This window comes from Mycobacterium branderi, assembly GCF_010728725.1.
GTDB classification, from domain to species: Bacteria; Actinomycetota; Actinomycetes; order Mycobacteriales; family Mycobacteriaceae; genus Mycobacterium; species Mycobacterium branderi.
Map to the genome: position 1 here is coordinate 2460103 of NZ_AP022606.1, position 115343 is coordinate 2575445.

A 115343-nucleotide genomic window follows, 5' to 3' on the forward strand; every position below is an offset into this window, starting at 1 on the left:
GGCCCGATCAAGGTCACCGTGCTGGAGCCGGGCTACATCGAGTCGGAGATGACCGCCAAGGCGGGCAGCACCATGCTGATGGTGGACAACGAGACCGGCGTCAAAGCGCTGGTCGCGGCGATCGAACGCGAAGGCGGCCATGCCGTTGTGCCGACCTGGCCGTGGGCGCCGCTGGTCCAGGTGATGCGGGTGCTGCCGATCAGGCTGACCAAGTACTTCGCTTAACGCGCCGCGTGTGAATCTGACGACGCGTCCACGGCGTGTCCCGTCGTCAAATTCACACTGGGACCGGCGTGTAATGGTCTGCGTCGGTGGTGAATTCGGGTCTGCCGTAGGTCGCCAGCCGTAGCTTGAGCAGCCCGATGACGTAGGCGTCGGTGATATCCCGCAAAACGGGAATGCGGCTGGCCTGCTGCACGGCGGTGAAGCGTCCGATGATGAAGGGCGTGGTGAGGGCGACGCGCACGAGGTCCGTCGGCCCCAGTGAAACGCCCATCGCCTCGGCGACGTCGCGATCGCCACCGCAGAACGTGCGGACGAACGTGAGCTTGGAAAAACTCTTCTCGACCGCCTCGGCGCACCGGTCGAACAGGCTAGTGCCGGGGCGCAGGTAGGCCGCCATCGTTCCTTTGACGAGTTCGCGGCAGATGTCGTCGAATCCGTCGCGCAGCAGCGCCGAGCGCGCGTGCATGACGTGCATGATGTCGGCGGGCTCGGACGGCAGCAGTTCGGGCGGCAGGCCGAGCAAAAAGCAGCGATACCGGGCGAATTCGACGACGGCGCGTTCCTCTTTGGTGAACTTCGTGCGCCCCTGCTGACGCGCCCGCCGGGCCAGCAGGTACTGGCCGATCATTCCGGCGGGCATCTGGTCGACCTGCGGAATCGGCATGCCGTAGACGGCTTTATCCCACTTGTCGGATTTCTTCAGCGCGTTGTAGCGGACCATCGAGTGCATCAACCGGACCATGGCGGCGGCTTCGAAGCCGGGGCCGTAGCGGTCCAGCGCTCCGGGCAAGGTGGTGACGGCGAAGAAACTCGCCGTCTCGTTGACCCGCCGGGCGGCCCGCTTGCCCGACAGCGCACCGGTCAGGGCCATCGGCAGCGCGGCGTAGGTATTGGTGAAAGTCGCGATGAAGGCTCCGCGCGTAATAAAGGGCGCCAGCAGCGCGGCGGGAATCCGCTCTTGGCGGGCGCCCTCGCGGACCAGGTCGAAGTCGATCCACTCCGGGGCGTCCTCCATCGCGGCGATGAACGACACGAGTTCGGGCGGCGCGTCTGGCACCGCGTCGACGCCCTCGCGGCAGGCGCGCTTGAGCATGTCGATCAGATGCGCGACGCTGTGCGTATTCATCAGGGCCGCATAGGGATCAGCGACGACGTCGCCGAGCATGGTTGCCGTGCTGATCAATTCGAGCACCCGCTCGTCTTCCAGGATCGGCGCGCGGTCGGCGACCCAGGCCGGCAGCGCGGAGTCGGCGTCGGGTTCGGTGGCCAGGCGATCGGGCTGCTGGTCGAAGTCGAAGTCCCCGTAGAGGTCGGGCTGCAACTCGCGCTGGCTTCGGACGCGCTCGGCGAGTTCGGGGTAGTACGTGACCATCACAACCTCCGCTAACTAACAGTTAGTGAGTAATACTCACAACCTGTTAGTTATGCTGTCAAGTGTGGTTGCGGTTCACCCGAAGCGGCGCATGTCGGCCGAAGCGCGGCGCGAGCAGATCCTCGACGTCACGCATGCGATCGTCGATGCGGAAGGGTTTCACGCGGCCACGCCGAACCGCATCGCCCGGCAGGCCGGCATCAACCGGTCGTTGATCTATCAGATGTTCGGCGACCCCGCAGGGCTTTTCGTTGCCTTGATCGACCGCGAGGCGGCGCGGGCCGGTGCGCAGTTCGCCGAGGCGATTTCGGGATTGGACGCGGCCGCCGCAGAGGAGTCGCTGGTGCTCGCGTTCGACGGTGTGCTGGCCGCCGTCGACGCCCACCCGGCGACCTGGCGGCTGTTCTTGTTCCCGCCGCAGGGCGCGCCGCCGGAGCTGTATGCCCGGCTGGCCCAATCCCAGGCCGTCGTGCTGGAGTTCTTCGTTCGGGAACTGCTGCGCATCAACCCGCATCTGCACGATCCCGATTACACCGCCCGGGTCCTGCATGCCGCTGGCCGCGAACTGCTGCAGCTGCACCTGTCCGATCCGCAGACCGCGACCGTCGAACGCCTGCGGACTTTTGTGCGGCGCTTCGGCGCCGAGCTCGTGGTGCCGACGCCGTGAGGGCGCTCGCCGCATAACGACTCGCCGAGTGTGAATCACGCGACGGCCGAGCGGCGTGTCGCGCAGTGAGATTCACAGTCGGCGAGCGATTCTCAGCCCGCGCGCCCTCTTTCGGTGCGGTAGCGGCGCACCAGCGCATCGGTCGAGCTGTCCGACTGCCGCTCCGGTGACGTGTCCTCGGAGATCACCGGCAGCAGCGCCTTGGCCTGGGTCTTGCCCAGCTCCACCCCCCACTGGTCGAACGAGTCGATGCCCCACACCACACCCTCGGTGAACACCTGGTGCTCGTAGAGTGCGATCAACTGACCCAGCACCGACGGGGTGAGCCGGGTCGCCAGAATCGAGGTGGTCGGCCGGTTGCCGGGCATCACCTTGTGCGGCACCACGTCTTTCGGCGTGCCCTCGGCGGCGATCTCCTCGGCGGTCTTGCCGAACGCCAGCACCTGGGTCTGGGCGAAAAAGTTACTCATCAACAGGTCATGCATGCTGCCGGTGCCGTCGGCGTCGGGCAGGTCGTCGAGCGGTTGGGAAAACCCGATGAAGTCGGCCGGCACCAGCCGGGTGCCCTGGTGCAGCAACTGGTAGAAGGCGTGCTGACCGTTGGTTCCTGGTTCGCCCCAATAGATTTCGCCGGTGTCGGTGACGACGGGTGTGCCGTCGGCGCGAGTCGACTTGCCGTTGGATTCCATGGTCAGCTGCTGCAGGTAGGCGGCGAACCGCGCCAGGTCGTTGGAATACGGCAGCACCGCGCGCGATTGGGCGCCGAAGAAATTGGAGTACCACAGCCCGATCAGCCCGAGCAGCGCCGGCGCGTTGGATTCCAGCGGCGCGGTCCTGAAGTGCTGGTCGACGATGTGGAATCCGGAGAGGAAGTCGCCGAACGCTTCTCGTCCTATTGCGGCCATCACCGACAGCCCGATCGCCGAGTCGACCGAGTAGCGTCCGCCGACCCAATCCCAGAAGCCGAACATGTTGGCGGTGTCGATGCCGAAATCCGCGACCCGTTCTTTGTTGGTGGAGACCGCGACGAAATGCTTGGCCACCGCGTCGTCGCCGAGCGCGTCGGTCAGCCAGCGCCGCGCCGCTGTCGCGTTGGTCAGCGTCTCCAGCGTGGAGAACGTCTTGGATGCGACGATGAAAAGTGTTGTGGCAGGGTCTAAGTCGGCCAGCGTCGCGACCAAGTCGGCGGGGTCGACGTTGGACACGAACCGCGCCGAAATGCCGGCGTCGACGTAGTGGCGCAGCGCCTGATACACCATCACCGGGCCCAGATCCGAGCCGCCGATACCGATGTTGACCACCGTACGGATGCGTTTGCCGGTGGCGCCCGTCCACTCGCCGCTGCGCAGCCGGTCGGTGAAATCACCCATTGCATCAAGGACTTTGTGGACGTCCTCGGCGACGTTTTGCCCGTCGACAGTCAGCGTGGCGTCGCGCGGCAGGCGCAGCGCGGTGTGCAGCACCGCGCGGTCCTCGGAGGTGTTGATGTGCTTGCCGGCGAACATCTCGTCGCGCCGCTCCTCGAGGTGCGCCGCGCGCGCGAGATCGACCAGCAGTTCGAGCGTCTCGCGGGTGATGCGGTGCTTGCTGTAGTCGACGTAGAGGTCGCCGACGGTGAGGGTCAGGTCGCGGCCTCGGTCGGGGTCGTCGGCAAAGAGTTGCCGCAGGTGGGTCTCGCGGATCTGCTCGTGGTGCTTGCGCAGCGCCGTCCACACGTCGGTGGCCGAGATGTCGGGGATCATGTTCTCGACCCTAGCCACGCCCGGCGTGCCCCCGGTACTAGTGGCCGAGCCGGCCTCTGCCCATACGCAGGAGCAGCATCGCGAGGTCTTTGCCGTCGGGCCCGAGCTCGCTGTAGCGCTCGATGACCTTCATCTCGCGGCTGTGCACCAGCCGGGTTCCCCCGTTGGCCATCCGGACCTTGCCGATTGCCTGGGATACCTCGGTGCGGCGTTTGACCGCAGCCAGTATCTCAGCGTCGAGCCGGTCGATCTCCTGACGCAGCTCGTCGATATCGGGAAGCTGTTCCGTTTCCATCGTCATTTATTGTGACTCCGCATTCTCGCTGTTGGTGGGTTTTGGCCTCATCCGTATTCCGGCCGCACACAACAGACGAGCCCCGAATCCGGATGCGGGCCTCGGGGCTGTCGGGAAGCAGCTAAGCCACGGGCACCGCGGACCGGTATCCGTAGAAAAATCGATGCTGCTTGTCGAGCACGTCTCGAGTCTGCCATCCGCGCCCGCGCCGTCGCAAAAGATGTCGTCGAGCGGCGGTAAGTTTGGACAGACAATGACCGCGCCGACGACGATGCAGAGCCAAGCGATGAGGAGGAGCGGCGCAGATTGACGATGCACGTGACCGATGCCGGGCCGGATCAGTTGCTCGACGGCCTCAACCCCCAGCAGCGCCAGGCGGTGCTGCACGAGGGTTCCCCGCTGCTGATCGTCGCGGGTGCCGGCTCGGGCAAGACGGCGGTGTTGACCCGGCGCATTGCCTACCTGATGGCCGCGCGGGACGTGGGTGCGGGCCAGGTTCTGGCCATCACCTTCACCAACAAGGCGGCCGCCGAAATGCGCGAGCGGGTGGTTCAGTTGGTCGGCCCGCGAGCGCGCTCTATGTGGGTGTCGACGTTCCACTCCACCTGCGTGCGGATCCTGCGTAACCAAGCCACGCTGATCCCGGGGCTCAATTCCAACTTCTCGATCTACGACGCCGACGATTCGCGACGACTGCTGCAGATGATCGGCAAGGACATGGGCCTGGACATCAAGCGGTATTCGCCGCGGCTGCTGGCCAACGCCATTTCCAACCTGAAAAACGAGCTGATCGACCCGCAGCAGGCGACGTCGGCTCTCTCCGACGACTCCGACGATCTGGCCCGCACCGTCGCCGCCGTCTACTCCGAATATCAGCACCGGCTGCGGGCAGCCAACGCGCTGGATTTCGACGACCTGATCGGCGGGACCGTCGCGGTGTTGCAGGCCTTCCCGCAGATCGCCCAGCATTACCGGCGGCGGTTCCGGCACATCTTGGTCGACGAGTACCAGGACACCAACCATGCGCAGTACGTGCTGGTGCGCGAGCTGGTGGGGCCGGGCTGTGAAGAAGGCACGGACGGCGGGTTGCCGCCGGCCGAGTTGTGTGTTGTCGGGGATGCCGATCAGTCGATCTACGCCTTCCGCGGCGCGACGATCCGCAACATCGAGGACTTCGAGCGCGACTACCCCGACGCCACCACGATTCTGCTGGAACAGAACTACCGCTCGACCCAGAACATCTTGTCGGCGGCCAACTCGGTGATCTCGCGGAACTCCGGACGCCGGGAGAAGCGGCTGTGGACCGATGCGGGCGAGGGGGAGTTGATTGTCGGCTACGTCGCCGACAACGAGCACGACGAGGCACGGTTTGTCGCCGAAGAGATCGAGGCGTTGGCCCAGCGCGGGGATATCACGTACAACGATGTGGCGGTCTTCTACCGCACCAACAACTCGTCGCGCTCGCTGGAAGAGGTGTTCATCCGGACCGGGATCCCATACAAAGTCGTTGGGGGCGTTCGGTTTTACGAGCGCAAAGAGATCCGCGACATCGTGGCCTACCTGCGGGTGCTGGACAACCCCGGCGACGCGGTGAGCCTGCGGCGCATTCTCAACACGCCGCGGCGCGGAATCGGTGATCGGGCCGAAGCCTGCGTGGCGGTGTACGCCGAAAACACAGGTGCCAGTTTCGCCGACGCGCTCGACGCTGCCGCCCAAGGCAAAGTGCCGATGCTCAATTCCCGCTCGGTGAAAGCGATCGCGGGTTTCGTCGAGATGCTCGACGAGCTGCGCGGCCGGCTCGACGGCGACCTCGGCGAATTGGTCGAGGCGGTGCTCGACCGCACCGGCTATCGCGAGGAGCTGGAATCCTCAAGCGATCCACAGGATTTGGCCCGGCTGGACAACCTGAACGAACTCGTCAGCGTCGCACACGAATTCGCCACCGACATGGCCAACACCGCCGCGCTCGAGGAGGGTGCCGACGACGAAGACGTGCCCGACACCAGTGTGTTGGCGCAGTTCCTGGAGCGGGTGTCGCTGGTCGCCGACGCCGACGAAATTCCCGAGCACAACGCCGGCGTGGTGACGTTGATGACGCTGCACACCGCGAAAGGGCTGGAGTTTCCGGTGGTGTTCGTCACCGGGTGGGAGGACGGGATGTTCCCCCACATGCGGGCGTTGGGCGATCCAGGCGAACTCTCCGAGGAACGGCGGCTGGCCTACGTCGGGATCACCCGGGCCCGGCAGCGGCTCTACGTCAGCCGGGCCAAGGTCCGCTCGTCGTGGGGCCAGCCGATGCTCAATCCCGAATCGCGGTTCCTGCGGGAAATCCCGCAGGAACTGATCGACTGGCGGCGCAGCGACCCGGCCCCGTCGTTCAGTGCGCCGGTGAGCGGCGCCGGGCGGTTCGGGCCGTCGTCGCGCCCGTCACCGGCCCACGTGTCCAAGAGCAACCGGCCGCTGCTGGTGCTCGAGCCCGGCGACCGGGTGTCGCACGACAAGTACGGGCTGGGCCGTGTCGAGGAGGTCTCCGGCGTCGGGGAATCGGCGATGTCGCTGATCGACTTCGGCAGTTCGGGGCGGGTCAAGCTGATGCACAACCACGCCCCACTCACCAAGCTGTAGTCAGTCCTCCCGCATCCACCGCTTCGTTTGCGGGTGCAGCGCCAAGACCGCGCTGGCAATCGGAAGTAGCGGCAGGAAGTGCACGATCCAGGCCACCCGCGCGCCCGCGATGAACACACCGAGGTAGGTCAGCACTGCGACGGCGGCACCGGCCACGATCAGGTAGCGGCCGAGCCCCCGTCGCAGCAGCAGCAGGATCACCCCGGACACCGTGGCCAGCGCAAACACCAGCGCCAAAAACCCGACCGCGACACAGAACAGTCGGTCGGATTGCCACCAGCCGGCGATCAGATCGGTGGCGACCACCGAGGTGGCCCAGCCGCTGACAATGCTGACGGCGGCCGCCGCCACAGCGGTCGTTTTGCTCGCCTCGGGCAGCGCCGGGCGCGAAGCGGGGTAGACGCCGCGGCCGGGTGGTTGGCGCGGAATGTGGGTGGTGCGGGCATCGTCCGCTATCACGGGCAGCGGCGTCGTCGGTGCTCGCCGGATGATGCGGGTCCGCGGCGCTTCGTCGTCGGATGCGGTCACCTCGGGCCTTCCTGTGGCGTTGTGCAATGGCCCTGTGGGCCGCGTGGCTGCCGCGCGGGCAGCGGGGCTGCCGCCGCTGACAGGACCGCTTGGTGGGTTGGTAGGCGGATTATCGCCGGATGCGGAATCGGTTGACCCGGTAATCGATCAACCGGCGAAACTTCCGACACTCAGGCCCCGCTTGGCCAGCCACGGCACCGGGTCCACCCGGTTTGTGCCGCCCAGCAACACCTCGAAATGCAGGTGCGGACCGGTGGAGTTGCCGCGGTTGCCCATCGTGGCGATCTGATCGCCCGCCATCACACGCTGGCCGACGCTGACCGTCGTGGTGTTGACGTGGCCGTACAGCGTGACCGTTCCGTCCGCGTGGCGCAGCTTGACCCACATCCCGTAGCCGGCGGTCGGGCCGGCGTCGATGACGACCCCGTCCGACACCGCGAGGATCGGAGTTCCGATCGAGTTCGCAATGTCGATCCCGGCGTGCAGCACACCCCAGCGGTACCCGAAATTCGACGTGAATATGCCCTTTGTCGGCATGACGAACAGTGGTTGCTGCAGGCGCGCCTCCCGCTGGGCGCGCTCTTCAGCAAACGCCACGGCGTGGGCGAGTTCGGCGTTGTGTACGGCAACATTTGCGGCGGGCTTCACGGTGACCATCTGCATGCCGCGGGCCGAGGTGGTGATGGGGCCGCCGCTGGGCGTCGACGCGTCGGCGGCCAGGACGGTTTCGGCCTTCGAGTCATCGGAGGGGTGTGTGGCCGAATGTGCCGCGGCAGCCGCGGCACCGGCGGCCATGGCGGTGATGAGCATCCGGCCCCGCGCCGCGCCACTGAGTTGCCTGCGGTGCTGCGGGCGGCGCCAGGGCGCGTCGGCGTTACTGGGACGGCCGTGCAGTTCAAGGCGGTAGGAACTGGTCCGCTCGGTGGGGTGTTCGCTGGGGCTGGCCAGGCGCAGCGGGGTCAGGTCGTCGGTGTCGTGCAGGTCGTCGAGCTCGGGCGCGTCCAGTACCGACGCTGTGCTTCCGAAGACGCTGTTGTCGCTGAAGTCCAGGTCATCGAGGGTGCCGAATTCGTTGAAGGGGATGATGTCGGTGACCTCGTTGCGGTCGAGGTCTGACCAGCGGTCGCGCGATCCACGAGAGTCCCCGGCAACAGGAGACCGGGCAGAACGGTGCTGGGCCAACCTGAATGTCCCTCGCGTCGTAACCATAACGTTATCTGGACCCTGAGACGTTAACCACAGAGGTAGGGACCTCGCAAGACGTGGCAGGAATCCCGCTCGATAATGTGATCCGCATCACGCGCGGGGTCTCGGGTCCGTGCTCGGCACAGCATACGGCATGGCACCGCGGTGACCTGCGCCACAACAGCGGACGCGACGACGGCGCCAGGATTGCGGGTCGATACAGTTCCCCCGGGGCGCGGTTCAGGGCCTTGCCCGGAACCCAGCCGCTACCTAATCAGGCCGACCTCGTAGACAGTGAGCCCATGGATCTCTTCGAGTACCAGGCGAAGGAGTTGTTCGCCAAGCACAACGTGCCCACCACGCCCGGACGGGTGACCGACAGCGCCGATGGCGCCAAGGCGATCGCCGAGGAAATCGGCCGCCCGGTGATGGTCAAGGCACAGGTCAAGACCGGTGGTCGTGGCAAGGCCGGTGGCGTGAAGTACGCCGCCACCCCCGAGGACGCCTACACCCACGCGGGCAACATCCTCGGCCTCGACATCAAGGGGCACGTCGTCAAGAAACTGCTGGTGTCGGAGGCCAGCGACATCGCCGAGGAGTACTACATCTCCTTCCTGCTCGACAGGGCCAACCGCACCTACCTGGCGATGTGCTCGGTGGAGGGCGGCATGGAAATTGAAGAGGTCGCCGCGACCAAGCCCGAGCGGCTGGCCAAGGTTCCCGTCGACGCGGTCAAGGGAGTCGATCTGGCCTTCGCACGGTCGATCGCCGAGCAGGGCCACCTGCCGGCCGAGGTGCTCGACGCCGCTGCCGTGACGATCCAGAAGCTGTGGGAGCTCTTCGTCGCCGAGGACGCCACCCTGGTCGAGGTCAACCCGCTGGTGCGCACGCCGGACGACCAGATCCTGGCGCTGGACGGCAAGGTGACGCTCGACGGCAACGCCGCCTTCCGCCAGCCCGGCCACGTCGAGTTCGAGGACCGGGACGCCACCGACCCGCTGGAGCTCAAGGCCAAAGAACACGACCTCAACTACGTCAAGCTGGACGGCCAGATCGGGATCATCGGTAACGGCGCCGGCCTGGTGATGTCGACCCTGGACGTCGCCGCCTATGCCGGCGAGAAGCACGGCGGCGTGAAGCCGGCCAACTTCCTGGACATCGGTGGTGGCGCGTCCGCGGAGGTGATGGCCGCCGGGCTGGACGTCATCCTTGGCGACGAGCAGGTCAAGAGTGTGTTCGTCAACGTCTTCGGCGGGATCACTGCCTGCGACGCCGTCGCCAACGGCATCGTGTCCGCGCTGAAGATGCTCGGCGACGAAGCCAACAAGCCGCTGGTGGTTCGGCTGGACGGCAACAACGTCGAGGAGGGCCGGCGGATCCTGGCCGAGGCCAACCATCCGCTGGTGACACTGGTGGCGACGATGGACGAGGCCGCCGACAAAGCCGCCGAGCTGGCGAGCGCCTGACCGAAAGGAACATGACCCATGGCTATCTTTTTGACCAAGGACAACAAGGTCATCGTTCAGGGCATCACCGGCAGCGAGGCCACCGTGCACACCGCCCGGATGCTCAAGGCCGGCACCCAGATCGTCGGCGGCGTCAACGCCCGCAAAGCGGGCACCACGGTCACCCACGAGGACAAGGGCGGCCGGGTGATCAAGCTGCCCGTGTTCGGCAGCGTCGCCGAGGCCATGAAGGAGACCGGCGCCGACGTGTCGATCATCTTCGTCCCGCCGAAATTCGCCAAGGACGCCATTATCGAGGCCATCGACGCCGAGATTCCGCTGCTGGTCGTCATCACCGAGGGAATCCCGGTGCAGGACAGCGCCTATGCGTGGGCCTACAACGTGCACAAGGGCAACAAGACCCGGATCATCGGGCCGAACTGTCCCGGCATCATCACCCCCGGTCAGTCGCTCGTCGGCATCACGCCGGCCAACATCACCGGAGCCGGTCCGATCGGCCTGGTGTCCAAGTCGGGCACCCTGACCTACCAGATGATGTTCGAGCTGCGTGACTTCGGCTTCTCGACCGCGATCGGGATCGGCGGCGACCCGGTGATCGGCACCACCCACATCGACGCCATCGAGGCATTCGAGAAAGACCCGGACACCAAGGTCATCGTGATGATCGGCGAGATCGGCGGCGACGCCGAAGAGCGCGCGGCCGACTACATCAAGGCCAACGTCTCCAAGCCGGTCGTCGGCTACGTCGCGGGATTCACCGCGCCGGAAGGCAAGACGATGGGCCACGCCGGCGCCATCGTGTCCGGCTCGTCCGGCACCGCGGCCGCCAAGAAGGAGGCCTTGGAGGCGGCCGGCGTCAAGGTCGGCAAAACCCCGTCGGAGACGGCGGCTTTGGCGCGGAAGATTCTGCAGGAGTTGTGAGTATCGACGCCCGCACGCCCGTCGTCGTCGGCGTCGGGCAGGCTGCCGAGCGGATCGACGACCCCTACTACCGGGCCATGTCGGCCGTCGAGCTGGCCACGGCGGGCGCCCGGGCCGCGCTCGAGGATTGCGGCGCCGACGTTGCGAAGGTGGCGGCGGCGATCGACACCGTCGCGGGCGTGCGGCAATTCGAGATCTCCGGGCCGGCCCAGGCGGTACTGGGCAAGTCGAACAACTATCCGCGGTCGGTGGCGGGCCGCATCGACGCCGACCCGGCCCGGGCGATCCTGGAGATCGTCGGGGGCCAGGGGCCGCAGCATCTGATCACCGAGTTGGCCGGCGAGATCGCCGCCGGCCACTGCGACGTCGCGCTGATCTTCGGGTCGGACGCCACGTCGACCAACCGTTACTTCGCGGAGGCCGACAACAAGCCCGACTTCTCCGAGACGGTCGAGGGCTCGCTGGAAGACCGCGGGCACGGTCTGGAGGGGCTGATCAGCCGCTACACCGTGATTCACGGCCTGGTCGACGCACCGACGCAGTACGCGTTGCTGGAAAATGCCCGACGGGCTTCGACTGGCCTGAGTCCCGCCGAGTATCTGCGCCGCATGGGAGAGTTGTTCGCGCCGTTCAGCAAGGTGGCCGCTGCGAACCCGTTCGCCGCCGCGCCGGTGGCGCGCAGCGTCGAGGAACTGATCACGGTCACCGAGAGCAACCGGATGATCTCCGATCCGTATCCGCGGCTGCTGGTGGCCCGTGACCAGGTGAACCAGGGCGCGGCGGCGCTGCTGATGTCGGTGGAGTCGGCGCGCAAACTCGGTGTGCCGGAAGATAATTGGGTCTACCTGCACGGCCACGCCGACATGGCCGAGCAGAGTCTGCTCGATCGCCCAGATCTGGGACACGCGCCGTCGGCGGTGATGGCGGTGCGGGAGGCGTTGCGCGTCGCCGGAATTGGTGTCGACGACGTCGCCACCTTCGACCTGTACAGCTGCTTCCCGGTGCCGGTGTTCAACATCTGCGACGGCATGGGCATCGCGACCGACGACCCGCGCGGTCTGACGCTGACCGGCGGCCTGCCGTTCTTCGGCGGCGCCGGCAACAACTACTCGATGCACGGCGTCGCGGAGACCGTCGCTGCAATGCGAAGCCGCCCAGGCGATTTCGGGCTCGTCGGCGCCAACGGCGGCATCATGAGCAAGTACTCGGTCGGGATCTACTCGACCACGCCGACCGAGTGGAAACCGGATCGCAGCGCGCAGTTGCAGGCGGAGGTCGAGACGTGGCCCACTGTGGCGGTGACGGAACAGGCCGACGGCACCGGCACCGTCGAGACCTACACCGTGCGACGGGACAACGGCCGGCTGACCGGAATCATCATCGGCCGCCTCGACGCCGACAACAGCCGGTTTTTGGCCACCACCGAGGACGACGATCTGATCGCGCTGCTAACCGACGGGGATCCGCTCGGACAGGCGGTGAGGGTGCGCTTTTTCGACTACGGCAACCGCTGCAGTTTCTAGGCCATCGCCGCGAGCTTGCCTGCCAGCCTCTCGACGTAAGCGGCCACTTCGTCCTCGGAGCGGTCGGGCAAGCCGAACAACACCTCGGTCACGCCCAGTTCGGCCCAGCGGGCCAGCTTCTCGGCATCAGGTTTGAAGTCCAGCGCCACGATCTGCGGGGCGCCGTCGCGGCCGGCGGCCGCCCAGGTGTCCTGCAACAGCTTCACCGGCTCGTCGATATCGAAGTCGCGCGGCGTGGTGATCCAGCCGTCGGCGCTGCGGGCGATCCACTTGAAGTTCTTCTCGGTCCCCGCGGCCCCGACCAGCACCGGAATGTGCGACTGGACCGGCTTGGGCCAGGCCCAGCTCGGCCCGAATTTGACGAACTCGCCGTCGTAGGCGGCTTCCTCCTGCGTCCACAGCGCGCGCATAGCCTCGAGGTATTCGCGCAGCATCGTCCGGCGGCGCCCGGGCGGCACACCGTGGTCGGCGAGTTCGTCGGTGTTCCAACCGAATCCCACGCCCAGACTCACCCGGCCGCCAGAGAGATGGTCGAGGGTGGCAATCGATTTGGCCAGCGTGATCGGATCGTGTTCGACCGGCAACGCCACCGCGGTGGACAGCCGAACCTGCGAGGTGACGGCGCACGCCGCGCCCAGACTGACCCACGGGTCCAACGTGCGCATGTAACGGTCGTCGGGCAGCGACTCGTCGCCGGTTGTCGGGTGCGCGGCCTCGCGCTTGACCGGGATGTGGGTGTGTTCGGGCACGTAGAAGGTGCGGAATCCCTGCTTTTCGGCAAGCACGGCCGCCGCCGCCGGGGTGATGCCGCGGTCGCTGGTGAACAACACAAGCCCGTAATCCATCCCTGAATTAGAACGTGTTCCAATCTGGCGGGCAAGCGCGGGGCCCCGCATGACACGCCGACTGGCGCGTCCTGAGTATTCCGAGGTGCGCTAGCGTGGATGGTCGAATCGCGTCGCAACGCCCGCGCTCGCCGCTCTGGCGTTCATCGAGCGGTCCGACGTAGCGTCGCGGGAGCGGCGCCTGGGAGTACAGCAACGGCAACCGAAGCACAGGAGAAGTCATGACCTACTCGCCCGGCAGCCCCGGATATCCGCCCGCGCAGTCACAAGGCTCGTATGGGGCCTCCACGCCGTCGTTCGCGAAATCCGAAGAGGGCGCAAGCAATTTGGGGCTCTACCTGACCATCGCGGTGGTGGCGCTCGGGCTGGCGAGCTATCTGGCGAGTTTCGGGCCGATGTACACCGTCAGCTCCGACGTGGGTCCGGTGGGTGACATCACCGGCGGCGACGTCGGCATCGGCGTGATCGGCGCGCTGTTGGCGGGCCTGCTGGCCGCGGTCGGCCTGTTGCCGAAGGCCAAAAACTACTCGGCGGTGGTCGCCGCGATCGCGGTGTTCGGGGTGTTGACAGTGATCAAGGAGGCCCTCGGCAAGCCGAGCGGCTTCTCGATCGGCTGGGCCCTGTGGTTCGTGCTGGCCTGCGCCGTGCTGCAGGCCATTGCGGCGGTTGCCGCCCTGTTGCTGGACGCAGGCGTCATCACGCCGCCGGCGCCGCGGCCCAAATACGACCAGCAGTTCGGACACTACGGGCAGTACGGCGGGTACTACGGCCAGCAGGGTCCCTACCAGCAGCACAGCCCGCAGCAGTCACCCCAGCACTCCGGCTACGGCTCTCAGTACGGCGGCTACCCGTCGTCGCCGTCGACCGGCGGCTTCAGCACGGTCGGCCAGCAGACCGGACCGCAGCAGCAGGCCTCGCAGTCCGGACCGCAACAAGGTGGGCAGCAGGGCTCGCAGCACGGTCCGCCCACCCCGCCCACCGGTTTTCCCAGCTTCGGCCAGCCGCAGTCGGGCGGTTCGGGTAGCCAGGGCGCGGGCCAGGCCAACTCCGGCAACCACGGCGGACAGGCTCAGCAGTCCTATGGCCAGGGCCAGCAGCCGCAGTCGCCGTCCTCGGGTCAGTCACAGTCCTAACCGGGCGTTCCCGCGCCTAGTCGTCGACGTGCGCGAAGCGTGACGCGGGTGGAGGATAGCCGCGTGCCGGGGGCGCGTCAGGCCCGAGACCTGCTGAGGGTGGCTTTCGGGCCGGCGGTGGTGGCGCTGGTCATCATCGCCGCGGTGACGTTGCTGCAGTTGCTGATCGCCAACAGCGACATGACCGGTGCGCTGGGCGCTATCGCCAGCATGTGGCTCGGCGTGCATCAGGTGCCGATCTCGATCGGCGGCCGTGAACTGGGCGTGATGCCGCTGCTGCCGGTGCTGTTGATGGTGTGGGGGACCGCGCGCACCACGGCGCAGGCCACCGCCGCCACCGCGTCGTGGTTCGTGATCCGCTGGGTGGTGGCCTCTGCGCTGGGCGGGCCGCTGCTGATCGCCGCGATTTCGCTGGCGGTCATCCACGACGCCGCGTCGGTGATCACCGAGTTGCAGACGCCCAGCGCGCTGCGGGCGTTCCTCAGTGTGCTGGTGGTCCATGGGATCGGCGCGGCGATCGGGGTGGGCTCCCGCGTCGGCCGCCGGGCGTTGGCCGCCTCGCCGGTGCCCGATTGGCTGGGCGATTCGCTGCGGGCCGCGACGGCGGGCGTCCTGGCGCTGGTGGGGCTCTCGGGTGTGGTGGCGGCCGGCTCACTGGTGGTGCATTGGGGCACCATGCACGAGCTCTACGCGATCACCGATTCAATCTTCGGCCAGTTCAGCCTGACCGTGCTGTCGGTGTTGTATGTGCCCAACATCATCGTCGGGACGGCAGCGGTCGCCGTGGGTTCCAGCGCCCAGCTGGGCTTTGCGACGTTCAGCTCGTTCACGGTATTCGGTGGCGATATTCCGGCGCTTCCCGTGCTGGCCGCGGCGCCCAGCCCGCCGCTGGGCCCGGCGTGGGTGGCGCTGCTGATCGTTGGGGCATCCTCCGGCGTGGCGGTCGGGCAGCAGTGCGCACGACGGCCGCTGCCGTTGGGTCCGGCGACCGTCAAGCTGCTGGCGGCGGCGGTGCTCGCGGCGCTGGCAATGGTGTTGCTGGGCTATGCGGGCGGCGGGCAGCTGGGCAATTTCGGCAGAGTCGGCGTCGACCAGGACACGTTCGGAATCGCGGTGTTTCTGTGGTTCGCCGGCATTGGTGCAATCACGGTCGCGATGGCCGGCGGGATCAGCCGCCGGCCTAAACCGGTGCCGGTCGCCGAACCCCAGCCCGAGTCCGAGCCATCCGTCGACGAGCCCGCCGATGAGGCGCCCGCCACGCCGACCGACGCCGACGAGCCGCCTGCAGAGGACGATTAGGCTCGCCCTGTGCAGCAACCGCTCCATGTGCCTCCGAGCGCACCGGCACGACTGGTGGTCCTGGCGTCGGGTACGGGTTCGCTGCTCGCCGCGCTGCTGGACGCCGCCGTCGGCGACTACCCGGCCCGTGTCGTGGCCGTCGGCGTGGACCGAGACTGCCGCGCCGCCGAGATCGCCGCGGCCGCGTCGGTGCCGACGTTCACCGCCCGGCTGGCCGACTACCCCGGCCGCGACGCCTGGGACGCGGCGTTCACCGAGGCCACCGCGGCGCATTCGCCCGACCTGATCGTCTCGGCCGGCTTCATGAAAATCCTTGGGCCGCAATTCCTCTCGCTCTTCTCCGGACGTATCGTCAACTCCCACCCGACGCTGCTGCCGGCGTTCCCCGGTGCGCGAGGGGTGGCCGATGCGCTGGCATACGGCGTCAAAGTCACCGGCTGTACGGTGCACCTGGTCGACGCCGGCACCGACACCGGGCCGATTCTGGCGCAGCAACCGGTTCCGGTATTCGACGACGACGACGAAGCGACGCTGCATGAGCGGATCAAGGTCGTGGAGCGACGGCTGTTGGTGGACGTGGTGGCCGCGGTGGTGACCGGCGGCGTGACCTGGACGGGACGAAAGGCGGTTATCGGGTGAGCGACATCGACGGGAGACGGCCGATCCGCCGTGCATTGATCAGCGTCTACGACAAGACCGGACTGGTCGAACTCGCTGAAGGCCTGCACGCGGCCGGCGTCGACATCGTCTCGACCGGGTCGACAGCGAAAACCATTGCAGCCAAAGGAATTCCCGTCACACCGGTGGAGGAGGTGACCGGGTTTCCCGAGGTGCTCGACGGCCGGGTCAAGACCCTGCATCCGCATGTGCACGCGGGGCTACTCGCCGATCTGCGCAAGCCCGAGCACGCCGCTGCCCTCGAGCGGCTTGGTATCGCTGCCTTCGAGCTGGTGGTGGTGAACCTGTATCCGTTCAGCGAAACTGTGGACTCCGGAGCCGGTGTCGACGAGTGCGTCGAGCAGATCGACATCGGCGGACCGTCGATGGTGCGGGCGGCGGCCAAGAACCATCCCAGCGTGGCGGTGGTCGTCGATCCGCGCGGCTACGACGGCGTGCTGGCCGCGGTGCGTGGCGGCGGATTCACTCTCGCCGAGCGGAAGCGATTGGCGTCGTTGGCGTTTCGGCACACCGCCGAGTACGACATCGCGGTCGCGGGCTGGATGGGGTCGACGCTGGCGCCCGAGCAGCCGGCGATGGCGTTCCCGGAGTGGTTCGCCGGCTCGTGGCGGCGCTCGGCTTCGCTGCGCTACGGCGAGAACCCGCATCAGCAGGCGGCCCTGTACAGGGATCCCGCCGCCTGGCCCGGTCTTGCTCAGGCGGAGCAGCTGCACGGAAAAGAAATGTCCTACAACAACTTCACCGACGCCGATGCGGCATGGCGGGCGGCGTTCGACCACGAGCAGACCTGCGTGGCGATCATCAAGCACGCCAACCCGTGTGGGATCGCGGTCTCGAACGTCTCGGTGGCCGATGCGCATCGCAAAGCCCACGAATGCGATCCACTGAGCGCGTTCGGCGGAGTGATCGCCGCCAACACCGAGGTCAGCGTCGAGATGGCCGAGTATGTCAGCACCATCTTCACCGAGGTGATCGTGGCGCCGGCATACGAGCCCGGTGCCGTAGACGTATTGGCGCGTAAGAAGAACATCCGGGTGCTGGTGGCCTCCGAGCCGCTGTCCGGCGGCACCGAGCTGCGCCAGGTCAGCGGCGGGCTGCTGATGCAGCAGCGTGACCGGCTCGACGCGCCGGGCGACAACCCGGCCAACTGGACGCTGGCTGCCGGATCGCCTGCCTCACCGGAAACGTTGGCGGACTTGGCCTTTGCGTGGCGTGTCTGCCGGGCGGTCAAGTCCAACGCGATCGTGATCGCCGCCGACGGCGCGACGGTCGGCGTCGGCATGGGCCAGGTCAACCGCGTCGACGCCGCACGTTTGGCCGTCGAACGCGGCGGGGATCGGGTGCGCGGCGCCGTCGCTGCCTCCGACGCGTTCTTCCCGTTCCCGGACGGTTTGGAGACGCTGGCCGCCGCCGGCGTGACGGCGATCGTGCATCCAGGCGGCTCGGTGCGCGACGACGAGGTGACCGCAGCGGCCGACAAGGCCGGCGTCACGCTGTATCTCACCGGCGCACGCCATTTCGCCCACTAAAAGCGTCGCCGAGCGTAGGACTGTGCTACGCGAAATCGAGATCGGCGTGCATTAAGTCCACGCTCGACGAAGCAGTGGCGGTTTGCTGGCGGTCTGCCCGATTCCCTGTCGGGCCGTCGTCGATCCCGATAGCATCCCCGCTTGGGCACGTAGATGGCGGGCCCTTCCAATCGAGAGGAACGAGATGCGCGCGATAACGAAACGAACGGCGGCAATTTCCGCGGCGATTGCAGTAGTCGCGTTGATGGGCGCTGGATGTGCCGAGAAGAAGGAAAAGACGGGCGAAGCTACTAGTTCGGCGACGTCATCGGTGTCGTCGTCGGCTGCCGCGGCTCCATCTACCACGGCCGAGAGCGCCGCCCCGAGTTCTACGCAGATCGCCGGCGCCAACGGCACCGAATACACGGTCGAGGGGCCGATTCTCGCGAAGTACGAGTCCCTTTCCGAGAAGGACCGCAAAGATCTGGGAGCGCCGACGGGCAACGAGCAGAAGAATCCCGACGGCGGTGTTTACCAGCAGTTCGACGGCGGTGTGATCGTTCACAAGACGGCGTCCTATGTGGTGTGGGGCAAGATCCGCGACAAGTGGAACGAGCTGGGCGGTTCGCAGGGCAAGCTGGGCTACCCGACCAGCGACGAGGTAGACACCCCCGACGGCGGCAAGAAGTCGACGTTCGAGCACGGCACGATCACGTGGAAGCCGGGCGACGAGCAGGCCACGGCAGTCGAGCAGTAGACGAGGGTCGAAGGGCGGGCAATCGACACTGATTGCCCGCCCTTTACTTGTGCACGCGCGAAGCAGTCGTAGCGTGGAGTGGTGACCGCACCGAGCCATCTGCCCCGCACCGTCGGCGAACTGCGCGCCGCCGGGCATCGCGAGCGGGGAGTCAAGCAAGAAATCCGGGAAAACCTGCTCACGGCGTTAGCCGAGGGCGACGACATCTGGCCGGGAATCCTGGGCTTCGACGACACGGTGATCCCGCAGCTGGAACGGGCGCTGATCGCAGGCCACGACGTCGTTCTGCTCGGCGAACGCGGCCAGGGTAAGACCCGGCTGCTGCGGGCGCTGGTCGGCCTGCTCGACGAGTGGACGCCGGTGATCGGCGGTGCCGAGCTGCCCGAGCACCCGTTCTCGCCGATCACCCCGGAGTCGATCCGGCGGGCCGCCACATTGGGTGACGACCTGCCGGTGGAGTGGAAACACCGAAGCGAGCGCTACACCGAGAAGCTGGCCACCCCCGACACCAGCGTGGCCGACCTGGTCGGCGACATCGACCCGATCAAGGTCGCGGAGGGCCGCAGCCTGGGCGACCCCGAGACCATCGCCTACGGCCTGATCCCGCGGGCGCATCGCGGCATCGTGGCGGTCAACGAGTTGCCGGACCTGGCCGAGCGCATCCAGGTGTCGATGCTCAACGTGATGGAGGAGCGCGACATCCAGGTCCGCGGCTACACGCTGCGGCTGCCGCTGGACGTGCTGGTGGTTGCCAGCGCCAACCCGGAGGACTACACCAACCGCGGCCGGATCATCACGCCGCTCAAGGACCGGTTCGGCGCCGAGATCCGCACGCACTACCCGCTGGAACTCGACGCCGAGGTGGGGGTGATCCTGCAGGAGGCACACCTGAGCGCCCAGGTACCCGACCATTTGACGCAGATCATCGCCCGGTTCGCGCGCTACCTGCGCGAGTCCAGTTCGGTCGATCAGCGTTCCGGGGTGTCGGCCCGCTTTGCGATCGCGGCGGCCGAAACAGTGGCGGCCTCCGCCCGGCATCGCGGCGCGCTGCTCGGGGAGACGGACCCGGTGGCCCGGGTGGTCGATCTGGGCACCGTGATCGACGTGCTGCGCGGCAAGCTGGAATTCGAGTCCGGCGAGGAGGGCCGCGAGCAGGCGGTGCTCGAACACCTGCTGCGGCGTGCGACCGCCGACACCGCGTCCAAAGTGCTTGGGGGCCTTGACGTCGGCTCGCTGGTGGCCGCGGTCGAGGGTGGTTCCGCGGTGACGACGGGAGAGCGGGTGTCGGCCAAGGACGTGCTGGCCGCGCTGCCGGACCTGCCGGTCGTCGACGCCGTCGCGCGGCGGCTGGGCGCCGAATCGGAGGGGGAGCGCGCCGCTGCGCTCGAATTGGCTTTGGAGGCACTGTATTTGGCCAAGCGCATCGACAAGGTGTCCGGCGAAGGCGAAACCGTCTATGGCTAAGGGCCACTCGACGCGGTACTCGCGCTACACCGGCGGGCCCGACCCCTTGGCGCCGCCGGTGGATCTGCGCGAGGCGCTCGAGCAGATCGGCCAGGACGTCATGGCGGGCACCTCGCCGCGCCGGGCGTTGTCCGAGCTGCTGCGGCGGGGCACTCGCAACATGCCGGGCGCGGACCGGCTGGCCGCCGAGGCCAACCGGAGACGGCGGGAGTTGTTGCGGCGCAACAACTTAGACGGCACTTTGCAGGAGATCAAGAAGCTACTCGACGAGGCGGTGCTCGCCGAGCGCAAAGAACTGGCCCGCGCCCTGGACGACGACGCACGCTTCGGCGAGCTGCAGCTGGACGCGCTGTCGCCGTCGCCCGCCAAGGCCATCCAGGAGCTCTCCGACTACAACTGGCGCAGCAACGAAGCCCGCGAAAAGTACGAGCAGATCAAGGATCTGCTCGGCCGCGAGATGCTCGACCAGCGCTTCGCCGGCATGAAGCAGGCGTTGGAGGGCGCCACCGACGAGGACCGCCGGCGCGTCGGCGAGATGCTGGACGACCTCAACGACCTGCTGGACAAGCATGCCCGCGGCGAGGACACGCAGCAAGATTTCCAGAACTTCATGGACAAGCACGGCGAGTTCTTCCCGGAGAACCCGCGCAACGTCGAAGAGCTGATCGACTCGCTGGCTCAGCGCGCGGCGGCCGCGCAGCGTTTCCTCAACAGCCTGAGCCCCGACCAGCGTGCCGAGCTGGAGGCGTTGGCGCAGCAGGCATTCGGGTCCCCCGCGTTGCAGCAGGCGCTCTCCCGGCTGGACGCCAACCTGCAAATGCTGCGGCCGGGCGAGGACTGGACCGGGTCGTCGGAGTTCTCCGGAGACAACCCGTTGGGCATGGGGGAGGGTGCGCAGGCGCTGGCCGACATCGCCGAACTCGAGCAGTTGGCCGAGCAGCTCTCCCAGAGCTACCCGGGCGCAACCATGGACGACGTCGACCTCGACGCGCTGGCCCGCCAGCTCGGCGACCAGGCGGCGATCGATGCCCGAACGCTGGCGGAACTCGAACGCGCCCTGCTCAACCAGGGCTTTCTGGATCGCAGCTCCGACGGCCAATGGCGGCTGTCGCCCAAGGCAATGCGACGGCTCGGCGAGACCGCGTTACGCGATGTGGCGCAACAGCTTTCCGGGCGCCGCGGTGAGCGCGACCACCGCCGCGCCGGAGCGGCCGGCGAGCTGACCGGCGCGACGCGCCCCTGGCAGTTCGGGGACACCGAGCCGTGGAACGTCACTCGCACGCTCACCAATGCGGTGTTGCGGCAGGCCGGCACCGGTACCGTCGAAGGCCCCATTCATATCACCGTCGACGATGTCGAGGTCTCCGAAACCGAGACCCGCACGCAGGCCGCGGTCGCCCTACTGGTGGATACCTCGTTTTCGATGGTGATGGAGAACCGCTGGCTGCCGATGAAGCGAACGGCGCTGGCGCTCAACCATCTGGTGAGCACCCGGTTCCGCTCGGATGCGTTGCAGATCATCGCTTTTGGCCGTTACGCGCGGACGATGACCCCCGCCGAGCTGATGGGGCTGGAAGGCGTTTACGAGCAAGGCACCAACCTGCATCATGCGCTGGCGTTGGCCGGCCGGCATTTGCGGCGGCATCCCAACGCCCAGCCGGTTGTGCTCGTGGTCACCGATGGCGAGCCGACGGCGCATCTGGAAGATTTCGACGGCGACGGCACCGCAGTATTTTTCGACTATCCGCCCCATCCGCGGACCATCGCCCACACTGTGCGCGGGTTCGACGAGATGGCGCGACTGGGCGCGCAGGTCACCATCTTTCGCCTGGGCAGTGATCCCGGCCTGGCACGGTTCATCGACCAGGTCGCGCGACGAGTCGAGGGTCGGGTGGTCGTCCCCGATCTCGACGGGTTGGGTGCGGCGGTGGTCGGCGACTATCTGCGCTCGCGACGGCGCCGTTAGTGCCACTATCGCTGCGGCTTGCGGTTCTTCCGCTTGATGCCGACGCCGCCCCACAGCGAAAAGCCTTTGATCTTGACCTTCGGTGCGCCGGGCGTCCCTTGACCCTTGACGTTGTGGTCGAAGCCACCCATGACGCCGTGGCCCTCGATTTCGACGTTGACTTCGGGCGGCAGCAGGATCGTCTGACCGCCCATGATCGAACACGCGTGGATCTCCACTTCCGGCGAGGTGAAGTCGGCGTAGCGGAGATCGATGACCCCGCCGCCCCACAGCGCGAACGTCGTCAGCTTCTTGGGCACGTTCCACCGGCCGCGGCGTTCGAAAGCGCTCATGATGGCCAGCAGCAAAGTGGACGGTGCGGGTTTGCAGGCGCCCCGGCGAGGAGCCACCGGATAGTCCGGCAGGTCGGAGCGCAGCCGATCCAGTTCGTCGTAGGTTTGCGCGGCGTACGCCTTGGTCAGCCGCTCCTCGTACTCGTTCATCGGCAGCCGGCCTTGTGCAGCGGCGTCGGTGAGCAATTGCGCTACTTGTATGCGGTCGGTGTCGGCGGCGCGCGACTCCGCGTCCGGCGTGTCCTGCGCGCCACGCTGCGCTGAATTGCTCATCACTGACGAGCCTACGACGAACAGATTTTGCTGCAAGGCAAGTTCGCTAAACTGCCTCTCCGCCGTTACCGGGCTGAACCCACGTGGGCGGGCGTTTCTGCAGGAAGGCGAGCATGCCCTCGCGGGCCTCCTCGGAGACGAACAACCGGGCGGACTCCACGCTGAGCCGTTCGGCGTCGCGGTCGAACCCGGCCAGCACCTCGGCGGTGGTCAGCGCCTTCGACGCGGCCAGCCCCTGCGGGGAACCGTGCCGCAGCTCGGCCACCAGCGATGCCACCGCGGCCTCGACGTCATCGGCTGCCATCGTGATCAATCCGATCGCGGCGGCTTCGCTGGCGTCAAATTTCTCGCCGGTCAAGTAATAACGCGCCGCGGCCCGCGCGGACATCTTGGGCAGCAACGTCAGTGAGATGATCGCCGGCGCCACCCCGATCCGGGCCTCGGTCAGCGCGAACGTGCTGCGCGGGCCGGCCACCGCGATGTCGCACGCGCCGACCAAGCCGAAACCGCCCGCGCGGACATGGCCGTCGACGGCGCCGATCACCGGCATCGGGCACTCGACGATCGCGCGCAGCAGCGCGGTGAGTTCGCGGGCCCGGTCGGCGGCCATCTCGAATGCCGATGGTGGCGACCCGCTTCGCCCGGCTTCGCCGCGCTCGCGATCGCCACGCGGATCGCCGCCGGAAGCTTCCGACAGGTCGGCGCCCGCGCAAAACGTGCCGCCGGTGTGGCCGAGCACCACCACCCGCACCGCGGGATCGGCGGCCGCATCGCGCAGCCCTTGATGCAGCTGCTCGACCAGTGTTGTCGACAGCGCGTTGCGGTTGTGGGGCGAATCCAGCGTCAGCCGCGCGACGTGTCCGTCGACGGCATACTGAACGAGTCTGTCCATCAGTAGGACCGGGGCAGGCCCAGCGACGTCTGCGCGACGAAGTTGAGCACCATCTCCCGGCTCACCGGCGCGATCCGCGACAACCGCGACGCCGTCAACGCCGCCGCGATGCCGTACTCCTTGGTCAACCCGTTGCCGCCCAACGACTGCACGGCCTGGTCAACGGCCCGCGCCGACGCCTCGCCCGCCGCGTATTTGGCCATGTTGGCGGCCTCGGCCGCGCCCATGTCGTCGCCGCTGTCGTAGAGCGTCGCGGCCTTCTGCATCATCAGCTTGGCCAATTCGATCTCAATGTGGTTGGCCGCCAACGGATGTGACAGACCCTGGTGCGCACCGATCGGCGTGCCCCACACCTTGCGGGTCTTGACGTAGTCGGCGGCCTTGTTGATCGCGAACCGGCCCATGCCGACCGCGCTGGCCGCCCCCATGATGCGCTCCGGGTTCAGCCCCGCGAACAGCTGCGCGATCGCGGCGTCTTCGGAGCCCACCAGCGCGTCAGCCGGCAGCCGCACGTCGTCGATGAACACCTGGAACTGACGCTCCGGGCTGACCAACTCCATCTCGATCGGCGTGTAGGAAAACCCGGGCGCGTCGGTAGGCACCACGAACAGCGCGGGCCGCAGCTTGCCGGTCTTGGTCTCCTCTGTGCGGCCGACCACCAGCACCAGCTGTGCCTGGTCGACGCCGGAGATGAAAACCTTTTGGCCCGAAAGGATCCAGTCGCTGCCGTCGCGGCGGGCGGTCGTGGTGATCTTGTGTGAATTGGAGCCGGCGTCGGGCTCGGTGATCGCGAAGGCCATGGTGATGGATCCGTCGGCGATGCCGGGCAGCCAGCGCTGCTTCTGCTCGTCGGTGCCGAACTTGGAGATGATGGTGCCGTTGATCGCCGGCGAGACCACCATCATCAGCAGTGCACAGCCGTGCGCGGCCATCTCTTCCATCACCAGCGACAGCTCGTACATGCCGGCGCCGCCGCCGCCGTACTCTTCTGGAAGGTTCACCCCGAGGAAGCCGAGTTTGCCTGCCTCGTTCCACAATTCGTCGGTGTGCTGGTGCGCCCGGGCCTTCTCCAGGTAGTAGTCCTGGCCGTAGTTGGCCGCCATCGCGGCCACCGCCTGGCGCAGCGCCCGTCGTTCCTCGTTCTCGATGAAGCTGGTGTCGGTCATGCGTGCTCTCCTTCTGATGCGTCGACGCGGGCCAGGATGGCGCCGACCTCGACCTGTTGTCCGGTGCTGACGTTGAGTTGCGCTAGCACACCGTCGGTGGGGGCGGTGAGGGTGTGTTCCATTTTCATGGCTTCCAGCCACACCAGCGGCTGGCCGGCGGTGACGCTGTCGCCGACGTCGGCGCCGATGCGAATGACGTTGCCGGGCATAGGCGCCACCAGGGAGCCCTGCTCGACGGCGGAACCTGGCTCGGGGAAGCGCGGCAGGGCTACCAGGTGTACCGGCCCGTGCGGGGAGTCGACGTAGACATCGTCGCCGTAGCGGGCGACGGCGAAGCTGGACGCGACCCCGTCGGCGTCGGCCAGCACGACCTCGTCGGGCGATGCAGCGATGAGCTGCACGTCGTCGGCGAGGTCCAAACCGCTTCTGGTGAACCGGTATTCGACGCGGTGCTCGGCGCCGCCGTCGTCGAGGTAGGTCTTGACCTGATGCCCCGATGCCAGGTTGCGCCAGCCGCTGGGGATGGAGCTGAAGACCGGTGCCGTCGCACGGTTGTGCGCGGCGTCAGCGAGAGCGGCTGCCACAGCGGAGTGCCGGATCGCCGTCGCGTCGGCCAGCGGCGCGGAAAGCTCGGCCAATCCGTGGGTGTCGAAAAATGCGGTGTCGGTGGCGCCGTCGAGGAATGCCGGATGCCGCAGCACGTTCACCAGCAGGTCGCGGTTGGTGCGCACGCCGTGGATGCGGGCACGGCCCAGCGCGTCGGCGAGCACGGTCGCGGCGGCGTGACGGGTCGGCGCATACGAAATGACCTTGGCCAGCATCGGGTCGTAATGGATGGATACCACCGACCCGTCGACAATCCCGGAGTCCAGCCGGATTCCGGTGCGCGCGCCGAGCGAGTCGAACTCGGCGCGCACCCTCGGCACGTCGAAACGGTGCACGGCGCCGGCCTGTGGCTGCCAGCCCTTCGCCGGATCCTCGGCGTAGAGTCGGGCCTCGACCGAATAACCTTGTGCCGCAGGCGGTTCCGTGCCGAGGCGGGCGTCGTCGGCCACCGCGAGCTGGAGTTCGACCAGGTCGAGGCCCGTCGTCTCCTCGGTGACCGGGTGCTCGACTTGCAGGCGGGTGTTCATCTCCAGGAAGTAGAACTCGCCGTCGTCGTCGGCGAGGAATTCCACGGTGCCGGCCCCGGCGTAGCCGATCGCGGCGGCGGCCAGCCGTGCCGCGTCGAACAGCTTGGCGCGCATCCCGGGTGTGCGCTCCACCAGTGGCGACGGCGCTTCCTCGATGATCTTCTGGTGCCGGCGCTGAATCGAGCATTCGCGTTCTCCGACCGCCCAGACTGTGCCGTGGGTGTCGGCGAGCACCTGCACCTCGACGTGGTGTCCGGTGGGCAGGTAGCGCTCGCAGAACACCGTCGGGTCGCCGAACGCCGAAGCCGCCTCCCGCCGGGCGGCCTCGACTTCACCTGCCAGAGCTGACAATTCGGTGACCACCCGCATGCCGCGGCCACCACCGCCGGCCGACGCCTTGACCAGCACCGGCAACTGCCCCTGCGTCACGCTCTGGGGGTCGAGTTCCTCGAGCACCGGAACACCGGCGGCGGCCATCATCTTCTTGGCCTCGATCTTGGAGCCCATCGCCCGCACCGCCGCCACCGGCGGCCCGACCCAGGTCAGGCCAGCATCGGCGACAGCGGCCGCGAAATCGGCGTTCTCCGAGAGGAATCCGTAGCCGGGATGCACGGCGTCGGCGCCGGAGGCGCGTGCCGCGGCGATCAGCGCGTCGATGTTGAGGTAGTCGGTGGTGTTGGGCAGCCGCACTCGGGCGTCGGCCTCGGCGACGTGCGGGGCGGCGGCGTCGGGGTCGGTGTAGACCGCGACGGTGGACAGCCCCAGCCGCCGGCAGGTGGCGAACACCCGCCGGGCGATCTCGCCGCGGTTGGCGACCAGTACTCGAGTAATCATCTGACTCACATCCGAAAGACGCCGAAGTTCGACGTCCCCTCGATCGGTGCATTCGCGATGGCGGACAAGCACATTCCCAGCACGATGCGGGTGTCGCGCGGGTCGATGACGCCGTCGTCGTAGAGCATCCCGGACAGCACCAGCGGCAGCGACTCGGCTTCGATCTGGCCCTCGACGGCCGCACGCATCGCGGCGTCGGCCTCTTCGTCGACTTGCTGTCCGCGGGCTTGCGCGGCGGCCCGGCTGACGATCGACAGCACACCGGCCAACTGGGCGCCGCCCATCACCGCGGACTTTGCCGACGGCCAGGCGAACAGGAACCTCGGGTCGTAGGCGCGCCCGCACATCCCGTAATGGCCGGCGCCGTAGGACGCGCCGATCAGGAGCGAAATGTGCGGCACCGTCGAGTTCGACACGGCGTTGATCATCATCGAGCCGTGCTTGATCATCCCGCCCTCTTCGTAGTCCTTGCCCACCATGTAGCCGGTGGTGTTGTGCAAGAACAACAATGGCGTGTCGGAGCGGTTGGCCAGCTGGATGAACTGGGTGGCCTTCTGGGATTCCTCACTGAACAACACGCCGCGGGCGTTGGCCAGGATGCCCAGCGGGTAGCCGTGGAGCCGGGCCCATCCGGTCACCAGCGACGAGCCGTACAGCGGTTTGAATTCGTCGAATTCGGAGCCGTCGACGATGCGGGCGATCACCTCGCGAGGATCGAACGGGATGCGCAGATCCGACGGCACGATGCCGATCAGCTCTTCGGCGTCGAACAGCGGCTCGCTGACCGGCCCCGGTGCGGGTCCCAGCTTCTTCCAGTTCAGCCGGGCCACGATGCGACGCCCGATCCGGATCGCGTCGAGCTCGTCGACCGCAAAGTAATCGGCCAAACCCGAGATGCGGGCGTGCATTTCGGCGCCACCCAGTGATTCGTCGTCGGACTCTTCACCGGTGGCCATCTTGACCAGGGGCGGGCCTGCGAGGAACACCTTCGAGCGCTCTTTGATCATCACGACGTGATCGGACATGCCGGGGATGTAGGCCCCGCCCGCGGTGGAGTTGCCGAACACCAACGCAATCGTGGGAATTCCGGCCGCCGAGAGCCGGGTCAGGTCGCGGAACATCCGCCCGCCGGGAATGAAGATCTCCTTCTGGGTGGGCAGATCCGCGCCACCGGACTCCACCAGGGAGATCACCGGCAGCCGGTTTTCGAATGCGATCTGGTTGGCCCGCAAGATCTTTCGCAGGGTCCACGGGTTGCTGGTGCCGCCTTTGACCGTCGGGTCGTTGGCGACGATCATGCACTCCACACCCGACACCGCGCCGATGCCGACGACCAGGCTGGCGCCCACCGTGAACGCGGTGCCGTACGCGGCCAGCGGGCTCAACTCCAGGAACGGGGAATCCGGGTCGATCAGCAACTCGATGCGTTCGCGCGCGGTGAGCTTGCCGCGGGCGTGGTGGCGCTCGACGTATTTCGGGCCGCCGCCGGCCAGTGCCTTGGCCAGCTCGGCGTTGATCTCGTCGAGTTTGGTGGACAGCGACGCGGCCGCTTCGCTGTAGGCGGGCGCATGAGGGTCCAGCACCGACTGAAGGATCATGATTGGAATCCCAGGGTTTTCGCGGCCAGTGAGGTGAGGATCTCGGTGGTGCCGCCGCCGATACCGATGATGCGCATGTCGCGGTACTGGCGTTCGACCTCGGACTCGGCCATGTACCCCATCCCGCCGAACAACTGCACGGCCTGGTGGGCCACCCATTCGCCGGCTTCCACCGCGGTGTTCTTGGCGAAACACACCTGTGCGATCAGATTGGCCTCGCCGGCCAGCTGGCGCTCCACCACGTTGCGGGAATACACCCGCGCGACGTCTATGCGGCGAGCCATCTCGGCCAGCGTGTTCTGCACGGCCTGACGCGAGATCAGCGGCCGGCCGAACGTCTCCCGATCGCGGCACCACTGCACCGTCAGGTCCAGGCAGCGCTGGGCACTCGAATACGCTTGTGCGGCAAGGCCGATACGTTCGGACACAAAGGCGGCAGCGATCTGGGCGAAGCCGCTGTTCTCCGCGCCGACCAGATTTGCCGCAGGAACTCGCGCGTCCGTGTAGGACAACTCGGCCGTGTCGGAGGACCGCCAGCCCATCTTGTCGAGCTTGCGGGTGACCTCAAAACCGGGCGTGCCCTTCTCCACCACGAGCAGCGAAACACCCGCTGCGCCAGGCCCGCCGGTGCGCACCGCGGTGACGACGTAGTCTGCGCGCACCCCAGAGGTGATGTACGTCTTCGCGCCGTTGACGACGTAGCGGTCGCCGTCGCGTGTGGCCGTGGTGCGCAGGTGCCCGACGTCGGAGCCGCCGCCGGGCTCGGTGATGGCCAGCGCGCCAATCTTCTCGCCCTGCAACGTCGGCCGCACGAACTCCTCGATCAGCCGCTCATCGCCCGAAGCGATCATGTGCGGCACCGCGATCCCACAGGTGAACAGCGACGCGAACACGCCGCCGGGCGCGCCCGCTTCGTGCAGCTCCTCGCAGATGATCACCGCGTCGGCGCCGTCGCCCCCACCGCCACCGACCGCCTCGGGGAATCCCGCGCCGAGCAGCCCGGCTTCACCGGCGCGGCGGTGCAGGTCGCGCGGCAGCTCGCCGAGTTTCTCCCACTCGTCGACATGCGGGAGGATCTCCCGCTCGGCGAACGAGCGCACGGTCTTTCGGAGCTGGTCGCGCTCCGGGGTGGTCCAGATACTCACAGGAACCCTTCTCTTACAACAACACTGTCGGGATGTCGACGTGACGGCTGCGCAGCCATTCGCCCAAACCTTTTGCCTGCGGGTCGAAGCGGGCCTGGTAGGCCACACCCTGGCCGAGGATGTCGTCGACGACGAAGTTCACCGCGCGCAGGTTGGGCAGCACGTGGCGGGTGACCGGCAGCTCGGCGGTCTCGGGGAGCAGCTCGCGCAGCTTGTCGACGGTCAGTGTGTGCACCAGCCAGCGCCAAGCCTCGTCGGTGCGCACCCACACCCCGACGTTCGCCGACCCGCCCTTGTCGCCACTGCGGGCGCCCGCCACCGCGCCCAGCGGCAGCCGCCGGGTCGGGCCGGCCGCCAACGGCTCGGGCAGCGGCGGCTCGTCGGCCAGCCCCAACTCTAAAGTCTCGTCGGCACAAGGGATCTCGACGCGAGTGCCGTCGTCGTGCACAGCGACGTGCCGCACCAAACCCGCATCGACGTAGCCGGGGGTGAACACGCCGTACACCTGGCCGTCGCCGGGCGGGGCTGTGACCGTGAAACCGGGGTAGCTGGCCAGCGCCAATTCGACTGCCGCCGAAGAGAATTGGCGCCCGACGTTGGCCGGGTCAGGGTCGCGGACGACGCAGCGCAGCAGCGCGCTGGCAGCCTCCTCGGTGTCGGCGTCGAGATGATCGGTGCGGGCCAGCGTCCACTCCAGCTCGGCGGGCTTGACGGTCAGGCTGGACTCCAGCTGGCGTCGCACCAACTCGGCCTTGGCCTCGATGTCCAGGCCGGTGAGCACGAACGTCATCGCGTTGCGGAATCCGCCGATGCTGTTCAGCGACACCTTCAACGTCGGCGGCGGCGGCTCGCCGACCACCCCGCTGATCCGCACCCGATCCGGGCCGTCAGACGACAACTCGATGCTGTCCATCCGGGCGGTGACATCCGGGTTGGCGTAGCGGGCACCCGTGATCTCGTAGAGCAGTTGCGCCGTGACCGTGTCGACGCTGACCAACCCGCCGGTGCCGGGATGTTTGGTGATCACCGACGAACCGTCGGCGTGAATCTCGGCCAGCGGGAAGCCGGCGTAGGTCAGGTCGGGTATCTCGGTGAAGAACGCGTAGTTGCCGCCGGTGGCCTGCACACCGCATTCGATGACGTGGCCGGCCACGACGGCCCCGGCCAGCCGGTCGTAGTCGGCGCGGCCCCAGCCGAAGTGCGCGGCCGCGGGCCCCACGATCACCGACGCGTCGGTCACCCGGCCGGTGACGACGACGTCGGCGCCGGCATTGAGGCACTCGACGATGCCCCAGGCGCCCAGGTATGCGTTGGCGGTCAGCGGGGTGCCCAGGCCGAGCTCCTCGGCGCGCGACGAAAGGTCGTCGCCTTCGACGTGCGCCACCCGGGTCGGGATGCCCAGCCGCTCGGCCAGCGCCCGCACCGCGTCGGCCAGCCCCGCCGGGTTCAGGCCGCCGGCGTTGGCCACGATCCGCACACCGCGGTCATGAGCCAGGCCCAAACACTCCTCAAGCTGAGTCAGAAACGTCTTGGCGTAGCCGCGCTCGGGATGCTTCATCTTGTCGCGGCCCAAGATGAGCATGGTCAGTTCGGCCAGATAGTCGCCGGTCAGGTAGTCCAGCTCGCCGCCGGCGAGCATCTCTCGCATCGCCGAGAGGCGGTCGCCGTAGAACCCCGAGCAGTTCCCGATCCGAACCGCAGAAGTCATCCCAAACCCCATCCGTCAACCAACCGGTAGGTTAGCGGGTACCGACGGTAGCGCGTCAAGCGCTGCCAGCCTGCCCGTAGTCAATGCTGTCAGCGTGGCGGCCATTTTGTAACCGTCGCTGGCCACCGGGTATCCTGAGGGCAACCCTGTCGCCGCTGGTACCTGCGCGGCAACACCCTCGTCAAGGAGAAGCTCGATCATGGCTGTGCCCAAGCGCAGGATGTCGCGCGCGAACACCCGTAGCCGGCGCGCGCAGTGGAAGGCCGAGAAGCCCCAACTCGTCGGCGTGACGGTCGCCGGTCAGCGCCACAAGGTGCCGCGGCGGCTGCTCAAGGCGGCCCGCCTCGGTCTGATCGACCTCGACCGCCGCTAGGCGGTTGCGCGGCGACCCGCGCGCCTCTTAGGTCGCTCTCAGCCGATTGGATGACACTGGTGGCCGTGCGAATCCTTGTCGTCGACGACGACCGCGCGGTACGCGAGTCGCTACGCCGGTCACTGTCGTTCAACGGCTACTCGGTGGCGTTGGCCGAGGATGGCGTCAAGGCCCTCGAGGTCATCACCAACGACCGGCCCGACGCCCTCGTGCTGGACGTCATGATGCCGCGGTTGGACGGCCTCGAAGTGTGCCGCCAGCTGCGCAGCACCGGCGACGACCTCCCGATCCTGGTGCTGACCGCCCGCGACGCCATCTCGGAGCGGGTCGCCGGCCTGGACGCCGGTGCCGACGACTACCTGCCCAAGCCGTTCGCGCTGGAAGAACTGCTGGCCCGGTTGCGCGCGCTGTTGCGCCGTACCCAGCCCGACGACTCCGCAGACTCGGTGCCCCTGACGTTCTCCGACCTCACACTCGACCCGGTAACCCGGGAAGTCACCCGCGGGCAACGCGAAATCAGCCTGACCCGCACTGAATTCGCTCTGCTGGAAATGCTGATCTCCAATCCGCGGCGCGTCCTGACCCGCAGCCGCATTCTCGAGGAGGTGTGGGGATTCGACTTCCCCACCTCGGGCAATGCGCTGGAGGTGTACATCGGATATCTGCGCCGCAAGACCGAAGCTGACGGCGAGCCGCGGCTGATCCACACTGTCCGGGGCGTGGGTTACGTGCTCCGCGAAACACCTCCCTGATGCTTCGATTCCGCCGGCGTCGCGCTCCACTGCGAGCCACCACCTCGTTGTCCTTGCGGTGGCGGGTGATGCTGCTGGCGATGTCGATGGTGGCGATGGTCGTCGTGCTGATGGCGGTCGCCGTGTACGCGGTGATCTCCGCGGCGCTGTACAAGGACATCGACAACCAGCTGCAAAGCCGGGCACAGCTGCTGATCGCCAGCGGGTCACTGGCGGCCGACCCGGGCAAAGCCATTGAGGGCACAGCCTATTCGGACGTCAACGCGATGCTGGTCAACCCCGGCCGTTATGTGTTCACCGCCAACCAGACGGGCCAGGCGCTGCCCGTCGGCGCACCGGAGAAAGCGGTCATCCGCGGGGATCTGCTCATGTCCCGGCGCACCGCCGCCGACCAGCGCGTCCTGGCCATTCATCTGCCCAGCGGCAGCTCCTTGCTGATCTCCAAGAGCCTGGCTCCCACCGACGCGGTGATGATGAAACTGCGCTGGGTGCTGTTGATCGTCGGCGGGGTCGGCGTGGCGGTGGCCGCCGTGGCCGGAGGAATGGTCACTCGTGCCGGACTGCGGCCGGTCGCCCAGCTCACCGAGGCGGCCGAGCGGGTGGCGCGCACCGACGACCTGCGCCCCATCCCGGTGTTCGGCAGCGACGAACTGGCGCGGCTCACCGAGGCGTTCAACCTGATGCTGCGGGCGCTGGCCGAGTCGCGGGAACGTCAGGCCCGGCTGGTCACCGACGCCGGGCACGAGCTGCGCACCCCGCTGACGTCGCTGCGCACCAACGTCGAGCTGTTGATGGCGTCGATGGCGCCGGGTGCGCCGCGGCTGCCGGAACAGGAGATGGTCGATCTGCGCGCCGACGTGATCGCCCAGATCGAGGAATTGTCCACGCTGGTCGGCGATTTGGTGGATCTCACTCGCGGCGACGTGGGCGAGGTGGTACACGAGCCGGTCGACATGGGCGAGGTCATCGACCGCTGTCTGGAGAGGGTCCGGCGACGCCGCAACGACGTCGACTTCGACGTGCAGGTGATCGGATGGCAGGTCTACGGCGACGCCGCGGGCCTGTCGCGGGCGGTGCTGAACCTGCTGGACAATGCCGCCAAGTGGAGTCCGTCGGGCGGGCGGATCGGCCTGCGGATGACCCAGCTCGACCCGTCGCACGCCGAGCTGGTGGTCTCCGACCACGGCCCGGGCATCCCGCCGCACGAGCGCCACCTGGTGTTCGAACGTTTCTTCCGGTCGGCGTCGGCGCGGGCGATGCCCGGCTCGGGCCTGGGGCTGGCGATCGTCAAACAGGTGGTGCTCAAACACGGTGGTGCGCTGCGCATCGAGGACACGGTGCCGGGAGGACAGCCGCCGGGGACGTCGGTGTACGTATTGCTGCCCGGGCGGCCGCTGCCCGTGGCGGCGCATCCGGAGTCCGCCGCCGAAACCGGGGGAAACTCTCCGGGATCGGCGAACGTTATCTCAGTCGATTCTCAGTCCACGCAGGCAACGTAGTTGCCGTTACTGTTGAGTCCGACCGCGACACATAGAGGAAGAGCGACCTAGCGCATGACGAATCACCCGAGGTATTCGCCACCGCCGCAGCCTGGATACCGCCCAGCGGCAGATCAGCCTGCGATGCCGGCCTACTCCGGTCAGGGCCAGCAGCAAACGTATTCCCAGTACGACTGGCGCTACGCGCAGCAGCAGACATATCGGCAGCCGTTCGCGCCCTTCGGTGCCGGCCAGCCAACCCCCGGAGCCACCCCGCCTCCGCTTGCTAATCCCGAAAAGCGTTCTCGCGCAGGTCTTTTGGCCGTTGGCGCGTTGGCTATTGCGGTGGTGTCGGCCGGTATCGGCGGGGCGGCTGCGTCGGTGGTCGTGCACAGCGCGCATCCGACCAGCGCCATACCCGGCAGCAGGTTGCCGGGCGCACCGGCGCCGAGCGTGCCGGCCGCCAACGTGCCGAGCGGCAGCGTCGAGCAGGTGGCCGCCAAGGTGGTGCCCAGCGTGGTGATGCTCGAGACCGATCTGGGCCGCCAGTCCGAAGAGGGGTCGGGCATCATCTTGTCCTCCGACGGGCTGATCCTGACCAACAACCACGTCGTCGCCGCGGCCGCCAAAGCCGATCGTGACAACGCCGGCGCGCCTCCCGACGCGGGACCGAAAACCACCGTGACGTTCTCCGACGGGCGCACCGCGACGTTCAGCGTGGTCGGGACCGATCCCACCACCGACATCGCGGTGGTGAAGGTGCAAGGCGTTTCCGGGCTGGCCCCGATCAGCCTCGGCACGTCGGCCAACCTGGTCGTGGGTCAGCCGGTGATCGCCGTCGGGTCGCCGCTCGGTCTGGAAGGAACGGTGACCACCGGCATCGTCAGCGCGCTCAACCGGCCAGTCTCGACCACCGGGGACACCGGGAACCAGAACACGGTGCTCGACGCTATCCAGACGGACGCCGCGATCAACCCGGGTAACTCGGGCGGTGCGCTGGTCAACATGAACGGTGACCTGATCGGCGTCAACTCGGCGATCGCCACGCTCGGTGGTGACTCCACCGACAGTCAGAGCGGTTCGATTGGCCTGGGTTTCGCGATCCCGATCGACCAGGCCAAGCGCATCGCCGACGAGTTGATCAGCAGCGGCACGGCCTCGCACGCCTCGCTGGGCGTCCAGGTCACCAGCGACAAGAGCGCGCACGGCGCCAAGGTCGTGCAGGTAGTGCCGAACGGCGCGGCGGCGGCCGCGGGTTTGCCCAACGGGGTCGTGGTCACCAAGGTCAACGACCGCACGATCAACAGCGCCGACGGTCTGGTCGCCGCGGTGCGGTCGAGGGCGCCCGGCGACAAGATCACGCTGACGTACCTCGATCCGTCCGGTGACACGCGGACCGTGCAGGTCACTTTGGGTAAGTCGGACAAGTGATGAGAGTCGCCGCGACCCGGTCGGATCGCAGATATACGGTGGCAACCATGGAACAGCGTGCGGACTTGGTCGGCAGGGCACTCGTCGTCGTTGTCGACGATCGCACGGCGCACGGCGACGAGGAGGACCACAGCGGTCCACTGGTCACCGAGTTGCTCACAGAGGCCGGATTTTTGGTTGACGGTGTGGTGGCCGTCGCTGCCGACGAGGTGGAAATCCGCAACGCGCTGAACACCGCCGTGATCGGCGGGGTGGATCTGGTGGTGTCGGTCGGCGGCACCGGGGTGACGCCGCGCGACGTCACCCCCGAAGCCACCCGTGACATTCTCGACCGCGAAATCCTCGGTATCGCCGAGGCAATACGCGCGTCCGGATTGTCGGCGGGCATCACCGAGGCCGGTTTGTCGCGCGGGTTGGCCGGCATCTCCGGAAGCACACTGGTGGTCAACCTCGCGGGGTCGCGTTATGCGGTGCGGGACGGAATGGCGACGCTGAATCCACTGGCGGCCCAGATCATCGGTCAACTCTCGAGCCTGGAGATATGAGCCACCCGTCCGACGAGCGTGACGCGGAGGACCTGCGCGAGGCCGACGAGCACGAGCGGTGGCTGACCGAGAACCAGCCGCCGCATCACATTTGAACCGGCATCCGTCACAACCGGGTCAACCGTCGATTACCAATTGCCCGCAAAGCCCACGATCGACCGCTTATCGGCATACGGTCTTTTCCGGGCGGCGTCGCGTCGTCCCGGCAAATTCCTGTGACGGGAGGTTGGCTCGCGTGTTGAAGGGGTTCAGAGATTTTGTGATGCGCGGTGACGTGATCACCGTGGCCGTCGGCCTGGTGGTCGCCCTGGCGTTTTCGAATCTGGTCAAGGCTTTCACCGACAGCGTGATCAATCCGCTTGTCGCCGCTGTGCAACCGGGCACGCAGTTCGGGTTGGGCTGGCAGCTCGGCGACGCGGGCAACAAGGCGACATTCGTCGACATGGGTGCATTCATCTCGGCGATCATCTACTTCATCGTGTTCATGTCGGTGGTGTACTTCCTCATCGTGGTGCCCTACCGGCACATCCAGAAGCGCCGCGGCGTCACGGTGTTCGGCGAAGAACCGGCGACCAAGGCCTGCTCCGCCTGCTTGTCCGATATCCCCGAGGCCGCGCAGAAGTGCAAGTACTGCGCCAGCGAGCAGCCGGCCGCTGCTTGACCTAGCGCTCAGTGCAGGGTGAGCGTCACGCTCTGCACCAGCGCGGCGCCGGCCAGCGCATTAGCCGCGGTGGCCGGTAGCGCGACCAACACCACACGGTCGTCGGCTTGAGTCTTCTGCTTCGCCGAGACCAGCACGACGACGGCGTTGGTGGCCACCACCCGGGGAGCGGCGTGCGCGTCGGCTTCGGGCGCGGCGACGACGTCGACGACATCGCCGGCGCGCACGAGGTCGGCCAATGCGGCGTCGGCTAAGTGCACCGGGACGATTCGCGCATCCGGGCCTGCCGCCGACTCGGCGAGTCGGCGGCCCAGCAGCCGCACATCGGTGAGCACCTCGCCGCGTCGCGCCGGGCCGGCCAGTGTCGAGCCGACCACCACGTCGAGGTCGGATTGTGATCCGTCGGGAAGCGTTGGTGTCAAACGGTTTTCGAGACGGACATCGTCGGGGGTCAACTGAGTGCCGGGACCGAGGTCGTGGGCCGCCACCACCACCTGAGCGCGGTCGCCGTCGGGATCGGAGCGCAGCGCCGCGATTGCGGCCAAAACGACGAGCCCGCCGGCCGCGACGCGCCGTGCCATCACGGTGCGGGTCCAGTCCGGGCGCAGCCACTGCGAGATGCGGGTCGGCAGCGACGGATTCAGCGATTCCCGCATGCGGTCACGCTAAGCGCGGCCCGGCATGGGGCGTGGTCGACGGAGAAACCGCCTGTGGATAACCAGCTTGACTAGAGGGCTTGTCTGCGGCCGTCATCATTTGATGACGGGTTCAGGTCGAAGTAACTAGCTGGCGGCGGCCGCCGCGGGTGCGGGGCTCGACGTGCTCGACTTCTCGGTCGAGCTCGAGCCCGAGCTCGACGACTCGCTCGAGGACCCGTTCTTGCCGTTGCCGTTGGCCGAGCTCTTCGCCGATTCGCGGCTGTCGGTGCGGTAGAAACCGCTGCCCTTGAACACCACGCCGACGGAATTGAACAGTTTGCGCAGTCGACCCGAGCACTGCTGGCAGGTGGTCAGCGCATCGTCGGTGAAGGCCTGCACGATGTCGAAGCGGTGGCCGCAATCGGTGCACGCATAGCTGTAAGTCGGCACTGAAACCTCCGGGTAAGTCCAGCTTCGTTAGCACTCTACCGTCTGCAGTGCTAAACCGCTATGTGGGCCAGCTCATTCCCCGAGCGGAACCAGGCCGCGCCCCGGTGTCAGCGCATGCGTCATCCGCACGTCGTGCGGCTCGCACGGCAACTCATCGACCAGTTCCTCGTCGCGCACCACCGCGACCAGGCGGGCCTGCGGATCGCGGCGTCCCAGCGAGCGGTCGTAGAAGCCGCGACCGCGGCCCAGCCGTACCCCGGCGCGGTCCACGGCCAGCGCGGGCACCAGCACCAGGTCCGCCTCGGCCAGCGCCGACGGCGGCAGCCAGGGCTCGGCCGGTTCGAGCAGGCCGAACCGCCCGGCCACCAGCCGCCCGGGCCGGTACTCGCCCCACTGCAATTCCAGCGGCGTGTCGTCGGCGTCGGTGCGTGCGACCGGCAACAGCACCCGTCCGCCGCCGCGCAGCAACGCATCGAGCATCTCGATCGACCCCGGTTCGGCGCCCACCGGCACATACGCGCAGACCGTGCCGCCGCTGCTCACCAGCGCACGGATGTGCCCGGTCAGCGCGCGGGCCTCGTCGGCGCGCACGTCGTCGGCAACGGAACGGCGGGTGGCCAACAGCTGTTGCCGCAATGCGGCTTTGCCGGCGGTTGGCATGCGATCAACGATGGCAGGACAGGCTTTCGCGCCGCCACATCGGCGCGCGGTTATGGTGTGAACGATGTCACGCGCACAGCTTCCGGTTCCCCGGACCGCGGTTGTCCCTGCCGCCGGTCTGGGCACTCGCTTTTTGCCCACCACGAAAACGGTGCCCAAGGAGCTGTTACCCGTCGTCGACACGCCCGGCATCGAGCTGGTCGCCGCGGAGGCCGCCGACGCCGGCGCCGAACGGCTGGTGATCGTCACCTCGCAGGGCAAGGACAGCGTCGTCGCGCATTTCGTCGAAGACCTGGTGCTCGAAGGCACGCTGGAGGCGCGGGGCAAGAAGGACATGCTGGCCAAGGTGCGCCGCGCTCCCCGGCTGATCAAAGTGGAGTCGGTGGTGCAGGACGAGCCGCTCGGGCTGGGACACGCCATCGGCTGCGTCGAGCCGACGTTGTCGGACGACGAGGATGCCATCGCGGTGCTGTTGCCCGATGACCTTGTGCTGCCGACCGGTGTGCTGGAGACCATGTCCAAGGTTCGGGCCCGCTACGGCGGCAGCGTGTTGTGCGCCATCGAGGTCGGTCCCGAAGAGGTCAGCGCCTACGGCGTGTTCGACGTCGAGAAGGTCAGCGGTGCCGACAGCGACGTGCTCAAGGTCAACGGCATGGTGGAGAAGCCGAAACCGGAAGACGCTCCCTCGCCGTATGCGGCTGCCGGACGCTATGTCCTGGACCGCGCGATCTTCGACGCGCTGGGCCGCATCGAACGTGGCGCCGGCGGCGAAATGCAGCTCACCGACGCAATTGCGTTGCTGATCAAGGAAGGTCACCCGGTTCACGTGGTGGTGCATCGCGGCTCTCGACACGACCTGGGAAATCCCGGCGGCTACCTCAAGGCTGCGGTTGACTTTGCATTGGACCGTGACGACTATGGCCCGGACTTGCGGCGATGGTTGGTGGCGCGATTGGGCCTGACCGAAAACTAGCGACCGCGTCAGGCCGACTTGGCAGAAAGGCGCGTGGTGCGTTCGGTTGAGGAGCAGCAGGCTCGGGTGTCGGCCGCCGCGGTGGCGCCGCGGCCGGTGCGGGTCGCGATCGCCGAGGCGCAGGGGCTGATGTGCGCCGAAGAAGTGGTCACCGAGCGACCGCTGCCGGGATTCGACCAGGCCGCAATCGACGGTTATGCGGTTCGCAGCGTCGACGTGCTCGGCGTGGGAGATACCGACGGCTCGGACGGTCAGGTGGACGACGGCGCGGTGGTCTTACCGGTGATGGCAACCATCGAGGCCGGGACGCGCACACCCAGCAGGCTGCAGCCGCGGCAGGCTGCCCGGGTGCAGACCGGCGCGCCGCTGCCGACGCTGGCCGATGCAGTGCTGCCGCTGCGCTGGACCGACGGCGGGCAGTCGCGGGTGCGGGTGCTGCGGGGTGTGCGCTCGGGGGCCTACGTGCGGCGCACCGGCGACGACGTGCAACCCGGTGACGTCGCGGTGCGCGCGGGCACGATCATCGGCGCCGCCCAGGTCGGTCTCCTGGCGGCGGTCGGCCGCGAGCGGGTGCTGGTCCACCCCCGCCCGCGATTGTCGGTGCTGGCGGTCGGCGGTGAGCTGGTGGACATTTCGCGCACACCCGGCAACGGCCAGGTCTACGACGTCAACTCCCACGCCCTGGCGGCGGCCGCGCGCGACGCGGGCGCAGAGGTGAACCGGGTCGGGATCGTCGACGCCAAGGAACTGCGTGACGTCGTCGAGGGTCAGCTCAACCGCGCCGAAATCGTGGTGATCGCCGGCGCGGTCGGTGGCGCGGCGGCCGAATCGGTGCGCGAGGTGCTTTCCGAGCTCGGCGAGATGGAGGTCACCCGGGTCGCGATGCATCCCGGCTCCGTGCAGGGTTTCGGGCAGCTGGGTCGCGAGGGTGTCCCGACGTTTCTGTTGCCCGCCAACCCGGTTAGCGCACTGGTGGTGTTCGAGGTGATGGTCCGCCCGCTGATCCGGTTGTCGCTGGGTAAGCGGCAGCCGATGCGGCGTGTCGTGCAGGCTCGGACTTTGTCGCCGATCAGCTCGGTGCCGGGCCGCAAAGGTTTTCTGCGCGGGCAGTTGATGCGTGATCAGGACACCGGCGAATACCTGGTCCAGGCCCTCGGCGGCGCTCCCGGTGCTTCGTCGCACCTATTGGCGACGCTGGCCGAGGCAAACTGTCTGGTCGTCGTTCCCACCGAGGCCGAGCAGATCCGCACCGGCGAGATCGTCGACGTCGCGTTTTTGGCTCAGCGTGGCTGAGCGGCTCTCGTGAACCTGTGGCGCTCGAGTTCCCAGCATCCCGGCTGGCCGATGGTCGTCGGTCCGTTGCGCGTCTCGGCCGGGGTGATCCGGTTGCGGCCGGTGCGGATGCGCGATGCCGCGCAGTGGAGCCGGATCCGATTGACAGATCGCGCTCATCTGGAACCCTGGGAGCCCAGCACTGAATCGGATTGGACTGTGCGCCATAGCATTTCATCGTGGCCAGCGGTGTGTTCGAGTTTGCGCGCGGAGGCCCGCAAAGGCCGGATGTTGCCGTATGCGATCGAGCTGGACGGGCAGTTCTGTGGGCAGCTGACGATCGGCAACGTGACGCACGGGGCGCTGCGATCGGCGTGGATCGGGTACTGGGTGTCCAGCTCGGTCACCGGCGGCGGGGTGGCCACCGGGGCGTTGGCGCTGGGTCTCGACCACTGCTTCGGCCCGGTCATGCTGCATCGCGTGGAGGCCACCGTGCGGCCGGAGAATGTGGCGAGCCGGGCGGTGCTGGCAAAGGTCGGGTTCCGCGAGGAGGGGCTGCTGCAGCGCTACCTTCAGGTCGACGGCGCCTGGCGGGACCACGTGCTCGTCGCGCTCACGGTCGAAGAGGTCTACGGGTCGGTGACGTCGACGCTGGTGCGCGACGGGCATGCCACCTGGGTCTAGCGTTTGCCCGCATTTGTTACAGAAGTGACATTTGTGGCTATTGGTGCTTGTCACAGGCAAATTACAGGTGTGTAATTGTCCTCGGCGCACTGTTGCGTCGCCTGTCTCGCGGGGAAAGGACCGGGTGCCATGCCAAGCATCCCGCAATCGTTGTTGTGGATCTCGCTCGTGATCTTGTGGCTGTTCGTGCTGGTGCCGATGCTGATCAGCAAGCGCGACGCCGTCCGACGCACGAGCGATGTGGCGTTGGCGACCCGGGTGCTCAACAGCGGTGCGGCTGCGCGGTTGCTCCGGCGGCGGGGCGGGCCGGCGGCCGGGCACCGCAGCGATCCCAACTGGCAGCCCGAGCAAGACGAATACGACGACCTCGACGAGGACACCGAGAAGCTGCAGACATCCGAAGTCGTCGCGACAGCGGCGGATGTACACGTCGCCGAGGAAGACCCCGAGGAGCTTCCTGTCGACGAAAGTGCCACTCCCGAGCCGGTTCTCGACGACGAGGTCGCTGACGCCGAGCCGGACGACTCGGAGGACGAGGAAGACGAATACGAATACGTCGACGACACCTCGGGCATACCGGTCGCAGAGGAGCCGGAGGTGCGTCCGGCGGTTGCGCGGCGGCACGAGTACGACACCAGGACCGCCGCGGCGGTCAGTGCCCGCAAATACGCGTTCCGTAAGCGAGTGCTGCTGGCGATGGCGATGATCCTGGCCGCGTCGGCCGCGGCAGCATTCCTGCTGACCCCGACGGCCTGGTGGGTGTGTGGTACCACCGGCGGGATGACCGTGCTCTACCTGGCCTACCTGCGCCGGCAGACCCGGATCGAGGCGCGGCTGCGCCGCCGGCGCATGCAGCGGATGGCGCGGTCGCGGCTGGGCGTGGAAAACACCCACGACCGCGAATTCGACGTGGTTCCGTCGCGGCTGCGGCGCCCGGGCGCGGTGGTGCTGGAGATCGACGACGAGGACCCGATCTTCGAGCATCTCGACTACGCGCCCTACGAGCGGGATTACGGCTGGCACCGGGACTTGCCGAGGGCCGTCGGGCAGTAACGGTTTCGGCCGGCTTGCTGGCGGCTGGTAACCTGCTAGCGGATCACGGGGCTATGGCGCAGTTGGTAGCGCGACTCGTTCGCATCGAGTAGGTCAGGGGTTCGAATCCCCTTAGCTCCACAAAGTTTGAGCAGGTCAGCGCTGTAGTTCGCGCTCTCCCAGCCAGATTCCCACCGGTGCGCAGGGCAGCCCCACGTCCTTGAGGGTCAGGATGCCGGCGGGCGCCGCGGCGACGTCGAAGGCCGCGTTGACCGCCGGCATCGCGGTCATGGTGTCCCATTCGTGGTTGCCCCAGTGCTCGGGCGGGATGAAGCGGATGCGGGTCTGCACCTCGGGCTCGCCCTGGATCTCGACGTGGTAGTGGTCGTCGTCGAAGACCCAGTCTCCGTTGAGTTTCTTAGTGAGATACCACGAGACCCGCGACTCGATGACGGTCTTGCCGTCGACCTTGGCGTTCCACCCCCCGCGTATCGCGGCGATGGTGTCCTTCTCGATGCACAACCAGCCGAGATCGACTCTCTCCGAAGCGGTTTGGTGGTCGATGACGAACTCCATGTCGTCGAGCTCGAAGCCCAACGCAACAGCCATGCGCTCAACGGAGTCGGCGAAGGTGCCGAACCCGAGCTTCGCCAATTCGGCGACTTCGGGCGTCGCCTCGGGCAGCCCGATGCCCAATGCCTGCCACGTTTCCGCCGACTCGTACACCGAGACGTCCGCCGACTCGACGATCGACACCCTCTGGACGTCGCAGCAGACGGCGGTCATCGCCGTCACCATGGTGTTGATCCAGCCCGGGTTGATGCCGGTGATGTAGAGCGAGCTGTTGCCGCGTTCGCACGCCGCCGCCAGCTTCTCCTTGGTCTCGCCCTGGATTCCGCCGACGTTGAGGAACAGGTTCGTGCTGATGACGTCCAGTCCGCTTTCGAGCAAGCGGACGACGTGGTCGAGGTCGGCCAGGAACGGCGTGTAAATGACGGTGTCGGCGCCCAGCGCGATGAGCGCATCGATGTCGGTGGTGGCAAGGACGCCCGTCTCGGGTCTGCCGCATAGCGGGCCGGCGTCGGTGCCTGCCTTGTCGGCCGAATAGGCATATACCCCGACCAGTTCGAGCCGGGGATCGTCGAGAATCCCGCGCAAGCTGAGCTTGCCCACTTTGCCGGTGGTCCACTGAATGACACGCAGCTTGTTCATCGGTTCCTTCGATAAGACGGCCACCAGCACGAGAACGAGTTAGCTCACTATGAGAATTGCATTCTCATCAGGGAGAGTAGGACATCCACAGCCGGGTTTCAAGATGCCCCTTAGCCCGCCGGCTTGCCGGCCGTCACGAATTGCAGCGCGCGCTGCGCCTGTTGCTCGACATCGACCAGGCCCGCCGTCGTGAACAGATCGACGAACTCGTGGCGCTCGAACATTCGCACCCCGATGACACCGGCACCCGCGGCCAAGGCGTGTCGCACGGGAGCCGCCTGGCCGGAATAGCTGGTGAGGATCGCCACCCGTCCACCCGGCCGCAACACCCGCACCATCTCCTGGGCCACCCGGAACGGCTCCGGCATCAAATACAGCGCGCCGAAACAGCAGACGGCGTCGAATGTTTCGTCGTCGAAGGGCAGCGCGCGGCCGTCGCCGCGGACATAGCAGACGCCAGGCCCGCTGTTGTCCAGCACCGCCCGCGTCAGCATCGGCTCGGAGATGTCGAACCCGACGGCAAGACCACCCTCGGGAAGCTGGCGCGCCAGCTCGCCGGTGAAATTGCCTGGCCCGCAAGCAACATCGAGCAGCCGGTCCGCAGCCGACAGACGCAGCGCGTCTGCCGCGCGGCGCTGCTCGGCGCCCGTGGTGATGCCGCTGGCGAGGTAGAACGACATCGGCCGCCACAGCCGTTCGTACACGGTGGCGACAAACGGGCTGTTCATCGCCCGCTGGGCAAACGTCGGTGCCGGCGCCGACGCCGATTCGCCCAGCACATCGAGAAACCCATGCCGCAGCGAAGCGGGCCGGTTGAGCAGGGCGCGGGTCGCTTTGATCGGGTCGTCGCTGTTGTCCATCGTCGTAGTCTGACTTGGGCATCATTTGGGACTGATAGGGGGCGGCAGGCACGGTGACCGAACTGACCGGTTTGCGCGCCGAAGAGCTCGCGGCCATGGACATCTTCAAGGGCTGTCCCGCCCAGGATTTGATGCCGCTGGCCGCCAGCCTGCAACCCTTGCAGGCGACCGCGGGCCAGGTGCTCATGCGACAGGGCGAACAGGCGGTTTCCTTCCTGCTCATCTCATCGGGCACCGCCGAGGTGAAACACGTCGGCGACGGCGACGTGGTGACCGTCGAAGAGGTCGGTGCCGGCACCATCGTCGGGGAAATCGCGCTGCTGCGCGACATCTCGCGCACGGCGACCGTCACCACCACCGATCCATTGACCGGCTGGATCGGCGACAACGACGCGTTCGCCCGGTTGGTGCACATCCCGGGCATCATGGCGCGGCTCGTTCGAACGGTTCGCCAACGGCTGGCCGCGTTCATCACGCCGCTGCGGATCCAGGTGCCCGACGGAACGGAACTACTACTTCGTCCGGTGCTGCCCGGTGACAGCGAGCGAACGTTGCAGGGCCACGTGCAGTTCTCCAGCGAGACGCTCTACCGGCGGTTCATGTCGCCGCGGGTACCCAGCCCGGCGCTCATGCACTATCTGGCGGAGGTGGACTACGTCGACCACTTCGTGTGGGTAGTCACCGATCTGGACGGCTCTCCCGTCGCTGATGCCCGCTTTGTCCGCAGCGAAGACGATCCGTCGATCGCCGAGGTTGCGTTCACCGTCGCCGACGCGTATCAGGGCCGGGGGATCGGCAAGTTTCTGATCGCCGCACTGTCCGTGGCCGCCCATGTCGACGGTGTCGAAAGGTTTTCCGCGCGTGTGCTTTCCGACAACTTGCCGATGCGCACCATCATGGACCGTTACGGAGCGGTGTGGGAGCGCGACGACGTCGGCGTCGTCACCACGGTCATCAACGTGCCCGACCTGAAGGGCCTGCCACTCGAGCACGACATGGTCTACCACATCGAACGCGTTGCCCGCCAAGTGATTCGGGCCGTCGCCTGAATACCGGTGCGGCCGGACCCGGCCTCTGATATTAACGTCCCATGCGACGGGTGTGGATCGGCGCGATCGCGGCCATGCTGACCGCGTGCGGCCACTCACCGGCCTCCACGCCGGCGACTACCGAAAGTCCACCGCCTGATCAGGTCAACCCCGCCAACATCAAGCGGATGAGCCGCGATATGCCGCCCGGCTACGAAGTCACGGCAGTGTCGGGGACGGCCGCACCGCCGGCGATCTGGGGTCTGGGACCGGACTGGACAGCGAACCCGTCGCACTGCGCCGCGCTGGCAGACCCGGCCGGGGGGCGTGGCCAGTCGCCGCAAGGCGTGTCGGGATCGGGTGACGGCGGCATCGTCTACACAGTGGTCGCGGCCGCGCCGGTGCGCCTGGATCCCGCGCTGGTGGTCGATTGCCCGCAGTGGACGATGACCAACGGTGCCGCCACCACCCGGGTGCATCTCATCGCGCCACCTCAGATCGACGGCATCGAAACCCTCGGCATGGCCGGTGAGACCATCACACCGGTCGAAGGTGGCGGCGAAATCGTTTCTCAGGCAACAACTTTCACTGCATACCTGGGCGGCTATTACGCGTTCACCACGCTGATCACCGACCCCGGCTCGCCGCAACCGTCGCTGCCGGCGCAATTCGCGGCCGACTTACTGGTAAACACCGTGGCCGAGTTGCGTCGCTAAAGCAGTGGCGTTGGGTACCCTGGCCACGATGATCAGGGCTGCGCTTGCGATCGCATCGGTGTGCGTGCTCGCGGCGTGTGGATCCGCCGACTCCGCCTCCCCGTCCGCCGACATCACCAAGGTGTCGCAGGTGAAGTCGAGCTTCGGCCCCGAATTCACGACCAAGGACATCCCGAAGACCGGCGTCGACCCCAAGGTGCTGTCTTCGCACAAACTGCCGGATGGGCTGAAATTCGAACCGGCCGATTGCGCGAAATTCGTGGCCGGCCAGCAGATGCCGCCGGGGCTGCAGGGCAACATGGCCGCAGAGGCAGCCGAAGGCAACGGCAACCGGTTCATCGTCATCGCGTTGCAGACATCCCAAGCGCTACCGTTCAACGACCCGGGGCAGAACTGCAAGCAGGTCGGATTTTCCGGTGGGCCGGTGCGCGGCATGATCGAAGTCGTCGACGCCCCGCAGATCGACGGGACGCGAACGCTGGGCGTGCACCGCGTGGTGCAAACGACGGTCGACGGCCAACCCCGGCGCGGCGAGCTCTACAACTACTCGGCTCAATTCGGCGACTACGAGGTGATCGTCACCGCCAATCCGCTGGTGGTGCCGGACAAGCCGGTCACGCCCGTCGACACCAACCGCGCACGCGACCTGCTGGTCAAAGGGGTCGCGGCGATCCGCAGCTAGCGGACGTCGCGGGGCCGGAACTGGATGCTGATCCGCGGGCTGGCGCACCCGGACGTCTTGGGAATCGAGTGCTCCCAGGTCCGCTGGCACGAGCCGCCCATCACCAGCAGATCGCCGTGGGCTTGCGGCAGTCGCAACGAATGCCCGCCGCCGCGTGGCCGCATCGCGAAGGTGCGGGTGGCGCCCAGGCTGACGATCGCCACCATGGTGTCCTCGGTGCTGCTGCGGCCGATGGTGTCGCCGTGCCAGGCGACGCTGTCGGATCCGTTGCGGTACAAGCACAGTCCGACGGTGGTGAACGGCTCGCCCAGCTCGCCGGCGTAGATGTCGTTGAGCCGGCGCCGCAGCCGCGCCAGCTGTGGATGCGGCGGGTCCTCGACGGTTAGGTCGTGAAAGCTCACCAGCCGCGGCACGTCGACCACCCGGTCGTACATCGGGCGGCGCTCGGAGCGCCAGGGCACCGTCGTCATCAGCTCGTCGAACAGATCGTCGGCGCCGGTCAGCCAGCCGGAGCGGATGTCGATCCAGGCGCCCTCTCCGAGGTCGCGGCGAGCGTTGCACTCGAACAGCGACTCCTGTACCGGTATCGCCATGCCCGCCATTTTATCGCACGTGCGTTCGAGAGCTAGTTGAGCCGGACCGGGCCCGGTCCTTGCTCGGCAAGCACATCGCCGGGGTTGGCCAGCTGACAGCTGCGCAGGCTCAGGCAGCCGCAGCCGATGCAGTCGGCGAGGTTGTCGCGCAGTCGTTGCAGGTGGACGATCCGGTCGTCGAGGTCGGCGCGCCAGCCGGCCGACAGTCGCGCCCAGTCTTTGCTGGTCGGCACCCGGTCGGTGGGCAGCGTGGCCAGCGCCTCGCGGACCCGGGCCAGCGGGATGCCCAGCCGCTGCGACATCCGGATGAAGGCGACCCGCCGCAGCGTGTCGCGGCTGTAGCGACGCTGGTTGCCCGACGTCCGGCGGCTGGTGATCAACTCTTGGCGTTCGTAGAAGTGCAGCGCCGAGACCGCCACGCCGGCCCGTGCCGCCAGCTCGCCGGGGGACAGCTCCTGGGAGTTCATATACCTAAACCATACTTGAGGTGGCGGTTGGAGTTACGGTGCTAACTGTGAGTCTTGGCACCAATTCCGAGGTGGGCACGCTGCGGGTGGCGATCCTGCACCGGCCGGGTGCCGAACTGGGCCGGCTCACCCCTGGCAACAATGACAAGCTGCTGTTCGACGGGCTGCCCTGGGTGGCGCGCGCACAGGACGAGCACGACGCGTTTGCCGAGCTGCTGCGCTCCCGCGGTGTCGAGGTGCTGCTGTTGAGCGACCTGCTGACCGAAGCGCTGGAAAGCGGTGCGGCCCGGATGCAGGGCATCGCCGCCGCGGTGGACGACCGGCGGCTGGGATTACCTCTAGCGCAAGAGCTTTCGGCGTACCTGCGGGGGCTCGAGCCAGCCGCTTTGGCGCATGTGCTGATGGCCGGCATGACGTTCGCCGAGCTGCCGCCCGACACCCGCACCGATGTGTCGCTGGTGCGGCTGATGCATCACGCCGCCGACTACGTGATCGAGCCGTTGCCCAACCTGGTGTTCACTCGCGACTCGTCGATCTGGATCGGGCCACGGGTGATCATTCCGACGCTGGCGTTGCCGGCGCGGGCGCGGGAGGCATCGCTGACCGACCTGATCTACGCCCACCACCCGCGGTTCACCGGCGTGCGACGGGCCTACGAATCCCACACCGCGCCGGTCGAGGGCGGCGACGTGCTGCTGCTGGCGCCCGGCGTCGTCGCCGTCGGGGTGGGGGAGCGCACCACACCGGCGGGCGCGGAAGCATTGGCGCGCAGCCTGTTTGACGACGACTTGGCTGAAACCGTGCTCGCCGTTCCGATCGAGCAGAAGCGCGCTCAGATGCACCTGGACACCGTGTGCACGATGGTCGACACCGACGCGGTGGTGATGTACGCCAACGTCGTCGACACCCTGTCCGCATACACGATTGCGCGCATGGCCGACGGTGTGAAGATCTCCGACGCGGCGCCGTTCGTGGAGGCCGCTGCTGCGGCCATCGGTGTCGACAAGTTGCGGGTGATCGACACGGGCCTGGATCCCGTTATCGCCGAACGCGAACAGTGGGACGACGGCAACAACACGCTGGCTCTCGCACCGGGTGTCGTCGTCGCCTACGAGCGCAATGTGCGGACCAATGCGCGCCTCCGCGATGCGGGCATCGAGGTGCTCACCATCGCCGCGTCCGAGCTGGGCACCGGCCGCGGCGGCCCACGCTGTATGTCGTGTCCGGCCGCCCGCGACCCGCTGTAAGTCATGTTGAGATTGCTTACAGTGTCGTTCGCGTGCGGAAATCACGACACTGCACGCAATTTCAACGCATACCCGCGGCGGGCGAATGCATCCGTGACCCGATGAAGGATGAATCGGCGGCTGTGTTCGGCCACCACGTGAATATCGATCCAGCCTTCGCGCTCGATCAGCTCGGCACGCCCGATGTCATACACGTACCGCTCGCGATCAGAGCTGTGCTGCTGGCCGTCGTAGTCAAGGCCCACCATCGGCTCGTCGTAACCCATGTCGATGAAGGCCTCATTGAAGCCGTCGGTCACCCGTATTTGTGTTCTCGGCGCGGGTAGTCCGGCGTCGATGAGTAGTAGGCGCAACCACGTCTCCTTCGGTGACTGGGCGCCTGCGTCCATGAGGTTGAGGGCGACCTGCGAGCGACGCAGCCCGCGCGCCCTGGGGTAGCGCTCAACCAGTAAAGCGGCATCAGTAGCCGTCACGCCCGTAGCACGTGCCAACGCGTCGAGGTGTCTGACAGCGACATCGCGCGGCAAGTGCCGGGCGAGGTCGAGCGCGGTCCGCGCGGGACTGGTCACTGGCATCTGGTCAACGTAGACAATCTCGTCAGCGTTGATCCGTTCATTGCGAACGACAATTCCCGGCGGCGGTCGGCCACTGCGCCAGATCATCTCGATCGGCGTACCGGGGTCAACCCACAGCGCGCCGTGGAGTGCAGCCGCGTGTCCGGCAATCACGCCGTTGCGCCCTGACCACAGCCATGCGCCAACCGTATTGCGCCGCAGCGACGGGGCTGTCCTGTTCGCTACGTAGATGCCCGGAAATATCGACCTGTAGTTTCAGCGCAACTGACCTTTGGTGAGCGCGCCGCTAGCGAGCACTTCTGTGCCGACGAACACTTCAGCCATGCCGCAATATTGACCGGCGTCGCCGGTCCTGCGTTGAGATTGCATGTAGGGCTGTGGATAACGCGGAACAACGACCCTGAGCGCAATCTCAACGCCAGCTGGGCAGCCAGATCTCCATGTTCCACGTCGACTGGGAGATCGGCTGGCCGGTGAGGATCGGAAACAGCCACGCGAAGTTGGTCAGCACCAAAGCGACATAACACGAGACGACGATCAGCCCGAGTGTGCGGCGCTCGGCATTCTGCCTTGGCTGGTAAAGGATGTCGCCCAGAATCAGCGCGATCGCCATCACCAAAAACGGCGCCATCGTCGCCGCATAGAAGAAGTACATCTGCCGGTCGATGTCGGCGAACCACGGCAGCCAACCGGCGCAGTAGCCGACGAGCACCGCGGCGTAACGCCAATCCCGTCGCACGAACGCCCGCCACGCCGCATAGAAAAGGACCGGCACCGAGACCCACCACAGCGCCGGAGTGCCGACCAGCATCACCGCCTTGACGCACGACTGCGCGCCGCACCCCGGCACGTTCTGCTGGTCGATGGCATAGAGCACCGGTCGCAGCGACATCGGCCAGGCCCACGGCTTGGACTCCCATGGATGGTAGTTGCCGGCGGAATTCGTTAGCCCGGAATGGAATTGGTAGGCCTTGTAGGTGTAGTGCCATAGCGAGCGGATGGCGTCGGGCATCGGAAAGCTGGCCTCGTCGCCGATCGACTGGCCGACCTCGTGACGATTGATCGCCGTCTCCGAGGCGAACCACGGCGCATACGACGCCAAATACACCGCGAACGGAATGACCAGCAGCGCATACACAGTCGGGCCCACGTCACGCCGCACCACGCCAAGCCACGGCCTAGGGACCCGGTAGGCGCGGCGGGCGGCCACGTCGAACGCCAGCGACATCAGCCCGAAGAACAGCACGAAGTACAGCCCCGACCACTTTGTCGCACAAGCCAATCCGAGCAGAACCCCGGCGCCGAAGCGCCACCACCGCACCCCCAGCCGCGGCCCCCACAACGTCTCGTCGCTGCGGCCCTCGGTCAGCGCGATGTGCATCCGCTCCCGAACCTGATCGCGGTCGACGATCAGCGCCCCGAACGCCGCGACGACGAAGAACGCCAGAAAGCCGTCGAGCAGCGCGGTGCGTGAGGCGACAAAGCTGACGCCGTCGGCAATCAGCAGCAGCCCGGCGATACCGCCCACCAGAGTCGAGCGGCTGATTCGCCGCACGATCCGCACCACCAACGCCACCATGACCACGCCGAGCAGTGCGCCGGTGAACCGCCAGCCGACGCCGTTGTAGCCGAAGATGGCCTCGCCCAGCGCGATCAGCTGCTTGCCGACCGGCGGATGCACGACCAGCCCGAAGCCCGGGTTGTCCTCCACGCCGTGGTTGTGCAGCATCTGCCAGGCCTGCGGCGCGTAATGCTTCTCGTCGAAGATCGGCGTGCCGGCATCGGTCGGCGAGCCCAGGTTGACGAATCGCGTGACCGCCGCCAGCGCGGTGACCACCGCGGTGACCGCCCAGCCGCCCAGACGGTCGACGGGCCCGAAATCCGCGACGGGCATCAGCGGCCCCGGGCTGATGACCGGTACCGGCCGTTCGGCGACGTCGACAGGAGGCGCAGTGATCACGAGCGCCGCTCCTCCTCATCGCTTCGCTCTGCATCGTCGTCGGCGCGCATCACCGTCGATCGTAGGCTGTGGCCCATGAGCGCCGGTCGACTGCTGCTGGGCGCCACGCCGCTGGGCCGGCCGTCGGACTCGTCGTCGCGGCTGGTCGAGGCGCTGGCCACCGCCGACGTCGTGGCCGCCGAGGACACCCGCCGGGTACGGACGCTGGCGAAAGCGCTCGACGTCCATATCGCGGGCAAGGTGATCAGCATGTTCGACGCGAACGAGGCGGCGCGGGTGCCGTTGCTGCTCGACGAGATCGCCGCCGGCGCGACGGTGCTGGTGGTGACCGACGCCGGGATGCCGCTGATCAGTGACCCGGGGCATCGGCTGGTGGTGGCGTGCCTGGACGCCGGTCTACCTGTGCACTGCCTGCCCGGCCCGTCGGCAGTGACCGCTGCGCTCGCGGTGTCGGGGCTGCCGTCGGACAAGTTCTGTTTCGAGGGCTTCGCGCCGCGTAAGCAGTCGGCGCGACGGACATGGCTGGCGTCACTCGCGCAGGAGCAGCGCACGTGCGTGTTCTTCGAGTCCCCGCGTCGGCTGCCGGCCTGCCTGCGTGACGCCGTCGATCAGCTCGGCGGCAGCAGAAGGGCGGCGGTGTGCCGGGAACTTACGAAGGTGCACGAGGAAGTGGTCCGCGGAACGCTGGAGGAGCTGTCGAAATGGGCGGCCGACGGCGTGCTGGGCGAGATCACCGTCGTACTGGCCGGCGCCACACCGAGCGCCGACCTGCCTGCGCTGGTGGCCGAGGTGAACAGCCTTGTCCGCCAAGGTGTTCGGGTCAAGGACGGCTGCGCGCAAGTGGCCGCGGGCACGCCGGTGTCACGGCGTGAGCTCTACGACGCGGTGCTGCGGTCGCGCGACTGAGGTCTGCAGGATCGGCGCGGCCTTGTGCAGGCACTCGTCCCATTCGGCGTCGACGTCGGAGTCGGCGGTGATTCCGCCGCCAGCTCCGAGCACCGCGTTGCCCGCAGTGTCGAATTCCACCGTGCGGATGGCCACGTTGAGCTCGCAGCCCGCCACGGGAGACGCCAAACCGACTGTGCCGCAATATATTCCGCGCCTAAACCGCTCCCACTGCGAAATCAGCTGTCGCGCACGCAGTTTGGGCGTCCCGGTGACCGAGGCCGGCGGGAAGGCGGCATCCAGCAGCGCCGCCGTCGGCAGCTCGGCGGGCACCACCGCCGAGACCGTCGACACCAGATGCCACACGCCGGGCGCCGGCCGCACCACCAACAGCTCGGGCACGTCGACCGTGCCGGTGACCGCCACCCGGCCGACGTCGTTGCGAACCATGTCGACGATCATGATGTTCTCGGCGACATCCTTGGCCGATGCCCGCAGCGCCGACGGGCAGGCATCCAGCGGCAGCGTCCCCTTGATCGGGCTGGACGTCACGACATCGCCGCGGCGGCACAAGAACAGCTCCGGCGACAGCGACGCCACCGCGCCCCAGGGGCCGGCCAGATAGGCCGCCCGGGCCGGAGCGGTGCAGGCGATGCCGTCGGCGAAGAAGTCCAGCGGCGCACCGGCGACCGAGCCGGTGAATTGCGTACAGACGCAAGCCTGATACACCTCGCCCGCGGCGATCGCCTCCAGACAGGCCAACACCCCGGCGCGGTGCGCCGCGCGGTCGGCGTCGTCCCAGTCGATGCGGCAGGCACGTTCGGGCGCCGGTGCCGACAGCGCGTCGACGAGCCAGCCCGGCATCGGCGCGCCCGACAGGCTCTCGTACCACCAGTGCCGGTCGCGGTCGCAGCGCAACACGCAGTCGGTCCAGCCGCCGGCGGCCTCGGGGATCCGGGGCGCTCGCCCGTCGGCGCCGGGATCGGGGTAGGACAGGTAGCCAATCCAGCCGCCGCCCACCGCGGCGGTGTCCGAACCGGGGCGGACGGCGAACGCGTCCGCGGGATCGACCGGCAGCAGCGACACACTCGGTGCGATCACCGCCGACGCGCCGAACCACTCGCCGGTCAGCGCCGCCGGCGGCGGCCGACCGAGCCGAACCGTGGCGTCGCCGACCGAACGCAGCACTTGCGCCGCGTCGCCAAGGTCGCCGAGCCGATCGATTCGCACCGTTCCAGCTTGGCAGACCGCTCACCCGGTGGGGGCAACCGAGCTAGGAGCGGGGCCATCTACCACATGGGTCGCGCCGCCCGCCCGCTTCGCCTCATACATCGCGCCATCAGCACGCCGTAGCAGGTCGTCGAGAGAAAAGTGCAGGTCGTCGGTGTGATGGGAGGCGACACCGATACTGGCTGTCAGCGCTACACCGTCCACCTCAGCCCAGGTCATGGGGGCCAATCGATCCACGAGAACCGCTATGTGGTCGTGATTTCTGCCGAAGGCGATGAGCACCAGTTCATCGCCGCCGATGCGAGCGGTGATCTCATCGTCACGAGCCACCGATTTCAGCCTCTGCGCCATAGCCATGAGTGCAGCGTCGCCAGCGGCATGCCCCTGCCCGTCGTTCACGTCTTTGAGGCGGTCGATATCACATACCGCTATCGTCACGACGGCCGGTGATGTCTTCCGGATGGCCGTTGCCGCAGCGGCATACATCCCGCGCCGGTTCCGCAGTCCCGTCAACGGGTCGTAATGGGCAGAACGTGCGGTCGTGCGTATAGACCTCCGCCCGATATCGATCAGGACCAGACCGCCCAGTGGCAGCACGACCGCCCAAATCAGCGCAGGCATGTAGTAGACGAACAGCCCGAAGAATCTCGCATGCTCCCAGACCACGGCCCAACCCGTGATACCGGCGATCAGGGCCGCGCAAAAGCCACAGTGCGCGGCAAGGATTCGCCCGCCGAGCAGGAAGCCGGCGAACCCTCCGGGCAGCAGCATGTAGACCGTGGTGCACAGTCGCGACTCCGGTGTCGACATTGTCGCGACGACGATGGCCACTGCGCCGTCGGCCCATAGGAGGAAGGCGAGCGCCTGGTGATAACGCGGCCATGGTCCCATTAGCCAACGAAGCCCGATGACCACAGCAGAGAGCAGGACGGCGGCCTGGACAGACCGCGGGACGACACCGCTCGGACCGGCGGGATGGAACTGGAGGATGCCAACCAACCCTGCCAACGCGAGGCAGGAAATACCGACCATCCTGGTGAACGCCCGCAGCAGCCGACCTTCGCGCATCGCGCCGGTCGCGAACCTGTAATCGCGTCTGCTCAACCGTCCCCCCTCGACCCACAGCAAAGATGAGTGCAGCACATTGTTGCAGGCGACGGCATGGATTCGGCTACAAACGTAAACGGGTGCTTTTAGCCCGCTCGCCAGGCAGACCGCTCACCCGCGGCTGATCGCCCGGGCGGTCGCCAAGGCCGTCAGCTTGTCGGGGTTGCGCATCGCGTAGAAGTTGGTGATCTTGCCGTCGACGATCTCGACGGTGAAGACCCCTTCGAGCTGGTCGGCGCGGTAGAGCACCACCGCCGGCGCGGCGTTGCAGTTCACGGTTTCTATCCGGACCTCGGGGATGCGCGCGGCCCACCGAACCAGACCGATGACCGCCCGGGCCACCTTCTCGGCCCCGATCACCGGCCGCCGGGCTGCGGTGGCTTTGCCGCCGCCGTCGGCTGTCCACGTCACGTCGGGCGCCAGCATCGACATCACCGTCTGCACGTTGCCCGATGATGCCGCGGCCATGAATTCGGCGGTGATCCGCGCGGACGCTTCCGGGTCGGGCGTGAAGCGGCGGCGCCGCGCCTGGACGTGTTCGCGCGCCCGGTGCGCGATCTGCCGCACGGTCGACGCGGGTTTACCGACAGCCTCGGCGATTTCGGCGTAGTCGAAGCCGAACACCTCGCGCAACACGAACACCGCGCGTTCGTCCGGCCCGAGCGTCTCCAGCAGCACCAGCATCGCCATCGACACCGACTCGGCCAGCACCACATCGGCCGACGGGTCGGCGTCATCGAGCAGCAACGGCTCGGGCAACCACGGGCCGACGTAGTCCTCGCGCCGGCGGGCGTCCGCCCGCAGCGCGTTGAGCGCCTGGCGGGTGACCAGCCGGGCCAGATAGGACTTGGTGTCGTTGACGGTCGACAAGTCGACCTCGGCCCACCGCAGATAGCTGTCCTGCAGCACATCGTCGGCTTCTGTTGCGCTGCCGAGGATTTCGTAGGCGATGGTGAAGAGCAGCGGCCGCAGCAGGGTGAACCGCTCGGCATGTTCGGTCACGGTACCGGGACCGCCTCGACGGCTGGCCGCTTGCCGCCCTTGAGCCAGCGGTACCAGCCCGGCTTTGCGGCCTCGCGACGGATGCCCCACACCGTGCCCTTGCAGATCGCTTCCTTGATCGAGGCGGCCAACCGGCCGCCGATGGCGGCGTTGACCGGGGCGTCGTCGAGACGGGACAGCTGGACGGTGGCGTACGAGCGGCCCAGGCTGATGCACTGGCCGACGAACGCCTGGTTGATCACCGCCGGGGCGGTGCCCGCGATGCGGCTCAGCACCGTGTTGGCGGCCTGGGCGCCCAGCGGGATCGCTGCCTGGCAGCTCATCCGCAGCGGCTCGCCCGACGGGGCGGCGGCGTCGCCGGCGGCAACGATGCGGGCGTCGCCGAGGCTGGTCAGCGTTTCGTCGGTGAGCAGCCGACCGAGCTCGTCGGTCCGTAAACCGCTGCGGGCGGCCAGATCCGGCGCACCGAAGCCCGCGGTCCACACTGTCAGCGCGCTCGGCAACAGCGAACCGTCACCGAGGACCACGGCGTCGGGCCGAACCTCGGCCGCGCTGGCGGTTTCCAGGACGCAGACGCCGAGCCTCGCCAGCCACTTGGCCACCGAACGCCGGCCGGCCCGGCTCAGCGACGGCCCCAGGCCGCCGCCGCAGACCAGCGTCACGCGGCGGCCCTGCCCAGCGAGCTCGGACGCGGTCTCGATGCCGGTCAACCCGGCGCCGACGACGGTCACCGGAGCGTCCGGATGCAGCTCGTCGAGCGCGTCACGCAGCCGTTGCGCATACTCGAATTCGCCGACAGGGTAAGCGAATTCAGGAGCAGACGTGTTGCTGCCGACGGCATAGATCAGGTAGTCGTAGTCCAGCACCCCACTGGAGGTCAGCACGACCTGGCGGCCGGCGGTGTCGATGCGCTCGGCGGCGCCGACGACAAGCTGGATGTCCTCGCCGAGCAGCGTGCCGTAGTCGACCGTTGCGGTGTGTGTGCCGGCGACGAGCTGGTGCAGCCGGATCCGTTCGACGAACATCGGGCGCGGGTTCACCAGCGTGATATCGACGTCGGCGCGCAGCCGCAGGTGGTTGGCGGCCATTGTTCCGGCGTAGCCGCCGCCGAGGACGACGACGTGGGTGCGCGGGTTGGTCATTGCTGTCTCCTCTTCTCGGGGTGTGCCCTCAAGACACCGCCGAGTCCGCGGGTGTGACAGGACGTGACCCAGATCACTGTGGGAGAAAGATGAAGTTGTTGACGTAGACGCCGCGGGTCGTCCAGCCGTCGATGTTCGCCGGGTTCTGATGCCGGGCGGGGTCGAACTCGTCGATCGACCGGCGCACACCGCCGGAGTCGAAATAGCCCCGGTAGCCCAGCCCGGTCAAGAACTCGGCCACCCCGGCCACCGCGCCGGGATGATGGCGTTCCTCGGCTTCCACCAGAAGCGCGGGCCGGTTGCGCTCTAGAGTGTCGGCGCCGCCGCGCAGCACGGCCAGTTCGTGACCCTCGACGTCGATCTTGATGAAGCCGACGTCGTCGAGCCCGAAATCGTCGAGCCGCTTGACCTGCACGTCGACGCTGCGCACCGCGCCGCCGTCGGCATCGCTCAAGGCATTGGCCCCGTCGATGGTGCTGCGTCCCGGGGCGGATTCGAGCACGCGCATCGCCGTCACACCGGGGCGGTCCGACAATGCCACCGCCTCGACGCGCACCGCGGCGCCGACCGCGCCGAACATCGCTGCCAGCGCGCGCGCCTGGGCGGGCCGCGGCTCGAATGCGATCACCGACCGCGACGACGCCAGCATGGCGATCGTGAACTCGCCGACATCGGCGCCGATGTCCAGCGATACCCGGTTGGGGTCGCACAGCGACCGAACCAAGACAATCTCCGGGTTGGATTCGCCCAACCGCTGCAGAATGCGGTGTTTGCGTCGCCAAAACCAGCCTGGCGCGATGGTTTTTGCCAACGGCGCGAGCCGACGTTTGGCCGAGACGACGACGGGCATCTGCGACGGCCCTCCTTGCGGTTTGCGGGAGGACAACCTTATCCGACCAGAGATCGCCGCGTGAAGGACGTGAAATTCCCAGCGCCAGAACGGGTACCGCGGTCGACCGAGGACAAGTACCGCAGTCCGAATCAAAAGCCTTGTGCGGTAATTGTTTTGCCAACGACCGGCTGTAGTTAACGCGCGAGCAATAAAGCGCATTCCAATCAATGCCGACAGCGGGTAGCCAGCGAAAAGATGTGAGGCCAGCGCGACGTCCGGTATACATAAGCTAACCAATTCCGCGGCGCTACTCGTTGGACGGGCGCCGCGGAGTGCATCGACGGCCAGGGAGGTCACCGTGGCGCGCAGCCTGGTCAACTCCGTCGCCGCCAAGCTGATGATGGCCACCGCGACAAACGCCCGCGAGGTCAGCGCGCAGGTGCTCGCCTACCTCGTTCGCCAACTGGACGTTGATGCCAGCTTCTTACGGCACAACGACCACGAACTGCAGGTTTCCACCTTGGTCGCGGAGTGGCCGCCGCGGCCGGTGTCCGAACACGACCCCCTTGCCGTGGTTCCCTTCGAAAGCACCGACCCTGTCTTCGCGCATTGCGCGGACGGCAAAACGCCGGTCGTGGTGGAGGCCGGGCGCAATGCGCGGGCCTTCCGGCTGTCCGGCAGTCGTCACGTCGCGCCGCCGACGGTGGCATGCGCGCCGCTGATTTCCGGGCAGGTGACAACCGGCATGCTTGCGTTCGTAAAGTTCGGCCGCAACAACTGGAAGCCGGACGACATCGACACTCTGCAAGCGGTCGCCTCGCTTTTCGCGCACCTGCAGGCCCGGGTCACCGCCGAGGAACGGCTGCATTACCTGGCCGAGCACGACGACCTGACCGGCCTGCACAACCGTCGCGCATTGGTGGCGCACCTGTCCAAGCGGCTCGCAACCACAGGGCAGGGGCCCGTCGCCGTCCTGTTCCTCGACCTCGACCGGCTCAAGTCGATCAACGATCGTTTCGGCCACAGCGCGGGCGACTGGTGCATCCAAGTGTTCGCTGAGCGGCTTCGCGCATGCGTCGGAAACCGCAACATGATCGCGCGGATCGGCGGCGACGAGTTCGTCATCGTGCCGGAGCGGGCAATGGCCAGCGACACCGCCGAAGCCCTCGCGCAGCGGCTCCGCAGGATGCTCTGCGAGCGGTTGGCCATCGGCGGCGACACCGTCACGTCCACGGTCAGCATCGGGGTGGCGGTCGGTTTGCCCGGTCGCGACGACAGCACCGATCTGCTCGCCCGCGCCGACGAAGCCGTGCTGACCGCCAAGCGGGCCGGCGGCAACCAGATCTCGGTGTCCAGCGGCTACATGTCGCTCGAGAATGCGCTGCGCAGCGACATTGAACTACATCTGCAGGGCGACATCGACAGCGAAGCGCTCGTCCTGCACTACCTGCCCGAAGTCGACCTGTGGAGCGGCGCGATCGTGGCGGCCGAGGCGCTGGTCCGTTGGCAGCACCCGACACGCGGGCTGCTGCTACCGGATTCGTTCATCGGCGTCGTGGAATCGATGAACCTCGCCGGTGAGCTCGGCCGGTGGGTGATGCGAAGCGCCTGCGCGGAGTTCAGCCGGTGGCGCTCGCACGGGGTGGGGCTGGGCGCGGTGTTGCGGATCAACGTGTCGCCCGCGCAGCTGGTCACGCGCGGGTTCGTCCGCAGCGTCGCGGACGTCATCGAAGAGTTCGGCATCGACAGCGGTTCGGTGTGCCTGGAAATCACAGAACGCGTCATGGTCCGCGACATCGAGACCACCCGCAGGACACTTCAGGAGCTCAAGGACGTCGGCGTGCAGATCGCGATCGACGACTTCGGTACCGGCTACGCGGTGCTGTCCTACCTGAAGTCGCTGCCCGTCGACATGCTCAAGATCGACACCACGTTCGTGCGTGATCTGGGAGCCAGCCCCACCGACCTAGCCATCGTGCGCGCGATCATCGGCCTTGCCGAGGCTTTCGACCTGCAGTTGGTGGCCGAGGGTGTCGAGACTCCGGCCGCCGCACTGACGCTGATGCGGCACGGATGCCACCGCGCCCAGGGATTCCTGCTGTCACGCCCGCTGCCCGCCGATGCCATGGAAGCGCTGCTGTCGACAGGCTGGATGCGCATGCCCTTCCTCGCCGACCGCGAGGCCCTGACGCTCGGCGTCATTTAGCGATGCTGCGACGGACAGGGGTCATCGTCTGCGCGATGGTGGCCGCACTGACCGGATGCGGCGCGCAACGGCAGGACGGGCCACTGCGCGCCGTCGTCAGCCCGGCCATCCCCACGACAGTGCAGGAGATCTCCAACCCGTTGCGCGGCCAGTACGAGGACTTGCTGAAACCACTGTTCCCGCAAAGTAATCCGGCGCAGAAGCGCTACGGCGCCTGGCCCAAGTCGTACGACGCGAGTCTGCGGGTGACGTGGCGCCAACTGCAGCCGACCGATCCGCGCACGCTCGAACCCGACGCGCCCGACGACCGCAAGTTCGACTTCAGCGCGATCGACGACGCGTTGACGCGGCTGGCCGGACGCGGCATGCGGCTGACACTTCGGGTGTACGCCTACAACTCCTGCTGCGACGCCTCCTACCCCGACAACACCAACACCGCGGTCCCCGACTGGGTGCGGGCACTTCCCGGTGCCACCAGCACCTATCCCGCGCCGGCGGGCGGGGTGGCCCAGGTGGTCCCGAACTGGAACGACCCGGGCTACCTCAGCGGTTTCGAGCAGCTGCTCGCCGCGCTGGGCCGCCGCTACGACCGCGACGAGCGGCTCAGCGTCTTCGAGTTCTCCGGGTACGGCGATTTCAGCGAGAACCACAACGCGTATCTGCGCGACGTGCTGAACGTGCCCGGCCCGGCGCCCGACGACAGCGTCGCGGCCTTGGGGTACTTCAGCCAGTTCCATGACCAGAACATCACCGCAGCGTCCATCCGCCGGCTGGTTGCCGCCAACGTCGCCGCGTTCCCGCACACCCAACTGGTGGTCACCCCGCAGAACCCGCAGATCGTGCGCGAACTGCTCGCCGACGACGTCACCAAGAAGCTGGCGGCGCCGGTGGGCATCCGCTCCGACTGCCTCGGCATCTACGCGCCGCTGCCGGCCTGGGCCGAGTCGGACAATTCGCACTACGTGCAGGCCAAAGATCCGCTGGTCGACCAGCTGCGTGAGCGGCTCGGGTCGGCGCCGGTGATCACCGAGTGGTGTCAGCTGCCGAACGGACCCGACCCGCAGAGCTACTTCACCAAAGGCCTGCGCGACGTGGTCAAGTACCACGTGTCGATGACTTCCAGCGTGAACTTCCCCGGCGCCGACGCGACGACACCCATGGATCCCGCGGCGTATTCGCTGTGGTGGCGGGCCAATGCTTTCGCCGGATACCGCTATTCGGTGGAAGCCCGGCCGGGGTCGCAGTCGACCCGCGACGGCGTGGCGTCGATAGCGGTCACCTGGACCAACCACGGCTCGGCCGCCGCCACCGAGAAGTGGGCGCCCGGCTACCGGCTGGTGGATTTCACCGGAGCGGTCATCCGGACGCTGCCGTCGAGCGTCGCGTTGAAGACGCTGGTGCCGGACGGGTCGGGCGACCAACTCGTCCCCGTCTCGACGACGGAGTCAGTGCAGGTGGACGTGGGCTCTTTGGCGCCCGGGCACTACACGCTGCAGGCGGCCGTCGCCTGGCAGCAGCACAAACCCGGGGCCACGCACGTGGTCGACTACCCGCCGATGCAGCTGGCGCGCGACGGCCGCGACCCCGCCGGGTGGTATCCGGTGGCGACGCTCGACGTCCCACTGAGCTCCTGACCCGGGTTTGCCATTCGCGTCAATGTCAGACAGAATCGACGGGATTCGCGTGTCAGCGAACCGCAAGAGGGGTCACTGGTGGATTTCCGTACCTTTGCCCGGATTATTGTCCGGCATTGGCAGCTTGTCGCAGGTGCGGTGCTGGCGTGTTTGGTGGGGGCGGCGGCCGTCACGGCCTTCCAGACCAAGAGCTATCAATCCTCGGCGACGATCCTGATCTCGTTCTCCGGCGAAACCACCCTCACCGACGTCTACCAGGCAACGCAGGCTGCTCAGGAACGGCTGGCGTCGTACGCGCAGATCGCGGGCGGGCACGCGGTCGCCCAGCGCGCGGTCAACGACTTCCACGCTCCGGCCAACGCCGACGCTCTGGTGAGCCAGACCCACGTGTCCTACACCCCGAAGACCACCCTGTTCACCGTCACCGTCGAAGACACCGACCCGGTGCGGGTGGCCGCGCTGACCACTGCGATGGCCGACGCGTTCGCCGCAATGGTTCCCACGCTCGGTGCCGACCCGCTTCCGCCACCGCCTCCTGCGCCGCCGCCGAAACCCGTTGCGCTACCGTCGCATCTGGACGGCGACGGGCCCTCGGAGCCAACGGGATTGGCAGCGGCCGATGGCGGCGCAACGCCGCAGCCGACTCCGTTGCCACCCGCGTCGCCCGTGCCGGTGGCCAGGGCCACCGTGATCGAACGGCCCGGTGTACCCGACGCTCCGATCAAGCCGGTACCGATGCGCAACATGGCCATGGGCCTTCTCGCGGGCGTGCTGCTCGGTATCGCGGTGGCTCTTACCCGCCAGGCCGCCGACCGCACTGTGCGGGACCGCGAACAACTCGAACAGCTTGCGGGCGCACCGACTTTGGCGGAGCTACCCGGACGCCGTGACGGCACGCCCCGATTCGGCGCCGAGGGCTCGTTCGACGACGCGGTCCGCGGTTTCCGCACCCGGTTGCTCCGGGCAATGGGACCCGACGCACGGCGGGTGCTGGTGGCGGCGCCGTTCGGCGGTGAGGGCAGCACCACGACAGCGCTTAACCTGGCGATGGCTCTCACCGAACTCGGCGAGACGGTGCTGCTCGTCGAGGGCGACGTGCGCCGGCCCGTCATCGCCGGTTTGCTCGGCGTCAAGTCGGGATTGAGCCTGGCCAATGTGCTGGTGGACCGGGATGTCGCCGGGGAAGCTCTGCGCGCCACGCCGGTCGAGGATCTGTTCGTGCTTGCGTCGCGCACCGCCCGTGGTGACGAGACACTGCCGCGCAGCGCGGATCTTCCAGATGTGTTGGGGGACTTGTCGGTTCGCTTCGGCCGAACCGTGGTCGACGGCCCGCCCGTGCTGGCGACGGCCGACACCGGGCTGCTGGCCGATGCGGTGGAAGCCACCGTCCTGGTCGTTCGCGCAGGCCGGACCACCGTCGACGAGGTCAAGGATGCCCTGCATGCGCTGCGCAACACCGGCACCGCCGTCGTCGGGACGGTGCTGACCGACGCCCGGGTGTCGCGACATACCAAGGCGGCCATCCAGAGCTATTGGCGAAGGCCCTACCGGGCGAGGCTGCGCGGCGCGGCGTGATCGTCTACGTCCGTGACCGGCAGCGCTTGCTGTTGAACGCGGTCGCGCTGGCGGTATTTCTGTTCTGCTGCTTTGTTTTCGGGGTGTTCTCGGTACGCAACACCACGCAGGGTGTGCTTCTTATCGGGTTCATGTTCTGCGTGGTGGTGTACTGGACCAGGCCGCAGGTAATGGCTTGGGTAGCAATGTTTTTGGCGTTTGCTTCGTTGCCGCAGGGATTGCCGCCCGGCAAAGTCATCGGCCCGGTGACCATCTACGGCCACCACGTGCCCCTGGTGCTTGCGCTCTGCTACCTGCTGCCGATCGTGCGGCCACGGTTCTCTGCCTGCCTGCTGCCGGTCACGTTCGCGCTGACGGTGGTGTTTTTCGCCGTCGTCGGAATAGCGACCGGACACGACACCGCTGTCGTGCTGAAGGAAGCGATGTTCCTGCTCGAAATGGTCGCCGGGTCCATGCTGGCGATGCTGGTCGTGCAGGGCGGCTACCTCACGGAGGCCGTCCACGCGATCGCCGTCACGCTGTGGCTTTCGGCCGGCCTGGCCGTGCTCAGTTCGTTGCATGTGATCCAACTGGCCGGTCGCGCGGAAAGCCTGGAGAGCACCACCGGCGCCGCCGAAGCCGTCCGCGTCATCACCAACACCCTGACGCCCGCGATCGCCGTGCTGGCCACACTGGTCGTCGCACAGATCGTCGGGCGGGTCAGGCCCGCAACGTTTTTCGCGTTGGCCCCGCCTGCCTTGACCGTGTCGATGCTGGCCTTCTCCCGCAATACGCTCATCTGCGTCTCGGTGGCCGCCGTTGTCGCCTTCGCCGCCAGCGTTGGCTGGCCGGCAGTGCGGCGGACGGCCGTTCTGGCAGTCTCCGGCGTGGCGATTGTGGGGGCGTCGGTGTCGGGGGCGTTGTTCTTACTGCAACGCTCGACGGCCGGTGCGTGGCTCGGCGATCAGGTCACCGGATTCAATCACCGGGTGCTGGGCGGGGTTTCGAGCAGCGCGCTCGCCGCCGACTCCTCCACGCTGGCCAGGCTGGCCGAGGACGCCAACCTCAACCGCGCGATCGCGAACGCGCCGGTGTTCGGCCACGGCTTGGGCTACGCCTATCAGCTGCCGTACGGGGACGGCTCGGACGCGTTCGATACCTTCGCCTCGACCCTGGGAACCACCTACTCTCACAACTTCTATCTATGGTGGCTGTGCAAGGCCGGCGCGGTCGGGATGGCGGCGTTCGCGCTGTTTGCGCTGATCCCGGTACTGCGGGCGCTGCGCAACGGGTCGGCGCCGGCAAAGGTCAGCGCGGCGGTGAGCGCCGGGCTGCTGGTGATGTCGGTGATCGATCCGCTGCCCGAAGAGCCGGGCGGGGCACTGGCGCTGGGCCTGGCGGTGGGTTCGGCGATGGCATTCGGGATGCGACGGTGAGTTCGCAGCGGCGCCGGCTGCGAGTGCTCGCGGTGGGCCCGGCACCGGCCGGCGCGCATAGCCGGGGCGGCATGGCCACCGTGGTGGCGCTGATGGCGGCGCATCCCGACGAGCACATCGAGATCAGCGTCGTGCCAACGTTTGTGGACGGACCGGCCTGGCAGCGCATTGCGGTCGGTGTCTGCGGGATGCTGCGCGCGACGTGGTTGGTGCTGCGCGGCCGGGTCGACGTGCTGCATGTTCACCTCGCACATGGCGGCAGCGTGATCCGCAAGGCGCTGCCGTTGGGGGCGGCGCGGCGGGCGGGCGTGCCGGCGGTGGTACACGGCCACAGCTACGACTTCGGCGGCTGGTTCGACCGGCTGCCGGCTGCCATGCAGCGTGCGGTCCGGCTGATGCTGATTGCCGACTACTGGGTGGTGCTTGGCGAACGCCACGTCGAGGAGTACACCCGACGGCTGGGGGTAGCGGACAGCCGGATCAGTGTGCTGCACAACGCCGTCCGACTTCCCGGCAACGTGGTGGTACAGGAGGGTGCCGAGCAGGTGCACGCCGTAGCGCTGGGCCGGTTGGGGGAGCGCAAGGGCAGCTACGACCTGATCGCCGCGGTTGGCGAGCTCGACCACACGGTGCGGCGCCGACTGCGAGTCACCCTCGCCGGCGACGGGGAGGTCGACACGGTCCGCGCGGCGGTCGACGCCGCCGGCCTCGCCGACACCATTCGGGTGACCGGGTGGCTGGATACTGCTGCACGCGACCAACTGCTTTCCACCGCAAACGTTTTCGTTCTTCCCAGCCGCGACGAAGGCCTGCCGATGGCCCTGCTGGAAGCGATGGCGTCCGGCCTGGTGCCGGTGACGACCACGGCCGGCAGCATCGGGGAAGTGGTCAGCCACGGGGTCAACGGCCTGGTGGTGCAGCCGGGCAGCCCGGACCAAATCGCCGGTGCACTAATGGCCCTGGTGAACGACGAAAGGATGCGTGTCCGCTTGGCGGCTGCCGCCCGCAACCGCGCTAGCGACTTTGCGCTCGACCGCTGGTATCGGCAGCTGACGCAATTGTGGTCCGATCTGGCGATCGGGCGGTCTGCACTTCGGCGATAACGTCCAGCAGACGGTCTGCGGCACGGTCGACGCTGAAGTGGTGGCGGTAGTGGCTCGCCGCTGCGGCGCCCGCGGCGACAGCAGCGGCGGGGTCGGCCAGGTGGTCGAATGCGGCCGCTAGCCCGGTGACATCGTCGACCCCGACCGGCGGGCATCCCGGCGGCTGGTATTCGGGCAGGGCGCCGTCGGTGGACACGATCGGCATGACGCCCAGCTGCATCGAGAGCACCTGCACACCGCTCTGCGAAGCCCGCCGGTAGTGGGCGATCGAGCCCTTGGCCGCCGCGAGCGTCGGCAGCACGTCGGCGTAGCGGTACCGGCCGGGTCGCCACCGGGTGTGCGCGGGCAGCCTGCGGCTGACACTCAGCCCGTCGCCGACGAGCACCAAATCGTCTCCGCGCCAGCCGCTTCCGGTGGCGTGCCGCTGCCAGGCATCCAGCACCACGTCGAGGTTCTTGTACGGATTGAGCCGGCCGATCAGCACGAAGTCGCGGCGGGCGTGCGGCCGGACCGGCGGCGGAACCAGAGCCGGGTCGAGGTCGCTGGTCAGCGGCACGACGTGCACACGGGTGCCGGCCACGTCGCGGCGAGTCCCGACAGCGGCGGCGACATGGTCGCTGAAGGTGACCGTGGCGGCCGAGCCGGCGCCCCACCGGTCGAACACAAAGCGCTCGCGGGCCGGTCGCTGTTCGGCGGCGTCGTGTGGGCGGTGGTCGTGGATCAGTTGAATGCGCGGTGTGCGCCCGGCCAGCGCGATCCACCGGGGATCGCGAACCAGCTCGCTAACGACGATGTCGGCTCGATACCCACGGATGCGGCGCCATGCCGCCAGCGTGGCAGGCCACGTCGACGCGGTGCGAAATCGCGGGTCCAGGACCAGTTCATACGTGCGCGCGACATCCGACTCGGGGTGCTGATCCGAGGTCACCAGCAGCACGTCGGCGCCGCGGCGCTGCAGCGCCTCGGCCTGCACCCGCGCCAGCGGCCGCATCCATGGTGAAAGCCACAGCACCCGAACCGGATTCACAACGCTGAGCCGGGCCCGGGATCGATCAGCCACCGTCCGCTGAGTTCGGGATATTTCCGGCGCACTTCCTGATAGAGGTCGGGCACAGTGAGGAAGACGCGATCGGGGTTGGCCGCGATGAGCTGCTCGGGAGAGATGATCGGAACATCGGTCCCCGGAATCCGGCGGCCCTGCTTGGCGGGTGATGCGTCGGCCACCGCCGGAAGCAGTTGCCGATCGACCCCCGCGATGCTGAACAACGCCGGAACACGCGACGCGGCGCCGTACCCGTAGACCGGCCGCCGGTGGCGGCGCTGCGTCTCGAGCCAACTGCGCAGGCGCTCGGCGTGGAATTCGGCGGCCTGCTGCAGATGCCCGACCTTCGCCGGATCGGTGATGCCGAAGTCGCGTTCGCGCCGAAGGATCTCCCGGACGTGCTCGTCCGGCTTGGCGCGGCCGTGCACGGCGGCAATCAACACGGTCCCGCCGTACAGGCCGAATTCCCAGGCACTGGCCACGCTCATTCCGACCGCGTCCAGGAGTCCGGTCAGCGTGGTCAGCGAATAGTAGGCAAAATGGCCGTGGCGCAGGGCATTCCATTGGCCCTGGCTGGCGATCGTCAGCAGCGAGTGGAATTGCAGCAGTAGCACGCCGTCGGGTGCCGTCGTCTTGGCACGAACCTCGAAGGCCGCCCGCTGGTCGCGTTCGTGCATGATCCCGAAGGTGTCCAGCACCACGTCGGCGACGCCGGACCTGACGAAGCCGCGTTTGGTCAACAGCCGCAACCACGTCCCGCCGTGGGGGCTGCCGAACTCGCGAACTGTCTTGCCTCGCAGCCAGCCGGCGTCCGCGACGCGCTGAACGGCGTCGGCGGCCTGGTCGCGCAGGGCCCGCGGCTCGACACCGCGTGGCTCGGAGGTCACGGTGTCGTCGTGGGCGAGCTGGGCCAGGCCGCAGTTGGTGCACAGGTCCATCGCCAGCGGATGCGCCGACTCCTCGGCGCTCACCGGCTCGGTGATCAACGGAAAGTTGTCCGCCGCCGGCACATTGCCCAAATCGAGAACCCGGCTCAGGTTGGTACTTCCACATCCTCGGCAGGCGGTCATGGCGGCTCCGTCACGGCTTCTCCGCGGTCAGGGAGATGTTGTGGGCGAACAGCCGAAGCTTTCCCAGCAGCCGTGCGCCGGCGTGGCGACGCGTGTGATCGGGAATCCACGACAACGCGTGCTCCACGGCCAGCAATATCTGCAGATACCCTTGTCCCACAAGTTTGTTGAGCCGGGCGTTGCGGGTAGGGATGAATGGGAAGTAGGCGCGTGTGAACCCCGCTCGGCGCAGTGCCGTCAGGATCTCGCGATGGGTGTACTCCTTGAGATGCATACCGAGTGGCCTGTCGCAGTTGAACACTTGCGACACATCGTGCGGCCCGCTGAACCGATGCGGGGTCCGGAAGATGTACCGTCCGCCCGGCTTCAAGATCCGAAGCGCACCGCGCAAGTGCGCCTCGAGGTCGTCGGGGTGCAGGTGCTCGAGCACTTGATCCGAGATGGCGACGTCGTAGGTGGCGGCGCCTTCGAAGTCGTCGAGGTGCACGCCGTCCGACACGCCCCACGAGAGATTGGGGACGTTGGCATCCGAATGTTTTTCACCGCGTTCCCGGGTGATCTCGGTGGCCTTGCAGGAATAGCCCTGCCGCGCCAGATATGTGATCAGTTCGCCTTTGCCGGAGCCGATTTCGTAAACGTCGAGTGGCGCCCGACCGATCGCCGAATGCCATTTCTTGTGCTGTGCAAGATTCGACGAGACGGTGGCCTCCGATTCGCCGGCAAAGCGGTTGAGCCACTGCAGTTCGCTGTACAGCCGTGTGTAGCTGCGGTCGAACGTCTCCCAGCGATCCTCGGCGGTCGAGGAGAGCAGGTCTTGAGTGAGTTGGCGTTCCAATTCCCAGTGCGCCAGGATCATCTGCTCGGTGATCGCCGCGTCGGCGGGAATCGAATACACCGCTTTGTAGCGGGCTATCAGCGCCTGTCCTGAAGGTTCCATGGTGAAAGTCCCTTTACATCGCCGCGAAATGCAGTGTCGGCAGTGGGAATACAAGCCGGCCGCCCCAGTCGGTGATATGGGCGAGTTGTGAGGTCAGCTCGGTCTCCAGGTTCCACGGCAGCGCCACCACCACGTCGGGGCGGTCCTTGTCGATCAGATCGGGTTCGTGGATGGGAATCCGCGTTCCCGGCGTGAAGCGCCCGTGCTTGTAGGGATTGCGGTCGACGGTGTACTCGAGCAGGTCGCTACGGATTCCGCAGTAGTTGAGCAGGGTGTTGCCCTTGCCCGGCGCGCCGTAGCCGACGACACGCTTGCCGTCGGCGCGGCACTGCAACAGAAACCGGATCAGATCCTGTCGCACCGCCTCGGCGCGCGGACGCAGATACAGGTATCCGTCGATGCCGTGTAATCCCGCGGCCTCCTCGACGCTCAGCACCTCCAATACCCGCTGCGACGGAGGTCCCGCCGCCGCTTCGGGACGCGCCCAGATCCGGATCGACCCGCCGTGCGTCGGCAGGAGTTCGACGTCGACCACGGCCAGCCCGGCGGTGGCGAGCGCCCGTCTTGCCGACAGCAGGGTGTAGTACTGGAAGTGCTCGTGGTAGATCGTGTCGAATTGCCCGAGGCTCACCAGGTTCAGAGCGTGGTGTACCTCGATGCTCAGCCGTCCGTCGTCGGCGAGCAGCACACGCAGAGCTCGGGTGAAGCCCAGCAGGTCGGGGATGTGCGCATAGACGTTGTTCGCGACGACCAGGTCGGCCGGGCCGTGCTCGGCGCGGACCCGGTGCGCCAGCTGCTCGTCCAGGAACGCCGACAGCGTCGGCACTCCGCGTTGGGATGCGGCGGCGCCGACGTTGACCGACGGTTCGATACCGAGGCAGGGTACTTTCGCGGCGACGACGTGCTGCAGCAGATACCCGTCGTTGCTGGCGACTTCGACCACGAAGGACTCGGCGGAAAGCCCGAGCCGCTCGATCGTGGTGTCGACGAACGTCTTGGCGTGCTGCACCCAGCTGTCGGAAAATGAGGAGTAGTAAGCGTATTCGGTGAACGTGTCCTCGGGTGTGATGAGCGCTGGTATCTGCAGCAGCAGGCAGTCCTCGCAGAGCCGCAGGTGCAGCGGGAACGTCGGCTCGGGCAGATCCAGCTCGTCGGCGGTGAGGAGCTTTTCGCACGGCGGAGTGGCGCCGAGGTCCAGCACGGAAAGCATCCGGTTGGACTCGCATAAACGGCAATTCATCTGGCCCCCGATTCGCTGTCTGTGCCGAGCACTGCCTCGATCGCGTCGAGGTAGGCATCGGTCATCGCCTCTACGGTGTAGTGCTCGCGCAGCCGGTCGAAGCCGCGCTGTCCCAGGGTGGCAAGCTCGTCCGGTCGAGACAGGATGTCGCTCAGTGCATTACGCCATCCCGGTACCGAGACCGGCTCCACGACAACCCCGGCCTTCCCGAAATCCAGCATTTCTGGCACGGCGCAAACCGCCGACGCCGCAACGGGTACCGCCCGGGCCATCGCTTCGAGAACGACGAGCGGGAATGCCTCTGAGCGGCTGGGAACGCACAGCAGGTCGGCGTCGGCCAATGCAGGCTCGGGCCCGGCGGACCAGCCATGCCAGCGAACCCGGTCGCGCAACTCCGCGGGAGTGGCGGCCTGCAGCCGTTCCCGGTCGGGCCCGTCGCCGAAGATCGAGAGCGTCCACGGCATTACCGTCAGCCCGGACAGCGCCTCGATCAGCAGATGCGGATTCTTGTGTTCGACGATGCGCGACAGCATCACCAGTCGTAGCGGCGCACCGGCAGACCTTGCCCGCACTGCCGGCTCGTTCGTCACCGCGACGCCGTTGGGTGCGACGAAACGGCGCCCGCGCAACCGATGCTGGGCGGCCAGCATGTCCCACTGCCGTTGGGCCAGAACGACGAAGCCGTCGGCGCGGCGCATCGCGGCGGTCAGCGGCCGCGAATAGATGGGCCGATCCGGCTCCGGCGGAATATGCGGGGCCACCAGCCAGCGCCTGTCGCGCGAAGCCGCCCGCCACAGCGTCGCGAACCCGGTTTCGGTGTTGGTGTCACCGCTGATCAGGACCGCGGGCCCGTCGGGAATGTCGACGGCCGGCGCCCACCACGGCTGGCGCACCACCCGCACGGTGTGCGGGATCTCCCGGATCAACGGCCCGAACCGTTGCACGCACACGATCGCGACCGGATACCCCCGGCGGTCCAATTCCGTTGCCAGCAACGCCTTCTGCCGCTCGGCGCCGCCGTAGACGAGGCGGTTGGTGGTGATCACGATCGCGGGCAGGTTCGTGCGGCGCCGCGTGCCGCGGCGTAGGTTGCGCTTCGAGCGCTGCAGCCGGTCCAGCACCGTGGTGGCGGCCAGGTACATGTCCGCGTGGTGGACGCTGCTTTGGTGTTCGAGCGCCAGGGCCGTGTTGGCCCGCCACAAGTCGCGATTGCGGCGGCGCTCGGGGGACGCGACGTCGGCGCCGTGGGTCGTGCACGGTCCGGCCGCATCCTGGCCGGTGACCGGACGACCGTGATCGACGCCGAGTTCGTCGGCCAAAAGGATGCGCCAGCCCGCGGCCCGGGCGCGGGTCTGCCAGTCGGCCTCGTCGCCGTAGAGGAAGAACTCCTCGTCGAAGCCGCCGATGGCGTTCCATGCCGCGCGGTTGATCGCCAGGCAGGCGCCGCCGATGTAGCCGTCGATGCATTGCGATTCGGGCGGCTGGTGGGTGTATAGGTGTGAAAACGGAGTTCCGCGTAGCGAGTTGGAATAGCCGGCGACCGCGACCAGTGCGCGCAGCAGCGTGGTGCGGCGCGTCGCGATGTCCCACGGCTTGGGCCCGGGGGCACCGGCGTCGTGGATCATCGGCGACACCGCCGCGACATTGGGCTCACGCAGCAGCTGCCGGGTACGGGTCAGCGGTCCGCGCAGCCGGGCGTCGGGGTTGAGCACCAGCAGATCGGCGTCGGGCGGCGTGTGCTCCACCAACGCGTTGAAGGCAGCGGTGAAACCGAGATTCACCGGCCCCAGTACCCAATGCACCGTCGCGTATTCGGTGGTGAGTTCCTCCCGGCCGGGATATCCGTCGCCGCTGTTCTCGTAGACATAGACCGGCAGCTCGGGCAGATGTTCGGCGACGCGGTCGAGGCATTCGCGCAGTAGGTCGTGGCTTTTGTAGGTCACGATCAGCACGGCCAGCGTGCGTTGCGACGGCGGCGTCGAAAGTGTCGCTGCGCGTGGGTGTTTCAGGTATGCCCGGTCGGTCATGCCGCCACCTGCTTGTCGCGCATCGCGGTCAGTTCCGACAGGCGCACCGGGCCGATCGCCAGGCTGACCGCCAGGTAGGCGGCAGCGGTTGCGGCCACGACCAGAACGACATGCCGGCCGGACAGTAGCACCACCACCCCGACGCTGGCACTCACCGGCGCCAGCATGCGCAGCAGGAACGGCACGGGCGTGCGGTACCCGCACTGGCGATGCAGCCACCAGCCGGCGATCGCCACGCCGAACAACTCCGTGCACACCAGAGCGACGCCGGCCCCGACGGCGCCGAATTGCCCGTCCAGGGCCACATTCAGTGCGACGTTGACCACCAGGGCGCCGATCGACAGCCGCAGCAGAAACCGTTGGTGGTGGCAGGCGAACAAACCCTGGCTCAGGGTGCTGGCCACGAACCGCAGCGCCACCGCGACGAACAGCAGCGCCAGCGTCGGCGTCCCGCGATCGACGAACGCGTGGTCGCCGAACAGCGCGATCAGCGGTCCGGCCAGTAACGCGCCGACCACGGCGATCGGTACCGCCACAAAACTCATCAACTCGACGCCGCGCCTCATGAAGGCAGCGAATGCGGCGACATCACGGGCGAACAACTCGGTGGCTGTGGACAGTGTCGACTTGAGGAAGAACGTCGACACGATCGCGGTGTTGCCTGCGATGGTGTAGGCCAGACCGTACACGCCGACCTCGGAATGACTGGTCGACAAGGATAGGATCACGCCGTCGGCGCGCCAGTACAGGATCGCGATTACCGCTATTCCGATGGGCGCCAAGCTTTCTCGCAGCAGGTCGGTGGTCTCCCGCGCCGAGAAGATTGGTCGCAGGGAGATGTGCCGGGCCGCGGCACTGCCCTGGATCAGCAACTGGATCGCGGGCGGGATGAGTTGCGCGACCGCGAACCAGATGACGTCGGCCCGCGCAGCGACCAGCCAGCCGACCATCGCCAACGTACCCAGGCGGCCGGCGACGTCAGAGAGCGCTACCGCCGAAAACCGCACGTTGGCAAGGAAAACCGGTTCGAATCGGGTTGTCATCGTCAGCATCAGCAGCTGCGCCGACAGCACCACCAGCATCACTTTCACGTCGGCGTCGCGGTAGATGATCAACCCCGAGCCCACCGCCACGGCCGCCAGCGGAAGGCAGTACATTAGCGACAGGCCGCTGTTGACCCGGACCAGCCGCTCGAGTTCGCCGCGCCCCGAGGTGACTCGGCGCACGATGACCGTTCCGATGCCGAGATCGGCCAGGCTGGCCCACATTCCGATGAACGCGAGCGCGATCGTGAGCTGCCCGTAGCGTCCCGGGCCCAGGTAGCGCGCGGTCATCGCCACCGAGATCACCGATGCCAGCATGCCTACTGCCCGGCAGAACAGCTGGATGGAGAACGCGTGCGCGATTCGCGTCGGCGGCACCGAAGGTTCGAGCTTGGTCATGTCGGCTCAGTACGCTCCGTCCCGGGTAAGGACCGCTTTCAGCGTCCGGGCGATGATCAGGAGGTCTGCGGCCATCGACCAGTTGTCGACATAGGACAGGTCCAGCCGAACCGATTCTTCCCAGGACAGATCCGAGCGCCCACTCACCTGCCACAGGCCGGTGACACCGGGCTTCACCAACAGTCGGCGCTTGACGTCACCGTCGTAGTTCTCTACTTCACGTCGCAATGGCGGTCGGGGTCCGACGACACTCATGTCGCGCTTCAACACGTTGATGAATTGCGGCAATTCGTCGATGCTGAAGCGCCGAAGTATCCTTCCGACGGGTGTGACCCGGGGGTCGTGGCGGATCTTGAACAGCATGTTGCCCGCGCTTTCGTTCAGCGGGAGCAGCCGATCGAGCTGAGCGTCGGCATCCTGGATCATGGTGCGAAACTTCAGCATCGTAAAGGGCTTACCGTCCAGGCCGATGCGCTCGGACGGATAGAAGACCGGTCCCCTGCTGGTCAGTTTGACGGCGATCGCAGAGGTCAGCAGAAGCGGTGAGGTGCCGATCAGCGCCGCCAGCGAGAAGCAGAAATCGAATGCGCGCTTCAGAAATGATTTCGCGCCCTGGTATTGCGGCTTTTCGACATGCAGCAAGGGGAATCCAGCGACGGGCCGTAGCGCCAACCGCGATTCCGCCACGTCCATCACCCCGGGAGAGACCACCAGATCGACATCCATGGTCTCCAACCGCCACATCAGTTGCCTGATGCCGCGCACCCCGAACCGTTCCGTTCCGGTCACCGCGACGGTGTCCGCGCCGCACCGGGCGATCGCCGCCAGCGCGTGTGTTTCGTCCCCGAGAATCGGTATCTCGCGACCGTGGACCGTCAGCTTCTTGCCGCGCGACGAGCCGTATCCGGGAATGCCGACGCCGACCACGACGTAGCCGTCGCGGGGATTGCGCATGAGTTCATGCGCCAGATGTGACACCCCAGGACGATCGCCGACGGCCAGCACCAGCGTCTGGTACTTGCCGCCGGCTCGTTTGCGCGCAATGTAGCGGCGCCACAGGTTGCGGCTCGCCAACAGCCCAACGGTGCCCACGGGCAGAGCAACCGCCAAATATCCACGCGCCAAGTCGATTTTGGCGAGCAGCGTTGCCATCGCGATGATGCCGAACGTCCAGAATGACGCGCTGGCGATGCGGCGGTACTCGTCGATGCCGGCGCCGATGATCCGCGGCGACCTGGTGTTGAACACGGCGATCGACGACAGCCACAGCGCGGCGAACAGAAGCGAGAACAGCGTCATCACCTGACCGGGGTAACCCGACGTGTCCGGTGATTGGCCGAACCTGATGTATTGGGCGAGCATGACCGATGCGACCACGATCACGGAATCGGTCACCCGCAGCCGCGCCGCATACCGCTGCTGCCAGTGGCGCGCCGGGTTGGCAGGGGACGCGACCGGATGCGGGCTCACCGTCGGACGCCGCACAGGCCGGGACGCTGCCTTGGGAATCGACGCCGTCATCCCGGCCCGATCCGCTTGTCCGCCAGCGTCTCCGGCACCCCGCTGTAGTGCACGCCGGGATAGCAGATGAGCTGTGCGCGACTGGCCCGCAACAGCGCGACCGGCCCTTGCAGAAGGTAGCGGCGGGCCAAGCGTCGCGGCTCGTGAGACAACCGGTGCAGCCACTCCAGGCCCGCCCGCTGCATCCAGTCGGGCGCACGCCGGGTCCGGCCGGCCAAGAAGTCGATGGCGCCGCCGCAGGCCAGGAATATCCTTGCGCCCGTGGCGAACCCGTGCTGATCGACCCACTGTTCCTGTCGCGGCTTGCCGAGGCTGACGATCAGGACGTCGGTGTGCGCGGCGCGGATGGCCGCGGCAAGCGTGTCTGAGCATGACTCGACGGTCGTCGCGTCCGGCGCCCACATCCCCGAAATGCTCAGCGCCGGATACTGCTTAGCCAGATGCTCGGCCAGGCGCTGATGGGTTGCGGCGCTGCCGCCGAAAAACCCGACCCGCGCAGACGTGGCTTCGGCCAGCGCCAGCACTGGCGGTAGCAGGTCGGCTCCGGCGATCCTGGGCCACGGGCCGGCGGTGAGCAGTTGTCCCCGCCAGGCGATCGGCATCCCGTCCGCCAGCAGCAGCCATTCCAACCGGCCGTCGGGCGGCGCGCCAAGCTTGCGGAAGTGGTGCAGGTGGTCCAGGTTCACCGAGCCGACCGCCAGCCCGACCGCAGATCCCGACCGCAGGCGGGAACCGATGATCGACAGCACCTCGTCGGTCTTGCGGCGCTCGACGATGCTGCCGCTAACCACCATTCGCACGGCGGGTGCCGGCAACGTGTCAGATGTCATCAGGGACCAGGCTGTCGATCACAATGCCGGGGTACCCGCCGGCGTGACAAACGGCCAGCTGGCGTCCTTTTCGGAGATGACGGTGACCGGCAGCGGCCAGGAGATGCTGAATTCCGGGTCGTCCCAGCGGAATCCCTGCTCGGCGACCGGCGAATACGAACCGCTGACCTGGTAGAGAACTTCGGTGTCGTCGGCGAGGGTCTGCAGCCCGTGCGCGACGTACGGCGGCAGGAATAATGCCCGGTGGTTGTCGGCGGTCAGATGGACCATCACGTGCTTGCCGTAGGTGGGCGACTGCGGCCGCAAGTCGACCGCAACGTCCACGATCGCGCCGCGGGTGCAGCGCACAAGTTTGGCCTCGGCGAACGGCGGCGCCTGCCGGTGCAGTCCCCGCAGCGTGCCGCGGGCATAGTTGTAGGAGATATTGGTCTGTGCGACAGCCACATCCAGTCCGTACTTGGCGAACTCCTCGGCACAGAACGCCCGCGAGAAAAATCCACGATGGTCGCGATGCGGTTCGATGTCGATGATGGTCACCCCTGCGACATCAGTGGGTGTGTACTTCACTCAGACCTCCGTCCAGAACAGCCGCTTGTCGACCTGCCCGGTCTTGAGCAGGTATTGGATTTGTTTGAGCCGGGTGTGTCCCCGGCCGTGGAACGTTTCCGGGTCCATTTCGATGGCGTCGAACAGCCGATGCAGCTGAGCGGCGCCTGCGGCCACGGACCAGTTCGCGCGGAAGTCGCCGAATACCTCGTGTATCTTGCCGAACGCCACGCGGTAGCTTCGGTTGTCGGGATCGGGCGGGCCGAAAGTCAGTTCACAGCCGGGGAACTCGGCGCTGACCGCCTCGGCGATCTCGCGGACCGTCAGGTTGTTCTCGTCGGTGCCGACGTTGACCACCAGTCGATGCACGGTCTGCCGTTCGGCATGCAGTGCGCATCGGATCGCCTGGGCGATGTCCAGGGCATGCACCAGCGGGCGCCACGGGGTGCCGTCGCTGGTCATCGCGATGCGGTGGTCGGTCCAGGCCAGCCCGGCGAGGTTGTTGAGCACGATGTCGAACCGCATCCGCGGCGAGGCACCGAACGCGGTGGCATTGCGCAGAAACGTCGGCGAGAAGTCGTCGTCGGCCATCGCCGAAAGGTCTCGTTCCACCAGGGCTTTGCATGTGGCGTACGGGGTCATCGGGTTGATCGGGCTGGTCTCGTCGACGGTGCCGTCGGCGATCCCGTAGACGCTGCACGACGACATGTAGACGAAGCGGCGCACACCCGCGCGTTTTGCCAGGGCAGCCAGTTGCACGCTGCCGCGGTGGTTCACCTCGAATGTCACGTCGCCGATGAGGTCACCGATGGGATCGTTGCTGAGCTCGGCCATGTGCACGACGGCGTCGAACCCGCGCAGGTCTTCGAGTGTCACGTCGCGGATGTCGCGGATGAGGGTAGGCGGCTCAGCGTGATCGGGGCTTCCGGCGAGCCGGCCCGGGCACAGCCACCCCGAGCGGTAGTAGCCCGTGTCCAGGCCGACGACGTCGTGGCCCTCGGCCAAAAGCATCGGCGCCACAAGGCAACCCAGGTATCCCTGGGTACCGGTGACCAGCACTCGCACGGTCGGGTCCTAATCGTTTAGTAGGGATGGATTGCTGGTCGTGGTGGCGACCAGGGTCTGTTTCCTGGTTGGTCTGCTGTCAGGTGATGCCTGGTTTGTCCCGACGCTCGACGTCTAGAGAAAGAACGGCGCGCCTGGCGGCAGATCACCTCCGGTGGTGGTGGGATGCCGTTGCCCGAGCCCACCGCAGGGTTGACCTCCCGACTGTGTTTCCCGAGCCTTGAGCTCTTCGATAGAACGAGGTCCTGCGGTGAGCTGGAGTCACGGACGGCTAGTGAGATGACGGACCTAAGAGTCCCGCGATTAGGGCGCCGCGTGAGTCCACCGGTGACGGCATAACCATCGATCGAAGGAGTGATGACACCTTGGGCTTGTTTTGTGGAATTGATTGGGCCACTGAACATCACGATGTCGCCGTCATCGACGACGACGGGCGTGTGGTGGCCCGCGGACGGGTCAGCAATGATGCGGCCGGGTTCGCGGCTCTGTTGACGCTGCTGGCTGAGGCCGGTGACAGCGCCGCGCATCCAATCCCGGTGGGGATCGAAACCGATCGCGGACTGTGGGTGGCCGCGCTGCGCGAAACCGGCCGGGTGATCTACCCGATCAACCCACTGGCGGCCTCGCGGTACCGGGCACGGCATGCAGTGTCGGGGGCCAAATCCGATGCCACCGATGCGGTGCTGCTGGCCAATATCGTGCGCACCGATGCCGCCGCGCACCGACCGCTGCCCGCCGACACCGAGCTGGCCCAAGCCATCCGGGTGCTCGCCCGCGCCCAGCAAGATGCGGTTTGGGCGCGTCAGCAGATCGGCAACCAGATCCGCGACCTGCTCAAAGACTTCTACCCGGCCGCCATCGCCGCGTTCGCCGGGCTGCCCGAGGGTGGACTGGCCCGCGCCGACGCCCGCACCATCTTGGCCGCTGCGCCGACCCCAACGCAGGCGGCGACGCTGACTCCGCCCGGCTGCGCCGACTGCTGACCAAAGCTGGCCGCCGACGCCATCTCGACCGCGATATCGAGCGGTTGCGCGCCGTGTTCACCGACACCTACCTGCACCAACCGCCGGCCGTGGAAAACGCGATGGGCATCCAACTGGCGGCGTTGTTGCGCCAACTCGAGGCCGCCTGCACCGCGGCCGACGAGCTGGCCGAGGCGGCGATCGCCCATTTTGAGCAACACCCGGACGCCAAGATCATCACCAGCTTCCCCGGCCTGGGGATGTTGGCCGGCGCCCGGTGCTCGCCGAGATCGGCGATGACCGAACCCGCTTCGCTGAGGCCCGCGGACTCAAAGCCTTCGCCGGATCCGCCCCATCACCCGCGCCAGCGGCAAGAAAACCGTTGTCCTGCACCGCCACATCAAGAACCGGCGACTGGCCGCCGTCGGCCCGATCTGGGCACTGGGATCGCTGCGCGCCTCGCCGGGCGCGCGTCGCCACTACGATGCCCGCCGCGCCGCCGGAGACTGGAACCACCAAGCCCAACGGCACCTGTTCAACAAGTTTCTCGGCCAACTCCACCACTGCCTGCAGACCGGCCGGCTCTACAACGAACACCTGGCGTTTCCACCTCCTCTCTCGCTCGTGGCTTGACTCTTAACTTCGTGAGATGTCTTTCTCGGTTTGTGTCGGCAGCGGCTGGTCGGTTAGTTGAGCGAATACTCTTCGCCGGTCTCGAATACCGATTTCTCCACGGTGAATGCTTCGGCGTAGCGGGCGCGGCACTGGACGCCGCGGACCCGCATCAAGCCGAGGAAGGCCTCGTCGTCGAACCAGTCTCGGCCCGCTTGGGACGGATAGCATTCCGCCAGCACCGTCGCCTTTCGCTGTGCAGTTTCGGCCGAAACTGGGATGTACAGCGAGGGATTGGGCAGGTCCGATTCCCACTTGAGGATCTCGTAGCCGAACGAGAGATGGTCGCGGAACTCGGTGGGTATCAGTTCTGCGATCAGCCGGTGGTCCTGGTGAGAGTCGCCACGCTGCGGGCCGAACACCACGTCGGGCTGACAGTCGCGGGCGAAATCGGCGAGGTGGCCTTTCACCGCCGCCCAATGGTCCGGCAGCCGGCCGTCGGGCAGGTCGACAACCGTCAACCGCACGTCCGCCGTCGGGCACAGTGCCGCAAACGCGTTCTTCTCTTCGACTTCCCGCTCGGTGCCGCCACCGGTCAGGACCAGGGCATGCACCACCAAAGCGGGGTTGTGGCGGGCGATTTCCATCAAGGTGGCGCCCGTGCCGATGACAATGTCATCGCAGTGGGCGCCGATGGCGGCAACCGACGTCAACCGCGACGGGGTCAGTGAGATCATGCGGATCGGTCCCGCCGTCGGGGCGTATCCCAGACCATCCAGGGGCGAATTCCGTTGTTGTAGTCGGCGTCGAGCTCGGCGCGCTCCTTGAACGTGTCGGCCGGTTTCCAGAAGCCGTCGTGGCGGTAGCCGATCAGCCCGCCGGTGCCGGCTAGTGCCGTGCACGCGTCGCCGACCAGGTCGCCGTTCTCGGGTATCAGGTCGATGACCTGTTGGCGCAGCACGAAATAGCCGCCGTTGACCCAGATCGGGAACTTGGTAACCGGCGCGATTTCTTTGATGTCGCCGTCGGTGGCGATGTCGACGCAGTGAAACGACGACTGCGGCGGCACGATCAGCATCGAGGCCATGGCGCCGCTGCCGATCACCCGCTCGACGATGTCGTCGAGCGGGGCGTCGGTCAGTACGTCGGCGTAGTTGGCCAGGAAGTACTCGTCGTCGCCGAGGAACTTGCGGACGCGACGCAGCCGTTCACCGATCGGCGACTCGAGACCGGTGTCGACGAAAGTGATTGCCCAGTCGGAGATGTCGGAATCGAGCAGCTCGACCTGGCCGGCCCGGATGACGAAGTCGTTGGACTCCGTCTCGCGGTAGCGCAGGAAGAAGTCCTTGATCTTCTCGCCACCGTAGCCGAGGCACAGGATGAACTCCTTGTGACCGAAGTGTGCGTAGTAGCGCATGACGTGCCACAGCAGCGGACGCGGCCCGACCATCTGGAGCGGCTTGGGTATGACGTCATCCTCGGCGGTGCGCATCCGCATCCCGTAACCGCCGCAGAACAATACGACTTTCATCTGCGTTAGCCCCAGCTGGAGCCGACGGCGGAGTCGGTGCTGGCCATGTTGGATCCGGCGGTTTGGACTTTTTGGCCGTGGGCGTTGGCTTGTTCGTAGATGACCTGGAAGTTGCGGCCCAACGCGGTGATGAACTCCTGGCAGGCCGTGGATCCGGCGCCGCCCCAAAAGTCGCCGGCGGCAAGGACATCGCGGATGATGGCCTGGTGCTCGGCCTCCAAAGAGGCGGCCTGGGCGCGAATCAGCGCGCCATGGGCGTCGACGTCGCCGAACTGGTAGTTGATGCTCATAGTCGTGTCTCCTAGGTTGTCTGGTCGGCGACCCGCTGCGCCCGGCTGCGCCGCGCTTGCGATCGCCTCTAGCTGGACAGGATCTGCTGGGAGGCCTGCTCTTGGGCCTCGTAGTTGTTGGCGTCGCGGATCAGCCCGTCGCGCACCCCGTGCAGCATGTTGACGATGTTGCGGAAGGCTTGATTCATCTGGCTCATGGTGTCGTAGGAGGTGGCCTGGGCGGTTCCGCTCCAGCCGGCACCGGCAATGTTCTGGCTCGACGCCCACATCTTGCGGGCCTCGTCTTCGACGGTCTGGGCGTGCACGTCGAAACGGCCCGCCATGTCCCGCATCGCGTGCGGATCGGTCATAAACCGAGCAGTCATCGAAATCTCCTCCGGTAGTGGGACATTGACTGGAACGCCGGCCTCACATGACGCCTCCATATCCGGCGGACGGCGGGCGCGCCATCACGGTGGGAACCGACCCGTAGCGGGGGCCGGGGCTGCTGCCCGGACCGCTCGCCGCCCCGCGGGGCAGCCCGCCCAACACGCTTGGCGGCGTACCTGTGAGTGGGTTCGCGCCCGTCCCCGGCATCGCAGCACCGGCGGACGTCAGCATGCCCGTCTGGACCGACGTGCCCCAGCTCGGCGGCACGGACAACGGGCCCAGCGAGGCCGCCTGGCCGACGCCGGCCAGCACACCCGTGTTGCCGATGCCCGATTCCAGTGCGCCGGCCGCTCCTTCGGCTGCCTCCCAGGCGCCAGCGGTGGTCAAGCCCTGCAGGGTTTGCGCCATCCCCAGCACGCTGGACAGTGCGTAGAGCGGGGTCGCGGACACCATCAAATAGCCCGGAAGCAAACTGGGCCAGTCGTTCATAATCCCGGAGAGCCCCGACGAGCCAGACCCGCCTATTACCGAACCCCACGGTGTGGTGACGCCGGTGGACGACGACGTGCTCGTGGCCGGCGACGACAGCTGCTGCAGCGCATTGGGAATCGCGGAGATCAGCGGCGAGAGCGTGCTCTGCTGCGTGGCCGCGGCGCCGGTTGCGTGGGCGACCGCGGCGCCCTGGCTGGCCAGCCCGGCCGTGTTGGTGGTCTGCGGCGGCGACGTGAACGGCGTCAACTGGGTAGCCACCGCGGAGTTGGCGGCATAGCCGTACATCGCCAGCGCGTCCTGGGCCCACATCTCGGCGTATTGCGCTTCGTTGGCGGCGATTGCGGGCGAGTTGATGCCGAAAAAGTTTGTCGCGGTCAGCGTCGCCAGCTGTGCGCGATTGGCCGCGACCACCGCCGGGGGCACCGTCATGGCGAACGCGGCGTGATAGGCGTCGGCGGCGTCGCGGGCCTGTGCGCCCGCTTGTTCGGCCTGCGCGGCCATCGCCGACATCCAGGTGGCATATGGTGCGGACGCCGCCGCGGTGGACGCCGACGCCGGGCCGCGCCATGGTCCGCTAGTCAATGCCGAGATCACCGAGTTGTAAGTGGATGCCACGGAATGCAATTCGGCAGCCAACCCGTCCCAGGCCGCCGCGGCCGCCAACATCGATTCCGATCCCGGACCGGCATACATCCGGCCGGAGTTGAGCTCCGGCGGCAACGCGCCGAAATCGAGCACTGCGACCATCGCTAGCCGGCCGTCACCGCGTTGGCGGCCTCGGTGGCCGCATACGAGCAGGCGCTGGTGCCCAGGGTGTTGACGAACATCTCGTGAATCGCCTCGGCCTGGGCGCTGATCGCCTGATACATCTGCGCGTGTGCGGTGAACTGGGCCGCCGTGAGCGCAGACACCTCGTCAGCGGCGGCCGGAACCACGCCGGTGGTGGGAGCCGCCGCCGCGGCATTGTGGGAACTCATCGCGACGCCGGTGCTATGCAAGTTGGCCGCCGCCGATGTCAACGCGTCCGGCTGGGTGGTCACGAACGACATGTGCTTCTCCTAGTGAGGGGCCGGCGAGCCGGGCAAACCGGCTACATGCACTGAAGCCATAATACATACTTTTCGGATGCTGTATAGCGATGCCACTAACCTTTGGTATCTCGGACATCCCGGAGCAAGCGCTTAAGCTAAGAACCTGGTAGTCCAGCAAGTGGCTGCCCACCACTTGGCCAGGCCGCGGCATTGATGCCAACTCCCGAAGCGGCTAGCCAGTGCGCCCGGCCAAAGTGGCGGTGCGCTCCGTTCGAGGGAGATGTCCCAACCTATGAATCCGAACCCCGCGGGCGTCTCATCATGAACCAGCCGACCGACAGCCGAGCGGACTCGACCCGACAGCAGATCCTGAACGCAGCCGCACACCAATTCGCCCAGCGGCCGTACCACGACGTCGGACTCGACGACATCCTGGCTGAAGCCGAATTGACCAAGGGCGCAATGTATTTCCATTTCCGCTCGAAGCATGCGCTGGCGTTGGCGATCATCGAAGAGCAAGCCACCGTAGGCACCGCGGTCATCCGGGACCTGCTCGCCCGCAAACTCTCGGGATTGGAAACCCTCGTCGAGTTCACCTACGTGATCGCAGTTCAGGACGTCGGCCAGGATGTGGCCCGGGCAGGACTGCACCTGCTCGAGACGGTGGGCCGCGCCGAGAAGTTCCAGGCCAGGCTGTTGGCGGACTGGATCGAGGCGCTCGCCCGCGTCGTGAAGCGCGCCATCGCCGAGGGCGACATAACCGACCAATGCGATCCGCAGGACGTCGGACGCCTGGTCGTGTCGCTGTACTTGGGGATGCGCCATACCGGCAATCTCGACGACGCGGAGCAGTTTTTCCTCGAGCTGGAGAAGATGTGGGCGCTGTTGTTGCGCGGCATGGTCGAACAAGACAGGCTCGAATACTTCAGCCAATTCGTCAGGCGACGCACGGCGCTGGCGATCCGCACCGCCACGAGCAGCTGTTAGGCTTGCCCGCGCCGGCCGGAATGTGAGACGCCGAAGGCCCCGATTCTCAGCAGCTCGACCGAACTCCGGAGGTGCAGGCGATGGCGCGCCAGGTTCGATCGGAAGCCACCCGGCGGAAGCTCATCGACGCGGCGATCGAGGTCTTCAGCGAAGTCGGCTATGCGAGCGCCGCGCGGGCCGCGATCATCGAGCGCGCGGGAATGACCAAAGGTGCTCTCTACCACCACTTCGAGTCGATGGATTCGCTGGCATCCGCGATCATCGAGGAAGGCTCCGGCGTCGTCCTCGACACCTTCCGCACCATGTGCGACTCGTCCTCTCCCGGGCTGGAGAACATGATCCACGGCATGTTTGCGGCCGCGGAGGTTCTGGCATCCGACAGGGCCGCGCGCGTCGCGGAACAACTGATGTTTGCTCTCGGCGAATTCAACGAATCCGCCTCCCGTGTCTACGCAAACTGGTTGGAGGCCATGGCTACTCAGGCCGGCCGGGCAAGCGCGGAAGGCGACCTGAAAGAAGGACTCGACCCGCACGCCGTCAGCGAGTCGGTCGTCGGCGCCATGTTGGGCACGCGCCTGCTATACAGGGCGACGTCGGATGGCGACCTCATCGGCCAGTTGAGCCGCATGTGGGAACTGCTGCTTCCTGCGGTCGTGGCCGACGCATCGTTGCCTTATTTCCGCGAATTCCTGGCCCGGGAAGCGCTGCGGCGCAACGGGGCGTCGCCGTCGACCGAGTGACTCACGCATGGTGAGGATCATTGACGTCCTTGCAGGATTCCCTCGATATTGCGTTCGGCGAGTGCGGTGATGGACATGAAGGGGTTGCAGCCCAGGTAGCCGGGCAGTAGCGACGCGTCGTTGACGTAGAGCTTGTCGTATCCCTTGACCCGCCCGTAGCTGTCCGTGGCTCTCCCGCGGACACACCCGCCCATCGGGTGAACAGTGTTGGGGGCGAAGACGTTTCCCTCGAAGATGTCGTCGCGGTAGTCGACGCCGTTGGCCAGGACCACCTTGTCGAAAACCGCCCTCGCCTTGGACGTCAAGTTCTCGGTATATCCCTGGGGCCAGTCGATGCTGATCGAGTCAGAACGCCGGTCATAGGTGATCTCGGCACGGTCACCGGTCTTGACCATCACGTAGTAGCCCAGCGTGAGAGTCTCCACCGGCAACGGAAGCGAGAACATGCTGGCGTACACCGGGTTGTCGGGATCGTCGCGGCCGTCGAGGTTGATCATTCCCATCAAGGACTGCTCAGTGCCCGCCGGATCGCTCTCGTTCAGCGAATGGGCGACCATGATGTCGCCGTTGTTGCCGTATCCGCGGCCGATTTCCTCGCTCAGGTTGGGCAGCGTCCCGGTGTCCCGGGCTTTCAGCAGGATCTTGGTCGTACCCAGCACGCCTGCATTGAGATGCAGCTGGTCACAACCGAATTCCGCACGCCCGAGCTCGTTGCCCCAGCGGTCGATCTCGCGGGTGGACACCACGTACTCGCCGTCGCGCTCTCGACGAATATCGGTCACCTCGGTCAAGGGTTTGAGGCTGACCTTGCCGGTGGCCAGCGCGTCGCCGATGTAGGTCTGGTCGACGCTGCCGAACCGGCCGTTGTTGTTCCCGTATTGCTGCTCGAGTGCGAGCGCTGAACGCTCAACCTTGCCCACCTCCTCGTATCTGATGTAGGGGAAGGAGAAGGCGCTGCCGTTGTAGTCCACTGAATATCCGGCCGCCGCCGCATACTGCCGGCCGACCCGTGCGTACTGGAAACACGGTGTCTGCTCGAACCACCGCATGTCGCGATAGTTGATCAGCAGCATGTCCCTGGCCCGCTGCATGTACCGTCCGAGGAACTGCGCAGGGTCGATGTCGGGAAACGTTTCCCGAACTTGAGCCGCGGTGGGGATGGCGGCGATGGCCGCGTTCACCATCGACCCGCCGCCCACGGCGACGCCGCGGAAGACGTTGTGCGAGCCGTGTACGACCTTGTCGCAGATGCCGGCCTGCACGGGCTGGCGGGACGGCACGTGCTCGGCCACCGAGTTGATCGAGACGCCCCGAAACGACGGGACCAGGCTTGGTGGATGCCGGGTGAACCAGCCCGCGCGAGTATCCGGCGGCAGCATCTTCGAGAATCGCTTGCCGTCCTCGTCGCGGGCGTCCCAGAGCCTGCCCTTTTCCAGGATCAGGGTCCTGACGCCGGCCTGGCCGAGCCGCAGGGCCGACACGCCGCCGCCGTAGCCGCTGCCCACCACGATGGCGTCGTAGTGCGGCCGCACGGTGGGCCGATGTCGGCTCAGCTGGAACTCGGCGGTTCCGGCGCCGGCGGCCGCCGCAGCGGCCATGGCGCCAAGACCCAGAAAACGCCGGCGGGAGACAACCATCATGCGCCCCATTGACCTGCTCCGATTCAGTGTTCGCGGCAGTCGAGTGTGGTAGCCGGCCTGGTCGGTCGGACTCCGACGGCAACCAACTCAGACTCCTCGATTCTGTATATAATCAGTCAGATAGTATCGAATCAGGCTATTTTAAAGTAATCAAGTCGTGATAACTTCCAGAAATGGGCTATCTGAATCGAACGACATCTTCCGGCACCATGCCCATCGACGGGCCGGTGGGACATCGGGTGGGTAGCACGGCGGCCTCGGACCCCGCTTGGCGCGGCGCCAAGAAGTACTTATGGCTGCTGGGGTCGATAGTGCCGGGGTTCGTCGCCGCATCGTGGCTTGCCGTGCAGATCAGCGGGCTCGGTGTGTTTTGGTGGTTCGCTCCGATCGTGACATTCGGGATCATTCCCGTCCTCGACCACCTGGTCGGGCCTGACGCGGACAACCCGCCCGACAGCGTCGTCGCGAAACTCGAGGACGACCGTTTCTACCGTTGGGCCACTTACCTTTACCTGCCCAGTCAATACCTGTCGCTGCTTTTCGCGTGCTGGTTGTGGGCCGGCGGTGGCTGGCTCACCATGACGTTCGTCGACAAGCTGGGACTGATGGCCACGGTCGGAATCATCGGCGGTGTCGCGATCAACGTCGCACATGAGTTGGGCCACAAGCGACCTCAGGCCGAGAAGCGGCTGTCCAAGCTGGCGCTCATGCAGAGCTGGTACGGACATTTCTTCGTGGAGCACAACCGCGGACATCACGTGCGGGTCGCTACGGCCGACGATCCGGCGAGCTCACGAATGGGGGAGACACTGTACTTCTTCATTCCGCGGTCCGTGGCAGGCGGCGTGCGGTCGGCCTGGCGGCTGGAAAGCGAGCGCTTCGCGCGGGCGGGACAGTCCCGGTGGAGCCTTAGAAACGATGTGCTCAGCGCCTGGCTGGCCAGCTTTGCGTTGTTCGCTGTGCTGACTGTCTGGTTCGGTGCCGTCGTGGTGCCGTGGCTGGTCGGGCAGGCGGTGATCAGTTTCTGCCTGCTCGAGACTGTCAACTATATGGAACATTATGGGCTGCAACGCCAGAAGCTGCCCAACGGGCGATACGAACGGGTGCGCGCCTCGCACAGCTGGAACAGCAACACGGTGATTGCGAACCTGTGCCTGTTTCATCTGCAGCGGCACTCCGATCACCATGCGCATCCGTTGCGGCGTTATCAGGCACTGCGCCATACCGACGAAGCGCCGCAATTCCCGGGCGGTTACGGGACCATGCTGCTGCTGGCCCTGCTACCGCCGTTATGGCGTCGTGTGATGGACCCGCGGGTGCTCGCTCACTACGGCGGCGACATTCGCCTGGCCGGGCTGAGCCCGCGGCACGAAAAGCGGCTGCTGGAACGCTATTTGCCGACGGCCACCGGCGCCGAGCGATCCTGCGTCCGCTGATGTCGGACTGGTTGCGCGACGTCGCGACCGATGTCGATTCGAAAGGATCGCTGTCCGGACGCGCCCGTATTCGGCGGTGGCAGCACCTGATCGAGACATTCCCGTCGTTCTCGGAGATGCGAGTCCTGGACTTGGGTGGAACGCCGGAGTCGTGGCGACTTGCGCCGCTGCGACCAAAGTCGGTCACCACGGTGAATCTCCTGCCGCAAGACTCGTGGAGCTCCGGGATCGTCGCAGTCCATGCGGACGCCTGCGATCTACCGAGATCTGTTGCGGCAGCGCACTTCGACCTTGTCTACTCCAATTCTCTGCTGGAGCATGTGGGAGGCCACGTGCGGCGGCAGCGACTCGTCGACTATGTCCACTCGCTCGGCGACCGGCACTGGGTGCAAACCCCATACCGTTACTTCCCGGTCGAACCGCATTGGCTCTTCCCGGGCCTGCAGTGGTTGCCTTACGAAGCGCGAGTACAGATTTCGCTGCGCTGGAACCGCGGCCACATCCGCACTCACACCCGAGAAGAGGCGCAGGACAAGGTCGACGAGATTGACCTGCTTGGCATTTCGCAGATGCGGCGATACTTCCCGACGTCGACAATCTGGTTCGAGCGGTTCGCCGGCTGGGTCAAATCCTTGGTGGCCATCCGAAGCTGATAGCCGGCTGTCAATCCGCGATGGCCGCGATCGGGCGGTGCGTCCTGACGATGCGGGCCGGAACGCCGGCCACCTCCACGTCGTCGGGAACCGATTTGGTGACCACCGCGCCCGCCCGGACACCGACACGGCTGCCGATGTCCGCGCCGAGCACCATGGCCAGCGGATAGAGGTACACGTCGTCGCCGATAACGGGCACCTTGCCCTTCGCCTCGCCGATCGTCACCCCCTGGTGGATGCGGCAGTTGGCGCCGACGCGCGCCTCGCAATGCACCCACACCGGGCCGGGGTGTGCGATCGACAGACCCGGGCCGAACACATTGCGGGATATGTAGAAACCGAACCGCTCACCGAGCAGCTTGGTCCGCAGTTGCAGCCAGGCGGCAACCACCCGCCCGAAGGGGGTCCGCGCTGTGTTCGTCCAATACTCCGATTTGCGCAGCAAGCGCTGAAAATAGGCCGGGCGCTGCAGGAACCGATCCCGCAACCGCCACCGTTCCAGCCCGTTGGCTTTCATGTCTGCTGCGAGGTAGGCCTTCAGGTCCTCACGGGTCCTGATCACGGGAACACCGTACTACAAGTACAGATGTCAAGCCATAGTGATACCCAAAGCCCGATATGAGTGGCATCAGCCTGCCGCGATCGCGGCGACTCTAGCGGCCGCCGGAACCAGCCGGGCGGGCACTCCGGCGACCTCGACATCGTCGGGCACCGATTCCGTGACCACGGCACGCGCGCGGACGCGGACCCGATTGCCGACGTCGGCGCCGATGATCATCGCGAGCGGATGAATCGTGACATCGTCGCCGATGACCGGGACCTTGCCCTTCGCTTCGCCGATGGTCACTCCCTGATGGATCCGGCAATTGGCGCCGACACGCGCCTGGTAATGCACCCAGATGCCGCCGGGCGCTGCGATCGACAGGCCCGGCCCGAAGACGTTGCGCGGGATCATGAACCCGAGACGTTCACCCACCAGCCGGGTACGCAGTTTGAACCACACGACGACGACGCGCCCGAGCGGTGTCCGGGCCGTGTTGGACCAGTACTCGGACTTGCGCAACAACCGCTGGAAATGGGCGGACCGGTGCAGGAACCGGTCGCGCAGTCGCCAACGCTGCAGGCCATGGGCGGTCATATCCGCCGCCAGGTAGGCCCGCAGGTCCCGTCGAGTCTTGATCACACCTGAACAGTACTAGAAGTACGATTATCGGCGTTAACTACGACCTACGGTTTGTCGCCAGTTCAGCGTTCCTCGGCCCAGAGTTGCTCGGTCAGATCCTGGAATGTCGCGAGCGCGACCTGGTCGTCGGAACGCCGCAGCGCCGATTTGCTCATCAGCGCCCGGACCGTCGAGCCGTCCCGATGTGCGAGGTCGACAACCATGTTCGCCAATGCGTGGACGACAGACAGCACGGACTCGGCGGTCGGCACGTGGTAAAAGATCTGCTCGAAGTTCAACGACAGAACTTCTTCGACGCTGTACCCCAACATCTCTGCGAACGCGGTGTTGGCGAACAAGATAGTGCCGTCTTGCATGACGGCGAGGACGGGAATCGGGATGCGCTCCAGGACCACTGACGCGGGCAATTGCTGCAGGGTAACCATCGGTGATTGGCCGGGCCAGTTTTGTCGCCGCTCCACCCAACGATTATCGGGCATGCCGGAGGCGCCGGTTATCGCAATTTGCCGGACCCGTAGGTCCCGTGACTCGATCGATCGACCTCGGCAGAAGTGGTCTCTCATAGGGTGTTCAGCGCGTCCTTGATGCGTCGTTTGACGGCGTCCGGGTCGGCTTGCAGGTCGTTCCATCTGAACATCGCCTCATAGGCAGGACCGTCGCTGCTCTGAAATCCCAGCGCAGTCACCATCGCGTCCTTGCGGGCCTGCAGGTCGTCGGCGCCCTGTCTGCGCAGCATCCGCACCATGCATGCCATCACGCAACCGCCCCTGCCGTATATGACCGACGCCGATTCCCAGCCGGCGTCCAATTCCGCCAGCAGGTTGTCGAGGTCATGCTGCAGCGTTGACCTCTTGATGGTGGTCATGTCATCCCCCAATGCGTCATGCCCATCCCCGTAGGTCTGCGGCGCCGCCAGGCGGGGCGGACCGAAGTTCCTCCGCTGTGGTGATTGGGATTGAGCACGACGCTCGGAAACACTATGGCATACGATTTGAATGATATTCAAGCCATTTTCATGGCATATGGTATTGGAGCCGCGTCAATAGCGGCCGCCCGGATACCGATAGTCAAAATCGGTTTTCCGGGCCAATCGCTGCCCACGCGGTCCGTCGGAATCCATTCGTGTAGCTGCCCGAAGCGCGCGAGGCGGCCGCTAAGACGTCACGGCGTGAGCCGGCGCCCTCGACGGGCTGGTGACCCATGGTGAGCGCAGTGCTGACGTACTGCACAGCTACGGCCACGGTGGACCCGTCGGTTTCCAGTCGTATCGCGAATTTCGTGTCGGTATCGGCGAGCACGTCTTCGACCAATATCGCAGCGACTGTGGAAGCCGCATGGCAGAAATCAGTTCTCGACCACCCTGTCAGCCAGTGGTTCACCATCTCGCGACATCGCGCAATGCTGCTCTCGTGTGCGGGCAAATCAGCGCTTGCGCGACGCCGATATCTGCGCGCGCCCTGCGCCACGAGGTCGGTGACCGCGGATTCCACCGTTGCATAGACGGGCACGTAGCGCGTTATTCCGTTGCGGCGCAAGGCACTTTGTCCATGGCGATGAGCGCAGACCAGGCCCATCGGGATATCCGGCCAGTCGGCGACGCGCCAACGGGCACTGGTGAACACCGCCAGCGCCGGTTCCTCCCGGATGGCCAGTCTGGAGATGTCGGTGATCACCGCGGCGGGCTCGTCCAGCGCCGCTTTGACGATAGCGTCGTGAAGCGGACGATACGTCGTGTCGTCAAGTATTCCGCCGACGGTGAGCACACAAGCATCCGCCGCAGGCGTCGTCGTGATTGACAGCGCGCTCCGCCCCCGGCCCATGAGGCGATTCTGCATCGTGGGAAGGCCACGGGTGAACAGATGTAAGAGCCTGTGAAACGGCCGGTCTTCGATTACTTCTGCTCGTCGGCCTGATACCGCGGAAAGACCGCAGTGGGCGCCGGCAGCCGGGTGCCGGACGCCAGCCGGGCGCCGATCGCGGCGAATGTCCGTTGCTCGGCGGGCTGGCCGAGCAGGTCGAGCAGCTTGCCCGCCGACTCGGGCAGCACCGGCTGAATCAGCAGTGCGGCGATGCGCACCGCCTCGCAGGTCACATACAACACGGTCCGGAACCGTGCCTGATCCGCCGGCGCCTCGCTTTTGCGCAGCACCCACGGCTGCTGCGCGGAGAAATACTTGTTTGCCGCGCCGAGCATCAACCAGATGACTTCGAGCGCCAAATGCATTGCCTGCGCGTCGAATTCGGCACGCACCCGATCCAGCAGCGCGTCGGCCGTCGCCAACAGCTCCCGATCGTCGGCGCTGAATTCGCCAGGCTCCGGCACGACGCCGCCGAGGTTGCGCGCGACCATCGACAGTGAGCGCTGCGCCAGGTTGCCCAGTTCGTTGGCCAGGTCGGTGTTGATCCGGGTGACCATCGCCTCGTCGCTGTAGCTGCCGTCCTGGCCGAACGGCACCTCGCGCAGCAGAAAGTAACGCACCTGGTCGACCCCGAACGTGTCGACCAGTGCAAGAGGATCCACGACGTTGCCCACCGACTTGCTCATCTTCTCGCCCCGGTTGAGCAAGAATCCGTGCGCGAAAACCCTTCGCGGAAGCTCGATTCCGGCTGACATCAAAAACGCCGGCCAGTACACGGTGTGGAACCGGATGATGTCCTTGCCGATCATGTGCAGATCGGCCGGCCAGTAGCGGCGGAACAACTCCGAGTCGGTGTCGGGGTAGCCGACGCCGGTCAGGTAGTTGGTCAGCGCGTCGACCCAGACGTACATGACGTGGTCGGGATGCTCGGGGACCGGCACGCCCCAGTCGAACGACGTGCGCGAGATCGACAGATCCCGCAGCCCGCCGGAGACGAAGCTGACCACCTCGTTGCGCCGCACCTCGGGGGCGATGAAGTCCGGGTTGGCCTCGTAGTGGGCCAGCAGTTTGTCCGCATACGCCGACAGCCGAAAGAAATACGTCTGCTCCTCGGTCCAGGTCACCGGCGCGCCGGTTTCGGTCGCCACCCGGGTCCCGTCGTCGACGACGGTCGTTTCCGACTCGGTGACGAACCGCTCGTCGCGCACCGAATACCAACCGGAATAGGAGTCCAGGTAGATGTCGCCGGCATCGGCCATCCGCTGCCAGATCGCCTTCGACGCTTCCAAGTGGTCGGGGTCGGTGGTGCGGATGAACCGGTCGAAGGAGATATTCAGCCGTCCCTGCAAGGCCTGGAACACATCCGAGTTGCGCCGCGCCAACTCGGGCGTCGGAATGCCCTCCGCCGCCGCGGTCTCCACCATCTTGAGGCCGTGCTCGTCGGTGCCGGTCAGAAAACGCACGTCGAATCCGTCGAGCCGTTTGAACCGGGCGATCGCGTCGGTGGCGATGTACTCGTACGCGTGCCCGACGTGCGGCTCGCCGTTCGGGTAGGTGATCGCCGTGGTCACATAGAAGGGCCTCATCGAGACACCACCTTATGGTGTGCGGGTGAGTTCCAAACGGCCGCCGCCGCCCGCTCCGGAGCCGCTGAGCCCCTTGGTCGACGCCCATACCCACCTCGACGCGTGCGGCGCCGCCGATGCCGACGGAGTCCGCGCGATCGTCGACCGCGCCGCGGCCGTCGGAGTCGAGGCGGTGGTCACCATCGCCGACGACCTGGCCTCGGCGCGCTGGGTGACACAGGCCGCCGACTGGGACCCGCGGGTGTATGCCGCGGTCGCGCTGCACCCGACCCGGGCCGACGCGCTCACCGGCGCCGCACGGGCCGAGATCGAGCGGCTGGCCGCTCACCCGCGGGTGGTGGCGATCGGCGAGACCGGAATGGATCTCTACTGGCCGGGGCGGCTGGAGGGCTGCGCGGAGCCGGGCGTGCAGCGGGAGGCGTTCGCCTGGCACATCGACCTGGCGAAACGGACCGGCAAACCGCTGATGATCCATAATCGCGACGCCGACGCCGAGGTGCTCGACGTCCTGCGCGCCGAGGGCGCACCCGACACCGTGATCTTCCACTGCTTCTCGTCGGATGCCGCGATGGCACGGGCCTGCGTCGACGGCGGCTGGCTGGTCAGCCTGTCCGGCACCGTGAGCTTCCGCAACGCCCGCGACCTGCGGGAAGCCGTGCCGCTGGTTCCAGCTGGGCAGCTGCTGGTGGAGACCGACGCGCCGTTTCTGGCGCCACACCCCTATCGTGGCGCTCCCAACGAACCGTATTGCCTGCCTTACACTGTCCGATCGTTGGCCGAAATGCTGGGCCGGCCCGCCGAGGAACTCGCGCGGGTCACCACGGCCAACGCCCGCCGCGCCTACGGACTGGCAACCAGTAGTTAAGAGTCCAGTAAGAGCGTGTCTCTGGAGTTGCCGTATGTAGGCCGGTTCGTTACCGTCTTGTGATCGAACGGGTGGGGCCGAAAGGCCCCTTTGCTGTGTCAGTGGGTTGTTGCCGGAGTTGTTGCTGAGGTCGGGGAATAGACGCGTTGAACGTACTTGCCAGGCTGCATCAGACCCCATCGCCGATCCTGCGGTTCCTCGTCGCCGCGCTGCTGTCGGTACTGGCCGTCGCCGGGGGCATGGCGATCGCCGCCTACAAGACCGTGACGCTGAGCGTCGATGGAACGGTGATGAAGGTGACGACGATGAAGTCACGGGTCATCGACATCATCAAGGAGAACGGCTTCGACGTCGCCGAGCGCGACGACCTCTACCCGGCCGGTAACGAGCGGGTCCACGACGCCGAGTCCATCGTGCTGCGCCGCAGCCGGCCGCTGGAGATCTCGCTTGACGGCAAGGACACCAAGCAGGTGTGGACCACCGCGTCGACGGTCGACGAGGCGCTGGCCCAGCTCGCGATGACCGACACCGCTCCGGCCGCGGCCTCGCGCGGCAGCCGGGTGCCGTTGGCCGGGATGGCGCTGCCGGTCGTCAGCGCCAAGACCGTCGAGGTCGACGACGGCGGCAACGTGCACAACGTGCACCTGGCCGCGGCCAACGTCGGCGACTTGCTGCGGGCCGCCGGTGCCCCGCTGGAGCCCAGCGACCAGGTCAATCCCGGCGCGGCCGCGCCCGTCATCGACGGGATGCACATCCAGGTGACCCGCAACCGCATCGAAAAGGTCACCGAGCGGGTGCCGCTGGACCCGCCGCGGCGCCGCATTGAAGACCCGGAGATGAACATCAGCCGCGAGGTCGTCGAAGACCCGGGCACCCCGGGCGTGCAGGACGTGACGTTCGCGGTGGCCAAGGTCAACGGCGTCGAGACCGGTCGGCTGCCCGTCGCCAACACGGTCGTGACCCCGGCCCGCGAGGCGGTCGTGCGTGTCGGCACCAAACCGGGCACCGACGTTCCGGAAGTGGCCAACGGCGAGATCTGGGACGCCATCGCACACTGCGAGGCCGGCGGCAACTGGGCGATCAACACCGGAAACGGGTATTACGGCGGCGTGCAGTTCGATCAGAGCACCTGGGAGCGCAACGGCGGGCTGCGCTTTGCCCCGCGTGCCGACCTCGCCACCCGCGAAGAGCAGATCGCGATCGCCGAGGTGACGCGGGCGCGCCAGGGCTGGGGAGCCTGGCCGGTGTGCAGCGGACGAGCGGGTGCGCGCTGACCATTCGGCTGCTCGGGCGAACCGAGATCAGGCGGCTGGCCAAAGAACTCGAGTTTCGGCCCCGGAAATCGCTGGGACAGAATTTCGTCCATGACGCCAACACCGTGCGCCGGGTGGTGTCGTCGTCGGGTGTGCACCGCAACGACCATGTCCTCGAGGTCGGGCCGGGTCTGGGATCGCTGACCCTGGCGCTGCTCGACCGCGGCGCCACCGTCAGCGCCGTCGAGATCGACCCGGTGCTGGCCGGCCGGTTGCCGCAAACCGTCGCCGAACACTCGCACAGCGAGATCAACCGGTTGCGGGTGCTCAACCGCGACGTGCTGTCGATCGGTCCGGCCGACCTGGAGGGCGAGCCGTCGGCGGTGGTGGCCAACTTGCCGTACAACGTGGCCGTCCCGGCGCTGCTGCATCTGCTAGCCGAGTTTCCGTCCATCCGCACGGTCATGGTGATGGTGCAGGCGGAAGTCGCCGAGCGGCTCGCCGCCGAACCCGGCGGCAAGGAGTACGGCGTGCCCAGCGTGAAGGTCCGGTTCTTCGGGCAGGTCCGCCGCCACGGCATGGTGTCGCCGACCGTCTTCTGGCCGATCCCGCGCGTGTACTCCGGGCTGGTCCGCATCGACCGCTACGAAACGTCGCCGTGGCCCACCGACGAAGATTTCCGCGGCAGTGTCTTCCACCTGATCGACATCGCATTTGCCCAGCGGCGCAAGACATCCCGCAACGCATTCGCGGAATGGGCGGGCTCGGGCAACGAGTCAGCGACCCGGCTGCTGGCAGCCAGCATCGACCCGGCGCGCCGCGGTGAGACGCTGACCATCGAGGATTTCGTGCGGCTGTATCAGCGTTCCGTCGAACTCGGCCGGGACTCGACGCAGCCGCAGGCCTCGGCAAGCTAAGCCGCGACCACCCGGGTGATGTGCTCGACGAACTCCGCGCAGGACTGGTAGCGCACTTCGGGGTCCCGCGCCATCGCCCTGGCCACCACCGTGTCGAATGCGCGTGAGCCCCAGTCGACCCGGCACGATGTCCGCGGCGGGATCCCACGCAGATGCGCCTTGACCAGTTCTTCGGAGTTGTCGGCCACGAACGGCGGTGCGCCGGTGAGCAATTCGACTGCGCAACACGCCAGCGCATACTCGTCGGTGGCGGCCGTCGGGGCGTGCCCGCGCAGCATCTCCGGCGCCACGTACGGCAGCGACGCCTGCAGCTCCTTCGGGCGACGAAAGACGTCGTCGACCACGGCGTGGGCCACGCTGAAGTCGATCAGGCAGGCGCCGCTGTGTGAAAAGTCCTTGGCGACAAGGATGTTGGCCGGTTTGACGTCGCTGTGCACAATGCCTTGCCGGTGCATGTAGTCCAGCGCGTCGGCGATCTGCGCCAGTGCGGTCAGCCGGTCCTCGACCCGCCGCAGTTGGGTGGATTTGCCGCCGTCGACAAATTGCATCGCCAACCAGAACGGCCCGCGCTCATACATCGTCACGATGTGGGGATGGCGCAGCCGGTGCGCGAAGCCGAATTCGCGGTTGAGCCGAGCCTGTTCCGCCGAGCCGCGATGGTCCTGGCCGAGCACCTTGAGCGCAACCGTCCGCTCCGGGTGCGACCTGGCGTGCGCCCGATATACGGTGGCGTGCCCCCCGCGGCCGACTTCCCGGTCGATGACATAGCCGTCGATCGCGGCGTCAACCATGCCCACAGCGTAGGTTCCGGCGATAGTCTCGTGCGGTGCCGTTGGACGGAAGCGTTGCACCTCAATGGGTGCCCACTGGTTCGGTCACCGTCCGGGTGCCCGGCAAGATCAACCTGTATCTGGCCGTGGGCGATCGCCGCGAGGACGGCTATCACGAGCTGACCACGGTGTTCCACGCCGTCTCGCTGGTCGACGAGGTGACGGTTCGCAACGCCGACGTGCTGTCGCTGGAGATGACCGGCGAGGGTGCCGACCAACTGCCCGACGACGAGCGCAATCTGGCCTGGCAGGCGGCCGAGTTGATGGCCGATCACGTGGGCCGGGCCCCCGACGTGTCGATCACCATTGACAAGTCCATCCCGGTGGCCGGTGGCATGGGCGGCGGCAGCGCCGACGCCGCCGCCGTGCTGGTCGCGATCAACGCGCTGTGGGAGCTGGGCGTGCCGCGCCGCGACCTGAACACGCTGGCCGCGCAACTGGGCAGCGATGTGCCGTTCGCGCTGCACGGCGGAACCGCGCTGGGCACCGGCCGCGGCGAGGAGCTGGCCACCGTCCTGGCCCGGAACACCTTCCACTGGGTGCTGGCGTTCGCCGACGGCGGGCTGTCGACTCCCGCGGTGTTCAGCGAGCTCGACCGGCTGCGGGAGGTGGGGTCCCCGCCGCGGCTCGGCGAGCCGGGTCCGGTGCTGGCGGCGCTGGCCGCCGGCGATCCCGAGCAGCTGGCGCCGTTGTTGGGCAACGAGTTGCAGGCGGCCGCGGTGAGCAAGAATCCGGGGTTGCGTCGCGTCCTGCGCGCCGGGGTGGAGGCCGGGGCACTGGCGGGCATCGTGTCGGGTTCCGGGCCGACGTGCGCATTCCTGTGCCGCTCGGCGCCGGAGGCGGTCGACGTCGGCACCCAGCTGTCCGGCGCCGGGGTGTGCCGCACCGTGCGGGTGGCCAGCGGGCCGGTGCACGGCGCCCGGGTGGTGCCCGCGCCGGTCAGCGGCGTGTGACCGCGGCGATCGCAAGCGCGGCGAAGCCGGGCGCGGCGGGTCGCCGCTTTCACACCGCCTATCGGGCGTCAAAGTTTGGTGGTTACTTAAGAGGAGTTTAAGATGATCGGCGGTGACGACTAGCGGTCAAAAAGTGCGCCCGAATGTCCCGCCCGCCGAGCATGCCGGCGGGCGGTCTTTGAGCCGTAGCGGCCGTCGTGTCCTCGCCGAGTCCGCAACGCGACGTGAGGTTACTGGTTCATCACCGATTCGAGACGCAACCGCTCCCCAATTGTGTGCGCGTGCCTACTGCGAAGTGCCCTCTAGCAGGGGCAATCTGGAATCCAGGGGTGCCGCGCTGGAACCGAGGAGGTTTTCGTGAGCAGGTTTACCGAGAACATGTTCCGCAACGCTCACGAAAGCACCAAGGGCATGGTGACCGGCGAGCCGCACCAGCCGGTTCGGCACACATGGCTTGAAGTCCACGAGCGTGCCCGGCGAGTCGCCGGCGGACTGGCTGCGGCGGGCATCGGCCATGGCGACGCAGTCGGTGTCCTCGTCGGCGCGCCGGTGGAGATCGCGCCGACGGCACAAGGCCTGTGGATGCGCGGCGCCAGCTTGACCATGCTGCATCAGCCCACTCCGCGCACCGACCTGGCGGTGTGGGCAACCGACACCACGACCGTCGTCGACATGATCGAGGCGAGAGCGGTCATCGTCTCCGACCCGTTCATGGCCGCCGCGCCGGTGCTGCAAGAGCGGGGCATCACAGTGCTGACCGTCGAGCAGTTGCTGGCCGCCGACCCGATCGACCCCGTCGAAACCGGCGAGGACGACCTGGCGCTGATGCAGCTGACGTCGGGCTCCACCGGTTCCCCGAAGGCTGTCCAGATCACCCACCGCAACATCTACTCCAACGCCGAAGCTATGTTCATCGGCGCCAAGATGGACCCGTCTGGCAACGACGTCATGCTCAGCTGGCTGCCCTGCTTCCACGACATGGGCATGATCGGATTCTTAACCGTGCCAATGTATTTCGGTGTCGAGCTGGTCAAGGTCACCCCGATGGACTTCCTGCGCGACACGCTGCTGTGGGCCAAGCTGATCGACAAGTACAAGGGCACGATGACCGCCGCGCCCAACTTCGCCTACTCGCTGTTCGCCAAGCGGTTGCGCAACCAGGCCAAGCCCGGTCAGTTCGACTTGTCCACGCTGCGATTCGCCCTCTCAGGTGCCGAGCCGGTGGACCCCGCCGACGTCGAGGACCTGATCGAGGCGGGCAAGCCGTTCGGGCTGCGGCCCGAGGCGATCATGCCGGCCTACGGTATGGCCGAGACCACGCTGGCGGTGTCGTTCTCCGAGCTCGGCGACGGGCTGGTGGTCGACGAGGTGGACGCCGATCTGCTGGCCGCGCTGCGCCGCGCCGTGCCTGCCACCAAGGGCAACACCCGTCGGCTGGCTTCCCTGGGCCCGCTGCTGCAGGGACTCGAGGCCCGCATCGTCGACGAGGACGGCAACGTGCTGCCGCCACGCGGCGTCGGGGTGATCGAACTGCGCGGCGAGCCGGTGACCCCCGGCTACATCACCATGGGCGGGTTCATCCCGGCGCAGGACGAACACGGCTGGTACGACACCGGTGACCTCGGCTACCTGATGGAGAACGGCCACATCGTGGTGTGCGGCCGCGTCAAAGACGTCATCATCATGGCCGGCCGCAACGTCTACCCGACCGACATCGAGCGGGCCGCCTGCCGGGTGCAGGGCGTGCGACCGGGCTGCGCGGTGGCCGTGCGCCTCGATGCCGGGCATTCACGCGAAACGTTCGCCGTCGCAGTCGAATCCAACGCCTTTGAGGACCCCGCCGAAGTGCGTCGCATCGAGCACGAGGTCGCCCACGAGGTCGTCACCGAGGTCGACGTGCGGCCGCGCAACGTTGTCGTGCTCGGGCCCGGGACCATTCCGAAGACGCCGTCGGGAAAGCTGCGCCGGGCCAACTCCGTCACGCTGGTCACTTAACTTCTGGCCACTGGCCGACTTACCAGGCGTGGACGACGTTTTGGGCGGGCTCCAGACCCAGCTCGATCAGTAGCTCGGTGGCGTCGGCGGCCTGTTCGCAGATCGCCGGAACTTCTTTACGCTCGGCCGCGGCGAAGTTCTCCAGCACGAACGCCGCCGGATCCTTGCGCCCCGGCGGGCGACCGATGCCGATCCGCACCCGCTGAAAGTCCTTGGTGCCCAACGACGCCGCCACTGAGCGCAGCCCGTTGTGGCCGCCCTCGCCGCCGCCGATCTTGAGCCGGATCCGCCCGAAGTCCAGGTCGAGGTCGTCGTGAATGACGATGACGTCGGCGGCGGGCACCGAGTAGAACTTGGCCAGCGGGCCCACCTGGCGGCCGGACTCGTTCATGTAGCTGCGCGGCTTGGCCAGCACCACCGACCGCCCACCGAGCCGGCCGGTGACCACCTCCGCTCCGGAGCGCTTGTGCGCCTTGAACTTTGAACCCAGCCGCGCTGCGAGCAGGTCGGCGACCATGAACCCCAGATTGTGCCGGGTCGTGGCGTAGTTGGGACCCGGGTTGCCGAGGCCGACCACCAAAAGTGGCTCGGCCATGCGCTATTCGGACTCGGGCGGGGCCTCGGCGGCCTCGGCTTCGGCGGCCTCCTCGGCAGGCTCCTCCGCGGCCGCCTCGGGAACCTCGCCGGCGCCCTCGGCCTCGAGCTCCTCGGCGGTCGGCGCGTTCACCACGTTGACGACCAGCATCTCCGGGTCGGAAATCAGGGTGACGCCGCGCGGCAGCTCGATCTGCCCGGCGGCGAACTGGGTGCCCGGTTCGGCATCCTCGACCGAGACCGTCAACTGCTCGGGAATCGACAGCGCCTCGGCCTCGATCTCGATGGTGCTGGTCTCCTGAGTGACCAGGGTGCCCGGCGCGGCCTCGCCGACGACCTCGACGGTGACCTCGACGACGACCTTCTCGCCGCGACGGATCACCAACAGGTCGGCGTGCTGGATGGTGCGGCGGATCGGGTGGATGTCGAGCGCCTTGGTGAGCGCCAGTTGCTCCTTGCCGTCGATGTCGAGGGCGAGCACCGCATTGGTGCCGGAGTGGCGCAGCACCGCGGCGAAGTCGTGGCCGGGCAGCTCCAGGTGCTGCGGGTCGGTGTTGTGACCGTAGAGGACGGCCGGAATCTTGCCGGCGCGGCGGGCCCGGCGCGACGCGCCTTTGCCGGTCTCGGTACGCACCGAGACGGGAAGCTTGTTAGCGGACGAAGTCGCCGATTTGGCCATGGTGTCGCTCCTGTAGTTGGTCGGGGCACGGCCAAGATCGCGACAACCAGAAGGTCCCCGTCGATAACGGTGGCCGGACAGGCCACCCTCGCCGTGACGCCCGGCCAGGTTAGCGCATCAGCGCCTTACAGCGGAAATTTGGTGTCCGTGAGCCGCTCGGAGAGCTCCCAGAGCGCCTCGGCCGTTTCCTGACGTTTCGCCAGCGGGCTGCGGCCAACCGGCTGGGTGCGGCCCAGCATGCCGAAACGCGGGCCGACGAACGAGTTGCCGGGCACGTCCTGCGATGCGGCGTAGAGCGTTTGCCGCGCCCCGAAGTCGGCGTCGGTGGCCAGCCGAGCCCCGATCGCCATCAGCGCGTCGCTGATCCTGCGTCCGGAGTGGCCCTGCAGGTTCGTATTCGAGTAGCCGGGGTGGCAGGCCACCGCCCGCAGCGGTGACCCGACCGCGGTCAGGCGGCGCTGCAACTCGCTGGTGAACAGCAGATTGGCGAGCTTGGACTGGGCATAGGCCAGCCACGGCGCGTACGGCCGCGAGGTCCAGTTGAGGTCTTTGAGGCTGATGTGGCCCAGCCAGTGCATGATCGACGACACCGTGACCACCCGATCGGTCAGCTTGGGCAGCAGCAGGTTGGTCAGCGCGAAATGGCCCAGGTGGTTGGTGCCGATCTGGCTTTCGAAGCCGTCTTTGGTCACCGCGTGCGGGGTGGCCATGATGCCCGCGTTGTTGATCAGCACGTCGAGGGTGTCCACGCCGTCGGCGAACTGGCGCACCGAGGCGAGATCCGCAAGATCCAGGCGGCGCACCTCGACGTCACCGGTCATCTGTTGCGCGGCGGCCTCACCCTTGGCGGTGTTGCGCACGGCCAAGACGACCTGCGCGCCGACGCGGGCCAGCTCGCGGGCCGTCACCGCACCGAGGCCGCTGTTGGCGCCGGTGACGATCACGCTGCGTCCGGCGAACGAGGGTAGATCTGCGGCGGTCCAGGCAGTCATGGCAGTCACCCTATGCTGGGCGCTACTTTGCCGCGACGGTGAACCCGTCGATGATTTTCTCGATGTCGGCGGCCTCCGCGACGGCCTGGTCGGCCAGGCTGGTGACGGCCAGCTGGACGAGGTAGCGCTGGCTGTCGGGCGGTGAGCCGGTGGCGATGACGACGCGGTTGTAGGTGTGCAACCGCTTGCCGTCGAGGTCGTAGCTGCCCTGGATCATCGACGACGGGAAACCGTGGAAGTCGGCGTCGGACGCGTCGAGCTGCCGGTAGTTCTCCGCACGCGCGGCATCGGCATTGCCGTGCTTGATCGCGTCGCGGGGATCGAATTCCCCGAACAACCGCACGACGATCAGCATCGCGTTCGGATACGGGCCGTCCTTGGTGATCACGTAGCTGGTCGGCGGGATGGCGGGACTGCTGTACTTCGACCAGCCCGGCGGTGTCGGGATCGACACCGTCAGGTCGGTCAGCGTGTCGGGGGCCACCGCCTGTTGGCCAACGCCGATTTGTTCGAGGTACTTGGGGAACGGAATCGGCTCGACTTTGGTCGTCGGCGTGGTGGACGTGGCGCTGGTTGTCCAGATCGACTGGTAGTCAGGGGTTTTCGGTCCGCAGCCAGCGGTCAGCAGTAGCGCAGCGGCCGCGACGAGCAGGCGTTTCACAGAATGTCGCGGACCGCGTCGACCGGGCGCCCCAGTCGGGTTCCCTTGGCGGTGACGACGAACGGACGCTGGATCAGGATCGGGTTGGCGACCATGGCGTCCACTAGCTCGTCGTCGCTCGCGTCGTCGAGGCCCAGCTGACGGTATGTGTCTTCGTTTTTGCGTATCGCGTCGCGCACGCCGACGCCCGCATCGCGGATCATCTTGGCCAGCTCCGCCCGGCTGGGCGGTGTTTTGAGGTATTCGACCACGGTCGGTTCGATCCCGTTGTCGCGCAACAGTTCCAGTGTCTTGCGAGAGGTCGAGCAACGCGGGTTGTGGTAGATGACGGTGTCCGACATCTAGGCGTCTCCGTCGAAAAGCCCTGTGACAGAACCGTTTTCGAAGACTGCGCGGATGGTGCTGGCGAGCAGCGGGGCAATCGAGAGCACCGTGAGCTGCGGGAACCGCTTGGCCTCGTCGATAGGCAGCGTGTTGGTGACAATCACCTCGCGGGCGCCGCAGTCGGCCAGCCGCTCGGACGCCGGTTCGGAGAGCACGCCGTGGCTTGCCGCGATGATGACGTCGCTGGCGCCCTCGTCGCGCAGCAGCTTGACCGCCCCGGCGATCGTGCCGCCGGTGTCGATCATGTCGTCGATCAGCACGCAGGTGCGGCCCTCCACTTCGCCGACCACCCGGTTGGACACCACCTGGTTGGGCACTCGCGGATCGCGCGTCTTGTGGATGAAGGCCAGTGGCACGCCGCCCAGCGAGTCGGCCCACTTCTCGGCGATGCGCACCCGGCCGGAGTCGGGGGAGACCACCACCATGTTGCCGTCCGGATAGTTGTCTTTGATGTAGCCGGTGAGCAGGTGCTGCGCGCGCATGTGGTCGACCGGCCCGTCGAAGAAGCCCTGAATCTGGTCGGTGTGCAGGTCGACGGTCACGATCCGGTCGGCACCGGCGGTCTTGAGCAAATCGGCGACCAGCCGCGCCGAGATCGGCTCGCGGCCGCGGTGCTTCTTGTCCTGGCGGGCGTAGGGGTAGAACGGCATGACGGCGGTGATCCGCTTGGCGCTGCCCCGCTTGAGCGCGTCGATCATGATCAGCTGCTCGACCAGCCACTGGTTGACCGGGGCGGGGTAGGACTGCAGGACGAACGCGTCACAGCCACGCACCGATTCGTGGAAGCGGACGAAGATCTCGCCGTTGGCGAAGTCGCGGGCGGTCTGGGCCGTGACGTGGACGTCGAGCTCCTTGGCGACCTGCTCGGCCAGCTCGGGGTGTGCCCGACCGGAGAAGAGCATCAGGTTTTTGCGGTTGTCGGTCCAGTCGTGGCTCACGTGATGCCCCCGCCGTTCGGATCGAGATGGTGGCCTAATGGCTCGCCTCAAAATACTATGTGGTGTCCTGCTGGCGTTTCTGTTGCGCCTTCTCGGCGGCCTGAGCGGCGGCGCTGCCCGGCCGCTTGCGCTGCACCCAGTTCTCGATGTTGCGCTGCGGACCGGCGGAGACCGCCAACGCACCCGGCGGCACGTCGTCGCGGACCACGGTGCCGGCCCCGGTGTAGGCGCCGTCGCCGACGGTGACCGGCGCGACGAACATGGTGTCCGACCCGGTTCGCACGTGTGAGCCGATCGTGGTGCGTGCCTTGGTCTCGCCGTCGTAGTTGACGAACACGCTGGATGCGCCGATATTGCTCTGCTCGCCGATGTCGGCGTCGCCGACGTAGGTCAGGTGCGGCACCTTGGTGCCGGTGCCGATCGTGGAGTTCTTGGTTTCGACGAACGCGCCCAGCTTGCCGTCGGCGCCCAGCACGGTGCCCGGCCGCAGGTAGGTGAACGGCCCGACGACGGCGCCGTCGCCGATAATGGCCGACGTGCCGTGCGTGCGGATCACGGACGCGCCGTCGCCGACGGTGACGTCGGTCAACGTGGTGTCGGGGCCGATCGTGGCGCGCCCGCCGATGCGGGTGTTGCCCAGCAGCTGGGTGCCGGGCTGGACGACGGTATCGCGGCCGATGGCCACGTCGACGTCGATCCAGGTGGTGGCGGGGTCGACGACGGTGACGCCGGCGAGCTGGTGGGCGGCGACGATCCGGCGGTTGAGTTCGGCGGCCAGCTCGGCGAGCTGGACGCGATTGTTGACGCCGGCCACCAGCGCGGCATCGTCGACGTGCCGGGCGCCTACGACCTGCCCGTCGGAGCGGACGATCGAGACGACGTCGGTGAGATAGAGCTCGTGCTGGGCGTTGTCGGCGGACAGCCGGCTCAGCGCCGAGCGCAGCGGCGCGATGTCGAAGGCGTACACCCCGGCGTTGACCTCACGGATCTGCTGCTGCGACGGCGTGGCGTCGGCTTGCTCGACGATCGCGATCACCTCGCGGTCCTGGGTGCGCAGGATGCGGCCGTAGCCGGTGGGGTCGTCGAGCGTGGTGGTCAGCATGGTCACCGCCGCCGGTCCCGAGTTGTGCGTGGCGATCAGATCGGCCAGCGTGTCGGCGTCGAGCAGCGGAATGTCGCCGGAGGTGACGACGACGACGCCGCCGAAGTCGTCGGGCAGCGCCGACAGCCCGCACAGCACCGCGTGTCCGGTGCCGAGCTGCTGTTCCTGCATCGCCACGTCGACGGGCCGGCCCAGCGTGTCGGCCAGTTCGGCCACCACCGGGGCGATCCGGTCGTGGTTTTGGCCGAGCACCACGACCAGGTGCTGCGGCGCTAGCTTGGCGATCGCGTGCAGTGAGTGTGCCAACATGCTGCGGCCCGCGATCGGGTGCAGCACCTTGGGGGTATCTGAGCGCATCCGGGTGCCGGCTCCCGCCGCCAGCACCAAAACTGCAGTTTCCCGGGTCATCGATGCACCCCTTCGCCGCGAGTGCGCGTGTTTGTACGCCGACACGCCGTTCAGCGTGTCATTATCCGCACGCTCGCCGCAAAAGGGTGGATCCATGACCAACACGGGGGACGACCGTCGACACTGGTCGCGCGTCGCGCAGGACTGGGTGGCGTGGGCCCGAACCCCGGATCACGACGCGTTCTGGGCTTACCGGCAGTCGCTCGCCGCCTTCGTCGGTCGCGGCACCGGCGCCGCTCTGGACGTCGGGTGCGGCGAGGGGCGGGTGTCGCGCGAGCTCGTGACGCTGGGCTATCGAGTCACCGCAGCCGATCCGGTCGAGGCGATGGTCGACGCGGCCGCTGACGCGCATTCCGCACATAGCTATGTGGTGGCCGAAGCCAACCGGTTGCCGTTTGCCGACGCCAGCTTCGATCTCGTCGTCGCCTACAACATGCTCATGGACGTCGACGACCTGCCTGGCGCGGTGCGCGAGATCCGGCGGGTCATGCGGTCCGCAGGGCGCCTGGTCGTCTCTGTCGTGCACCCGTTCACCGATACGGACAGCTACTTCGATCGGCGGCGATTCGAAGGCGTGGAGGAGCGCGACGGCCTGCGGATGCGTTTCGCCGGCTGGTCGCAGCCGTTGGAGGCTTACGCCGCGGCGCTGACGGATGCCGGGCTGGCCATCACCGCGCTGCGCGAACCGATACCCGATCCCGCCTACGAGCACCTGGAGCGCTGGACCCGGATGCCGCTGTTTTTGTGGCTGGAAGCGCGGCCTAGCTCCGTCGCCAGGACTCGAACCTGAACTCTCAGAACCAAAATCTGATGTGCTGCCGATTACACCACGACGGACTGTTCGCCAGCGACGACTCTAGCCCCACGACGATGCAGAGCGCGAAGCGCGATGAGGAGGAGTCGGGCAATTCGACTAATGCAAGCGGATAGGCTGACAGACGTGGCAGCGCCGGAGAAAGAGGTGCGTGCGCCGCGCGCCCGGATGACCGGCAGCGAGCGCCGTCATCAGCTGATCGACATCGCGCGTTCGCTGTTTGCGGAGCGCGGCTACGACGGCACTTCGATCGAGGAGATCGCGCTGCGCGCCAACGTGTCCAAGCCGGTGGTCTACGAACACTTCGGCGGCAAGGAGGGGCTCTACGCCGTCGTCGTCGACCGGGAGATGTCGGCGTTGCTGGACGGCATCACGTCGTCGCTGACCAACAACCGCTCCCGGGTGCGGGTCGAACGGGTGGCGCTGGCGCTGCTGACCTACGTCGAGGAGCGCACCGACGGCTTCCGGATCATGATCCGCGACTCGCCGGCATCGATCAGCTCCGGCACCTACTCCAGCCTGCTCAACGACGCCGTCAGCCAGGTCAGCTCGATCCTGGCCGGCGACTTCGCCCGCCGCGGCCTGGACCCGGAGCTGGCTCCGCTGTACGCCCAGGCGCTGGTCGGCTCGGTGTCGATGACCGCGCAGTGGTGGCTCGATACCCGCGAACCCAAGAAGGAAGTCGTCGCCGCGCATCTGGTGAACCTGATGTGGAACGGCCTCACCCACCTGGAAGCCGACCCGCACCTGCAGGACGAATAAGTCAGCCCGCGGCGATCGCAAGCGCGGCGTAGCCGGGCGCGGCGGGTCGCCGCAATCAGCCCCGGTCGCGCGCTAACAAGTCGGCGATCGTTTCGCGGCGGACCAGTTCGCGGGCCCGCCCGTCGTTGACCGCTACCAGCGGCGGCCGGCCGACCATGTTGTAGTTCGACGCCATGCTGTGGTGGTAGGCGCCGGTGCAGGCCACGGCCAGCAGGTCGCCGGGATGCACATCGGCGGGTAGCTCGACGTCGCGGGCGATCTCGTCGCCGGATTCGCAGTGCCGGCCCGCCACGGTGACTCGCTGCCGCGGCGACAATGAATGCCGATTCGCCAGTGCCACAGTGTATTTCGCGTCGTACAACGCCACCCGGGGGTTATCGCTCATGCCGCCGTCGACGGCAACGAAGGTCCGTCCGCCGGGCTGGGTCTTGACGGCTTGCACCTCGTACAGCGTGACACCGGCCCGGGCGCTGATCGCCCGACCGGGCTCGACGACGATCGCCGGGCGGGGGAAGTGCTCGGCGGCACAGGCCGCATCCAACGCGTCGTCGATAACCCCAGCCAGCTCGTCGAGGTCGAGTTCGGGATCCCCCGGCAGATAAGGGATCGCATGGCCGCCACCGATGTTGAGTTCGGTGAGGATCACGCCGTGGCGGGCCCGGATGTCGGCCATCGCGGCGATCATGCGGCGGATCGCCTCGCCGTAGAGCGCGGCGTCGGCCACCTGCGAGCCGATATGACAATGCAGGCCGATCAGGTCGAGGTTGGGGTGGGCCAGCACCCGCGCCACCGCTTCGGCAGCCCGGCCGGCGTCGAGGGTGAACCCGAACTTCTGGTCGCTGACCCCAGTGGTGACGGCGTGGTGCCCGTGAATGTCGATGTCGGGTGTGACGCGGACCAGCACCCGCTGCCGCCGCGGCACCAGCCCCGCGAGATAGGCGATTTCGATGCAGGAATCCACCACAATGCGGCCGACCCCGACACGCACCGCGCTGCGCAACTCGTCGTCGGATTTCGCGTTGCCGTGCATGATGATGCGCGCCGGTTTCACCCCGGCCGCCAGGGCGGTGGCCAGCTCGCCGGCCGAGCAGACGTCGACGGACAGCCCCTCCTCGCGCGCCCAGCGCGCGACCGCGATGGTCAGCAGCGACTTGCCGGCATAGACGACCTCGGCGCCGCGCAGCGCGTGCCGGTAACGGCGGGCCCGCGCCCGGAAGTCGGCTTCGTCGAGCACGTAGGTCGGGGTGCGGAACTCGTCGGCGATATCGGGGAGCGGGACCTCGCCGATGCATAGCCGGCCTTCGTCGTCGGCGTGCGCAGTGAGCGGCCACACCGCCGGATGGAACCGCGGCGGGGCCGCGTAACCGATGGACGGAAGGGTGTCCACCAATGTTGTTGTCATGCTTTCAATCAACGCCGCAGGATCGTCGGGCGCCGCGGTCCTTACGAATCCTTGACGGCGCCGGGCCCGAAATTGACGACGTTCCGCCGGTCGCGCGCGTGATGTGGCCGCCGTCACTGCGGGTTGGCCAGTGCCGCAACGTGAATCGGGCCACGCATACAATGGCGCCCATCATGACCGAAACCCCGATCGCGGGGCTGGTGGAGCTGGCGCTGCGTGCGCCAACGTTTACCCAACTCATCGAGCAAAGCGCCGATCGACCCGCCGAATTGACGCTGGTCGGACCCGCCAGCGTCCGACTGTTCGTGGCCGCCGCGCTGGCTCGTCAGGGCCCGCTGCTGGTGGTCACGGCCACCGGCCGGGAAGCCGACGACCTGACCGCCGAGTTGCACGGCGTCTTCGGCGACGCCGCCGCGATGTTCCCATCCTGGGAGACGCTGCCGCACGAACGGCTCTCGCCCGGCGTCGACACCGTCGGCGCGCGACTGATGCTGCTGCGCCGGCTGGCACACCCCGACGACTCGCGGCTCGGCCCGCCGCTGCGGGTGGTGGTGACCACGGTGCGTTCGCTGCTGCAGCCGATGACGCCGCAGCTGGGTGAGCTGGAACCGTTGACGCTGGCCGTCGGCGACGAGATCGCGTTCGAAGACGTGATCGCCCGGCTGGTCGAGCTGGCCTACACCCGGGTCGACATGGTCGGCCGGCGCGGCGAATTCGCCGTCCGCGGCGGCATTCTCGACGTTTTTCCGCCGACCGCCGAGCACCCGGTGCGCGTCGAGTTCTGGGGCGACGAAGTCAGCGAGATGCGGATGTTCGCCGTCGCTGACCAGCGATCCATCCCTGAGCTCGAGGTCGACACCGTGGTCGCCGTCGCCTGCCGGGAACTGCTGCTGACCGACGACGTGCGCCGGCGCGCCGCCGAACTGAGCACGCAGCGCCCGCGCACAGACAACACCGTCACCGGCAGCGTCGCCGACATGCTGGCCAAGCTCGCCGAGGGCATCCCGGTCGACGGGATGGAGGCGCTGCTGCCGGTGCTGCGGCCCGACGAGCTGTCCTTGCTGACCGATCAGCTGGCCGCCGGCACCCCGGTGCTGGTCTGCGACCCGGAAAAGGTCCGCACCCGCGCCGCCGACCTGATCAAGACCGGTCGCGAGTTCCTGGAGGCATCCTGGTCGGTGGCCGCGCTCGGTTCGGACGCGCCGATCGACGTCGAGCAACTCGGCGGCTCGGGTTTCCGCGGGTTCGCCGAGGTACGAGAGGCCGCGCGGACATCCGGGCACCCGTGGTGGACGCTGAGCCAGCTCTCCGACGAGTCGGCGATCGAGCTGGACGTCCGCGCCGCGCCGTCGGCCCGCGGCCATCAGCGCGACATCGACGAGATCTTCGCGATGCTGCGCGCGCATGTGGCCACCGGCGGATGCGCCGCCGTCGTCGCACCGGGAACCGGAACAGCGCACCGCGTCGTCGAGCAGCTTGCCGAATCCGACACGCCCGCAACGATGTTGGAGCCCGGCGCGACTCCCAAGCCCGGCGTCGTCGGGGTGCTCAAGGGGCCCCTGCACGACGGCGTGGTGATTCCGGGCGCCGAGTTGGTGATCATCACCGAGACCGACTTGACCGGCAACCGGGTGACTGCCACCGAGGGCAAGCGGCTGGCGGCCAAGCGCCGTAACGTCGTCGACCCGCTGGCGCTGACCGCCGGCGATCTGGTGGTGCACGACCAGCACGGCATCGGACGGTTCGTGGAGATGACCGAACGCATTGTCGGCGGCGCGCGGCGCGAATATTTGGTGCTGGAGTACGCGTCGAGCAAGCGCGGCGGCGGATCGGACAAGCTGTACGTGCCGATGGATTCGCTGGACCAGCTGTCGCGGTATGTCGGCGGGCAGGCACCCGCGCTGTCGCGGCTGGGCGGCAGCGACTGGGCCAATACCAAAACCAAGGCGCGCAAAGCCGTTCGCGAGATCGCCGGCGAGCTGGTGTCGCTGTACGCCAAGCGGCAGGCCGCGCCGGGCTACGCGTTCGGGCCGGACACGCCGTGGCAGGCCGAGATGGAGGACGCGTTCGGGTTCACCGAGACCGTCGACCAGCTGACCGCGATCCAAGAGGTCAAGGCCGACATGGAAAAGCCGGTGCCGATGGACCGGGTGATCTGCGGCGACGTCGGCTACGGCAAGACCGAGATCGCGGTGCGGGCGGCGTTCAAGGCGGTGCAGGACGGCAAGCAGGTCGCGGTGCTGGTGCCGACGACGCTGCTGGCCGACCAGCACCTGGAGACGTTCCGGGAGCGGATGGCCGGGTTTCCGGTGACCGTCAAGGGGCTGTCGCGGTTCACCGATCCCGCCGGGTCCCGCGCGGTGATCGACGGGATGGCCGACGGGTCGGTCGACATCGTGATCGGCACGCACCGGCTGCTGCAGACCGGGGTGCGCTGGAAGGACCTCGGCCTGGTGGTCGTCGACGAGGAGCAGCGGTTCGGCGTCGAGCACAAGGAGCACATCAAGAGCCTGCGCACGCACGTCGACGTGCTGACCATGAGCGCCACCCCGATCCCGCGCACGCTGGAGATGAGCCTGGCCGGCATCCGGGAGATGTCGACGATCCTGACCCCGCCCGAGGAGCGCTACCCGGTGCTGACCTATGTGGGCCCGCACGACGACAAGCAGATCGCCGCCGCGTTGCGCCGCGAGCTGCTGCGCGAGGGCCAGGCGTTCTACGTGCACAACCGGGTCAGCTCGATCGACGCCGCCGCCGCGCGGGTGCGCGAACTGGTGCCGGAGGCTCGCGTCGTTGTCGCGCACGGCCAGATGAACGAGGACGTGCTGGAACGCACCGTGCAGGGGTTCTGGAACCGCGAATACGACATCTTGGTGTGCACGACGATCGTGGAGACGGGCCTGGACATTTCGAACGCCAACACGCTGATCGTCGAGCGGGCCGACACGTTCGGGCTCTCCCAGCTGCACCAGCTGCGGGGCCGGGTCGGCCGCAGCCGCGAGCGCGGCTACGCCTACTTCCTGTATCCACAGCATGCGCCGCTGACCGAAACCGCCTACGACCGGCTGGCCACGATCGCGCAGAACAACGAGCTGGGCGCGGGCATGGCGGTGGCGATGAAGGATCTGGAGATCCGGGGCGCCGGCAACGTCTTGGGCGTCGAGCAATCCGGGCACGTGGCCGGGGTGGGCTTCGACCTGTATGTGCGGCTGGTAGGTGAGGCCGTCGAGGCGTACCGGGCGGCCGCCGACGGCCAAACCGTCACCAGCCCCGAGGAGCCCAAGGAAGTGCGGATCGATCTGCCGGTCGATGCGCACCTGCCGCCCGACTACATCCCCAGCGACCGGCTGCGGCTCGAGGGGTACCGGCGGCTGGCCGCGGCGGGCTCCGACGACGAGATCGCCGCGGTCGTGGAAGAGCTCACCGACCGTTACGGCGCTCTGCCCGAGCCGGCGCAGCGGCTGGTGGCGGTGGCCCGGTTGCGGTTGCTGTGTCGTGGAGTGGGTATCACCGAGGTGTCGGCGCCGTCGGAGGCGACGGTGCGGCTGGCTCCGATGGCACTGCCCGATTCCGCCCAGGTGCGGCTGGCGCGGCTCTATCCAGGCGCGCGATATCGCGCGACGACGGCGACGGTCCAGGTTCCGATCCCGCGGGCCGGCGGGGTCGGCGCGCCCCGAATCCGCGATCTCGAACTGGTCCAGATGGTCGCGGATCTGGTTTCGGCGCTGGACGGGAACCCGGTTGGTATAACGAAGGCCGTGGCGAGCGAGCAGGCCCGATGACGGTCGTCCTGGTCGATCCGCGCCGGCCGTCGCTGATTCCGGTGGAAGCCATCGAGTTGCTGATGGGCGAGGTGCAATACACCGAGGAGATGCCGGTCGCGGTGCCATGGACGCTGCCGGCGGCGCGGCCGGCCCACACCGGCGACGACGCTCCGGTGTTGCTGTCGTCGGACCCGGAGCATCCGGCGGTCACTGCGCGGCTGGCCGCAGGTGAGCGAGTGATCTCGGCGCCCGACCCGCAGCGCGGCGAGCGGCTGATCGATGCGGTCGCGATGATGGACAAACTGCGGACCGCCGGGCCATGGGAGAGCGAGCAAACACACGACTCGCTGCGACGGTTTCTGTTGGAGGAGACCTACGAGCTCTTCGACGCGGTGCGTGGCGGCAACGCGGACGAACTGCGGGAGGAACTCGGCGATGTGTTGCTGCAGGTGCTCTTTCACGCCCGCATCGCCGAGGATGCCCCGCAGCATCCGTTCACCATCGACGACGTAGCCGAAACCCTACTGCGCAAACTCGGCAACCGCGTCCCGGGAGTCCTTGCTGGAGAAGAGCTTTCGCTGGACGAGCAGCTGGCCCAGTGGGAAGAGCGCAAAGCTGCGGAGAAGCCACGGAATTCGGTGATGGACAACGTGCCCACCGCGCAGCCGGCTTTGGCGCTGGCGCAGAAGGCCGTCCAACGAGCCACCCGGGCCGGGGTCCCCGTCGACCTGATTCCGCCCGAGATCACCACGATCACGATCAGCGCGGACGTCGACGCCGAAAATACTTTGCGCACTGCGGTTTTAGAATTCATGGACGACGTTCGCTATACCGAGAAGGCGATCGCCGCCGGGCGCCGCGGAGACGACGTTCCAGAGGAGCTCGACGTCGCTCCGCTGGGGACAGTCTCCGCCGAGGAGTGGCGTACCTATTGGCCCCCCGCGGTTGGCGATGTTCAGACTGAGGTCGTTGGCGACGAGGCTGAGACCGAAACACACGGCAGCACAGGGGAATTCATCACGACCGAGGGTGAAAGTCCCGATGCAAATTCATCGGACGAGTCGGACTAGGTCACTCGGCACGTCACCTCATACACCGTGAGCGTGTGAAACGGTGGCAGAAAACTTTCCCGGCACTCCATCGCCACACGTCGATAGGCCGACTTGTCCTAACCCGGTATCTGTGGTGATTGAGTTTACTGATATCGGCCCTTTCACCGGATCGCATTGCGCCGGCGGGTTGCGGGGAAGATTGTTGCCGGTGCAAGCGGCGGGTGTCGTGAGCGAATTACGCTGTGCCACAACCTGTTGGACAGCCGGCCTAGTTGGTGGGTGGTGGTTGGGGTTGGAAGGGGTCGTACCACCACCAGTCGGCGCCTTCGCCGAGCGGCCCGGACCAGGGTGGGACATCGGGTGGGGGATGCTTGGGTGGGCGCGCCAGTGATGCGGAGCTCAGTTGTTGGCCGTCGCTGTCGGTGACGATCAGCTTGTCGGCGGTTCCGGTGATGGTGATGTCGCCTTCCAGGCCATCAACGCCGCCAGCGAGCGCACACCGGTCATCCCCCACAACTCGTCACGCTCCATCTCCGCGGCAATCTGCACCAGGCGCGCATCAATGGCATTGCGCTGACCGGCCAACTCCGCCAACTCCTCAAACAACACCTCAAGCCGATCGACAGGCCTCCACCCCACAGCAGGCGAAGCACTGGTCAACGACATACCCGCATCATCGCACCCGGGTCCGACAAGTTTCGGCCCGCAGATCCGGGCCAGGTCGGCTGAGGACCGTCGCCGAGGGGGAGTGGCGTATCTATGGGGCCACCCGCGGTCGGTGATGTCCAGGTCGAGGCTGTGACGGCGAGACTGCGAGCGAAACGCGGTACGGCACAGGGAAATTCATCGCGGCGGACGTTGAAAGCCCCGAAATTGACTAGGGCGCGCAGGCGCGCCGTCGTGGTCACACGTGGGGCAGCCAGCCAGACCACGATGGCGACAACACGAATCCTCGTCCCTGAGGGTCTTTGCACGCGGTCATCTTTTTGTCGTCCACCCCGCAGGTCACCCCATACACTGTCAGTTTGTGAAATGGAGGCAAAACCTTGTTCGTCTTGCCAAATGAATTGTCATTGCATGATGAGCCACTGGTTTTCGACAGTCCACTTTGTGTACTAATCGTATTCACTGGGTATATGCGTTTCGCGGGGTCGCACTTTGGTGCAGGTATGGCGGGAAGGTTATTACCCGTACAGATCGCCGCTGGGAGTTGGTCGAAACTGCACTGGATGCCGTCGGGAGTGTTGAAGTAGTAGCCGGTGAGCTTGTTGGGCCGTCCGGGATTGTCGAGCTGCTGCGCGTAGTCGTCAGGTTTGACCGACGCATAGCTACTCATATCGGGGAATTTGGGTGGCCCAGATGGCTCAGCGTTGGCTGCGCATGCCGAGATCAGCCCTGCCATCAGCACCGGTAGTGCCGCTACAAGGCGGATGGTTATGCCCATGCTGTCATGGTAAATACCATCGTTCACCGCTACCCGGGTTTCACGTTAGCGCGGATGTCCTGTACGTCGTAGTGCACTGGCCCACCCTGCGGCTCGTACCACTGGCTGCCGAAGATTCCGAGATTATCGAGGGTGGACCCAGGCAAGATGTATCCGCCGTAGGGCGCGGGCACAAAATTCGGCGCATTGGGGTCATTACTCATCACGACAGTTTTTGGTGAGGTATCCGGATTCAGGACCTGCGTTGGGTTGTCGCCGACGTGTACCTCGACAGTGGGAATTTTCGTAGAGTCGTTGTTCAGATTGGTCCCGGAGAGAACGGGTTTACCGTCGACTTCGCGGAAACTCAACTCCCCCCAGTGCTGACCGGGTGGTGTGATTGTTGTGGTGGCCGGTTGTCCGGCGGGGCCCCAGGTGTTGTTGCCGTTGTAAGGCTCCCATTGGCCGCGGTTCCACACTTGGTCGGGATCGACCCGATACATGGTGACGCCTTGGCTGCGGTCGAAGGCGTCGGCGGCGATGTAGACCTTGCCATCGCTGGCTTGATAGCCGCTGATCTGCGTGGGTGGGATAGGACCCTTGCCGGGATCAGCGTTCGGACTCCACGGCCGGTAGCTTCCGTCGACAGGACGCCAACCGCCAGCGGGGTCGTTGGTGACTTTCACCAGCCAGGAGCCGCCTTTGGGGTTGAGACCCTCGTTGGTGTTGGTGCCCACGACCATCATGTAGGTGTCTTTGCCGAT

The 115343-nt window shown here is 67.3% G+C and carries 105 protein-coding genes, 2 tRNA genes and 5 pseudogenes (2 of these 112 only partly in view); 48 read left to right on the forward strand and 64 right to left on the reverse strand.

All coding sequences use genetic code 11. The features are described from left to right. Window positions 1–225, forward strand: the 3' end of a protein-coding gene (locus G6N47_RS12730) for an SDR family oxidoreductase (protein WP_083131394.1). The gene continues 525 nt to the left of window position 1, outside the view; 225 of the gene's 750 nt are visible here — the last part of the coding sequence; the start codon falls outside the window, past its left edge; its stop codon occupies window positions 223–225. A 52-nt stretch (window positions 226–277) separates the two neighbouring features. Here G6N47_RS12730 and G6N47_RS12735 read toward each other — a convergent pair whose 3' ends face one another. Beyond that, window positions 278–1597 carry an oxygenase MpaB family protein gene (locus G6N47_RS12735; RefSeq protein WP_083131395.1) on the reverse strand — a complete coding sequence of 440 codons (1320 nt, stop codon included), beginning with the start codon at window positions 1595–1597 and terminating at the stop codon, window positions 278–280. Between the two features lie 91 nt (window positions 1598–1688). On the opposite strand from G6N47_RS12735, the gene G6N47_RS12740 reads away from it, so the two are divergent. Continuing rightward, window positions 1689–2264 (forward strand): TetR/AcrR family transcriptional regulator, encoded by a 576-nt coding sequence (locus G6N47_RS12740; RefSeq protein ID WP_169717255.1) that lies wholly within the window; start codon window positions 1689–1691, stop codon window positions 2262–2264. Between the two features lie 92 nt (window positions 2265–2356). On the opposite strand, the gene pgi is transcribed toward G6N47_RS12740, so the two are convergent. Next, on the reverse strand, window positions 2357–4006 hold the full coding sequence (pgi, locus tag G6N47_RS12745) for a glucose-6-phosphate isomerase (RefSeq protein WP_083131397.1): 1650 nt from the start codon (window positions 4004–4006) through the stop codon (window positions 2357–2359). Window positions 4007–4043: 37 nt separating this feature from the next. Next, window positions 4044–4307: a chorismate mutase gene (locus G6N47_RS12750; RefSeq protein ID WP_062539235.1), complete on the reverse strand. Its 264-nt coding sequence runs from the start codon at window positions 4305–4307 to the stop codon at window positions 4044–4046. Window positions 4308–4607: 300 nt separating this feature from the next. Here G6N47_RS12750 and pcrA point away from each other — a divergent pair, with 300 nt between their 5' ends. Further along, a complete protein-coding gene (gene pcrA / locus G6N47_RS12755; protein WP_083131398.1) occupies window positions 4608–6926 on the forward strand; it encodes a DNA helicase PcrA in 2319 nt (772 codons plus the stop codon). Here pcrA and G6N47_RS12760 read toward each other — a convergent pair whose 3' ends face one another. Both G6N47_RS12760 and G6N47_RS12765 read right to left on the reverse strand, forming a co-directional pair. Then, complete coding sequence (locus G6N47_RS12760) at window positions 6927–7454, reverse strand: hypothetical protein (RefSeq protein ID WP_083131399.1); 528 nt, start codon at window positions 7452–7454, stop codon at window positions 6927–6929. 147 nt (window positions 7455–7601) lie between these two features. Further along, the gene (locus G6N47_RS12765; RefSeq protein ID WP_232080199.1) at window positions 7602–8636 is read right to left on the reverse strand and encodes a M23 family metallopeptidase; all 1035 of its coding nucleotides are present in this window, start codon (window positions 8634–8636) and stop codon (window positions 7602–7604) included. Window positions 8637–8941: 305 nt separating this feature from the next. On the opposite strand from G6N47_RS12765, the gene sucC reads away from it, so the two are divergent. Genes sucC through G6N47_RS12780 form a run of 3 tightly spaced genes read left to right on the forward strand, consistent with a single transcriptional unit; the run spans window position 8942 to window position 12549 of the window. Next, window positions 8942–10105, forward strand: coding sequence for an ADP-forming succinate--CoA ligase subunit beta (sucC, locus tag G6N47_RS12770; protein WP_083131401.1), 1164 nt, complete (start codon window positions 8942–8944; stop codon window positions 10103–10105). Window positions 10106–10123: 18 nt separating this feature from the next. Beyond that, entirely contained in the window at window positions 10124–11026 is a 903-nt protein-coding gene (gene sucD, locus G6N47_RS12775) for a succinate--CoA ligase subunit alpha (RefSeq protein WP_083131402.1), read from the forward strand. After that, window positions 11023–12549, forward strand: a complete 1527-nt coding sequence (locus G6N47_RS12780; RefSeq protein ID WP_083131403.1) for an acetyl-CoA acetyltransferase — start codon at window positions 11023–11025, stop codon at window positions 12547–12549. Before sucD ends, G6N47_RS12780 begins: the two co-directional genes overlap by 4 nt. Here G6N47_RS12780 and G6N47_RS12785 read toward each other — a convergent pair. Then, entirely contained in the window at window positions 12546–13394 is an 849-nt protein-coding gene (locus tag G6N47_RS12785) for an LLM class F420-dependent oxidoreductase (protein ID WP_083131404.1), read from the reverse strand. The two genes, G6N47_RS12780 and G6N47_RS12785, sit on opposite strands and share 4 nt — an antisense overlap. Window positions 13395–13615: 221 nt before the next feature. Between G6N47_RS12785 and G6N47_RS12790 the strand changes: the two genes are divergently transcribed. The 7 genes from G6N47_RS12790 (at window position 13616) to G6N47_RS12820 (ending at window position 22199) form a co-directional block, all read left to right on the forward strand. Continuing rightward, the gene (locus tag G6N47_RS12790) at window positions 13616–14527 is read left to right on the forward strand and encodes a DUF5336 domain-containing protein (protein ID WP_083131405.1); all 912 of its coding nucleotides are present in this window, start codon (window positions 13616–13618) and stop codon (window positions 14525–14527) included. A gap of 48 nt (window positions 14528–14575) precedes the next feature. Beyond that, complete coding sequence (locus G6N47_RS12795; protein WP_083131406.1) at window positions 14576–15826, forward strand: cell division protein PerM; 1251 nt, start codon at window positions 14576–14578, stop codon at window positions 15824–15826. A gap of 9 nt (window positions 15827–15835) precedes the next feature. After that, a complete protein-coding gene (gene purN / locus G6N47_RS12800; protein WP_083131407.1) occupies window positions 15836–16465 on the forward strand; it encodes a phosphoribosylglycinamide formyltransferase in 630 nt (209 codons plus the stop codon). Further along, on the forward strand, window positions 16462–18033 hold the full coding sequence (gene purH, locus G6N47_RS12805) for a bifunctional phosphoribosylaminoimidazolecarboxamide formyltransferase/IMP cyclohydrolase (protein ID WP_083131408.1): 1572 nt from the start codon (window positions 16462–16464) through the stop codon (window positions 18031–18033). Before purN ends, purH begins: the two co-directional genes overlap by 4 nt. A 184-nt stretch (window positions 18034–18217) precedes the next feature. Further along, a complete protein-coding gene (locus G6N47_RS12810) occupies window positions 18218–18769 on the forward strand; it encodes an LGFP repeat-containing protein (RefSeq protein WP_179966381.1) in 552 nt (183 codons plus the stop codon). 78 nt (window positions 18770–18847) lie between these two features. Further along, window positions 18848–20233 (forward strand): sigma 54-interacting transcriptional regulator, encoded by a 1386-nt coding sequence (locus G6N47_RS12815; RefSeq protein WP_083131410.1) that lies wholly within the window; start codon window positions 18848–18850, stop codon window positions 20231–20233. Then, window positions 20226–22199: a vWA domain-containing protein gene (locus G6N47_RS12820; RefSeq protein ID WP_083131411.1), complete on the forward strand. Its 1974-nt coding sequence runs from the start codon at window positions 20226–20228 to the stop codon at window positions 22197–22199. The genes G6N47_RS12815 and G6N47_RS12820 overlap by 8 nt, the downstream gene beginning before the upstream one ends. A 5-nt stretch (window positions 22200–22204) precedes the next feature. Here G6N47_RS12820 and G6N47_RS12825 read toward each other — a convergent pair whose 3' ends face one another. From G6N47_RS12825 to G6N47_RS12855, 7 genes are read right to left on the reverse strand one after another with little or no spacing between them, the layout of a single operon-like run. Next, window positions 22205–22804, reverse strand: a complete 600-nt coding sequence (locus tag G6N47_RS12825; RefSeq protein WP_083131412.1) for a DUF1707 SHOCT-like domain-containing protein — start codon at window positions 22802–22804, stop codon at window positions 22205–22207. Window positions 22805–22850: 46 nt separating this feature from the next. Next, entirely contained in the window at window positions 22851–23696 is an 846-nt protein-coding gene (locus G6N47_RS12830) for an enoyl-CoA hydratase family protein (RefSeq protein WP_083131413.1), read from the reverse strand. Beyond that, complete coding sequence (locus G6N47_RS12835; RefSeq protein ID WP_083131414.1) at window positions 23696–24862, reverse strand: acyl-CoA dehydrogenase family protein; 1167 nt, start codon at window positions 24860–24862, stop codon at window positions 23696–23698. The genes G6N47_RS12830 and G6N47_RS12835 overlap by 1 nt, the downstream gene beginning before the upstream one ends. Next, complete coding sequence (locus tag G6N47_RS12840) at window positions 24859–26829, reverse strand: ATP-binding protein (protein WP_083131415.1); 1971 nt, start codon at window positions 26827–26829, stop codon at window positions 24859–24861. The genes G6N47_RS12835 and G6N47_RS12840 overlap by 4 nt, the downstream gene beginning before the upstream one ends. Window positions 26830–26834: 5 nt before the next feature. Next, window positions 26835–28424, reverse strand: coding sequence for an acyl-CoA carboxylase subunit beta (locus tag G6N47_RS12845; RefSeq protein WP_139799456.1), 1590 nt, complete (start codon window positions 28422–28424; stop codon window positions 26835–26837). Continuing rightward, the gene (locus tag G6N47_RS12850; protein ID WP_083131416.1) at window positions 28424–29572 is read right to left on the reverse strand and encodes an acyl-CoA dehydrogenase family protein; all 1149 of its coding nucleotides are present in this window, start codon (window positions 29570–29572) and stop codon (window positions 28424–28426) included. Before G6N47_RS12850 ends, G6N47_RS12845 begins: the two co-directional genes overlap by 1 nt. A gap of 13 nt (window positions 29573–29585) precedes the next feature. Continuing rightward, on the reverse strand, window positions 29586–31280 hold the full coding sequence (locus G6N47_RS12855) for an acyclic terpene utilization AtuA family protein (protein WP_083131417.1): 1695 nt from the start codon (window positions 31278–31280) through the stop codon (window positions 29586–29588). Window positions 31281–31479: 199 nt separating this feature from the next. Between G6N47_RS12855 and rpmF the strand changes: the two genes are divergently transcribed. The 6 genes from rpmF (at window position 31480) to G6N47_RS12885 (ending at window position 36520) form a co-directional block, all read left to right on the forward strand. Next, window positions 31480–31653: a 50S ribosomal protein L32 gene (gene rpmF / locus G6N47_RS12860; RefSeq protein ID WP_083131418.1), complete on the forward strand. Its 174-nt coding sequence runs from the start codon at window positions 31480–31482 to the stop codon at window positions 31651–31653. Window positions 31654–31718: 65 nt separating this feature from the next. Beyond that, complete coding sequence (locus tag G6N47_RS12865) at window positions 31719–32405, forward strand: response regulator transcription factor (protein ID WP_083131471.1); 687 nt, start codon at window positions 31719–31721, stop codon at window positions 32403–32405. After that, on the forward strand, window positions 32405–33904 hold the full coding sequence (locus G6N47_RS12870; protein WP_083131419.1) for a HAMP domain-containing sensor histidine kinase: 1500 nt from the start codon (window positions 32405–32407) through the stop codon (window positions 33902–33904). Before G6N47_RS12865 ends, G6N47_RS12870 begins: the two co-directional genes overlap by 1 nt. A gap of 54 nt (window positions 33905–33958) precedes the next feature. Next, window positions 33959–35314, forward strand: coding sequence for a S1C family serine protease (locus G6N47_RS12875; RefSeq protein WP_083131420.1), 1356 nt, complete (start codon window positions 33959–33961; stop codon window positions 35312–35314). Continuing rightward, complete coding sequence (locus tag G6N47_RS12880) at window positions 35314–35859, forward strand: MogA/MoaB family molybdenum cofactor biosynthesis protein (RefSeq protein WP_083131421.1); 546 nt, start codon at window positions 35314–35316, stop codon at window positions 35857–35859. The genes G6N47_RS12875 and G6N47_RS12880 overlap by 1 nt, the downstream gene beginning before the upstream one ends. Before the next feature lie 235 nt (window positions 35860–36094). Further along, window positions 36095–36520: a large conductance mechanosensitive channel protein MscL gene (locus G6N47_RS12885; RefSeq protein WP_083131422.1), complete on the forward strand. Its 426-nt coding sequence runs from the start codon at window positions 36095–36097 to the stop codon at window positions 36518–36520. An 8-nt stretch (window positions 36521–36528) separates the two neighbouring features. Here G6N47_RS12885 and G6N47_RS12890 read toward each other — a convergent pair whose 3' ends face one another. The 3 genes from G6N47_RS12890 to G6N47_RS12900 form a co-directional block, all read right to left on the reverse strand. Continuing rightward, on the reverse strand, window positions 36529–37176 hold the full coding sequence (locus G6N47_RS12890) for an SAF domain-containing protein (protein ID WP_083131423.1): 648 nt from the start codon (window positions 37174–37176) through the stop codon (window positions 36529–36531). Window positions 37177–37302: 126 nt separating this feature from the next. Beyond that, window positions 37303–37608 carry an FmdB family zinc ribbon protein gene (locus G6N47_RS12895; protein ID WP_083131424.1) on the reverse strand — a complete coding sequence of 102 codons (306 nt, stop codon included), beginning with the start codon at window positions 37606–37608 and terminating at the stop codon, window positions 37303–37305. A gap of 72 nt (window positions 37609–37680) precedes the next feature. Then, on the reverse strand, window positions 37681–38268 hold the full coding sequence (locus G6N47_RS12900; RefSeq protein WP_083131425.1) for a 5-formyltetrahydrofolate cyclo-ligase: 588 nt from the start codon (window positions 38266–38268) through the stop codon (window positions 37681–37683). A gap of 64 nt (window positions 38269–38332) precedes the next feature. Here G6N47_RS12900 and G6N47_RS12905 point away from each other — a divergent pair, with 64 nt between their 5' ends. The 5 genes from G6N47_RS12905 (at window position 38333) to G6N47_RS12925 (ending at window position 42370) form a co-directional block, all read left to right on the forward strand. Beyond that, window positions 38333–39241, forward strand: a complete 909-nt coding sequence (locus G6N47_RS12905) for a UTP--glucose-1-phosphate uridylyltransferase (RefSeq protein ID WP_083131426.1) — start codon at window positions 38333–38335, stop codon at window positions 39239–39241. A gap of 36 nt (window positions 39242–39277) precedes the next feature. Then, window positions 39278–40534, forward strand: coding sequence for a molybdotransferase-like divisome protein Glp (gene glp, locus G6N47_RS12910; protein WP_083131472.1), 1257 nt, complete (start codon window positions 39278–39280; stop codon window positions 40532–40534). A gap of 9 nt (window positions 40535–40543) precedes the next feature. Continuing rightward, complete coding sequence (locus G6N47_RS12915) at window positions 40544–41197, forward strand: GNAT family N-acetyltransferase (protein ID WP_083131427.1); 654 nt, start codon at window positions 40544–40546, stop codon at window positions 41195–41197. A gap of 129 nt (window positions 41198–41326) precedes the next feature. After that, complete coding sequence (sepX, locus tag G6N47_RS12920; protein WP_083131428.1) at window positions 41327–42250, forward strand: divisome protein SepX/GlpR; 924 nt, start codon at window positions 41327–41329, stop codon at window positions 42248–42250. Window positions 42251–42297: 47 nt separating this feature from the next. Next, a tRNA-Ala gene (locus tag G6N47_RS12925) sits at window positions 42298–42370 on the forward strand. A 15-nt stretch (window positions 42371–42385) separates the two neighbouring features. Here the strand turns inward: G6N47_RS12925 and G6N47_RS12930 are convergent. Beyond that, window positions 42386–43441 (reverse strand): NAD(P)H-dependent amine dehydrogenase family protein, encoded by a 1056-nt coding sequence (locus tag G6N47_RS12930; protein ID WP_083131473.1) that lies wholly within the window; start codon window positions 43439–43441, stop codon window positions 42386–42388. Window positions 43442–43551: 110 nt separating this feature from the next. Beyond that, window positions 43552–44301, reverse strand: a complete 750-nt coding sequence (locus G6N47_RS12935; protein WP_083131429.1) for a class I SAM-dependent methyltransferase — start codon at window positions 44299–44301, stop codon at window positions 43552–43554. Window positions 44302–44354: 53 nt separating this feature from the next. Between G6N47_RS12935 and G6N47_RS12940 the strand changes: the two genes are divergently transcribed. Genes G6N47_RS12940 through G6N47_RS12950 form a run of 3 tightly spaced genes read left to right on the forward strand, consistent with a single transcriptional unit; the run spans window position 44355 to window position 46727 of the window. Continuing rightward, window positions 44355–45350, forward strand: a complete 996-nt coding sequence (locus G6N47_RS12940; RefSeq protein WP_139799447.1) for a GNAT family N-acetyltransferase — start codon at window positions 44355–44357, stop codon at window positions 45348–45350. Between the two features lie 41 nt (window positions 45351–45391). Then, complete coding sequence (locus tag G6N47_RS12945) at window positions 45392–46045, forward strand: DUF5642 family protein (RefSeq protein WP_083131430.1); 654 nt, start codon at window positions 45392–45394, stop codon at window positions 46043–46045. A gap of 28 nt (window positions 46046–46073) precedes the next feature. Beyond that, complete coding sequence (locus G6N47_RS12950) at window positions 46074–46727, forward strand: DUF5642 family protein (RefSeq protein WP_083131475.1); 654 nt, start codon at window positions 46074–46076, stop codon at window positions 46725–46727. On the opposite strand, the gene G6N47_RS12955 is transcribed toward G6N47_RS12950, so the two are convergent. Next, window positions 46724–47320, reverse strand: coding sequence for an alpha-ketoglutarate-dependent dioxygenase AlkB (locus tag G6N47_RS12955; RefSeq protein WP_083131476.1), 597 nt, complete (start codon window positions 47318–47320; stop codon window positions 46724–46726). The genes G6N47_RS12950 and G6N47_RS12955 overlap by 4 nt on opposite strands. Window positions 47321–47352: 32 nt before the next feature. After that, entirely contained in the window at window positions 47353–47787 is a 435-nt protein-coding gene (gene soxR / locus G6N47_RS12960) for a redox-sensitive transcriptional activator SoxR (protein WP_083131431.1), read from the reverse strand. Window positions 47788–47825: 38 nt separating this feature from the next. Here soxR and arcA point away from each other — a divergent pair, with 38 nt between their 5' ends. Beyond that, window positions 47826–49034 (forward strand): arginine deiminase, encoded by a 1209-nt coding sequence (arcA, locus tag G6N47_RS12965; RefSeq protein WP_083131432.1) that lies wholly within the window; start codon window positions 47826–47828, stop codon window positions 49032–49034. Window positions 49035–49075: 41 nt separating this feature from the next. On the opposite strand, the pseudogene G6N47_RS12970 reads toward arcA, so the two are convergent. After that, a pseudogene (locus tag G6N47_RS12970) lies at window positions 49076–49933 on the reverse strand (hypothetical protein). 88 nt (window positions 49934–50021) lie between these two features. Next, entirely contained in the window at window positions 50022–51503 is a 1482-nt protein-coding gene (locus tag G6N47_RS12975) for a dolichyl-phosphate-mannose--protein mannosyltransferase (RefSeq protein WP_139799458.1), read from the reverse strand. A 141-nt stretch (window positions 51504–51644) separates the two neighbouring features. Here G6N47_RS12975 and rsmI point away from each other — a divergent pair, with 141 nt between their 5' ends. Beyond that, the gene (rsmI, locus tag G6N47_RS12980; protein ID WP_083131433.1) at window positions 51645–52475 is read left to right on the forward strand and encodes a 16S rRNA (cytidine(1402)-2'-O)-methyltransferase; all 831 of its coding nucleotides are present in this window, start codon (window positions 51645–51647) and stop codon (window positions 52473–52475) included. On the opposite strand, the gene G6N47_RS12985 is transcribed toward rsmI, so the two are convergent. From G6N47_RS12985 to G6N47_RS13005, 5 genes are all read right to left on the reverse strand, one after another. Continuing rightward, a complete protein-coding gene (locus tag G6N47_RS12985; protein WP_083131434.1) occupies window positions 52431–53684 on the reverse strand; it encodes an aminodeoxychorismate synthase component I in 1254 nt (417 codons plus the stop codon). The genes rsmI and G6N47_RS12985 overlap by 45 nt on opposite strands. A 21-nt stretch (window positions 53685–53705) precedes the next feature. Continuing rightward, window positions 53706–54788, reverse strand: a complete 1083-nt coding sequence (locus G6N47_RS12990) for a GGDEF domain-containing protein (RefSeq protein ID WP_139799448.1) — start codon at window positions 54786–54788, stop codon at window positions 53706–53708. A gap of 114 nt (window positions 54789–54902) precedes the next feature. Continuing rightward, window positions 54903–55793 carry an RNA polymerase sigma-70 factor gene (locus G6N47_RS12995; RefSeq protein ID WP_139799449.1) on the reverse strand — a complete coding sequence of 297 codons (891 nt, stop codon included), beginning with the start codon at window positions 55791–55793 and terminating at the stop codon, window positions 54903–54905. Further along, window positions 55790–56935 carry an NAD(P)/FAD-dependent oxidoreductase gene (locus tag G6N47_RS13000; RefSeq protein WP_083131436.1) on the reverse strand — a complete coding sequence of 382 codons (1146 nt, stop codon included), beginning with the start codon at window positions 56933–56935 and terminating at the stop codon, window positions 55790–55792. Before G6N47_RS13000 ends, G6N47_RS12995 begins: the two co-directional genes overlap by 4 nt. 73 nt (window positions 56936–57008) lie before the next feature. Beyond that, window positions 57009–57785: an FkbM family methyltransferase gene (locus G6N47_RS13005; protein ID WP_083131437.1), complete on the reverse strand. Its 777-nt coding sequence runs from the start codon at window positions 57783–57785 to the stop codon at window positions 57009–57011. Window positions 57786–58125: 340 nt separating this feature from the next. On the opposite strand from G6N47_RS13005, the gene G6N47_RS13010 reads away from it, so the two are divergent. The 5 genes from G6N47_RS13010 to G6N47_RS13030 all read left to right on the forward strand — a co-directional run bounded on the left by G6N47_RS13010 (window position 58126) and on the right by G6N47_RS13030 (window position 65700). Further along, window positions 58126–59973, forward strand: coding sequence for a bifunctional diguanylate cyclase/phosphodiesterase (locus G6N47_RS13010; protein ID WP_083131438.1), 1848 nt, complete (start codon window positions 58126–58128; stop codon window positions 59971–59973). A gap of 2 nt (window positions 59974–59975) precedes the next feature. Next, the gene (locus G6N47_RS13015) at window positions 59976–61607 is read left to right on the forward strand and encodes a hypothetical protein (RefSeq protein ID WP_083131439.1); all 1632 of its coding nucleotides are present in this window, start codon (window positions 59976–59978) and stop codon (window positions 61605–61607) included. Between the two features lie 78 nt (window positions 61608–61685). Then, window positions 61686–63182: a polysaccharide biosynthesis tyrosine autokinase gene (locus G6N47_RS13020; RefSeq protein WP_083131440.1), complete on the forward strand. Its 1497-nt coding sequence runs from the start codon at window positions 61686–61688 to the stop codon at window positions 63180–63182. After that, window positions 63179–64597 (forward strand): O-antigen ligase family protein, encoded by a 1419-nt coding sequence (locus G6N47_RS13025; protein ID WP_083131480.1) that lies wholly within the window; start codon window positions 63179–63181, stop codon window positions 64595–64597. The genes G6N47_RS13020 and G6N47_RS13025 overlap by 4 nt, the downstream gene beginning before the upstream one ends. Beyond that, window positions 64594–65700: a glycosyltransferase family 4 protein gene (locus G6N47_RS13030; RefSeq protein ID WP_232080201.1), complete on the forward strand. Its 1107-nt coding sequence runs from the start codon at window positions 64594–64596 to the stop codon at window positions 65698–65700. The genes G6N47_RS13025 and G6N47_RS13030 overlap by 4 nt, the downstream gene beginning before the upstream one ends. On the opposite strand, the pseudogene G6N47_RS13035 reads toward G6N47_RS13030, so the two are convergent. From G6N47_RS13035 to G6N47_RS13080, 10 genes and pseudogenes are all read right to left on the reverse strand, one after another. Further along, window positions 65675–66712 (reverse strand): annotated as a pseudogene (locus G6N47_RS13035) (glycosyltransferase family 4 protein); the annotation flags it as partial. The gene G6N47_RS13030 and the pseudogene G6N47_RS13035 sit on opposite strands and share 26 nt — an antisense overlap. An 11-nt stretch (window positions 66713–66723) precedes the next feature. Next, window positions 66724–67812, reverse strand: coding sequence for a class I SAM-dependent methyltransferase (locus G6N47_RS13040; protein ID WP_083131441.1), 1089 nt, complete (start codon window positions 67810–67812; stop codon window positions 66724–66726). Between the two features lie 10 nt (window positions 67813–67822). Next, window positions 67823–68749, reverse strand: coding sequence for a class I SAM-dependent methyltransferase (locus G6N47_RS13045; RefSeq protein WP_083131442.1), 927 nt, complete (start codon window positions 68747–68749; stop codon window positions 67823–67825). 13 nt (window positions 68750–68762) lie between these two features. Continuing rightward, window positions 68763–69989 carry a class I SAM-dependent methyltransferase gene (locus tag G6N47_RS13050; protein ID WP_083131443.1) on the reverse strand — a complete coding sequence of 409 codons (1227 nt, stop codon included), beginning with the start codon at window positions 69987–69989 and terminating at the stop codon, window positions 68763–68765. Beyond that, window positions 69986–72016: a glycosyltransferase gene (locus G6N47_RS13055; protein ID WP_083131444.1), complete on the reverse strand. Its 2031-nt coding sequence runs from the start codon at window positions 72014–72016 to the stop codon at window positions 69986–69988. The genes G6N47_RS13050 and G6N47_RS13055 overlap by 4 nt, the downstream gene beginning before the upstream one ends. Continuing rightward, on the reverse strand, window positions 72013–73458 hold the full coding sequence (locus tag G6N47_RS13060; RefSeq protein ID WP_139799450.1) for a flippase: 1446 nt from the start codon (window positions 73456–73458) through the stop codon (window positions 72013–72015). Before G6N47_RS13060 ends, G6N47_RS13055 begins: the two co-directional genes overlap by 4 nt. Before the next feature lie 6 nt (window positions 73459–73464). Then, window positions 73465–74979, reverse strand: a complete 1515-nt coding sequence (locus tag G6N47_RS13065; protein ID WP_083131445.1) for a sugar transferase — start codon at window positions 74977–74979, stop codon at window positions 73465–73467. After that, the gene (locus G6N47_RS13070; protein ID WP_232080202.1) at window positions 74976–75809 is read right to left on the reverse strand and encodes a WecB/TagA/CpsF family glycosyltransferase; all 834 of its coding nucleotides are present in this window, start codon (window positions 75807–75809) and stop codon (window positions 74976–74978) included. The genes G6N47_RS13065 and G6N47_RS13070 overlap by 4 nt, the downstream gene beginning before the upstream one ends. A gap of 18 nt (window positions 75810–75827) precedes the next feature. Continuing rightward, window positions 75828–76376: a dTDP-4-dehydrorhamnose 3,5-epimerase gene (gene rfbC, locus G6N47_RS13075; protein ID WP_083131446.1), complete on the reverse strand. Its 549-nt coding sequence runs from the start codon at window positions 76374–76376 to the stop codon at window positions 75828–75830. Further along, a complete protein-coding gene (locus G6N47_RS13080; protein ID WP_083131447.1) occupies window positions 76377–77420 on the reverse strand; it encodes an NAD-dependent epimerase/dehydratase family protein in 1044 nt (347 codons plus the stop codon). A 371-nt stretch (window positions 77421–77791) separates the two neighbouring features. On the opposite strand from G6N47_RS13080, the pseudogene G6N47_RS13085 reads away from it, so the two are divergent. Continuing rightward, window positions 77792–79015, forward strand: a pseudogene (locus G6N47_RS13085) (IS110 family RNA-guided transposase). Between the two features lie 53 nt (window positions 79016–79068). Here the strand turns inward: G6N47_RS13085 and G6N47_RS13090 are convergent. The 6 genes from G6N47_RS13090 to G6N47_RS13115 form a co-directional block, all read right to left on the reverse strand. Beyond that, a complete protein-coding gene (locus G6N47_RS13090) occupies window positions 79069–79731 on the reverse strand; it encodes a PIG-L deacetylase family protein (protein WP_083134790.1) in 663 nt (220 codons plus the stop codon). Next, the gene (locus tag G6N47_RS13095) at window positions 79728–80525 is read right to left on the reverse strand and encodes a glycosyltransferase family protein (RefSeq protein ID WP_083134791.1); all 798 of its coding nucleotides are present in this window, start codon (window positions 80523–80525) and stop codon (window positions 79728–79730) included. The genes G6N47_RS13090 and G6N47_RS13095 overlap by 4 nt, the downstream gene beginning before the upstream one ends. A gap of 5 nt (window positions 80526–80530) precedes the next feature. Beyond that, complete coding sequence (locus G6N47_RS13100; protein ID WP_163659638.1) at window positions 80531–80815, reverse strand: WXG100 family type VII secretion target; 285 nt, start codon at window positions 80813–80815, stop codon at window positions 80531–80533. Window positions 80816–80883: 68 nt separating this feature from the next. Next, entirely contained in the window at window positions 80884–81180 is a 297-nt protein-coding gene (locus G6N47_RS13105) for a WXG100 family type VII secretion target (RefSeq protein ID WP_083131693.1), read from the reverse strand. 43 nt (window positions 81181–81223) lie between these two features. After that, on the reverse strand, window positions 81224–82423 hold the full coding sequence (locus tag G6N47_RS13110) for a PPE family protein (protein ID WP_139799479.1): 1200 nt from the start codon (window positions 82421–82423) through the stop codon (window positions 81224–81226). A 2-nt stretch (window positions 82424–82425) separates the two neighbouring features. Continuing rightward, window positions 82426–82725, reverse strand: coding sequence for a PE family protein (locus G6N47_RS13115; protein ID WP_083131694.1), 300 nt, complete (start codon window positions 82723–82725; stop codon window positions 82426–82428). Between the two features lie 300 nt (window positions 82726–83025). Here G6N47_RS13115 and G6N47_RS13120 point away from each other — a divergent pair, with 300 nt between their 5' ends. Next, a complete protein-coding gene (locus G6N47_RS13120) occupies window positions 83026–83694 on the forward strand; it encodes a TetR family transcriptional regulator (protein WP_372517552.1) in 669 nt (222 codons plus the stop codon). A gap of 80 nt (window positions 83695–83774) precedes the next feature. After that, window positions 83775–84434 carry a TetR/AcrR family transcriptional regulator gene (locus G6N47_RS13125; RefSeq protein WP_083131817.1) on the forward strand — a complete coding sequence of 220 codons (660 nt, stop codon included), beginning with the start codon at window positions 83775–83777 and terminating at the stop codon, window positions 84432–84434. 17 nt (window positions 84435–84451) lie between these two features. Here the strand turns inward: G6N47_RS13125 and G6N47_RS13130 are convergent, their stop codons facing one another. Beyond that, window positions 84452–86074 (reverse strand): GMC oxidoreductase, encoded by a 1623-nt coding sequence (locus tag G6N47_RS13130; protein ID WP_083131818.1) that lies wholly within the window; start codon window positions 86072–86074, stop codon window positions 84452–84454. Between the two features lie 209 nt (window positions 86075–86283). Between G6N47_RS13130 and G6N47_RS13135 the strand changes: the two genes are divergently transcribed. Together G6N47_RS13135 and G6N47_RS13140 are read left to right on the forward strand one after the other, a co-directional pair. Continuing rightward, a complete protein-coding gene (locus G6N47_RS13135; RefSeq protein WP_083131819.1) occupies window positions 86284–87510 on the forward strand; it encodes an alkane 1-monooxygenase in 1227 nt (408 codons plus the stop codon). Next, window positions 87510–88163, forward strand: coding sequence for a class I SAM-dependent methyltransferase (locus G6N47_RS13140; RefSeq protein ID WP_083131696.1), 654 nt, complete (start codon window positions 87510–87512; stop codon window positions 88161–88163). The genes G6N47_RS13135 and G6N47_RS13140 overlap by 1 nt, the downstream gene beginning before the upstream one ends. Window positions 88164–88173: 10 nt before the next feature. On the opposite strand, the gene G6N47_RS13145 is transcribed toward G6N47_RS13140, so the two are convergent. From G6N47_RS13145 to metG, 6 genes are all read right to left on the reverse strand, one after another. Next, complete coding sequence (locus G6N47_RS13145; RefSeq protein WP_083131697.1) at window positions 88174–88725, reverse strand: serine acetyltransferase; 552 nt, start codon at window positions 88723–88725, stop codon at window positions 88174–88176. A gap of 66 nt (window positions 88726–88791) precedes the next feature. Beyond that, window positions 88792–89346: an LbetaH domain-containing protein gene (locus tag G6N47_RS13150; RefSeq protein WP_083131698.1), complete on the reverse strand. Its 555-nt coding sequence runs from the start codon at window positions 89344–89346 to the stop codon at window positions 88792–88794. 62 nt (window positions 89347–89408) lie between these two features. Continuing rightward, a complete protein-coding gene (locus tag G6N47_RS13155; RefSeq protein ID WP_083131699.1) occupies window positions 89409–89771 on the reverse strand; it encodes a PAS domain S-box protein in 363 nt (120 codons plus the stop codon). A gap of 134 nt (window positions 89772–89905) precedes the next feature. Continuing rightward, the gene (locus G6N47_RS13160) at window positions 89906–90211 is read right to left on the reverse strand and encodes a hypothetical protein (protein WP_083131700.1); all 306 of its coding nucleotides are present in this window, start codon (window positions 90209–90211) and stop codon (window positions 89906–89908) included. Between the two features lie 202 nt (window positions 90212–90413). Further along, window positions 90414–91109 carry a hypothetical protein gene (locus G6N47_RS13165; RefSeq protein WP_083131701.1) on the reverse strand — a complete coding sequence of 232 codons (696 nt, stop codon included), beginning with the start codon at window positions 91107–91109 and terminating at the stop codon, window positions 90414–90416. Window positions 91110–91237: 128 nt separating this feature from the next. Further along, the gene (gene metG, locus G6N47_RS13170) at window positions 91238–92791 is read right to left on the reverse strand and encodes a methionine--tRNA ligase (RefSeq protein ID WP_083131702.1); all 1554 of its coding nucleotides are present in this window, start codon (window positions 92789–92791) and stop codon (window positions 91238–91240) included. A gap of 19 nt (window positions 92792–92810) precedes the next feature. Between metG and G6N47_RS13175 the strand changes: the two genes are divergently transcribed. The 3 genes from G6N47_RS13175 to rsmA all read left to right on the forward strand — a co-directional run bounded on the left by G6N47_RS13175 (window position 92811) and on the right by rsmA (window position 95826). Then, window positions 92811–93656 carry a TatD family hydrolase gene (locus G6N47_RS13175; protein ID WP_083131703.1) on the forward strand — a complete coding sequence of 282 codons (846 nt, stop codon included), beginning with the start codon at window positions 92811–92813 and terminating at the stop codon, window positions 93654–93656. Between the two features lie 146 nt (window positions 93657–93802). After that, window positions 93803–94930 (forward strand): resuscitation-promoting factor, encoded by a 1128-nt coding sequence (locus G6N47_RS13180; RefSeq protein WP_197945475.1) that lies wholly within the window; start codon window positions 93803–93805, stop codon window positions 94928–94930. Further along, window positions 94894–95826, forward strand: a complete 933-nt coding sequence (rsmA, locus tag G6N47_RS13185; RefSeq protein WP_083131704.1) for a 16S rRNA (adenine(1518)-N(6)/adenine(1519)-N(6))-dimethyltransferase RsmA — start codon at window positions 94894–94896, stop codon at window positions 95824–95826. The genes G6N47_RS13180 and rsmA overlap by 37 nt, the downstream gene beginning before the upstream one ends. Here rsmA and G6N47_RS13190 read toward each other — a convergent pair. Next, the gene (locus tag G6N47_RS13190; protein ID WP_083131705.1) at window positions 95823–96617 is read right to left on the reverse strand and encodes a serine/threonine-protein kinase; all 795 of its coding nucleotides are present in this window, start codon (window positions 96615–96617) and stop codon (window positions 95823–95825) included. The genes rsmA and G6N47_RS13190 overlap by 4 nt on opposite strands. Before the next feature lie 35 nt (window positions 96618–96652). On the opposite strand from G6N47_RS13190, the gene G6N47_RS13195 reads away from it, so the two are divergent. Together G6N47_RS13195 and G6N47_RS13200 are read left to right on the forward strand one after the other, a co-directional pair. Beyond that, the gene (locus G6N47_RS13195) at window positions 96653–97609 is read left to right on the forward strand and encodes a 4-(cytidine 5'-diphospho)-2-C-methyl-D-erythritol kinase (protein ID WP_179966382.1); all 957 of its coding nucleotides are present in this window, start codon (window positions 96653–96655) and stop codon (window positions 97607–97609) included. 357 nt (window positions 97610–97966) lie between these two features. Then, on the forward strand, window positions 97967–99604 hold the full coding sequence (locus G6N47_RS13200; protein WP_083131707.1) for a fatty acyl-AMP ligase: 1638 nt from the start codon (window positions 97967–97969) through the stop codon (window positions 99602–99604). Window positions 99605–99623: 19 nt separating this feature from the next. Here G6N47_RS13200 and pth read toward each other — a convergent pair whose 3' ends face one another. From pth to glmU, 7 genes are all read right to left on the reverse strand, one after another. Continuing rightward, a complete protein-coding gene (gene pth / locus G6N47_RS13205; protein WP_083131708.1) occupies window positions 99624–100199 on the reverse strand; it encodes an aminoacyl-tRNA hydrolase in 576 nt (191 codons plus the stop codon). A 3-nt stretch (window positions 100200–100202) separates the two neighbouring features. Next, window positions 100203–100877 carry a 50S ribosomal protein L25/general stress protein Ctc gene (locus G6N47_RS13210; RefSeq protein ID WP_083131709.1) on the reverse strand — a complete coding sequence of 225 codons (675 nt, stop codon included), beginning with the start codon at window positions 100875–100877 and terminating at the stop codon, window positions 100203–100205. Window positions 100878–101002: 125 nt separating this feature from the next. Continuing rightward, window positions 101003–101869, reverse strand: a complete 867-nt coding sequence (locus tag G6N47_RS13215; protein WP_083131710.1) for an oxidoreductase — start codon at window positions 101867–101869, stop codon at window positions 101003–101005. 22 nt (window positions 101870–101891) lie between these two features. Further along, window positions 101892–102530 (reverse strand): LpqN/LpqT family lipoprotein, encoded by a 639-nt coding sequence (locus tag G6N47_RS13220; protein ID WP_083131711.1) that lies wholly within the window; start codon window positions 102528–102530, stop codon window positions 101892–101894. After that, window positions 102527–102871, reverse strand: a complete 345-nt coding sequence (gene arsC / locus G6N47_RS13225) for an arsenate reductase (glutaredoxin) (RefSeq protein WP_083131712.1) — start codon at window positions 102869–102871, stop codon at window positions 102527–102529. The genes G6N47_RS13220 and arsC overlap by 4 nt, the downstream gene beginning before the upstream one ends. After that, a complete protein-coding gene (locus G6N47_RS13230; RefSeq protein ID WP_083131713.1) occupies window positions 102872–103852 on the reverse strand; it encodes a ribose-phosphate diphosphokinase in 981 nt (326 codons plus the stop codon). Between the two features lie 55 nt (window positions 103853–103907). Continuing rightward, window positions 103908–105362: a bifunctional UDP-N-acetylglucosamine diphosphorylase/glucosamine-1-phosphate N-acetyltransferase GlmU gene (gene glmU / locus G6N47_RS13235; RefSeq protein ID WP_083131821.1), complete on the reverse strand. Its 1455-nt coding sequence runs from the start codon at window positions 105360–105362 to the stop codon at window positions 103908–103910. Window positions 105363–105456: 94 nt separating this feature from the next. Between glmU and G6N47_RS13240 the strand changes: the two genes are divergently transcribed. Further along, entirely contained in the window at window positions 105457–106152 is a 696-nt protein-coding gene (locus G6N47_RS13240) for a class I SAM-dependent methyltransferase (protein WP_083131714.1), read from the forward strand. On the opposite strand, the gene G6N47_RS13245 is transcribed toward G6N47_RS13240, so the two are convergent. Beyond that, a tRNA-Gln gene (locus G6N47_RS13245) sits at window positions 106128–106199 on the reverse strand. The two genes, G6N47_RS13240 and G6N47_RS13245, sit on opposite strands and share 25 nt — an antisense overlap. Window positions 106200–106344: 145 nt before the next feature. Here G6N47_RS13245 and G6N47_RS13250 point away from each other — a divergent pair. Further along, window positions 106345–106938, forward strand: coding sequence for a TetR/AcrR family transcriptional regulator (locus G6N47_RS13250; RefSeq protein WP_139799488.1), 594 nt, complete (start codon window positions 106345–106347; stop codon window positions 106936–106938). A gap of 55 nt (window positions 106939–106993) precedes the next feature. On the opposite strand, the gene lysA is transcribed toward G6N47_RS13250, so the two are convergent. Beyond that, window positions 106994–108340 carry a diaminopimelate decarboxylase gene (gene lysA / locus G6N47_RS13255; RefSeq protein ID WP_083131716.1) on the reverse strand — a complete coding sequence of 449 codons (1347 nt, stop codon included), beginning with the start codon at window positions 108338–108340 and terminating at the stop codon, window positions 106994–106996. 161 nt (window positions 108341–108501) lie between these two features. On the opposite strand from lysA, the gene mfd reads away from it, so the two are divergent. Together mfd and G6N47_RS13265 are read left to right on the forward strand one after the other, a co-directional pair. After that, window positions 108502–112122, forward strand: a complete 3621-nt coding sequence (mfd, locus tag G6N47_RS13260) for a transcription-repair coupling factor (RefSeq protein WP_083131822.1) — start codon at window positions 108502–108504, stop codon at window positions 112120–112122. After that, the gene (locus G6N47_RS13265) at window positions 112119–113174 is read left to right on the forward strand and encodes a nucleoside triphosphate pyrophosphohydrolase (protein ID WP_083131717.1); all 1056 of its coding nucleotides are present in this window, start codon (window positions 112119–112121) and stop codon (window positions 113172–113174) included. Before mfd ends, G6N47_RS13265 begins: the two co-directional genes overlap by 4 nt. 250 nt (window positions 113175–113424) lie before the next feature. Here G6N47_RS13265 and G6N47_RS29675 read toward each other — a convergent pair. The 4 genes and pseudogenes from G6N47_RS29675 to G6N47_RS13280 form a co-directional block, all read right to left on the reverse strand. Next, window positions 113425–113622, reverse strand: a pseudogene (locus G6N47_RS29675) (hypothetical protein); the annotation flags it as partial. After that, window positions 113622–113822, reverse strand: a pseudogene (locus tag G6N47_RS13270) (hypothetical protein); the annotation flags it as partial. The pseudogenes G6N47_RS29675 and G6N47_RS13270, both read right to left, overlap by 1 nt. Before the next feature lie 238 nt (window positions 113823–114060). Next, window positions 114061–114600: a hypothetical protein gene (locus G6N47_RS13275; RefSeq protein ID WP_139799475.1), complete on the reverse strand. Its 540-nt coding sequence runs from the start codon at window positions 114598–114600 to the stop codon at window positions 114061–114063. A gap of 29 nt (window positions 114601–114629) precedes the next feature. Further along, window positions 114630–115343: the 3' portion of a DUF4185 domain-containing protein gene (locus G6N47_RS13280; protein ID WP_232080204.1), read on the reverse strand. The gene runs 660 nt beyond the window's last position; 714 of the gene's 1374 nt are visible here — the last part of the coding sequence; its start codon lies beyond the right edge, outside the window; it ends in the stop codon at window positions 114630–114632.

Coding starts and splice junctions, on each gene's coding strand:
- G6N47_RS12735 (WP_083131395.1), bottom strand. CDS start 1,597: ATGGTCACGTACTACCCCGAACTCGCCGAGCGCGTCCGAAGCCAGCGC.
- G6N47_RS12740 (WP_169717255.1), top strand. CDS start 1,689: ATGTCGGCCGAAGCGCGGCGCGAGCAGATCCTCGACGTCACGCATGCG.
- pgi (WP_083131397.1), bottom strand. CDS start 4,006: ATGATCCCCGACATCTCGGCCACCGACGTGTGGACGGCGCTGCGCAAG.
- G6N47_RS12750 (WP_062539235.1), bottom strand. CDS start 4,307: ATGACGATGGAAACGGAACAGCTTCCCGATATCGACGAGCTGCGTCAG.
- sucC (WP_083131401.1), top strand. CDS start 8,942: ATGGATCTCTTCGAGTACCAGGCGAAGGAGTTGTTCGCCAAGCACAAC.
- sucD (WP_083131402.1), top strand. CDS start 10,124: ATGGCTATCTTTTTGACCAAGGACAACAAGGTCATCGTTCAGGGCATC.
- G6N47_RS12785 (WP_083131404.1), bottom strand. CDS start 13,394: ATGGATTACGGGCTTGTGTTGTTCACCAGCGACCGCGGCATCACCCCG.
- G6N47_RS12790 (WP_083131405.1), top strand. CDS start 13,616: ATGACCTACTCGCCCGGCAGCCCCGGATATCCGCCCGCGCAGTCACAA.
- G6N47_RS12810 (WP_179966381.1), top strand. CDS start 18,218: ATGCGCGCGATAACGAAACGAACGGCGGCAATTTCCGCGGCGATTGCA.
- G6N47_RS12820 (WP_083131411.1), top strand. CDS start 20,226: ATGGCTAAGGGCCACTCGACGCGGTACTCGCGCTACACCGGCGGGCCC.
- G6N47_RS12825 (WP_083131412.1), bottom strand. CDS start 22,804: ATGAGCAATTCAGCGCAGCGTGGCGCGCAGGACACGCCGGACGCGGAG.
- G6N47_RS12830 (WP_083131413.1), bottom strand. CDS start 23,696: ATGGACAGACTCGTTCAGTATGCCGTCGACGGACACGTCGCGCGGCTG.
- G6N47_RS12835 (WP_083131414.1), bottom strand. CDS start 24,862: ATGACCGACACCAGCTTCATCGAGAACGAGGAACGACGGGCGCTGCGC.
- G6N47_RS12840 (WP_083131415.1), bottom strand. CDS start 26,829: ATGATTACTCGAGTACTGGTCGCCAACCGCGGCGAGATCGCCCGGCGG.
- G6N47_RS12855 (WP_083131417.1), bottom strand. CDS start 31,280: ATGACTTCTGCGGTTCGGATCGGGAACTGCTCGGGGTTCTACGGCGAC.
- rpmF (WP_083131418.1), top strand. CDS start 31,480: ATGGCTGTGCCCAAGCGCAGGATGTCGCGCGCGAACACCCGTAGCCGG.
- G6N47_RS12870 (WP_083131419.1), top strand. CDS start 32,405: ATGCTTCGATTCCGCCGGCGTCGCGCTCCACTGCGAGCCACCACCTCG.
- G6N47_RS12875 (WP_083131420.1), top strand. CDS start 33,959: ATGACGAATCACCCGAGGTATTCGCCACCGCCGCAGCCTGGATACCGC.
- G6N47_RS12880 (WP_083131421.1), top strand. CDS start 35,314: ATGAGAGTCGCCGCGACCCGGTCGGATCGCAGATATACGGTGGCAACC.
- G6N47_RS12890 (WP_083131423.1), bottom strand. CDS start 37,176: ATGCGGGAATCGCTGAATCCGTCGCTGCCGACCCGCATCTCGCAGTGG.
- G6N47_RS12900 (WP_083131425.1), bottom strand. CDS start 38,268: ATGCCAACCGCCGGCAAAGCCGCATTGCGGCAACAGCTGTTGGCCACC.
- G6N47_RS12905 (WP_083131426.1), top strand. CDS start 38,333: ATGTCACGCGCACAGCTTCCGGTTCCCCGGACCGCGGTTGTCCCTGCC.
- sepX (WP_083131428.1), top strand. CDS start 41,327: ATGCCAAGCATCCCGCAATCGTTGTTGTGGATCTCGCTCGTGATCTTG.
- G6N47_RS12930 (WP_083131473.1), bottom strand. CDS start 43,441: ATGAACAAGCTGCGTGTCATTCAGTGGACCACCGGCAAAGTGGGCAAG.
- G6N47_RS12935 (WP_083131429.1), bottom strand. CDS start 44,301: ATGGACAACAGCGACGACCCGATCAAAGCGACCCGCGCCCTGCTCAAC.
- G6N47_RS12945 (WP_083131430.1), top strand. CDS start 45,392: ATGCGACGGGTGTGGATCGGCGCGATCGCGGCCATGCTGACCGCGTGC.
- G6N47_RS12950 (WP_083131475.1), top strand. CDS start 46,074: ATGATCAGGGCTGCGCTTGCGATCGCATCGGTGTGCGTGCTCGCGGCG.
- G6N47_RS12955 (WP_083131476.1), bottom strand. CDS start 47,320: ATGGCGATACCGGTACAGGAGTCGCTGTTCGAGTGCAACGCTCGCCGC.
- soxR (WP_083131431.1), bottom strand. CDS start 47,787: ATGAACTCCCAGGAGCTGTCCCCCGGCGAGCTGGCGGCACGGGCCGGC.
- G6N47_RS12975 (WP_139799458.1), bottom strand. CDS start 51,503: ATGCCCGTCGCGGATTTCGGGCCCGTCGACCGTCTGGGCGGCTGGGCG.
- rsmI (WP_083131433.1), top strand. CDS start 51,645: ATGAGCGCCGGTCGACTGCTGCTGGGCGCCACGCCGCTGGGCCGGCCG.
- G6N47_RS13000 (WP_083131436.1), bottom strand. CDS start 56,935: ATGACCAACCCGCGCACCCACGTCGTCGTCCTCGGCGGCGGCTACGCC.
- G6N47_RS13005 (WP_083131437.1), bottom strand. CDS start 57,785: ATGCCCGTCGTCGTCTCGGCCAAACGTCGGCTCGCGCCGTTGGCAAAA.
- G6N47_RS13015 (WP_083131439.1), top strand. CDS start 59,976: ATGCTGCGACGGACAGGGGTCATCGTCTGCGCGATGGTGGCCGCACTG.
- G6N47_RS13040 (WP_083131441.1), bottom strand. CDS start 67,812: ATGACCGCCTGCCGAGGATGTGGAAGTACCAACCTGAGCCGGGTTCTC.
- G6N47_RS13045 (WP_083131442.1), bottom strand. CDS start 68,749: ATGGAACCTTCAGGACAGGCGCTGATAGCCCGCTACAAAGCGGTGTAT.
- G6N47_RS13050 (WP_083131443.1), bottom strand. CDS start 69,989: ATGAATTGCCGTTTATGCGAGTCCAACCGGATGCTTTCCGTGCTGGAC.
- G6N47_RS13055 (WP_083131444.1), bottom strand. CDS start 72,016: ATGACCGACCGGGCATACCTGAAACACCCACGCGCAGCGACACTTTCG.
- G6N47_RS13060 (WP_139799450.1), bottom strand. CDS start 73,458: ATGACCAAGCTCGAACCTTCGGTGCCGCCGACGCGAATCGCGCACGCG.
- G6N47_RS13065 (WP_083131445.1), bottom strand. CDS start 74,979: ATGACGGCGTCGATTCCCAAGGCAGCGTCCCGGCCTGTGCGGCGTCCG.
- G6N47_RS13070 (WP_232080202.1), bottom strand. CDS start 75,809: ATGACATCTGACACGTTGCCGGCACCCGCCGTGCGAATGGTGGTTAGC.
- G6N47_RS13090 (WP_083134790.1), bottom strand. CDS start 79,731: ATGATCTCACTGACCCCGTCGCGGTTGACGTCGGTTGCCGCCATCGGC.
- G6N47_RS13095 (WP_083134791.1), bottom strand. CDS start 80,525: ATGAAAGTCGTATTGTTCTGCGGCGGTTACGGGATGCGGATGCGCACC.
- G6N47_RS13100 (WP_163659638.1), bottom strand. CDS start 80,815: ATGAGCATCAACTACCAGTTCGGCGACGTCGACGCCCATGGCGCGCTG.
- G6N47_RS13105 (WP_083131693.1), bottom strand. CDS start 81,180: ATGACTGCTCGGTTTATGACCGATCCGCACGCGATGCGGGACATGGCG.
- G6N47_RS13110 (WP_139799479.1), bottom strand. CDS start 82,423: ATGGTCGCAGTGCTCGATTTCGGCGCGTTGCCGCCGGAGCTCAACTCC.
- G6N47_RS13115 (WP_083131694.1), bottom strand. CDS start 82,725: ATGTCGTTCGTGACCACCCAGCCGGACGCGTTGACATCGGCGGCGGCC.
- G6N47_RS13125 (WP_083131817.1), top strand. CDS start 83,775: ATGGCGCGCCAGGTTCGATCGGAAGCCACCCGGCGGAAGCTCATCGAC.
- G6N47_RS13130 (WP_083131818.1), bottom strand. CDS start 86,074: ATGATGGTTGTCTCCCGCCGGCGTTTTCTGGGTCTTGGCGCCATGGCC.
- G6N47_RS13135 (WP_083131819.1), top strand. CDS start 86,284: ATGCCCATCGACGGGCCGGTGGGACATCGGGTGGGTAGCACGGCGGCC.
- G6N47_RS13140 (WP_083131696.1), top strand. CDS start 87,510: ATGTCGGACTGGTTGCGCGACGTCGCGACCGATGTCGATTCGAAAGGA.
- G6N47_RS13155 (WP_083131699.1), bottom strand. CDS start 89,771: ATGGTTACCCTGCAGCAATTGCCCGCGTCAGTGGTCCTGGAGCGCATC.
- G6N47_RS13160 (WP_083131700.1), bottom strand. CDS start 90,211: ATGACCACCATCAAGAGGTCAACGCTGCAGCATGACCTCGACAACCTG.
- metG (WP_083131702.1), bottom strand. CDS start 92,791: ATGAGGCCCTTCTATGTGACCACGGCGATCACCTACCCGAACGGCGAG.
- G6N47_RS13190 (WP_083131705.1), bottom strand. CDS start 96,617: ATGGTTGACGCCGCGATCGACGGCTATGTCATCGACCGGGAAGTCGGC.
- pth (WP_083131708.1), bottom strand. CDS start 100,199: ATGGCCGAGCCACTTTTGGTGGTCGGCCTCGGCAACCCGGGTCCCAAC.
- G6N47_RS13210 (WP_083131709.1), bottom strand. CDS start 100,877: ATGGCCAAATCGGCGACTTCGTCCGCTAACAAGCTTCCCGTCTCGGTG.
- G6N47_RS13215 (WP_083131710.1), bottom strand. CDS start 101,869: ATGACTGCCTGGACCGCCGCAGATCTACCCTCGTTCGCCGGACGCAGC.
- arsC (WP_083131712.1), bottom strand. CDS start 102,871: ATGTCGGACACCGTCATCTACCACAACCCGCGTTGCTCGACCTCTCGC.
- glmU (WP_083131821.1), bottom strand. CDS start 105,362: ATGACCCGGGAAACTGCAGTTTTGGTGCTGGCGGCGGGAGCCGGCACC.
- G6N47_RS13240 (WP_083131714.1), top strand. CDS start 105,457: ATGACCAACACGGGGGACGACCGTCGACACTGGTCGCGCGTCGCGCAG.
- G6N47_RS13250 (WP_139799488.1), top strand. CDS start 106,345: ATGACCGGCAGCGAGCGCCGTCATCAGCTGATCGACATCGCGCGTTCG.
- lysA (WP_083131716.1), bottom strand. CDS start 108,340: ATGACAACAACATTGGTGGACACCCTTCCGTCCATCGGTTACGCGGCC.
- mfd (WP_083131822.1), top strand. CDS start 108,502: ATGGCGCCCATCATGACCGAAACCCCGATCGCGGGGCTGGTGGAGCTG.
- G6N47_RS13265 (WP_083131717.1), top strand. CDS start 112,119: ATGACGGTCGTCCTGGTCGATCCGCGCCGGCCGTCGCTGATTCCGGTG.
- G6N47_RS13275 (WP_139799475.1), bottom strand. CDS start 114,600: ATGGGCATAACCATCCGCCTTGTAGCGGCACTACCGGTGCTGATGGCA.